Origin of the sequence: Allorhizobium sp. Av2 (genome assembly GCF_021462805.2) — a bacterium.
GTDB lineage: Bacteria > Pseudomonadota > Alphaproteobacteria > Rhizobiales > Rhizobiaceae > Allorhizobium > Allorhizobium vitis_G.
Genome location: NZ_CP192697.1, coordinates 1 through 115,343 on the forward strand (window position 1 = coordinate 1; position 115,343 = coordinate 115,343).

101 protein-coding genes, 1 pseudogene, 1 riboswitch and 1 other annotated feature (1 of these 104 running past the window's edge) are annotated in these 115,343 nt (G+C 56.1%); of the genes and pseudogenes, 66 read left to right on the plus strand and 36 right to left on the minus strand.

Annotated elements, in window-relative coordinates; translation table 11 throughout:
• The 4 genes from repA to FS819_RS18095 all read left to right on the plus strand — a co-directional run bounded on the left by repA (position 1) and on the right by FS819_RS18095 (position 6,449).
• Positions 1–1,263, plus strand: coding sequence for a plasmid partitioning protein RepA (gene repA / locus FS819_RS18080; protein ID WP_060716291.1), 1,263 nt, complete (start codon positions 1–3; stop codon positions 1,261–1,263).
• Entirely contained in the window at positions 1,260–2,342 is a 1,083-nt protein-coding gene (gene repB / locus FS819_RS18085; protein WP_156549692.1) for a plasmid partitioning protein RepB, read from the plus strand. The genes repA and repB overlap by 4 nt, the downstream gene beginning before the upstream one ends.
• Positions 2,343–3,393: 1,051 nt before the next feature.
• Entirely contained in the window at positions 3,394–4,614 is a 1,221-nt protein-coding gene (gene repC, locus FS819_RS18090) for a plasmid replication protein RepC (RefSeq protein ID WP_234624689.1), read from the plus strand.
• A gap of 281 nt (positions 4,615–4,895) precedes the next feature.
• On the plus strand, positions 4,896–6,449 hold the full coding sequence (locus tag FS819_RS18095) for a phospholipase D-like domain-containing protein (protein WP_156549694.1): 1,554 nt from the start codon (positions 4,896–4,898) through the stop codon (positions 6,447–6,449).
• Between the two features lie 103 nt (positions 6,450–6,552).
• On the opposite strand, the gene FS819_RS18100 is transcribed toward FS819_RS18095, so the two are convergent.
• The gene (locus tag FS819_RS18100) at positions 6,553–7,581 is read right to left on the minus strand and encodes a putative bifunctional lysylphosphatidylglycerol flippase/synthetase (RefSeq protein WP_234624690.1); all 1,029 of its coding nucleotides are present in this window, start codon (positions 7,579–7,581) and stop codon (positions 6,553–6,555) included.
• Here FS819_RS18100 and FS819_RS18105 point away from each other — a divergent pair.
• From FS819_RS18105 to FS819_RS18115, 3 genes are all read left to right on the plus strand, one after another.
• A complete protein-coding gene (locus FS819_RS18105) occupies positions 7,571–8,308 on the plus strand; it encodes an endonuclease/exonuclease/phosphatase family protein (protein ID WP_156549696.1) in 738 nt (245 codons plus the stop codon). The two genes, FS819_RS18100 and FS819_RS18105, sit on opposite strands and share 11 nt — an antisense overlap.
• Positions 8,309–8,677: 369 nt before the next feature.
• On the plus strand, positions 8,678–9,481 hold the full coding sequence (locus tag FS819_RS18110) for a hypothetical protein (RefSeq protein ID WP_156549698.1): 804 nt from the start codon (positions 8,678–8,680) through the stop codon (positions 9,479–9,481).
• Positions 9,441–9,704, plus strand: a complete 264-nt coding sequence (locus tag FS819_RS18115; RefSeq protein ID WP_156549700.1) for a hypothetical protein — start codon at positions 9,441–9,443, stop codon at positions 9,702–9,704. Before FS819_RS18110 ends, FS819_RS18115 begins: the two co-directional genes overlap by 41 nt.
• A 291-nt stretch (positions 9,705–9,995) precedes the next feature.
• Here the strand turns inward: FS819_RS18115 and FS819_RS18120 are convergent, their stop codons facing one another.
• From FS819_RS18120 to FS819_RS18150, 7 genes are all read right to left on the minus strand, one after another.
• Positions 9,996–11,900 (minus strand): AAA family ATPase, encoded by a 1,905-nt coding sequence (locus FS819_RS18120; RefSeq protein WP_156549702.1) that lies wholly within the window; start codon positions 11,898–11,900, stop codon positions 9,996–9,998.
• A gap of 55 nt (positions 11,901–11,955) precedes the next feature.
• On the minus strand, positions 11,956–12,570 hold the full coding sequence (locus FS819_RS18125; protein WP_156549704.1) for a hypothetical protein: 615 nt from the start codon (positions 12,568–12,570) through the stop codon (positions 11,956–11,958).
• A 246-nt stretch (positions 12,571–12,816) separates the two neighbouring features.
• Positions 12,817–18,687 (minus strand): DEAD/DEAH box helicase, encoded by a 5,871-nt coding sequence (locus FS819_RS18130; RefSeq protein ID WP_156549706.1) that lies wholly within the window; start codon positions 18,685–18,687, stop codon positions 12,817–12,819.
• A gap of 2 nt (positions 18,688–18,689) precedes the next feature.
• Complete coding sequence (locus FS819_RS18135; RefSeq protein WP_156549708.1) at positions 18,690–20,765, minus strand: hypothetical protein; 2,076 nt, start codon at positions 20,763–20,765, stop codon at positions 18,690–18,692.
• A 3-nt stretch (positions 20,766–20,768) separates the two neighbouring features.
• Positions 20,769–23,204 carry a hypothetical protein gene (locus FS819_RS18140; protein WP_197434118.1) on the minus strand — a complete coding sequence of 812 codons (2,436 nt, stop codon included), beginning with the start codon at positions 23,202–23,204 and terminating at the stop codon, positions 20,769–20,771.
• A gap of 64 nt (positions 23,205–23,268) precedes the next feature.
• Positions 23,269–25,083 (minus strand): DNA cytosine methyltransferase, encoded by a 1,815-nt coding sequence (locus tag FS819_RS18145; protein ID WP_156549710.1) that lies wholly within the window; start codon positions 25,081–25,083, stop codon positions 23,269–23,271.
• 185 nt (positions 25,084–25,268) lie between these two features.
• Entirely contained in the window at positions 25,269–25,661 is a 393-nt protein-coding gene (locus FS819_RS18150; RefSeq protein WP_156549712.1) for a hypothetical protein, read from the minus strand.
• 377 nt (positions 25,662–26,038) lie between these two features.
• Here FS819_RS18150 and FS819_RS18155 point away from each other — a divergent pair, with 377 nt between their 5' ends.
• Genes FS819_RS18155 through FS819_RS18165 form a run of 3 tightly spaced genes read left to right on the plus strand, consistent with a single transcriptional unit; the run spans position 26,039 to position 28,268 of the window.
• Entirely contained in the window at positions 26,039–26,833 is a 795-nt protein-coding gene (locus FS819_RS18155) for a TIGR04255 family protein (RefSeq protein ID WP_197434119.1), read from the plus strand.
• The gene (locus FS819_RS18160; protein WP_156549716.1) at positions 26,830–27,417 is read left to right on the plus strand and encodes a hypothetical protein; all 588 of its coding nucleotides are present in this window, start codon (positions 26,830–26,832) and stop codon (positions 27,415–27,417) included. The genes FS819_RS18155 and FS819_RS18160 overlap by 4 nt, the downstream gene beginning before the upstream one ends.
• Positions 27,418–27,452: 35 nt before the next feature.
• Entirely contained in the window at positions 27,453–28,268 is an 816-nt protein-coding gene (locus FS819_RS18165; RefSeq protein ID WP_156549717.1) for a hypothetical protein, read from the plus strand.
• Between the two features lie 97 nt (positions 28,269–28,365).
• Here the strand turns inward: FS819_RS18165 and FS819_RS18170 are convergent, their stop codons facing one another.
• Positions 28,366–28,839, minus strand: a complete 474-nt coding sequence (locus FS819_RS18170; protein ID WP_322192665.1) for an RNase H family protein — start codon at positions 28,837–28,839, stop codon at positions 28,366–28,368.
• Between the two features lie 835 nt (positions 28,840–29,674).
• On the opposite strand from FS819_RS18170, the gene FS819_RS18175 reads away from it, so the two are divergent.
• From FS819_RS18175 to FS819_RS18200, 6 genes and pseudogenes are all read left to right on the plus strand, one after another.
• Positions 29,675–29,875 carry a hypothetical protein gene (locus tag FS819_RS18175; protein ID WP_156549721.1) on the plus strand — a complete coding sequence of 67 codons (201 nt, stop codon included), beginning with the start codon at positions 29,675–29,677 and terminating at the stop codon, positions 29,873–29,875.
• On the plus strand, positions 29,862–30,668 hold the full coding sequence (locus tag FS819_RS18180) for a hypothetical protein (protein ID WP_197434120.1): 807 nt from the start codon (positions 29,862–29,864) through the stop codon (positions 30,666–30,668). The genes FS819_RS18175 and FS819_RS18180 overlap by 14 nt, the downstream gene beginning before the upstream one ends.
• A 17-nt stretch (positions 30,669–30,685) precedes the next feature.
• Positions 30,686–32,953: a TnsB C-terminal domain-containing protein gene (locus tag FS819_RS18185; RefSeq protein WP_197434121.1), complete on the plus strand. Its 2,268-nt coding sequence runs from the start codon at positions 30,686–30,688 to the stop codon at positions 32,951–32,953.
• An 8-nt stretch (positions 32,954–32,961) separates the two neighbouring features.
• A complete protein-coding gene (locus FS819_RS18190) occupies positions 32,962–33,900 on the plus strand; it encodes an AAA family ATPase (RefSeq protein ID WP_156549724.1) in 939 nt (312 codons plus the stop codon).
• Between the two features lie 29 nt (positions 33,901–33,929).
• A pseudogene (locus tag FS819_RS18195) lies at positions 33,930–34,229 on the plus strand (hypothetical protein); the annotation flags it as partial.
• 132 nt (positions 34,230–34,361) lie between these two features.
• On the plus strand, positions 34,362–34,796 hold the full coding sequence (locus FS819_RS18200; RefSeq protein WP_234889356.1) for a hypothetical protein: 435 nt from the start codon (positions 34,362–34,364) through the stop codon (positions 34,794–34,796).
• A 291-nt stretch (positions 34,797–35,087) separates the two neighbouring features.
• Here the strand turns inward: FS819_RS18200 and FS819_RS18205 are convergent, their stop codons facing one another.
• A complete protein-coding gene (locus FS819_RS18205) occupies positions 35,088–35,912 on the minus strand; it encodes a bifunctional allantoicase/(S)-ureidoglycine aminohydrolase (protein WP_156549726.1) in 825 nt (274 codons plus the stop codon).
• Positions 35,913–36,370: 458 nt separating this feature from the next.
• Between FS819_RS18205 and FS819_RS18210 the strand changes: the two genes are divergently transcribed.
• From FS819_RS18210 to FS819_RS18220, 3 genes are read left to right on the plus strand one after another with little or no spacing between them, the layout of a single operon-like run.
• Positions 36,371–36,676 carry a hypothetical protein gene (locus FS819_RS18210; RefSeq protein ID WP_156549729.1) on the plus strand — a complete coding sequence of 102 codons (306 nt, stop codon included), beginning with the start codon at positions 36,371–36,373 and terminating at the stop codon, positions 36,674–36,676.
• A 22-nt stretch (positions 36,677–36,698) separates the two neighbouring features.
• Complete coding sequence (locus FS819_RS18215; RefSeq protein ID WP_197434123.1) at positions 36,699–37,037, plus strand: ATPase inhibitor subunit zeta; 339 nt, start codon at positions 36,699–36,701, stop codon at positions 37,035–37,037.
• Between the two features lie 4 nt (positions 37,038–37,041).
• On the plus strand, positions 37,042–37,677 hold the full coding sequence (locus FS819_RS18220) for an exopolysaccharide biosynthesis protein (RefSeq protein WP_197434124.1): 636 nt from the start codon (positions 37,042–37,044) through the stop codon (positions 37,675–37,677).
• A gap of 30 nt (positions 37,678–37,707) precedes the next feature.
• Here FS819_RS18220 and FS819_RS18225 read toward each other — a convergent pair whose 3' ends face one another.
• Complete coding sequence (locus tag FS819_RS18225) at positions 37,708–38,175, minus strand: Lrp/AsnC family transcriptional regulator (RefSeq protein ID WP_156549735.1); 468 nt, start codon at positions 38,173–38,175, stop codon at positions 37,708–37,710.
• 161 nt (positions 38,176–38,336) lie between these two features.
• Between FS819_RS18225 and FS819_RS18230 the strand changes: the two genes are divergently transcribed.
• From FS819_RS18230 to FS819_RS18250, 5 genes are read left to right on the plus strand one after another with little or no spacing between them, the layout of a single operon-like run.
• The gene (locus FS819_RS18230; RefSeq protein ID WP_156549737.1) at positions 38,337–39,116 is read left to right on the plus strand and encodes an ABC transporter ATP-binding protein; all 780 of its coding nucleotides are present in this window, start codon (positions 38,337–38,339) and stop codon (positions 39,114–39,116) included.
• 44 nt (positions 39,117–39,160) lie between these two features.
• Positions 39,161–39,931 (plus strand): transporter substrate-binding domain-containing protein, encoded by a 771-nt coding sequence (locus tag FS819_RS18235; RefSeq protein ID WP_156549739.1) that lies wholly within the window; start codon positions 39,161–39,163, stop codon positions 39,929–39,931.
• A gap of 16 nt (positions 39,932–39,947) precedes the next feature.
• Positions 39,948–40,670 carry an ABC transporter permease gene (locus FS819_RS18240; RefSeq protein WP_156549741.1) on the plus strand — a complete coding sequence of 241 codons (723 nt, stop codon included), beginning with the start codon at positions 39,948–39,950 and terminating at the stop codon, positions 40,668–40,670.
• An 8-nt stretch (positions 40,671–40,678) separates the two neighbouring features.
• Entirely contained in the window at positions 40,679–41,368 is a 690-nt protein-coding gene (locus FS819_RS18245) for an ABC transporter permease (protein WP_156549743.1), read from the plus strand.
• A gap of 17 nt (positions 41,369–41,385) precedes the next feature.
• On the plus strand, positions 41,386–42,291 hold the full coding sequence (locus FS819_RS18250) for a homocysteine S-methyltransferase family protein (protein ID WP_156549745.1): 906 nt from the start codon (positions 41,386–41,388) through the stop codon (positions 42,289–42,291).
• A gap of 9 nt (positions 42,292–42,300) precedes the next feature.
• On the opposite strand, the gene FS819_RS18255 is transcribed toward FS819_RS18250, so the two are convergent.
• From FS819_RS18255 to FS819_RS18285, 7 genes are all read right to left on the minus strand, one after another.
• Positions 42,301–43,302 carry a FecCD family ABC transporter permease gene (locus FS819_RS18255; RefSeq protein ID WP_234624693.1) on the minus strand — a complete coding sequence of 334 codons (1,002 nt, stop codon included), beginning with the start codon at positions 43,300–43,302 and terminating at the stop codon, positions 42,301–42,303.
• 27 nt (positions 43,303–43,329) lie between these two features.
• Complete coding sequence (locus FS819_RS18260) at positions 43,330–44,289, minus strand: ABC transporter substrate-binding protein (protein WP_156549747.1); 960 nt, start codon at positions 44,287–44,289, stop codon at positions 43,330–43,332.
• A 22-nt stretch (positions 44,290–44,311) separates the two neighbouring features.
• The gene (locus FS819_RS18265) at positions 44,312–45,112 is read right to left on the minus strand and encodes an ABC transporter ATP-binding protein (RefSeq protein WP_197434125.1); all 801 of its coding nucleotides are present in this window, start codon (positions 45,110–45,112) and stop codon (positions 44,312–44,314) included.
• Between the two features lie 135 nt (positions 45,113–45,247).
• A riboswitch (cobalamin riboswitch) is annotated at positions 45,248–45,463 on the minus strand.
• Between the two features lie 186 nt (positions 45,464–45,649).
• Complete coding sequence (locus FS819_RS18270; protein WP_156549749.1) at positions 45,650–47,086, minus strand: amidohydrolase; 1,437 nt, start codon at positions 47,084–47,086, stop codon at positions 45,650–45,652.
• A 134-nt stretch (positions 47,087–47,220) separates the two neighbouring features.
• Positions 47,221–47,499 carry a hypothetical protein gene (locus FS819_RS18275; protein WP_156549751.1) on the minus strand — a complete coding sequence of 93 codons (279 nt, stop codon included), beginning with the start codon at positions 47,497–47,499 and terminating at the stop codon, positions 47,221–47,223.
• Complete coding sequence (gene glgA, locus FS819_RS18280; protein ID WP_197434136.1) at positions 47,496–48,971, minus strand: glycogen synthase GlgA; 1,476 nt, start codon at positions 48,969–48,971, stop codon at positions 47,496–47,498. Before glgA ends, FS819_RS18275 begins: the two co-directional genes overlap by 4 nt.
• Positions 48,972–49,072: 101 nt before the next feature.
• Entirely contained in the window at positions 49,073–49,390 is a 318-nt protein-coding gene (locus FS819_RS18285) for a DUF2934 domain-containing protein (protein ID WP_070163380.1), read from the minus strand.
• 244 nt (positions 49,391–49,634) lie between these two features.
• On the opposite strand from FS819_RS18285, the gene FS819_RS18290 reads away from it, so the two are divergent.
• On the plus strand, positions 49,635–49,976 hold the full coding sequence (locus FS819_RS18290; RefSeq protein ID WP_156549753.1) for a hypothetical protein: 342 nt from the start codon (positions 49,635–49,637) through the stop codon (positions 49,974–49,976).
• 86 nt (positions 49,977–50,062) lie between these two features.
• On the opposite strand, the gene FS819_RS18295 is transcribed toward FS819_RS18290, so the two are convergent.
• Positions 50,063–50,614, minus strand: a complete 552-nt coding sequence (locus FS819_RS18295) for a DUF4334 domain-containing protein (protein ID WP_197434126.1) — start codon at positions 50,612–50,614, stop codon at positions 50,063–50,065.
• 446 nt (positions 50,615–51,060) lie between these two features.
• Here FS819_RS18295 and FS819_RS18300 point away from each other — a divergent pair, with 446 nt between their 5' ends.
• The gene (locus tag FS819_RS18300; RefSeq protein WP_156549757.1) at positions 51,061–52,053 is read left to right on the plus strand and encodes a bile acid:sodium symporter family protein; all 993 of its coding nucleotides are present in this window, start codon (positions 51,061–51,063) and stop codon (positions 52,051–52,053) included.
• 56 nt (positions 52,054–52,109) lie between these two features.
• Here FS819_RS18300 and FS819_RS18305 read toward each other — a convergent pair whose 3' ends face one another.
• Positions 52,110–53,141: an L-idonate 5-dehydrogenase gene (locus FS819_RS18305; RefSeq protein ID WP_156549759.1), complete on the minus strand. Its 1,032-nt coding sequence runs from the start codon at positions 53,139–53,141 to the stop codon at positions 52,110–52,112.
• 10 nt (positions 53,142–53,151) lie between these two features.
• Positions 53,152–54,099 (minus strand): 2-hydroxyacid dehydrogenase, encoded by a 948-nt coding sequence (locus FS819_RS18310; RefSeq protein WP_234624694.1) that lies wholly within the window; start codon positions 54,097–54,099, stop codon positions 53,152–53,154.
• A 108-nt stretch (positions 54,100–54,207) separates the two neighbouring features.
• Between FS819_RS18310 and FS819_RS18315 the strand changes: the two genes are divergently transcribed.
• From FS819_RS18315 to FS819_RS18335, 5 genes are all read left to right on the plus strand, one after another.
• The gene (locus FS819_RS18315) at positions 54,208–54,966 is read left to right on the plus strand and encodes an SDR family oxidoreductase (RefSeq protein WP_156549763.1); all 759 of its coding nucleotides are present in this window, start codon (positions 54,208–54,210) and stop codon (positions 54,964–54,966) included.
• Positions 54,967–54,979: 13 nt separating this feature from the next.
• On the plus strand, positions 54,980–55,471 hold the full coding sequence (locus FS819_RS18320) for a gluconokinase (protein WP_234624695.1): 492 nt from the start codon (positions 54,980–54,982) through the stop codon (positions 55,469–55,471).
• 2 nt (positions 55,472–55,473) lie between these two features.
• On the plus strand, positions 55,474–56,358 hold the full coding sequence (locus FS819_RS18325) for an NAD(P)-dependent oxidoreductase (RefSeq protein WP_156549766.1): 885 nt from the start codon (positions 55,474–55,476) through the stop codon (positions 56,356–56,358).
• Positions 56,358–56,690, plus strand: coding sequence for a hypothetical protein (locus tag FS819_RS18330; RefSeq protein WP_156549768.1), 333 nt, complete (start codon positions 56,358–56,360; stop codon positions 56,688–56,690). The genes FS819_RS18325 and FS819_RS18330 overlap by 1 nt, the downstream gene beginning before the upstream one ends.
• 153 nt (positions 56,691–56,843) lie before the next feature.
• Positions 56,844–57,830 (plus strand): LacI family DNA-binding transcriptional regulator, encoded by a 987-nt coding sequence (locus FS819_RS18335; protein ID WP_156549954.1) that lies wholly within the window; start codon positions 56,844–56,846, stop codon positions 57,828–57,830.
• 45 nt (positions 57,831–57,875) lie between these two features.
• Here FS819_RS18335 and FS819_RS18340 read toward each other — a convergent pair whose 3' ends face one another.
• The 3 genes from FS819_RS18340 to FS819_RS18350 are packed head-to-tail and all read right to left on the minus strand — an operon-like array spanning position 57,876 to position 61,581.
• Entirely contained in the window at positions 57,876–58,970 is a 1,095-nt protein-coding gene (locus tag FS819_RS18340; RefSeq protein ID WP_156549770.1) for an ABC transporter substrate-binding protein, read from the minus strand.
• Positions 58,971–59,009: 39 nt separating this feature from the next.
• Positions 59,010–60,068: an ABC transporter permease gene (locus FS819_RS18345; protein WP_156549772.1), complete on the minus strand. Its 1,059-nt coding sequence runs from the start codon at positions 60,066–60,068 to the stop codon at positions 59,010–59,012.
• A gap of 16 nt (positions 60,069–60,084) precedes the next feature.
• Positions 60,085–61,581 carry a sugar ABC transporter ATP-binding protein gene (locus FS819_RS18350; protein WP_156549779.1) on the minus strand — a complete coding sequence of 499 codons (1,497 nt, stop codon included), beginning with the start codon at positions 61,579–61,581 and terminating at the stop codon, positions 60,085–60,087.
• A gap of 1,555 nt (positions 61,582–63,136) precedes the next feature.
• On the opposite strand from FS819_RS18350, the gene FS819_RS18355 reads away from it, so the two are divergent.
• The 7 genes from FS819_RS18355 to FS819_RS18385 all read left to right on the plus strand — a co-directional run bounded on the left by FS819_RS18355 (position 63,137) and on the right by FS819_RS18385 (position 70,741).
• Positions 63,137–63,469, plus strand: a complete 333-nt coding sequence (locus tag FS819_RS18355) for a hypothetical protein (protein ID WP_156549781.1) — start codon at positions 63,137–63,139, stop codon at positions 63,467–63,469.
• A 710-nt stretch (positions 63,470–64,179) separates the two neighbouring features.
• Positions 64,180–65,289, plus strand: coding sequence for an RHE_PE00001 family protein (locus FS819_RS18360; protein ID WP_197434127.1), 1,110 nt, complete (start codon positions 64,180–64,182; stop codon positions 65,287–65,289).
• Between the two features lie 129 nt (positions 65,290–65,418).
• Positions 65,419–66,381, plus strand: a complete 963-nt coding sequence (gene ytfQ / locus FS819_RS18365) for a galactofuranose ABC transporter, galactofuranose-binding protein YtfQ (protein ID WP_156549784.1) — start codon at positions 65,419–65,421, stop codon at positions 66,379–66,381.
• Between the two features lie 82 nt (positions 66,382–66,463).
• Positions 66,464–68,002 (plus strand): sugar ABC transporter ATP-binding protein, encoded by a 1,539-nt coding sequence (locus FS819_RS18370; protein ID WP_156549786.1) that lies wholly within the window; start codon positions 66,464–66,466, stop codon positions 68,000–68,002.
• On the plus strand, positions 67,999–69,039 hold the full coding sequence (locus FS819_RS18375; protein ID WP_156549788.1) for an ABC transporter permease: 1,041 nt from the start codon (positions 67,999–68,001) through the stop codon (positions 69,037–69,039). Before FS819_RS18370 ends, FS819_RS18375 begins: the two co-directional genes overlap by 4 nt.
• A complete protein-coding gene (gene yjfF / locus FS819_RS18380; RefSeq protein WP_071207017.1) occupies positions 69,036–70,016 on the plus strand; it encodes a galactofuranose ABC transporter, permease protein YjfF in 981 nt (326 codons plus the stop codon). The genes FS819_RS18375 and yjfF overlap by 4 nt, the downstream gene beginning before the upstream one ends.
• Positions 70,013–70,741 carry a FadR/GntR family transcriptional regulator gene (locus FS819_RS18385; RefSeq protein ID WP_156549790.1) on the plus strand — a complete coding sequence of 243 codons (729 nt, stop codon included), beginning with the start codon at positions 70,013–70,015 and terminating at the stop codon, positions 70,739–70,741. Before yjfF ends, FS819_RS18385 begins: the two co-directional genes overlap by 4 nt.
• 200 nt (positions 70,742–70,941) lie before the next feature.
• Here the strand turns inward: FS819_RS18385 and FS819_RS18390 are convergent, their stop codons facing one another.
• Positions 70,942–72,390 (minus strand): aldehyde dehydrogenase, encoded by a 1,449-nt coding sequence (locus FS819_RS18390; RefSeq protein WP_156549792.1) that lies wholly within the window; start codon positions 72,388–72,390, stop codon positions 70,942–70,944.
• 79 nt (positions 72,391–72,469) lie between these two features.
• Complete coding sequence (locus FS819_RS18395) at positions 72,470–73,996, minus strand: aldehyde dehydrogenase (protein WP_156549794.1); 1,527 nt, start codon at positions 73,994–73,996, stop codon at positions 72,470–72,472.
• 219 nt (positions 73,997–74,215) lie between these two features.
• Here FS819_RS18395 and FS819_RS18400 point away from each other — a divergent pair, with 219 nt between their 5' ends.
• Entirely contained in the window at positions 74,216–75,115 is a 900-nt protein-coding gene (locus FS819_RS18400; protein WP_156549795.1) for a helix-turn-helix transcriptional regulator, read from the plus strand.
• Positions 75,116–75,252: 137 nt separating this feature from the next.
• Here the strand turns inward: FS819_RS18400 and FS819_RS18405 are convergent, their stop codons facing one another.
• From FS819_RS18405 to FS819_RS18425, 5 genes are all read right to left on the minus strand, one after another.
• Positions 75,253–75,978, minus strand: coding sequence for a ribonuclease activity regulator RraA (locus FS819_RS18405; protein ID WP_156549798.1), 726 nt, complete (start codon positions 75,976–75,978; stop codon positions 75,253–75,255).
• 17 nt (positions 75,979–75,995) lie between these two features.
• Positions 75,996–77,732 carry an L-arabinonate dehydratase gene (araD, locus tag FS819_RS18410; RefSeq protein ID WP_156549800.1) on the minus strand — a complete coding sequence of 579 codons (1,737 nt, stop codon included), beginning with the start codon at positions 77,730–77,732 and terminating at the stop codon, positions 75,996–75,998.
• A 43-nt stretch (positions 77,733–77,775) separates the two neighbouring features.
• Complete coding sequence (locus FS819_RS18415) at positions 77,776–78,645, minus strand: ABC transporter permease (protein ID WP_156549802.1); 870 nt, start codon at positions 78,643–78,645, stop codon at positions 77,776–77,778.
• Between the two features lie 4 nt (positions 78,646–78,649).
• Positions 78,650–79,465, minus strand: a complete 816-nt coding sequence (locus FS819_RS18420) for an ABC transporter ATP-binding protein (RefSeq protein WP_197434128.1) — start codon at positions 79,463–79,465, stop codon at positions 78,650–78,652.
• 172 nt (positions 79,466–79,637) lie between these two features.
• The gene (locus FS819_RS18425) at positions 79,638–80,642 is read right to left on the minus strand and encodes an ABC transporter substrate-binding protein (RefSeq protein WP_156549803.1); all 1,005 of its coding nucleotides are present in this window, start codon (positions 80,640–80,642) and stop codon (positions 79,638–79,640) included.
• A gap of 230 nt (positions 80,643–80,872) precedes the next feature.
• Here FS819_RS18425 and FS819_RS18430 point away from each other — a divergent pair, with 230 nt between their 5' ends.
• From FS819_RS18430 to FS819_RS18465, 8 genes are all read left to right on the plus strand, one after another.
• Entirely contained in the window at positions 80,873–81,577 is a 705-nt protein-coding gene (locus FS819_RS18430) for a GntR family transcriptional regulator (protein WP_156549805.1), read from the plus strand.
• A gap of 417 nt (positions 81,578–81,994) precedes the next feature.
• On the plus strand, positions 81,995–83,278 hold the full coding sequence (locus FS819_RS18435) for an acyl-CoA dehydrogenase family protein (RefSeq protein ID WP_156549807.1): 1,284 nt from the start codon (positions 81,995–81,997) through the stop codon (positions 83,276–83,278).
• Between the two features lie 70 nt (positions 83,279–83,348).
• Entirely contained in the window at positions 83,349–83,948 is a 600-nt protein-coding gene (locus FS819_RS18440) for a nitroreductase family protein (protein ID WP_234624697.1), read from the plus strand.
• Between the two features lie 114 nt (positions 83,949–84,062).
• Positions 84,063–84,458: a nuclear transport factor 2 family protein gene (locus tag FS819_RS18445; protein ID WP_156549809.1), complete on the plus strand. Its 396-nt coding sequence runs from the start codon at positions 84,063–84,065 to the stop codon at positions 84,456–84,458.
• Between the two features lie 142 nt (positions 84,459–84,600).
• Positions 84,601–84,653: a sequence feature (sul1 is cis-regulatory element that is thought to sense ions involved in sulfur or methionine metabolism; They are found in Alphaproteobacteria), on the plus strand.
• Positions 84,654–84,868: 215 nt separating this feature from the next.
• Positions 84,869–86,125 carry a cyclopropane fatty acid synthase gene (locus FS819_RS18450; RefSeq protein WP_197434129.1) on the plus strand — a complete coding sequence of 419 codons (1,257 nt, stop codon included), beginning with the start codon at positions 84,869–84,871 and terminating at the stop codon, positions 86,123–86,125.
• A gap of 94 nt (positions 86,126–86,219) precedes the next feature.
• Positions 86,220–87,710 carry a SulP family inorganic anion transporter gene (locus tag FS819_RS18455; protein ID WP_156549811.1) on the plus strand — a complete coding sequence of 497 codons (1,491 nt, stop codon included), beginning with the start codon at positions 86,220–86,222 and terminating at the stop codon, positions 87,708–87,710.
• Positions 87,711–87,721: 11 nt separating this feature from the next.
• Positions 87,722–88,576 carry a universal stress protein gene (locus FS819_RS18460; protein ID WP_156549813.1) on the plus strand — a complete coding sequence of 285 codons (855 nt, stop codon included), beginning with the start codon at positions 87,722–87,724 and terminating at the stop codon, positions 88,574–88,576.
• 106 nt (positions 88,577–88,682) lie between these two features.
• On the plus strand, positions 88,683–89,885 hold the full coding sequence (locus tag FS819_RS18465) for an MFS transporter (RefSeq protein WP_156549815.1): 1,203 nt from the start codon (positions 88,683–88,685) through the stop codon (positions 89,883–89,885).
• A 169-nt stretch (positions 89,886–90,054) separates the two neighbouring features.
• On the opposite strand, the gene FS819_RS18470 is transcribed toward FS819_RS18465, so the two are convergent.
• Positions 90,055–91,833, minus strand: a complete 1,779-nt coding sequence (locus tag FS819_RS18470) for a tetratricopeptide repeat protein (protein WP_156549817.1) — start codon at positions 91,831–91,833, stop codon at positions 90,055–90,057.
• Positions 91,834–92,234: 401 nt separating this feature from the next.
• Entirely contained in the window at positions 92,235–92,870 is a 636-nt protein-coding gene (locus FS819_RS18475; RefSeq protein ID WP_234624698.1) for a TetR/AcrR family transcriptional regulator, read from the minus strand.
• A gap of 360 nt (positions 92,871–93,230) precedes the next feature.
• Between FS819_RS18475 and FS819_RS18480 the strand changes: the two genes are divergently transcribed.
• The 9 genes from FS819_RS18480 to FS819_RS18520 all read left to right on the plus strand — a co-directional run bounded on the left by FS819_RS18480 (position 93,231) and on the right by FS819_RS18520 (position 102,688).
• Complete coding sequence (locus tag FS819_RS18480; RefSeq protein WP_234624699.1) at positions 93,231–94,553, plus strand: acyl-CoA dehydrogenase family protein; 1,323 nt, start codon at positions 93,231–93,233, stop codon at positions 94,551–94,553.
• Between the two features lie 4 nt (positions 94,554–94,557).
• A complete protein-coding gene (locus FS819_RS18485; RefSeq protein WP_156549822.1) occupies positions 94,558–95,085 on the plus strand; it encodes a nuclear transport factor 2 family protein in 528 nt (175 codons plus the stop codon).
• 455 nt (positions 95,086–95,540) lie between these two features.
• Entirely contained in the window at positions 95,541–96,911 is a 1,371-nt protein-coding gene (locus FS819_RS18490) for an MFS transporter (RefSeq protein WP_156549824.1), read from the plus strand.
• A 115-nt stretch (positions 96,912–97,026) separates the two neighbouring features.
• Positions 97,027–97,545: a flavin reductase family protein gene (locus FS819_RS18495; protein ID WP_156531947.1), complete on the plus strand. Its 519-nt coding sequence runs from the start codon at positions 97,027–97,029 to the stop codon at positions 97,543–97,545.
• A gap of 42 nt (positions 97,546–97,587) precedes the next feature.
• Positions 97,588–98,487, plus strand: coding sequence for a VOC family protein (locus FS819_RS18500; RefSeq protein WP_156549826.1), 900 nt, complete (start codon positions 97,588–97,590; stop codon positions 98,485–98,487).
• 201 nt (positions 98,488–98,688) lie between these two features.
• A complete protein-coding gene (locus tag FS819_RS18505; protein WP_156531948.1) occupies positions 98,689–98,994 on the plus strand; it encodes a hypothetical protein in 306 nt (101 codons plus the stop codon).
• Between the two features lie 312 nt (positions 98,995–99,306).
• Positions 99,307–100,656 (plus strand): carbohydrate porin, encoded by a 1,350-nt coding sequence (locus FS819_RS18510; RefSeq protein WP_156549827.1) that lies wholly within the window; start codon positions 99,307–99,309, stop codon positions 100,654–100,656.
• A 270-nt stretch (positions 100,657–100,926) separates the two neighbouring features.
• Positions 100,927–101,823: an acetoacetate decarboxylase family protein gene (locus FS819_RS18515; RefSeq protein WP_012653511.1), complete on the plus strand. Its 897-nt coding sequence runs from the start codon at positions 100,927–100,929 to the stop codon at positions 101,821–101,823.
• Between the two features lie 10 nt (positions 101,824–101,833).
• Positions 101,834–102,688 (plus strand): fumarylacetoacetate hydrolase family protein, encoded by an 855-nt coding sequence (locus tag FS819_RS18520; RefSeq protein ID WP_156549828.1) that lies wholly within the window; start codon positions 101,834–101,836, stop codon positions 102,686–102,688.
• 62 nt (positions 102,689–102,750) lie between these two features.
• Here FS819_RS18520 and FS819_RS18525 read toward each other — a convergent pair whose 3' ends face one another.
• Entirely contained in the window at positions 102,751–102,975 is a 225-nt protein-coding gene (locus FS819_RS18525; RefSeq protein WP_409050067.1) for a helix-turn-helix domain-containing protein, read from the minus strand.
• Between FS819_RS18525 and FS819_RS18530 the strand changes: the two genes are divergently transcribed.
• Entirely contained in the window at positions 102,931–103,164 is a 234-nt protein-coding gene (locus FS819_RS18530) for a hypothetical protein (protein WP_156549830.1), read from the plus strand. The genes FS819_RS18525 and FS819_RS18530 overlap by 45 nt on opposite strands.
• Before the next feature lie 2 nt (positions 103,165–103,166).
• On the plus strand, positions 103,167–103,658 hold the full coding sequence (locus FS819_RS18535; RefSeq protein WP_156549831.1) for a nucleoside deaminase: 492 nt from the start codon (positions 103,167–103,169) through the stop codon (positions 103,656–103,658).
• 21 nt (positions 103,659–103,679) lie between these two features.
• Here the strand turns inward: FS819_RS18535 and FS819_RS18540 are convergent, their stop codons facing one another.
• Positions 103,680–104,420 (minus strand): GntR family transcriptional regulator, encoded by a 741-nt coding sequence (locus FS819_RS18540; RefSeq protein ID WP_156549833.1) that lies wholly within the window; start codon positions 104,418–104,420, stop codon positions 103,680–103,682.
• A 377-nt stretch (positions 104,421–104,797) separates the two neighbouring features.
• Here FS819_RS18540 and FS819_RS18545 point away from each other — a divergent pair, with 377 nt between their 5' ends.
• Genes FS819_RS18545 through FS819_RS18570 form a run of 6 tightly spaced genes read left to right on the plus strand, consistent with a single transcriptional unit; the run spans position 104,798 to position 111,311 of the window.
• The gene (locus tag FS819_RS18545; protein ID WP_234624700.1) at positions 104,798–106,339 is read left to right on the plus strand and encodes an ABC transporter substrate-binding protein; all 1,542 of its coding nucleotides are present in this window, start codon (positions 104,798–104,800) and stop codon (positions 106,337–106,339) included.
• A gap of 51 nt (positions 106,340–106,390) precedes the next feature.
• Positions 106,391–107,719 carry a GH1 family beta-glucosidase gene (locus tag FS819_RS18550; protein ID WP_156549836.1) on the plus strand — a complete coding sequence of 443 codons (1,329 nt, stop codon included), beginning with the start codon at positions 106,391–106,393 and terminating at the stop codon, positions 107,717–107,719.
• Positions 107,720–107,743: 24 nt separating this feature from the next.
• The gene (locus tag FS819_RS18555) at positions 107,744–108,685 is read left to right on the plus strand and encodes an ABC transporter permease (RefSeq protein ID WP_197434130.1); all 942 of its coding nucleotides are present in this window, start codon (positions 107,744–107,746) and stop codon (positions 108,683–108,685) included.
• On the plus strand, positions 108,685–109,566 hold the full coding sequence (locus tag FS819_RS18560) for an ABC transporter permease (protein WP_156549838.1): 882 nt from the start codon (positions 108,685–108,687) through the stop codon (positions 109,564–109,566). Before FS819_RS18555 ends, FS819_RS18560 begins: the two co-directional genes overlap by 1 nt.
• A gap of 2 nt (positions 109,567–109,568) precedes the next feature.
• Positions 109,569–110,780 carry an amidohydrolase/deacetylase family metallohydrolase gene (locus tag FS819_RS18565; RefSeq protein WP_156549840.1) on the plus strand — a complete coding sequence of 404 codons (1,212 nt, stop codon included), beginning with the start codon at positions 109,569–109,571 and terminating at the stop codon, positions 110,778–110,780.
• A gap of 39 nt (positions 110,781–110,819) precedes the next feature.
• Entirely contained in the window at positions 110,820–111,311 is a 492-nt protein-coding gene (locus tag FS819_RS18570) for a RidA family protein (protein ID WP_156549961.1), read from the plus strand.
• An 11-nt stretch (positions 111,312–111,322) separates the two neighbouring features.
• Here FS819_RS18570 and FS819_RS18575 read toward each other — a convergent pair whose 3' ends face one another.
• Complete coding sequence (locus tag FS819_RS18575) at positions 111,323–112,147, minus strand: IclR family transcriptional regulator (protein WP_197434131.1); 825 nt, start codon at positions 112,145–112,147, stop codon at positions 111,323–111,325.
• 99 nt (positions 112,148–112,246) lie between these two features.
• Here FS819_RS18575 and FS819_RS18580 point away from each other — a divergent pair, with 99 nt between their 5' ends.
• On the plus strand, positions 112,247–113,443 hold the full coding sequence (locus FS819_RS18580; RefSeq protein WP_156549844.1) for an aminotransferase class V-fold PLP-dependent enzyme: 1,197 nt from the start codon (positions 112,247–112,249) through the stop codon (positions 113,441–113,443).
• 558 nt (positions 113,444–114,001) lie between these two features.
• A protein-coding gene (locus tag FS819_RS18585; protein WP_234624701.1) for a diguanylate cyclase crosses the window boundary here: on the plus strand, positions 114,002–115,343 show its 5' portion. The gene runs 68 nt beyond the window's last position; the window shows 1,342 of its 1,410 coding nt (coding positions 1–1,342); its start codon is at positions 114,002–114,004; its stop codon lies off the right edge, out of view.

The following is a 115,343-nucleotide window of genomic DNA, read 5'->3' on the forward strand; positions in this document are numbered from 1 at the left end:
ATGATCATGGCGGTTGCGTCCAGCACGGCGACTGAACAACAGGAGACGAATTTGCGCCCCGCCGATGAGACCATTGCCGAAGACGCGCGCGCCCTTTCAGCCCAGCTGAAGGCCATGCGGGAGCGGTTGTTTGCGCCAGCGTCGCGCAAAACCCTGCGGACTTTCACGTCCGGTGAGGCGGCGCGTCTCGTCGGAGTCTCGGATGGCTATTTGCGGCAATTGTCGCTTGCCGGTGAAGGGCCTGCGCCCGTCGTTGGGGCAGGGGGGCGTCGCTACTATTCGCTCTCTGATATTGACGCGCTGCGCCATTATCTGGCCGAGCAGGCGATGATAAAAGGCAATGTTTCCAAGGCTCGTTCCTATGTTAAATGGCGTGACGCCGAACGTGGCGAGCATTTGCAGATCATTTCCGTGACAAATTTCAAAGGCGGCTCCGGTAAAACCACCTCGGCGGTTCATCTTGCGCAATATCTGGCCATGACCGGACACCGGGTACTGGCTGTTGATCTCGATCCGCAGGCGTCGTTGTCTGCATTGTTCGGTTATCAGCCGGAACTCGATCTGGTTGGCAATGATACGATTTATGGCGCCATCCGCTATGACGATGAAGTCAGGCCGCTGCGGGAGATCATTCGCAAGACCTATTTTCACAATCTCGACCTGCTGCCCGGAAACCTGGAATTGCAGGAATTTGAGCATGTGACGCCGCGTGCCTTGGCGGAACGAAAGACGGGCGATGCCAAGAGCCTGTTTTTCGCCCGAGTGCAGAATGCCTTGCACAGCGTGGCAGATGATTATGATGTCGTGGTCATCGACTGCCCGCCGCAGCTTGGATATCTGACATTGTCGGCGCTTTGCGCATCGACATCGGTGATTGTCACCGTGCATCCGCAGATGCTGGATGTGGCGTCCATGAGCCAGTTCCTGTTCATGACATCGGATCTTCTCGGTGTCGTGCGCGAAGCAGGCGGCACACTGAATTTCGACTTTCTACGCTATCTCGTCACCCGGTTTGAGCCGAATGATGGTCCTCAGGCGCAAATTGTCGGTTTTCTGCGGTCGCTGTTCGGGGAACGGGTATTGACCTCGCCGATGGTTAAATCCACGGCAATTTCCGATGCCGGATTGACCAAACAGACGCTTTACGAAGTTGGCCGCGAAAATTTCAGCCGTGGCACGTACGACAGGGCGATTGAAGCGCTGGAATCAGTAAATGCCGAAATCGAACAGTTGATCCACACGGCGTGGGGACGCAAAGAATGATTGGAAAAAACCGAAAAAGCGAGTTGCGCGCGCTGTTTTCCGATCCAGGATCGGGGGCACGTCCAGATATTGTGGAACCCTCTGTTTCGCAACCAACGGTGCCCGGCGAACCGCGTAGCGCAGATACTGTTGAAGAACAGAGCCCTGCAGCACCAGTGGCGCGTGCAGCCTCAGGCGCGATAAAGGCAATGGGATTGACCTTGTCCTCTATCACCAGAGAGGCGGAAGAAGCGCGTGCTTTGCGTCAGGCGATTGATGAGGGCGAAAGGGTCATTTCCCTTGCTACGGATAAGATTGATGCGTCCTTCGTTTCAGATCGCTTGAGTGATGAGGAAAGAGACGATCCAGATTTCGTCGCGCTGGTTACCAGCATGCGCGAGAGTGGCCAGCAGGTTCCGATCCTGGTGCGTCGGCATCCCGTTGACGCCGACCGCTATCAGGTTGCCTATGGTCACCGGCGTTTAAGTGCTGCAAAGCGCCTCGGCATTGCCGTCAAGGCGCTTATCCGGCCCTTGAGCGACGACGAGCTTGTGCTGGCTCAAGGCAAGGAAAATGCCGAGCGACGCAATCTCACCTTCATCGAGCGTGCCTTGTTTGCCAAGGCATTGGCCGATCGTGGGTTTGATCGTAAAGTCATCGGCGAGGCGCTTTCGGTGCAAAAAAGCGAGCTGTCGCGACTTATCCAGGTGGCAGAGAGTGTCCCTGAGCGCTTTGCTCGCGCCGTTGGCCCTGCTCCGAAGGCAGGACGCGAGAGGTGGATGGCACTTGGCCAATTGCTCTCGAGCGAGCAGGGGCAGGTGAAAGCGGCTGGTTTGGTGTCTACAGACGGATTTCGGATCGCAGCCACCGATGAACGGTTTCAAAAACTATTCGATACGCTGTCCGGCAAGGCTCCTGTGGAGCGTCCGGAACCGGAAGACATCAGGGGACCTGATGGCCGTGTCTTCGCCCGTATCGGACGGCAGGGGCGGCGGCTGAAGATTGAATTTCTGGCGGAAGCCAATCCGGGGTTTGTCGATCAGTTCGAAGCGCGTCTGGCGGCTGCTTATGCGGCCTATTTGGACGGCGAACACGACTGAAATCGGTTTGCATCCGGCTTTTGCTGGGTGCTGTAGACCTGCATTTTGCAGGATTATTGCGTGCCTCTTAAATTCCAGGGGATTTAAGAGGACACTACGCAGAGGTTATAACGGGTTATGGCGCGTTGTGTTTTATCGAACGCAAGCGCCGTAAAGTGCAACGAGAAGGAAGCAATACGAGACAAGAAAAAAGGCCCCAAAACGTCACCATTTCGGAAGCCCTCTTCTATGTAGCAATGCAAGAGAATCACTTCTGGCCATAAAAGTCAAGACATGACCGCATATTCGTGGGTCATGATGTATCTTTTTGTGTCTTGATTTTGCGGCGCTGGCAGCAGTGCCAGGCCATAATGGTGCTTAAACAAAATGATGGAATGGTATCGACCACAATGCGGGCGATGCTTGCGGCTTTGTGCATTTTATCAAATGCATATTTACAGCGCCGTGCGTTTTAGAAAACGCAGAAAGGAGGCTGTAACACTTTAATCTGCGGCATAATTTTCTCCTTCAATCGATTCCGATTGAAGGAATTATGCAGTAGGTGCCGTAAGCTTTAGATCTGCCGCATAATTTGCTCCTTACGTCGGGTCCGATTTAGGGAGTTATGCAATAGATCGACCGTTGCGTAATATGCTGAATTCCTCGGATTTCAGATAGCAAACCTGTGGATTCTATAAGAGATAAGATTGGCCTTTAAATGGCGCTTTATCGCGCAGGAAACGGTCAATTTTGCTTATACGCCTCGTTCGTTGTCGATACTTTGGTGAGTTCACTGGTCTTGGATCATTCAGATACCAAGCAATGAATTCATGCGCCGACGGTATTCTTGCGATTTTTTCAATCGGATGCCGTATCACGTCAACCTGCTGCGAAATAGTCTCCTTGCTTGTGTTTCAAGTTAGGAATTGCGTAGTCGATTGATGGATTGCCGAAGAAGAGAACGGACTTAAAGCCATTCTATTCCGGTGATCGTTCACCCGTCCTGTCGGGTTGATTGAGTGTCAGTGGTTGTCATTTGGGCCTGCTTGTCTCCTTGTAGAGGGGACGCGACATGATGGAACGAGCTGCAACAACGCCCTTTGGCGGCGGACGGATGTCCGGTCGCGTCCTGGCGCGACAAGCACGCATTGGCGAACGCCAAGCGGAACTGCGGCAAACCGAAGGCACAAACTCTTCTGGTCGCGCTGACAAATGGCAATTGCTTCGCGCCTTAACGGAGGCGCGTGCTGTCTATGGTCTGGGTGACCGGACGATTTGCCTGCTTGAAGCGCTTGTCAGCTTCACCACCGAGCGCGAACTGGATGGCCGGGAGCCGGTTATCGTCTTTCCATCCAACCGGGAATTGGCTTTTCGAGCAAGAGGAATGGCGCCAGCGACCATACGCAGGCACTTGGCCTGCCTTGTCGAGGCAGGCATGATCTTTCGGCGTGATAGTGCCAATGGCAAGCGCTATTGCCGCAGAGACGAAACTGGAGAAGTCGAGGATGCATTCGGCTTCGATCTAGCACCGTTTGTGCTGAAAGCAGAAGAAATCTACAGCGCAGCCGAGAGCGCCCGTGCTGAAGCCAAGCAGTTCCGTGCCTTGCGAGGAGAAGTCACCGTTCTATCCCGCGACATTTCCAAGATAATCACTCTCGCGCTTGAAGAGGGGCGAGCAGGGGACTGGGAAAGCTATTTGCTTCGCTATCAGACTTTTTGCAAAACACGCACAAGAATGAAATTCAGCAGCGATATGCAAACATTGGCGCAAGAGCTGCGTGAACTGCTGTCACAGGTGGAAAACGATTATCTTTCAAGCCTTTCTGAAGAAGAAATGAGCGGCAATGAACATCAAAATGACTGCCACCAACAGAATTCAAAATCAGAACTACAATTTGATAAAAACGGCTATGAGCATAAAACAGCAGAGCCGGCATCACCTACCCACGATCAGCGCAGATTGGCTGTAAGCCTGAAAAGGTTGAAAACGCTTTGCCCGCAAATCAACGACTACGCTAAAGATGGGATTTCCGAATGGAATGACTTGATCAGGGCAGCTGACACTGTGCGGACGATGCTGGGCATCTCCCCTGATGCATGGTTGAAGGCGAAACAAGCAATGGGTGAACAGGCCGCTGCAATTACCGTCGCTGTTATGCTTGAGCGAGCCGAAGCAATTCGTTCCGCAGGTGGTTATCTTCGGACATTGACCGAAAAGGCTGAGCAAGGGCAGTTCAGCGTTTATCCCATGCTTCAAGCGCTCGAGAAAAACCTGCCGCGGAGCAAATCGTAAAGCTTGATGGCGTTGAAGAAAATCTGAATTGGCTGGTGCCACTGGAACTTTGTTTACGTCGCATCCATTGAAGATCAGGTTTCTTCGGCTTCTCCACTGACCCTGGAATTTTGCCAGATCGAGGCGGAACAAATATCACTGCAATGCGTTTGTCTACGACGTGAAACCTTTTGGTCCTGAAGCGTGAGTAGACAACTCTGTCCGTGAAAACGGACGTAACGATGCAGCAGGCAATTGGAGCGTAATTCGGGTACGCGTTCATCCGGCTGGGATAAAGAAATATGCAGGGTTTCGAGAAGGCCAGCAGCCATCACCGCAATGGATCGGATCAGGTGATCAGAGTAGGTCATAATGCCTGGAAGACGGGTGTTGCATCTAAAGCGGGATTTCTGATCGATGGTGCGCAATATTTTCGTGCGCTTGCGGATGCTCTGTCCCGTGCTCAGGAACAGATATTCATCATCGGGTGGGACTTTAACCCTGACATCCAGCTTATACCGGAAGATCAAGCTTCACCCACATTGGGTGAGTTCCTCCTTTCGCTTGTCGACAACAATAGCCGTCTTTCCATTCACATTCTTGTCTGGGCGATGGGCCCTATCTATTCTGGAAAATCACTGCGCATGCTCGGGAAAACCGAACTTAAAGTGCATCCGAGGATCGATTTGCGGCTCGATACGCGGCATGCCGTTCGAGGTTCTCATCATCAGAAAATGGTGGTTATTGACGATGCTCTGGCGTTTATTGGCGGCATCGATCTTACGGCCAAGCGGTGGGATACGCCCGAGCACCGGGCCGATCAACCTTTACGTCGCACGCCTAAAGGCGAACGGTATGAGCCGGTTCACGATGTCCAGATGGCTGTTGACGGCGAAGCAGCCGAAGTAGCGGCTGAAATCGCCAGGCGCCGGTGGTGGCAGGCGACGGGTGAAGATCTGGTGCGTCCACGCTGCTATTTTCATTCTTTTCCGCCGGCTGCACGTTATGTCTTGAGCAATTGTGACATCGCTTTTGCGCGAACCGAACCGGCAATTCGTAGAAGCACATCCGTTCGGGAGACGCTCCAACTCACCCTTGATTGCCTGTCTAGGGCTGAGAGCCTTATCTATATAGAAAGCCAATATTTTGCATCGAAAGATGTCGCCGATCTTTTGGCGGCTCGACTGAGTGAGCCGGATGGTCCTGAGGTTGTGTTGATCTCGACGCTGAATTCGCATGGATTTCTCGAGAGAAAAGTACTCGGGGAAAATCGAGACCGAATGATCCGCAAGCTTAGACAAGCTGATCGGTTTGGTCGGTTTCGTGCTTTCTATCCAGTTGTCCCGGATGAGAGCCGTGATGATAATTGCGAGGAAGTTCTGGTCCATGCCAAGTTGATTATCGTCGATGATGTTTTCATTCGCGTCGGGTCGTCGAATCTGAACCAGAGGTCGGTCGGCCTTGATACGGAACTTGATGTCGCCATCGAAATGCATAGCGACAAAGAACGACAGATCTTGACCGACATGCGAAATGGCCTGCTTGGTGAGCATCTTGGTCTGCCGAGTGCTGATTTGGCAAAAGCGCAGGACGAGGCTGGATCATTGGTGCGCGCCTTGGATCGAGTGAACGTCGGGGCGCGTGGACTGCGATCTTTTCCGGTAGGCGACGAGCATGGCAAGACAAGCTTGCATTTTGCAACAGGAATTGTTGACCCTAAAGCACCCTGGTGGCCTTTGCAGTTGGTTTCTATTCCATTTTCAATGCTGAGGAAAATCCGGAGCATGGCAATGTCGAAGGCGGGACTGAGCCGGGCCGATGGGCCGCAGCGGCGGATGTCTGCCAACAACAGTTGAACTATATTGTAGAGCCCCACGGAGAGCCCTTGTGATTGGTAAATCACAAGGGCTTTTTCTATGGCGAGGGTCGGTATTCTTATGAATGCAGCATATGACGTCGTCAAAGAGTTGCTGGCTTCACGGTCTCATTTGACGAGGAATTATCCCGGCTTTCGCGGCGCGAATAATACAATTCACTTATGGCAAAGACCGGGATGCCGATTGCCAGGGGGATGAAAAAATACACAACGCGAAATGCAATGAGCGCGCCGATCGATGCGTCTTTGCCCATGATGAACGAGATGGTCGCTTCCATTACACCGAGTCCGCCGGGAACATGGGCAACCAGCGCCGAGAGGTTGGCCATGACATAAGCAGTTGTCGTTTCGAAAAAACCAGCGGAAGATTTTGCCAACCAGAAGAGACAAGCGGCGACTGCAGTGAAATTGGCAATGCCAACTGCGACCTGGGCAAGAGCTATGGGCAATGTTGGCAGTGAGAAACGCCATTTGTATATGCGTATTTCGCCGCGCAGCCAGGTTGAGGTCAGGAGATAGATACCAATTGCAGCCAGGCATGCAAATCCAATCAGTCGAGCGGCCAAGCTCCCCATGCCGCCGAGCTTGGCCGCACTCTGCGGAAACAAGGCAAGGCAAATGCCAGCCAATCCTATCAAGCCGATTCCGACGGTTGCGCCGCAAAAGAGAATGATTTTGGCAACTTCTTCGTTTTTCAATCCCCAGCGCCGATAATATCGATAGCGGACCGCTCCGCTGGACAGCGCAGCCAAGCCGACATTATGTCCGATGGAAAGGCTGACAAAAGACGCGACTGCGGCTTTGCGCCAGGACAATCGAGAACCAGCATAGAGGATGCCAAGATAGTCGAAGCCAGTCAGACAAAGATAGGAGACGGCACAAAAAAATAATGACAGAGCAAAACCTGTCCAAGGGATTGCAGACAATGACATTTCGATATCGATGAGGGAGAATTTGCTCAGCGCCCGGTAGCTCAGCCAGAGGGCTATTGCTGTCGCAGCAAGGAAAATGCCATTCAACAAAATCTTCTTTTGCATCAAATCCGTTCCGAGGTTGTTCTTCGTACAGGGAACGATTTCCCGCCTAAGGTGTTCCCTCGCAATGAGCTCCATATTTCGTCTCCTTACCTACAATATTCATAGCTGTATCGGCACAGACAGAAGACTTGATCCGGCCAGAATTGCCGAAGTGATCGCAGCCACCCAAGCAGATATTGTCTGCCTTCAGGAAGTGGATGTCGGCCGAAACCGAACCTCAAGAATTGATCAAGCGGACGTGATCGCTGGCTATCTCACCATGCAATCACATTTTCATTCCGCCTTGAATGTTGCTGAGGAGCGATATGGCGATGCACTTTTGACCAGGTTCCCGACCCGCATCGTCCAGCAGGGCATGTTGCCATCACGCGGTGAGCAAAGGGGCGCTCTGTTGGTAGAGGTATCGATTGGAGAAATTTCTGTTAACGTATGCGTGACACATTTCGGCTTACGGGCAGGTGAGCGAGCAGAGCAGGCAAGGGCGCTTTTGGGCGTGGAATGGCTCGGACCCTTGCTGGAAGCAGATGCTCCTATTTTGGTCGCAGCCGACTTGAATGCAGTCCCGAATTCAAAAGCTTTCAAACTCCTGACGGCAAGATTGGCCGATGCCACGAAAGCTAACCTCAATTCCAATAATCTCAGTCGACCGAGGCCGACATTTCCATCGCGGTTTCCATTCCTGCGGCTGGACCATGTTCTGACATCAGGTGGATTGAATATCCTTGACGCACGGGTCATCGACACACCTTTGGCACGTCAAGCGTCCGATCATCTGCCGCTCCTTGTTACGATGCAAATTTGATTGCGCGTCGAATAATGCTCACATAGTTCCATAATGTTGATTATCAATATTTACGATGTAGCTGGGGTTCATCTGGGAAATTGAGCGTCGCCTGATAATTTTGGACTAGCGTCAGCCATTCTTGGACTGTGCAGTTATAATATTGGACTCTCGCCCTGTCTTAGGAGCCTGACGTGTCGACGTCCCCTTTTCAGAGACAGCACGTCAAATAAATGCAGTTTTGTTGATATTTCTTCGAGCGTATAACGTCAGTTGGTGCGCATTGTTGCGCGTGTATATTTTTAGTATAGCTAAGTATCTTTCTGAACGAAAATATCTTTCGCATTGTCAACAATTGGAGCCTTGTCATTTTAGGTCAAGGACGAGCGCTTGCAAGGACCTAATCCTGCTGGATGCCTCGGGTTTCCATCTATAGCGCCTGACATTTCATTTGTTTCAGCGCTCAAATACCATGAACAACGACTGGGCATCGCTTGGTGCGCACCAACATGGTGCGCACCAAGCGATGCTGTACCAAGTGCAGGCGATGACAACCTGGATCCGGGGTTTTCTAGCATTCTCAACGTCAATTTAGACTGGAACGTTGTCAGCATTCCGCGGCACCTTTGCACAACACTGTTTGGTGTTCTGGTTCGTGTTGCTGCCGGCGTCGAAGCGACCGACCATGGAATCACGGTTGAGACAAGATTAGCGTACGGAGGCGATATGACGGCGTTGGGTCAGGACGAACGTGATGTACTGGTGGTTAAGCTACAACAAGCCTTCTCTAAGATTTCTCCAAAAGAAGACATGGCCGCCTCCCTTTTGGGGGCAATTCCTCAAATCATCACAATGGTAGCCACCGGAAAGGGATGTGAAGAGCTTGAGTTGCGCTGCTACGAATCCAAGCTGTTTCGTTCAAAGCTGTTGCTGCTTGTTTCGGTAGCCAAGCAATACCTAATCAGGCGCGAGTTGATGGCCCTGGAGGAATCTCTTTCCACCGCTACATCAACTCTGTGTCGAGTCCCCTCTCCTCTGCTCTTCGACAGACTGGCGGAAATACAGTCCCGGATAGTTTCATGGAAGAGGCCCTTTAGCGAATTGTTGACGTGTCCCACGTTAGACGAAGCAACCTCAAGGAGTGCTTGTCTTAATGGATACCGTGGAATTTCTGAGAACTTACGATGGCAATGATGCGGAGCCAGCGAGAACCCGCTACAGGGAGCTGGTGGGCCGCGCCGACGCCGATTTCGAGGTTCTCGACGAACTAACCTACAACGACCGCGAAATGCTGCTCGATGATATCGCCCAGACTCTCGTTCTCGCGGAGAGGATCGCCTACAGGTTTCAGGCTATAAACAGGACGAGGCTATACGATGGCGCGATCTTCATCGAAGATGATGACCAGAGTCGATAATCTCTCCGGTTGGAAAGGTATCCACTCGAGAGGACTGGAAAGACCAGGAGATGCCGATGGTGACCCGGTGGCTGTCGGAACACTACCCTTCACTTGACGGGCGCTCGAGCCTTTCGACAGAGCAATAGACAGCACGCGGTTCCGACGGCCTCGCTAACGACGCTTGGAAGGCCATCGGGCGGAGTTATTAACAGACCGCTCGCTCGAAGGACCCGTTGGCGGCGGTTGAAGAAGTCCGCCGTCAACTTTTGCCTTCCTTGGCACGGGCTTATCCGGGTCCGATCGGAGTTTTTACCCATTGATCCGAAGTAGCTTGGAATCTTCATCAAGCGCGTCCAGCACCTCCTCTCCCGAAAGTTCGAGCCCTGCCACCAATCCATCGACCAGCCTCTCGCACGCCGGACGATGCCGCTCCAGGATTTCCGTGGCGCGCTCAAGCTGCGCCCGCAGGACTTTGTCGGCCCTGGCGAGAACGCTTCGATCCATCCGACTGATGTCGATCATCTGTGCTTCTGAGATGTCGCCGAGCGAAGCCAGGCCATCGCCCATGCCAAAAGACCGGTCTAGCAGAATTGCGGTGCGGGTCGCGTCGTACAGATCTGAACCCCGGCCGCCGGCTACTCCATCATCATGACACCCCAGCAGCAACTTCTCCGCCGCCATGCCTCCGAGGCCCATGGCGATGGCATCGAGATAGTGCGCCTTCGTCCGACGTGCCCAGGGACGGCGTCCGAATGTCGCCTTGCCGACGGGCTGGTTCTGCGTTGTCAGTAGGATCCTTGATGAAATCTCCACGCTGACCAGTTCCATGCCGAGAACGACTCCGACCACCGCATGGCCGATCTCGTGAACCGCATTCACCCTCATCGTCTCCGCAGGGATCTGCGCCGGGATCGGAAGGTGCAGGAGGACGTCCGCCACCGTAACGGGCCTTCGAAGCCCCCTTGCCCGGCGGCGGGCGTTACGGACGATCTTCTGGATGTCGGCGCCGGAGGCTCCCTGCGACAGCTCTGCAAAGGACTCGCAGCGGCCTTCGTCGAACGCGCCCAGCAAGTGCATTCTGAAGATGGCAGCACGAGCGCGAAGATCCGGAAGCGGAATCCTGACGTGTCGATCGAGGCGACCCGAACGTAAGATGGCCTCATCGATGTTATCCGGATGGTTGGAAGCGGCAACGACAATGACCCCTTCCCGCCCCTCGAGACCATCGAGCGACTCCAGTAGTCCGGTGATCGCCTTCATGTCGTAGGACGCGTTGCTGCTGTTGGTGCGTTCCCGTGATCCGAACGCATCGATCTCGTCGAGGAACAGGATTGAGGGCGCCGAATTCTTCGCGTCACGGAAGCTTTTGTGCATGGCTTTCAGGAAGTCGTTGAGATTGCCCTTCGCCTGCCATCGGGCGTAAGATGTGGCGAAGAGTGTCGCGTTGCAGGATGCTGCCAGGGCTTTCGCGAAGATCGTTTTCCCCGTGCCAGGTGGCCCAGACAAGAGCACACCGCGGTCGACGTCGTCCCAAGTGATCTTTCCGGCTCGCCAGTCTTCGAGATCCCGAGCGAGATCGAGGCCCCAGACCTTGGCATCGCCGTAGCCTTCCATATCTTCCAGTCTGATATCGGCAAGGACCTCGCCAGACCGAGTTGGTGCGCTTGGTACACTTGGTGCGCCTGCCCGCACCATCTTTTCGATGATGCCAAGAACGCGCGGCATTGGTCGGCCCCATGTCATCGCAAGCTTGAGCCGCCGCCAGTCGCACTTGATCAAGGCATCTGCCTGGTCGTCGGTGACCGTGGTCTTGTAGCCCCATCTGACGACCCCACGCACCTGGCGGATGTCGGGTGGCTCGACTTTGACGACGATGTCGAGGGCGTAGCGGAGATCTTCCGGGATGGCCTCCGCGGATCGGAAGAAGATGATGGTCTGCTTGTGCTGCAGCAAGTCCATCACGGCTTCGATATGATCGTTCGAACGGGTCTCATCGAAGATCTTAACGTGCTCCTGGTAGCGGTAGTCCGACTTCCTGTCGATGAACATGACCGCCGCCTGCACGTAGCTGGTCTTGCGTTCCCAGTTCTCGAGAACGAGTCCGATGGCGAAATGCGGGACGCGTCTGTATGGCCGGATGGCGCGGCTGATGCTTGAATAGGCGAGAAATTCCGGCAGCGAGAAGCCTGCCCGGTCGCGAAGTACGTTTTTCATTGTGTGATCCCGGATTAAAGATGATGCGGCGGTCGGCGCTCATGCGCGCGTTGCGTCATCCTCGTATCCGGCGAACCTGGCTCTCCGGGCTCAGCAGGTCGTCATCGAGATCGACCTCCAGGAATCCTTGAAGGATCAGCGACGCCAGTGTCGGCATCGGTCGTCCTTCCTGGATGGCCGACAGGCATTCCGCGATGGTGAGCGATCCCATTTCCTCGAGGCCGGCGAGCAGACGAATCCTGTCCCCGAGAGGCGGCCGATAGAATCCGTACCGGAGGAGGTCCTTGGCATTCCGGAGGCGGAAGCTGTCTGCGAAGTCGATCATGGCAACGGATCGGTATCGATGACCGATGGATTCGATCTCGGCGGACAGCCAGATCGGCGGCATCGGTTCCTCCTGGCCGACGTCGATCAGGAAGGATCCGCCCTCTGTGAGGACGACGAAATCGACCTTGTATTCGTCGTCGCCGTTCCGTAGCAGCGGCGGTGCCGTGCTCCATCGGGCAACATCGGGGTCGAGATCGAGCAGGCAGGCGAAGTCCCTTGCCTGCTGCGATCGAAATTGTGCACGGCCATCGCACTTGATGGTCGCCATCGGTGTGTAAATCGGTGAAAGCGTGACCTTGTGCGGGACGGCATCGTCCCTTCGGTCATCTGAAACTACCTTCATGGCATCCCTCGTAATCGAAACGCAGAACAGGGCGACACCGGACTAGCCGGAGTGCGTCAGCGTATTCGTAGCGAGTGGTGCGCGGGCGTGTTCATGGGCGGGAACGAATACAGAACATGCCGGAGGGCGTCAAGGGGTATGAGGAAGTGGTGTGCCGCCGTGCTTCGATTCCCGGAGCACGGAATGGTCGCAACAACCGTTAAGGAAATCGTCGCGACCATCAAAGAGGGGTGAAATGCCTTGATATCACCTCACGGCAGATCTTGCCCTCTGCAACACGACCAAAGGTCTACGCGAAAGTTCAAAGCTGTCCACGGCAACGTAATTTCGATCTAGTCCCAACTGTGAAAACAGTACCGTCGTATCCCACAGTGGGTGAACTACCACGCCCCACTTTGTATGCCGCTCATCGAGGGAGAATACAGCGATGTCCGGCCTCCCCTCGATGTTTGATACCGTGTTGCCTGGGATGAAGGTTTTCGCCTGCTGCGCCAGATCGTAGCTGGTCAGTCCCCATTCGCATAGTTCGAAGTACCGGGTGTCACCATCGAAGGCGCACTGATACGTCGGATCCGATATCGCCCTGAGGTACGAGAGGCCGAGCCTCCAATCAAGAAGGCCGTGGAAGTTGCGGTTGTTATACCGCTGTACGCATCGGTAACACGACGATCCGCACCGTCCCATATGCTCCACACTACCTACGGCCGTTCGGGGCCATTTCGATGGCTCATCGAGTATGCTTTTGATTAGCCCCGAAACCGGAATGGTGCTGCCATCGAGGAGATGTCGGCAAAATCCTGAGCCGTTGGGCAACGCATCCGCGATCTGCAGATACGGCAGACGCTCTCCTGACGGGGTCATCATGATGTTGGGAGCCAGTGCGTCGAACTCTTCTGGTGCAATATCGAGATCCAACGCAGCCCGCTGGACCAACAGCTCAGTTGCCGAAATCGCCGCTGCGCGGACACTGGTTCGAGTTGGATCGCGGCGCCCCATCGAGAGACCGACATCCATATCAAGAAGGCGTAGGTTCGGGTTCAGCCTAACTGGGCTGATCTGCAGGGAGTTCGTTATCTTGGTCGAAGCAAGCCAAGCAGTGACGGGTTCTTTGTTCTCTAACTTGAAGCGGCCATCCTCATCCTTATCCTCTGCCAGCACCTCCGTGCTTATGGCCTGCCCGGCCATTTTCAATAAAGGTTTTGACTTGCTCCACCAGGCAATCCTCTTGGCGCTGGTGTCGGTTGCCTCTTGGATCTCAAACCCTGTGAACTCATTCTCATCCCTGAAGCCAGGGTTGACGAGGAAAATTTCAGACTGTTCCGCGAAGTTGACCTGCAAGTTCTCGTCGGTCTTGCGCTGTTCGACCTTTCCCATGCTTGCCAGTGTCATTCTCTGCCCGACCTTTCCCGACAGGTTCTCGTCAGTCGGACGGAACTCTGTTCGATAGGCCGCGGGCGTTACACATCGAATGCCCAGATCTGTCGCCTGATCACCGCACGACTGGCAAGTTTTCGTCTCGTCTCCTCCTCGGCTCCACGCCCCACATCCACCGCAGAAGCGCAGTCGGAAGTCGTCCTTCCACCACTCGCCAAATGGCACTACTGGAGCGTTGAAGTCGGTCGCGTGCTCGTGGATGTCCGGGAGAACCCCGGTGAAGCCAATGCAGCGATGGCGCAATTTCTCCCGGGTTCGGACGCTACCGGGTGCGAAGTCAAAGATCGCCATGTCTTGGTCACGGTCGATCGTGTCCCATTCCGGCTCGAATCCACCTTTCTGTTTCTTTAAGTCGACGTAGAGGTTTCGCGTCCGGGTAGGCATGCCATATAACGGTACCATTCCCCGTTCCGCGAGGGCGGCCGCGATGCCGACGCTTTGCAGGCTGAACTCCGCTCTTAGGCCCTCGATTGCCGCAAGTACGGTTTCGGCAGTGACGGCCGACGCGAGCTTGCCTATTTCGCAGCCAGAGACGTCGGCGAGGATTTTGGCAAGTCGTAAACGACGTTGATCAGTTTGCGCCAGCGCATTTGCCAAAGCGCGCGGCCAATCGCGATCGTCGCGGAAGTACTCGTTACAGTAGAGGAATTCCCCGTGGATGTCTCCGGGGACGACATCATCGCCAGCCCAGTCCCCGTCCGCGTTTTCCCTCAACAGCTCGAAAGCCTCAACTAGCCAGAATTTCCTCAGCAGCCGCGATGGAATATCTATGAGACCCGTGGTTATGAAGGGCGGAGGCGGGGCAGATCCGGTGATCTCGATAGGGTTATGGAAATAATGGATGTCATGGCTCTTGCTTCTGCAGACAGTCAATACCGTGGAGAACGCTTGGCCTCTTCGGCCTGCTCGACCAACGCGCTGCTGATAGTTGAACCGCTGGGGTGGCATGTTGCCCTGGTAGACAGCCTGAAGCGATCCGATATCGACGCCAACTTCCATGGTGGTCGTCACTGACAGCAGATCGATCGTATCGAACAGCTTTCGCCACTCGAAGTCCTCGGCGGTTTCTCCATCGCCCCTAACGAATACGCCTTTGAATTGCTGGAGGCGCTCGGCAGGGTCGTTGGTCTGACCTGTCAGTTCCTCGCATTTGAGCCGGAACAGCGGTTCGTCACCGCCTACCGAGCGGATTACTCTTCGGCCTAGAAAATTTCCGCGCGCTATCGTTGATGCAGTGAGATCCTCCGGTCGGGTAAGGGTTTCGCCGCATCTTGTGCATTTTCCAAACCCCTCGTGCAGGTGTACTCGTCCACAGCGTTCACAACGCCAGGCCTTCCCTGAGGGAGGGGCTGCACGGAAGTGCAGCATGCTGATGTCAATTGATCCAGCAGCACGGGTCTGTTTAAGAGTGGTACGTAGCCTGTTGAGGAAGTCGTCACACTCCTTCTCGGGGTGCTGGAAGATCTTCGAGAGGAGGCGGCGCATTCGACTTTCTGGGCCGCCCAGCATGTCGAAGGCAGTGCGCCAGTCTGTTCGAGCCTCCTCCTGGAACTGGTTTGGGGTTATGCGATACGCGTCTGCGAATATTCGGAGCATCGCATCGTCGCGCGACTTCTCCGGGGTGTATTCCACTGGTCCGTAGAAGCTGGGCCATCCAAGTCCGGTTTCCTCTAGTGCGAAGTAGGTCTTGCTGAATAGCAAGTCTGTAGCCTCTGGAGGCTGACCTTCCTGCACCTTTTCGCGAGCCCGGTTAATCAACGTAACCTTCTCGACAAGATGCTCCTGCTTCCAGGAAACCCGCTTTTCTGTCCGGTCGAAAAACTCGAACCACGGCTTGTTCTTTACGCGGGTATGGATGGTGTCGGCCCCTTCTACGGGGGTCGAGCCCAGCTTCATCAGCTCTGACAGTATCGGTCGGGCATCATAGCCGACGCTTTCGCGAGCAAATTCGAATAGTTGGTTTAGGGGAACGCTAGGTGGATGTCCGGCCGCCGCCTTTCGTCTCTTTAGGGCTGTTTCCCTAGGCACGAGGTGGTCATAATCCTCGTCCGCGTTCTGCAGCTCATTGATGGTGGCCTTCAGTTGTGCGAGTTCCGCCGCGTCCTCATCACTGAAACCGAGGTCGTTTGCCATCCGTGTTGCTGCGGTTACAAGAATTTCCCGTCTGAGGTCGCGCTGGTGCTGTACCTCGACATCAAGAGCCAATGTGGCTGCGTCCTCACGGCTGTCGGAGAACGCCACCAGCTTGCCGTCTCCACCCTGAGACTTGAGTGCGGCGACCAGCTCGGTTGCCAATAGCTGGGAGGTCTTGCCGAAACCGGTCCTGAAACTTCGGATCGGCGAAAGGCGGCCCTCACGCTTCTTGGAATTCGGCTGCCGATATCGGCCGGAATAGTCAGTGCCGCACTTTGCACAGCAGTATGGAACGGCAGTGCCATCATGTTCCATGGTTCGTGGATGGAACTTGTCGTCGCGCGCCCATCTTAAGAGATATCCTGAAACGCTATCATCTTGTGCAGTCTCGCTCACGATGCCTGTACGAGGATCCAGGAAGCCTGGTCTCCATTCATAGGGCGAACGTTCAGATCTGATCTCGCGCTCTGATTTGGCTTGATATGGCCAAAATAGCGCGAATTCACGATAACTGGCATCCTCAAACCTCAATGACGACGCGCTTTCCGGCAGCTTCTCAAGTTCCTGTGGAGCGGGGAGAAGCGATACCCTGATAGATTTGCCAGGGTCCGCCTCACCGCGCTTGCCGCCGAGGTAGAGATCGCCGCATGCTTCGCAATAGAGCATTTCAAAGAGCCGCTTCCTTTTAGAGGCTCCCGGTGCCCAGTCATAATCCTGTCCGCGCTCGATGCTGGGCGTGCCCCAAACAACAGGGCCATCAGGCCCCCTCTCAACCGAGGAAAACAACCCCTCAATGTTTCTGACGAAGGTGTGCATTCTGAAGCCGGGAAGAATTGCGATCGCTCTTGCGGATGGTCGCAGTTCCTGGGGAAGGATGGTATCGGGTAGATCTGGGATGGCACGCATCGCCAACAGGCCGCGGACGGCATCTCGATCTTCGACGTCGAACAGAATTTCACCGATCTCTTTCACGGATCGTGGGCGCTTGCTCCCCAGCCTCTCCTTGTCTTGCATGGCGAAGTCTAGCATCGACGCAGCAACGGATGCCGCATCTAGCATGAGAGCTGCCGATACCGTCTCCGGGGAGCCCGCGATCGAGCGCGCCGCAGCTATAAACTTGTCCAGAAGCGCGGTTGGCTCTTGCCTGTAGTCGATGGCCTGAAGCGCTTGGGCGAGTTCGGCCAGCGCTTCCCGTGTTGGCCTGCGTACCGGGTTCGGCACCGGAACCGGAATACCTGTAACTACGCCGCCCTTCCATACTTCATCGAGCCCTGTAGCCCCCGCGGTTCCCGCATCACCGAACAAATTAGTGAGATACTGGATGCTCGCGGCAGCGTTGTCTTCGTCCATGGGTAGCGATGCTGATGATGACAGAATGCGGAGCTTGTGTGCATGGGCGGGATCTGAAAGCCCCAGGCGCTCGAGAAGAACCTTGAGAAGACCAGCCATTTCCGCGCCGGCCGAGCCGCGGACAAGATGTAGTTCATCGAGGACGAGGTAGAAGCGCGCGTCTTCATTGCTAACGAGCCAGTTTTTCGTTTCCGTTAGAATGCGGCTCTCGACTTCGCGTACTAGCATAGCGTTAAGGATAGACTGGTTGGTGACGAGAATATCTGGCGGTGTCGCCTGCATGTCCCACCGAGTGATCAACTCACTGCCATCCGTCGTCGGAAAAATATAGCGAAGTTCGGGATCGGTAGCCGCATCGAGCCGCGAGTGGATTGACTGATAGCGTCGGAGTTCATCCCTGAGCTGCATTCGCGCACGTCGATTTCTTTTTTTCCATCCCTTGTCGTTGCTCCGTCGCGGGTGAGACTCGAATCCCGTGACAGGAGATTTTCCGGTGTATCGACCGAAAAAGATGCGGTTTCCCTTGAAGTGCTTGTCCATCACCTCTTGTGCATCTGGCGAATCGAGAGCCTTCCGGAGGCGGACCATTTGGTCTTCGACCAGCGCGTTCAGGGGATAAAGGATAAGGGCGCGAATTGCCTTCGGACGATCAGGGTGCTCGTTTCGTCGATGTAGCAGGAACTTCCCGTCGTTTGCGATCCAATCATCGTTGACAGGTGCGTTGGGAGCGGGCCAGTTCGTCGCCTCTTTTGCAAGCTGCGCAATGATGGGCAGCATAAACGACTCAGTTTTTCCAGAACCCGTGCCCGACGTCACGATACCAGGGGTGCCGTCCGCCGCGCCCTTGGTAAGCATCTGGACCTGATGGAGATAAGGGTCGTATTCTCCTTTCAGAGTTGCGCTTTTCCTATCGCGGACAAAGAGCCCTGACAGTGCAAGCTCAACAAAAGCTTCCCTCTCATGCCTCAAAAAGCCGGGAAGCTTTTCCGAATAAGTATCAATCAAGTCTTCAAGACCGTGCCCTGCGCTCATGTAGCGTGGTACCGTCTCGAAGATTGGATCGAGGGCGAGTTGTCCCGCGGTCATCAAAAGTTCTCGCCGACTTACGGAAACATCAGGATCATCAATCCGGTACGCGGTATCGAGATATACGAGGAACTGCTCGATCATTCTGTCGAAGCCACCAATCGGATCAAACATGCTCAGCCCTCGATGTTCTTGAAATACTGATTGAATTCGTGTTTCCCGTCGGCCGCAAGTGCCTTCAGCCACTGCGCGTTCTGTATGAAGAGTTCGGCTGCCTCTGCCATGACGATGGTCGCAGGCATTCGGGATAGCGTCCTTGATCCTCGATCCAGCGCCATTCCCTCAAGGCCGCCTTGATCCGAAAGAAATTCACGGGCTTCGGCAAGCCTAGTCCTGTCGAGATTCACTCCCGATGGCCATGGTCCCGAATAGAGCTTCCGTACTGGTTTAGCTGCCGCCGGAACCAGTACAGGCATGAGGTGATGAAGGATGGAGTCGGGCATCGATATGCGCATTCCGTCGACGCCTGCACTCGCAAAGATTACGAGGTTTCGTGGGATCCGTCCGATGCGCCTGGATTCCATAAACTGTGGGATCCAGTACTCACATGGGCCGCTGGTGATATTGCATACGGCAACTGGCGTCAGTGTTTCCGGATTTGCTCTTGCCCGGGAGACTGCTGCAGCCAGCCCAGAAGACTCGTCTTGGAGAAGATCCTGCCAGGATATTCGCGTAGGGTCGCAAAACACCACAGCGGCATCGTCGCCGCCGATGGCAGTCGCGAGATCTGCGGCAAGCGCGGATGCCTTCGTTCCGATTAGGACGGGAATTCCGTCCGTTGCGTGCGCAACAATCCCAGCGACATAGCCCGCTGACAACCCGCTGGCCTGGCGGAGCGCCGCGATGATGCCGCTCCGTCCTTCATCTGTCACCATTTCCACCCGTCTAGCTACTTCAACCTCTACAAGTTCAGGACTCGGGCCCTGGTCCGTCCTCGGATTTCCGACGTCGGCCGAGCTTGATGCCTCCGGCGCTGGCGTCGTCCGTGCCATGTCCGCGATCAATTCTTTGAGCTTTTCGACCTCGGCACGAATATCGCGCGATTGGGTTTGGGATGCCTCCGTGATCTGTCGAGCAGCCTCTGCCACCCTCTCCCGAATGTTCTCGTCATGTCTTTCGCTCTCGACACGCAAGAGCGCCTCTCTGTGGGTAACGAGGGAGAGTCTGTTCTCGGCCTCGGCCAACTCGTTCTTTATCGCCGTCAGGCGGAGCTGCTCCTCTTTTAGCTCGGCATCCAACTTGGCGCGTGTGGAGTTCCTTACCCGGTCCCGCTCTTCGTGCTCAAACGCCTTTAGCCGTTCCTGCAACAGGGGTTCACGAAGCATGATCTGTGGGAGGATATCGAGAAGCGGCTCTCTGTTCGCCAGCAATTTGATCGAAGCAATTAAGTCTGCCTTCTCGTTTGCTTCGATGGTGCTTGCGAGGTGTTTCCGCAGTCCCTCCGCGAGGTCGTCCTCGGAGCCGGGAGCGGAGGCTACTGCCTGGCGCGCTCGAGACAGCCACATCTCCGCCGCTTCTACTATCTCGCTCGGAGATCGAAGATCTATTGCCTCGCCAACGGACCAATTCGGCTGCGTCGCGAACACCACAAGGCCGTTCGGCAATTTGATGGTCTCTACCCGGTTGGCGATGCCGGAAACCGTGATTGATCGGGTGGAGGCCCCGGGCTCGAAACCGTAAAGGTCAGCTTTGCGTCGTGAGATTTGAGATGTGACCCAGGCTCCAGATCTGACTTCAATGGCGGTGATGGTGGCGGTCTCAGGGATGGGGAGATTGCCCGTCCTGAGAAGAGCGACAGTTCCTTCGAAATCTTTGTCCCTGGGGCTATAGCCGACAGAAAGCTGAACTGCAGACGAGAATGATCGCGCCTCGTGCCTACCAGGATCGAGGAATTGCTCGACCGTCGCAGGCAGCTCGAACTGCGAGCTTGCTCGAATGGGCACGATCAGTTGGGGCGGTCTCCAAGATCGGTTCGACGTTGCGACGTCTCCATTCTCTAGTGCAAGCTTCGGTTCCTTTTTCTCGCCCGTCACCTGCCAAAATGAACCGACAGCACCCAACATCATTCGCGGATCTTTAGTTTCGCGCACCTGCGCTGAGGCTCCGTCGCCATCCTTGACCGCAGCGATCACGGCAACACCATCTCGAGCACGACGAATGATCTGATATATGGGTTTTTCGGAAACTGACATCTACTAACTCTTCTCGTTTATGCGCGGCGCTGCTGAACGAACTCTCCCTGCGCGACTGTCGTGAATGGCCCGCTTGCGGTTCGACGCGGAGAGCAGGAATCTGTCGATCCAGAGCGTGGTGGTCGATTCAGATGTCTGAATTGGGAGCAATTTGGCTATCGCCGAAACAGTGGGGGCGGCGACCGGATACTCGTAGCGCCATCCACCCTTTTCACGCCTTGGCCCTGCGTTACAGAGGGACGAGTTAGAGAGCCACCGAGCCCAACTGGAAGGAAGGTACGTCCTCGCTGGAATTGCCGACAGTGCGTTTTTGTCCAGCGCGAACAGCGCGCCGCCTGTTCTAAGATGGTGCGCTAGCAAAGCTACCGATGGCGACAAGTAATTCTGATCCTGTTTGCCAGCAACGACCGAGCGGTACAGAAAATGGCTGTTAGATCCCGGTCTGTCGAGGCGATAAAGGCCGCCGACCATTTCGGATGCGAAGCTTGTTGCAAAATACCCGCGATCTTCGCGAAGCTTGCCTACAATCTCATATCCGTGGGTGTCGCCAGTGTCCGCTTTGTCGGCTTTTGCCTGAAGAAATGCTGGAGCGGGCGGCAACGCTGCGCGCCGGAGGAATTCCTGCTGCGAGCGCAGGTCTGGAGTGCGAACGAGATATCGGGGAAGTACCCATTCCGACGGCCCGAACCACTCTTCCAAGATGCCGCCTGCTGTAACCGCCGCCACCCGGAGCCGATCAAGGACTGCCAATGGTGTCGGGCCATCGATCGTGATCGCATCGTCACCGACAAGGGAGTAGGAGAGTGCGCGCTGCAAAAGCCGTCTAGCGGGAAACCGTCGCTGGAATGTCGACTCGAACCATCCGGCATCTGCAAATGAGCGCAGTATTTCCCACTCAGAGGGCGCGCCCTCGGTTCGTGAAATACCCTTTCTTACGATATCAACCGCTTCTGAAAGCGGAAGTCCTCGAGCAGTTCGCTCATACAGCGCCTCGGAAATCGTGATGAGCTCGTCCGAGGGAGCTGATCGCTCTCCCCTCCATGGCTCAAAGGGCACCAGAATGGATGGAGCAGTGCCAAAATGGAATTCGTCTTCAGGGATGTCGTTCGCAAGATCGAATGCCAACCTTCGTGCATCCCCGATCTCGCCTGCCCGTGGAATCATAAGAACTTCATGGGAGCCGCCAGCTCCTTTTGCCAGCGCGATGCCGGAGTAAGTACCCGGCGCAAGAGCTATTGCGTTCTCCACACGGATCAGATCGACAGGCTTGCCCGAAACCTCGACCGAGATAGCTGACAGCAGGGGTCCAGCAATCAATGGCGTCAGTGGCGCACGACCCAGATAGCCGCCACCGACCCTGATGCCATCGTACCAGCCGAACTCTCTGCTACCTGAGGCGACCGGGGTTTGCCCTATGCTGTCTCTGAAGGATGCCAGTACCCAGGTGTGATTGATGGAAGCAGAGAATCTGATGGTGTCCGGCGGCTGCTCCGACAGCTTTGATTTCCGCATCAGGACGGTGGACGAAGCTGTCTTGGTCTGGGCACGGAACTTACCGAAACCGAGGCTCTCCAGAAATACTTTCCCATCCTTGATGGCCTTTGCCAGGAGCTTCGGCACCGCGGCCCTCGCCTGCTCCGGATCGGTAATTGGTTTACGTTCGCCGATTGGAGAAACGACGAAGAGCTCATACTCTCCGAAATCGCTCTCAACGAGTTCGAGCTCTTCCAGTGTGTTCTTTTCGGCCACGACATCATACCAAGCGTGCCAGAAGGCCGTGTCAACGTACTCTCGCCCTCCCCGCTTACGTGTTCGCTCGAACGTATGGAAATTGTATTCGAGTGATGGCATCTTTTCGTCCCACACGTGTCGGGAAGTCGAGACTTTTCCTGAGACGGTTAGAGGATCGAGAAGCAGGTCGTGTCTGATATCGTCGCGTAACTTGCGTAGCACTTCCTTGTCCCGCCACGTTGGGAACGCGATGCGTAGCGTTCGACCGATCTGGACGTAGGGGTAGATTTCAGGAAGGTTGAGATCTACATCGTAGACTGCCTTAAAGTGATCTCGAAGACGGTCCCACATACCGTTCAGGCCATTCATATTGGCTGGCCTGTACCCGGTGTGGCTTTCGAACATCTCACGGAATTCCCGGTCGCCTTTCACCCGGGTCTTCGTCGTCTGCATCCAGCAAAGAAAAAGGAGTATCTTGAGGGCTGGCGAAATGCGTCCCGGCAACAGGGTCATATGTCCAGTGAGATAGTCACGCACAATGGACATGGCCGGGAGCGAGCGTACAAACAGGCGCCGCGCTTCATCGAGATCAGTGACCCCGAAAAGCTCCGGAAGATCCTCGTCCGCGACGTAGATGCTGCCAACAGGCCCGTTATTTCCTGGTTTAAGGAAGTACCTCTCGATACATTCCTCTTCGAAACTGGCCACCGTATCCCCCCGAATCGCCCTCCCTATATAAGGTCGATCACAACCTTCATCGGCGCAAGCGTCATCAACCCTGAGTGGACATTAATTCGCTCGCACCAGTCCGTCCTGTAACGACCGAATTCCAGTGCAGAACAAGATGGGGTCCTGAGATCGCTCGTTCACCAGCGATCGTTTGGTCTTCGAACGCAAGGTGGCCGACGTACGCCTCGTTTTCCGAATGGCAGAACCGAATAGTCTCCGTGTCATCGATGATTGTCATCGCAGGCAGGCAGGATGCTGCCTTCTCAACCAGCTCCTCGTGAAGAAGCTTCATTCGTGCGCGCAGGTAACGAACAGGCGTTGAAATCTCCAGGTGCTCCCCTTGCGATCCTACTATGGCCAGCAATTGAACGATGGCTCGATCGATCGCATCGACGTCGCCCTCTTTTACAAGAGGTAGAGCCACCGATCCGGTCGGCACTATCCTGAGGCGTTGCTCGTCATAAACCTTCATGATTTCCTGGTTCGTGAAGCGATCACGGTGAACGCGCCACTCGTCTCGTCGCCTATAGCGGAGTGGCGTGTCTGTGAGTCGATAGCCGTTGGCTGCAACGGCATCAGCCGGAATCGGCTCGCCCCATCCCGCTGGCCAGTACGTTCCGCCACCGTATCCGTCTCGAGACCTTGACGAGTCGTTTCTCTTGTTCATGAAGCGCTTCACCATTGGTGGCAGCTTGCGTCCGCTCTCGAGAACATCTGATGTAATCCTGGCAGCTTCGCCAGCGGCACCGCTCTGAATGTGTTCGACCAGATGCTTCATGAAGAACGGCGGCACTGCATTTCCGACTTGGCGATACTGCGCCTCGCGCGGCCCGAGGAACTCGTACGCGTCCTGAAAGCCCTGCAATCTTGCCCCTTCCCTTACCGTGAGGGCGCGATTGTGGACCGGATGGGTAAAGCAGCCAGATGTCACGTTGCTAAACCCGGCCGATATCGTGTAGGCGGGCGATGCCTCGTGAAGACGGCCATAGAGCGTGGCGTAGTCTGTCAGACGAACTCGGCGGAACCTGTCCGGCAGGCACTCAGGCGGAATGTCCTTCCAGCAACCTCCCTGCGGCACATGGGAGACCCGCTTCCGATTGGCTTCAGAAAGCTTGTTGGCGTGATGGTTTGGCGCGCGCCCCGAATTGTTTCGCACGAAAGTCTGGAATGGCGTTTCCTCGACAAGCTTCGAAAGTTTCGCAACGGTCGGCTCCACGAAATCCTCCGTGAGATCCGCAATTGCCTCCCGAACTGAGACATATTGGTGATGATCCTTGGAACCAACAGGGGCATGCGTGTGTCGGGGAAACGTGGGAGGTATCTCATCGATGGTGGCGACGAGAATGAAGCGGTTCCGGAGCTGGGGGAGACCATAGTCCGCCATGTTCACGACATCGGCAAAAACATGGTACCCGCGCTCGGCAAAGAGCTTGAACAGCTCCCTTACAATAATGAGGTTGCGACCGTAAACCACGCCGGGAACGTTCTCCATAACGACATGACGAGGCTTCCGACCCACAGCCGTGAAGCCGTCTAGCAACCTAATGAAATGAACGAACAGCGCGTTGCGTGGATCTTCGAGATGGAAGACGCCCATGGTGCTGACGGCCTGGCAGGTAGGCCCGGCGAAGAACCAATCGATCTTGTCGATCCCGGCCCTCTCCACTACGTCTGTCGCAGACACCAGCGAAACGTCGCAGCAATCGACAACCGCCCCCGGATGGGCGTTCTTAAAAGTCCGCGTCGCATTCTTGTCAATGTCGAGCGCCCATTTGACTTCGAGGTCCGGTATCGCGGCCGAGGCCCCGGCAGACATGCCCCCACAGCCGGAGTAGAGATCGATTGCAGTCTGGCCCATGATTCCCCCATGCATTGCAATGAGACTAGCAGTGCAATGCGCATCCAGCGATACCCAAAAGCACCAATTCACCCCATCATGCACGGCAGATACAATATATAATCAGAGATGAGAGCCCGACATATATAAAAAAGGATGCCGATCCGAAGTGACGTAAAATGGGGTTGGCTAAGGTGTGCATGGAATCAGGGCAGCAAGATATCATTTCTCATGCATGCCCTCCGGGTAACCTCGACCGCCGCCTTGGAAGATCCGCTCGTCAACACCAAGAACACCGTCTCGCCTACTTTGTTCTTTGTGAGCATCCCCATGAACGGCGACCTCCCGGCATAGCCGCCGAATGAATTTCTTGCGTTGACCAATCCGCACACGACTACCCCACCGTCTTGCGATTGGGTGGCCGCGACTTCGTCAAATCGCGCACTCTCTGGATCTTTGAAGCCGTCACGAACGGTTTGCTCCACGAGGGCCTCTTCGCTATCGGAAAGTTGGTAGCGCAATACCGGACCGCGATCTTCAGCATTTGAGACGGACGTTGTCACTATCATCAGCATCCAGCAAATGACTGCACGGTTCATTTTGGTCTCCTCGCTACTTCGCTGCCTACTATATTCGGCGCATCGAGATCGACGCGTCCATCGCCGGCAAGAAGGTGATGATTTGTAGCGTGCTGCTTCTGCCGTCTATCAGAACGCGGACATCGAATTTCGAATGCTGCCCTCTCGGACCGAACCGAGTGTTTACCGACTTACGCCGGCAGTCAAAGCGCTCACTTCTTGTGGTCACCTCCCTGGTTTGCCCCTTTAAGTGCGAGGAACCACGGTTGGTCGCCTAGTTTGCGAGCATGTGGCTGCTTAACTTTATTTCGAATCCCGACCCATCGGCCTCTAGCCGAGTGCCTTGCATGTGTTTAGTTTTGTGTATAGTGCAGGTGTCAACGAAAGGAAGAACGACGATGGCGAAGGCGAATAACGCTCCAGTCAAATACGTCATCGGGGTCGTCCGCTTCCCGGCGGTTGCCGATCTGGATAAATTCGCGGGAGCGATTCAAACCGCACTGGGCGATGAATATCCATTCGGGAAGCCACAAATGGTGACCGAGGTTGGCGTAATGATTGATGACGGCGGAGTGAAGGTTCAGCAGACCGATACTCCCGTCTGGCAGTTCCTGAACAAGACTCGCGATTGCGGTATTATCGTCAACCGTGGCCTCGTAGGTGTCCATACTACGGCGTATGTCGACCACCAGCATTTCATCACGGAAATGATGAAGGTGATCGAGACAGTCCGGAAGATTGAAGGTGGCCCGGTCCGCTACGTGGAAGCTCTCGCGATGCGGTACGTGGATGTCATCGAACCTTTGGAAGGTGGCGATTTGCTCGATTATATCGATGCGGGTGTGCTGCCCTCGCGCATCGATGTTGACGGTCTGGACGTGAACGAGGGAATGCATGTCCTAATAATGAAGAGCGCGATGGGGAATGTCCGTCTTCAGGTACTCCGGAACCCGAATACAGTCCTTCCCAGTGATCTGCATTCTCCGCTGCTGATCGAGAATGGCTGGAGCCTGGAACGACCGACAGGTGAGTTCGTGACAATCGACACCGATCACGCTGCCTTCTACGCACCTCCGCGGGAGTTCGCGAAGGTGGACTTCGAAGGTGACATGTTAAGCTTAAGAAAACCGATCAGCGATATCTTTACGAAGATCGCTACACCATACGCTATGGAAGTCTGGGGGTTGAAATGATGAAGACCAACTTTGTGACGCGGGGATTGCTCGTAGTCGCTGGCGTTTCGTCATCGTGCTCCGCATTCGCAGGCAGCTATCAGATAAGTCCCGGCATGAGCCATACCAGCCCATGGCAGGTCGCGGCCGCAACGTCCGCACCTTCCGAGACTCACATCAGCCTCAAGGAGATGGTTACCGAGTTCAAGGCGAAGGGTTGCCCGATCACAACGATCTCGGAGATTGCAGGCGTCGAGCGAAAGACAGTTTACTCATGGCTTGATGGAAGTTCTACGCCGCACCCTGACCGTGAGCAGCGCGTCGCGGATGTCTATCCGCTGCTGAAGGATGCCTTCAACGATGACTTCGGAACACTGAATCGTGTCTGGAGATCGAAGACCCGTGAAGGAGTGAGTCTTGAATCCATATTTTCCTCGGCGGATGTGGATCTCGCCGCGGTAAGCGATCAGCTCAAATATCTGCATTCCTCTATTGCCAACATCCGGGCAGCGGACGAGCGTCGGAAGACTAAGCCGGGCAAAGGTATGGTCGGCAAAAATGGGTACGTCGCGGAATCCGCGATTGCAGATTTCGACAGGGTCTGATCTCATCTTACCGACAGGATTAAGACAGGCCGCAGATGTCCGCATTCATGGAAGAGGCCGACAAGCTGCTCGCGGCTGGTTGGCGACAATGTTCGACGTTCATTCCCAACGCCGTGGTCGGTAACGACCGCGGTCTTTCCGAGGGTGCAATCCTTGTCGTCATGACGCAGGCATGCACCGTTGTCGGAAACGACCTAGCGAAGGATCCCCACATAGAAGTGGCCGTAGCTACGCCAGCCGTCGGTAAGTTCAACCCAAGGCATCAGGACTCGACTGGAAAAAACGGGCGCAAGCTATGCGTATGCTTCAAGGATGGCGAAGCCGACGCGCCCTACAACATCGACATTAACAGCCGTTTCACGTTTCCGCGCGAGAAGCTTCTGGAGTTTTCGCCTGACGGTCCGCAGTGTCGGGATGAGGATGTCACGCGCATTGCGAACTGGGTGGCTCGCTACTACAACCGGACAGCTCTTCCCAATCTGCTGGTTATCCAGCTTGGCACTGCCAAGGTGCAGGACGCGATCAGCAAGCTCTTGAGAGCGGAATTCGGCGCATCTCCGCTCCATGAGGAAGTCCATTCGGTCTACGGAGCCTGGGAGCCTGATGATGAGAGCGGCCCTTACCGCTTCGAGATTGTTTTCATCGTCCGCAGCATCGATGCGATGGACGAACTGCGTGCACGCCTGGCGAAGTCGCTTGGCATCCACGAGCATGAACTCATGCACAAGATTGACGGGGTCGAGGTTCAATTCGAAGTGCTCGTCTACGACCAGGTGACCCTCGCAGAGTTGGATGATCGCTTGAGAATTTCGGAGTGGGATCTCCTCAGCGGACTGATGGAACAGGCCTGAGGGGCGTATCGCACCGCCAATTTGAAACAGGCACGCATTTCGCCATGGCGAGACCTATCCGGATCTGCCGAGCAGTAGGGAAAACGATGTCTGCCGTTTATCCGACTGGGTGGTGACGAATCCTGGCCATCGCCTCTCTCGATGCCTCATCTGCAATTTCGTTGCCCAGGATTCCCGAATGTCCTTTGCACAACTGAATCCTGGCTTCGCGGTTCCTGAGTAGCAGGTCATCGAGTTCTTGCCAGAGCCTCACGTCCGGGATCGCTCGACGCCTCTCCCGCGAGTTCGCCCTCACCCGCTTCCAGCCGTTGCCGCGCCAGATGTGCCGCCATCGGCTGCAGCCTTCGACCACATGAGCGGAGTCGGTCCAAATCACTGCGGCCGCCGTTGCCGCTTCGCTCTCGATCCAGAATGCCGCTCTGACTACCGACAGGACTTCGAAGGTGTTGTTCGAGGGGCCGACCATGGTACCTGCGGCGGCGTGGATCGGTCGGTCGCCTTCCATAACCACGAAGGCCCAGCCTCCAGAGCGGGAGGCGGCGTCGAAGGAGCCGTCGGCGTAGATGTTCAAGGTTCCTGTCATCGGAGGAAGATTATCATCCGGATGGCTTGCCGCTCCAGTCTTGATATCGGCCAGGATCGGATCGACCCTGCATGTGAAAGAGGAGTCCCGCTCAAAGGGTCGAATGGACTCCCGTGGCCTATCCTGGGTGGGAATATCCGCTGTTACGTTTGCGAAATGCGGGACACGATCTCGAAGCATCGTAGGCGGGTTGTCGGTTCCAGCCTTATTGGATTGACCCAATTAGAAAGACCGGTATCTGAGTACCGGTAATCCGCTTGACAATCCGAACAAACCAGGAACATATGGCCCACAACAGAAATGCAGCGATGATTGCTTCAATTGCCGGATGGTTTCCATACCTCGGAGACATGATGTGATGCCGATGAGATTCCGAATACGCCACTAGGCGCCCTTGGTGATGCCGCACAGGATTCGATGTTGAATCCATGCGTTCGCTTGTCGCTGAAGATCTCCCGCCCATCCGAGGCCTCGAATCCATCCATAGCGTAATCCGCTCAATTGACGGAAGCTGTGTATAGCACTGGCATCGAGATCCGGAATTACTTCAGCGATACTACCGCACCAAGCCGCACCACGCCGTACCAAGTCGCCGTGCAAGGATTCACACCCTTGGAACGACTTGCAGGCCTCAAGAAGAAGCCTCCCCAAGCAATTGATATCATGCCCACATTCGCACTCAGGCGCGCCGATGGTGCGCTTGATTCGTTGTTCCTGATGGGGCAGGCTCCGCCAACGTGACCGTCAGGGTCGCGCGACATTTCAGACTGATGTTTTACCCCACGCGCTCCGGATGCCGAAGCGTGAACGGAGAGGTGTTGTCATGAGTAACCTGCCACGAGATCAAAGACATCCCACGCCACTCACCCATGCGGATCTGCGCGCGCTGGGTATTCCAGTCGAAGTTCTGCGCGGGCTTGCGGCCCTCGCGCCTTATCCGGCCGCCGCGCATTCCGTCCCCTCGATTGTCCAGCCCTCGATCTATCACGTCGTAAAGAAGGAGAGCGGTCGTGGAACTGCATGAACTGGTCAGAAATCAAGACTACTGGAACGAGGTCTTCAGCGAAGGGAACGAACCCAAGAAGGAGATCAAGCCCGGGAGCCGCTACATCACCCTGCCCGGCTGGCATCCGACGGGAAAGTCCGTCAGAGGCATCGTGCGCACTCGCGAACCTCTGATGGCCGACGCGATGATCCACATCGATACCAACCCTTTCAATATGGCGGTCGCGGAGTTTCCGGTCTCGGTAGGCTACCGGACGCCGTCCGGCAAATATCGGGAGAGAGTTCCCGACCTCGCTGTCAGAAGGCGCGACGGCTCGGTTGTTGTGATTGACGTGATGCCTTTCCATGTTCAGCGCCACCTGGGTTGGCCGGAACGCCGCACGCGTCAGATGCGTGAAATCTTTGCCGATCTGGGAGCGCACTATCAGCTCCTCGACGAGCGCACCCTCCACATCAGACCTCTGATCGACAATCTCCGCATAATGTGGCGGCACAAACGGCTGGCCTGCCAGCATAAGTGGATCGATGAGGTGGCTGCAGAGATCCTGACGCTCCCCCTTCCGCTACGGATCGGCGAGATCATGCGATCGGTGAAGCGAAACGCAGTGATGGGGCGATGGAGTGACGACGAGGAATGGAAGATCGTTGGCGAGGTCAACCCGGCTTTCACGGCGATCATGCAGTTGGCGATGGAAGCCAGGGTTGGAATCAACGTCCGAGCGCCGCTCTCGCAGTTCACGGTGATCACTCCACCTCGAGCGGCTTTCGTGGCTTTCCCCACAACAGAGCTGCGCTTCGACAAGGCAGCCTGATACAGGGAGCTTCTCCGATGTCATTTGAGTATACCGACGGGCGCTACCTGCAGCCCGTGAAAACCTTCCACGAACTCGACGTCCCGCCTGATCCGGGCCGCGGGTTCGACATGCAGTGTCCAGACCTCAGGGTCGGTGACACCTTCGCGGTCTTCAACGCAGAGAAGACGCGGTATGCGATGTTCCGCTTCATCAACTGGTTCCAGCCTGCACCGGAATTTCCGGCCGTTGCGCAGTTCCAGCAGCTCGTCACCAATGTCAGCATCACGCTGTCGATCTGGCAGATCGGCGAACTCAATCGGCAGGCACGAATTCGCCCGGTATCGGGAAACGGTGCCGCCGCCAGAAACCTGCCTGGCGCCGCGGCGGCCGTCAATGATAGCCAGCGCAAAGGTGCGCATCGGCGGATGGCTTATGTCGATGCCTGCTATCTCAGGATGATCGAACTGAGTGTCAGGACACTGACCAGGAGACAGCGCGCAGATGTCATCATGGAAGTCGCCGAAGAGATCAAGGATCCGAAGCCGCCGTGCGTCAATTCGGTCTACAACTGGCAGCACCGTGACAAAAACGGCGGTCGGTTCGATCGCCTGCTCAATTTCTGCCGACAAGGGAATTCGGGAAACTATGGGCCGCGCGAAGGCAGTGAAGTCGTTCGAGCGATGCAGGAGGCTGTTCACCTTGCCGTCCAGGCCGGAGGCCAATGGGGAATGGTGCAGGCCATTCTCATGGCCCTCGCCCAGCCCGACGGCGATTTTCATCATATCAGGGACCTCCTTCTGAACGATGACGGCACCTGTCGGCATAGCGATCGCACGATCCAGAGACGACTGCATGACCTGAACGAATACGAGCGTGATGCCCTGGAGTCTGGGCGGGACTACGCGGAAACAAAGCACATGATCCGACTGCGGCAGGTGCGGCCGAACGCGCCTCTCGAGATCGTCGACGTCGATCATGCGGTTATGAACATCATCGGGATCGATCCCGAGCTGGCCATCGCGTACGGCCGACCGCACATTCTGACATTCCGGGATCGCCACAGCGGTATCGTTGTCGGCTTCTCGATCTCCTTCCAGCCGCCGTCATATGAGAGCTTTTTCGAAGGCCTTCAGCACATGCTCTTCGAAAAGTCGATCGATCCGCTTTCCGGGGCTTCATACCCATGGTGGGGACGTCCGCTGAAGCTCGGCACCGATAATGCCAAGCACCTCATCGGCCTCAACATGAAGGAGTCCTTGAAGGAACTCGGCATCCAAACCGTTGCCTATCGGCCTGCCCGAGGCTGGGAGAAGGGGGCAGAGGAGCATCTCTTTCATATTCTCGACAAGGCCGTCGCAAACCGCCTGCCCGGTGCCACGGGGCACTCCATCGCCGAGCGGATGAAATACGACAAGGAGATGCAGAAGGCCATGCCAAAGATGACGTTGCCTCAGATCCGTGGCTTCTTGACCTATTATCTGGCCTACATCCACCATCTGAAGCCGACCCAGGGTCTCGGAGAACTCGCGACTTTTCAGGGTGTCCCACAGGAAATCTGGCGAGAAGGCATCAAGAAGGCCCCGGCGCCGCCGCTCATCGATCCGGAGATCTTCGTACGGATCGCAGGCCAGTTCGCTGATGTATCGCTCGATCCTAAGAAGGGATTCGTCTGGGACGACATCAGGTATGTGTCACCAGAACTCCTTTTCCTGTCGACACAGCGCGCAAGCAAAGGACGGAAATTCAAGGCCCGCCGCTCGCCATGGAATTTGGGTGTCGCGTGGATTCAGGATCCGTACGCGAAGACCGAAAGATGGCTTGAAGTCCCCGCTGCTCCGTCCGACCAGCCTTATGCCAACGGCCTCCGGTATTACGAGCACAGGTGGATCAAGAAATTTCTCCGTGAGAAGATGAAGAAGGCAGTCAATGCTGCCAACCTGCTTTTTGCGAAGATGGAACTCGCCAAGGCGGTCATCAAAGCACATCGCGAGCAGGGTACGATCAAGACCGGACGGACCTTGGCAGCTCTCTACGCGCAAACAGTCGGCAAGTTTGCGATGTCGCGCCGCTATACCATGGCAAACACACAGTACGGCGAGGATTACACGGATCTCGCGAGCCCGGCCATCCAGGAGGCGCCACCTACCCTGAGCAGCCGCGCGGGCATGACGGTGCCTTTCAACATGCCGAACCCGAAAGACCACGAACCTTCGATCCTTCAGGACACCCAAACCAAGAGCAACGACCCGGCCATTGCCGCATCCGACATCGACTTCGACGAATTCGGCGGCTGGCTCGTGTAGGAGGCATCATGATTCCCGTGCCGACAGACATGGTTTTCGAAACACCGGAAGACAGGGAGCGCGCAAGTCGCCTTCCCATCCCAACGCGCCAGCATCTTATCAAGTACCTGAGGATCCCGTATCGTACCTATAACCTCGGCCTGGCGATGATCGCGACTCTACACCGTCCAGCCGACCACGGCACTCCCAACCTGGGGGTCGTCGGCGGGCTGTTGGGGGAGTCGGGTTCTGGGAAGACTGTCATCTGCGAGGCGTACGCGAACAGATACCCGCCTCGGGACGGCGATGTCGGCATGGAATTCCCGGTCCTTCATATCAGCGCCTCCCTTGGCATGAACCGTGAACGGTTGGGAAACAAGATCAAACGGGCGACTTCCTCTCCCCATCGAATTCTGTCCCGGGAGGATCCCTTCGATTGGTCTGTAGAGCGGGTGCTCAAATGCAAGACAGAGCATCTGATCCTGGACGACGCACAATTCATGTTCTTCAACCAGAGATCCTCACAACTGGCTGCCGAGATGTATGGGTTCGTGAAGGACGTCGTTGACACCCGGATGGTCACCATTCTGCTTGTAGGCGAACCCGATATCGACAAGTTCGTGTATGACATCCCGGCCTTCGTGCGGCGGGCCTACCGCTCCGAGACCCTGAAACCGCTGACGAGCAGTCCGCAGGAGCTGGAGTTTTTCGGCGACGTGCTGAGAAGCATCGACAAGCGCCTCCCGTTCTCCGCGCCCAGTCGCCTGGAGAATTATCGGGAGCATTTCCACAGATATAGTGGCGGGCAGATCGGCCGGGTGATGAACATCGTGGAGGCCGCTGGCTATCTCGCCCTCAATGATCTGTCCGCCTGCATTCTGGTCGAGCATCTGCGCGAGGCAGTCCGAACGAGGATCAGACCCGGCGACGACATCGACTACTTCGGCTACAAGGCAGGGCGAAATTGAGCGGCCGCCCATTCACGTTCTGGCGGGTTTTGCCCTTAATTGGCGAACCCGCCAGCAGCTACTTCAGCCGTCTGGTTATAGACGAATGCAATCATCTGCCTGAGATGTACGCATCCGAGGTTGGTGTCGACACGATCTTCAAGTCGGAAGAATTGCTCGAGCGGATCTTTCGACTGCCGATTTCCGAAGCGGACAAGGAGAGGCTCCGACACTGGACGCCCGTCGAGCGAAATGGCCGGATTTTCCTCGCTGGGCAGACGTTCCGACGGAATGAGTTCCGATGGGCGCGTCGGCTTGAGTGTCGACATTGTATTGCCGAGGTTCCATACCACCGGGTGTGGTGGCATCTCGAATTCTTCAGGATGTGTCCAGTTCACCAATGCTCCCTGGAACCTATCCGACATGGCCAGAGATCGATCGGTCGATGGTGGCCACGCTATAGCCATGCGGCATCGGAAAGGTTGCCTCATGTCGAGTTGGGCGACGGAGAGGACACGCTCGAATCCTATGTCATCCGGCACCTGATCAACCGTGATGGTCACTCATCGGAAAGGGAGGTCGGTGACTTCATCGAGACTGCCGAAGTCGTAGGACGGCTGATCGGGAACCCTAGACAACCCACTGTTCCGCCATTTTCAAAAGCCGATCTTGATCTCGGTTACCGTGTTCTCAACGGCGGCCCATCATCCATTATCGAACACTTTCGCGCTTGGATGCAGGCCAATCCTCCACCGCCGTTCGCGTACCGCATCCGTGATCTCGCTGGCTGGGCGGATGAGTATCTTCTCAGTCAAGACCGCAATCTTGATCCAGAGGTCGATGATGTCGCGAACCAGCTTCTTCTCGATGTTGCCGACATCATCAGAGTGGAATGCGAGCGCGTATTAGGCCGCTAGTCGGCTCCAAATTTCCAAAGCATTGACGTAGCTATCAGACCGTTGTCTCCTCGTAGGAGGCGCTGTGCAACTGCTGATTCTGGCCCCGAAATCCAGTCCAATATTATGGCTGCAACCCGCTGTTCGATCCAGGAATATGCTCCCATGGATCCAAAATCATCCATCCAGCCGGGGCAGGTTTCGCAAGAAATTCAATCGTGCCTAGTCCAAAATTGTCAGGCGAAGCTCAGAAATGCGAAGGAAGATGCATCCCTCGCATTTCGATTTTTCCCAGGGATGAACTGAGCTGGCTCAAGGCCACAAACGGGCGTGTCTGTTGACATCCTTGTAAAGCAGATAGCGGAACCTGCCGGGACCGCCGGCGTAGCAGGCTTGTGGGCAGAAGGCGCGCAACCACATGAAGTCACCGGCCTCCACCTCGACCCAGTCGTCGTTCAGTCGGTAGACGGCTTTGCCTTCCAGGACATAGAGGCCGTGTTCCATCACATGGGTTTCCATGAACGGAATGATGCCGCCAGGTTGGAAGCTGACGATATTCAGGTGGAAGTCATAGCGTATATCATTTGGATCGATGAACCGGGTTGTCCCCCAGGCGCCGCCGGTGTTCGGCATCATGGCAATCTCATGCTCGTCTTCATGGGTGAAGATTGCTGGTGGTGGCTCCAATCCGTCTACCGGTTGGAATGTCTTGCGAACCCAATGGAATTTTGTCGGAGCATCGCTGGTGTTGAGAACTTTCCACGTCGACCCGGCCGGCAGAAAAGCGAAAGACCCGGCACGAAGATTATGCGCAGTTGAACCAAGTGTAAGCGTGAACGCACCTTCGACAACGAAAATGGCTGCTTGCGCATTGGCATCCGGTTCCGGTCGCGTGCTGCCCCCTCCCGGTTGGATTTCCATCACGTATTGCGAAAAGGTTTCGGAAAATCCAGTCATGGGTCTGGCGATAATCCAGGCGCGGGTCTTTTCCCAATGCGGAAGAAGACTGGTGACGATGTCGCTCATCACGCCCTTTGGAATGACGGCATAGGCGGTTTTGAAAACGGCCTTGCCAGAAAGCAACTGGGTTTGAGGCGGCAGGCCCCCGTAATTGGTGAAGTAGCTGTTTTCGGTCATGCGATGCGGCCTCGGCTTTGCTTCGGATGGTTTCCTTTGTCTTGTATCGCATAAACGCATCAACAGGAATCGCGACGCGCTGCCTTTTTCAAATGAAAACAGGCTTTGCACGATATAGGTCTTGGATAACTGTCCATTTTCAGACTGAAAATTCCATGAAATCGCCGAATCTGCGCCTTGAAACAGTCGGCTTACGGCGCCATCTTCAGGTCAACCCGTGGTCCGGGCCCCTCTGGCAGCAGCCGCCGGCGCTTCTGCGATGTCGGACCGTTTTCGACACCTGCGCCGGCATAGGATTGTAGCCATGCTCTTGGTTTTGCCAGCTGGTTCACCCGCTTATTTTCATTTCAATTGCTTGTCATCGATGGCGATAAACATGTCATACCGCGCCGGGCGTGACTGCCGTTACCGTACCCCCGCCCCTAAGCTTTTGAATATCGTGCGCTAGGAGCAGGGTTGTGTTTACGGAAATCTTTGCGACTCTGATCAGCTTTTTTCTTATCGACCCGATAGAGGCGGATCTTCGCAGTCGCCTGGCGTCGATGAATGCATCGGCAAGTACAATAGAACAGGCGCAAACATGCGTGAGAGATTCAGCTCCGAAATTATTACAACAGGCACTTAATAACCCAAGCTGGGCTGTTCGCTCTGGCTTACAGATTTCTTTGGGCTGGACTACGCCGGTTGCGGTTGTTTCGGAAATTTCACCGGAGTGTCGAAATGCCCTCTCATTGCTTGGATCTGAGACCGGCGGCGATGTATAGACGATTTGAACAAGGACAAGTTATGACAAAACTTCACGACAGAGGACATGCGATGGTTCAGAGCGTTTCAGGGGCGGATTGGTGCCCAAAGGACGATACTACCTTCACAATCCGTGCCCGTCGGAATGTTCTGGCTGGGTTCTGGGCCGGAGAGCGCCTGGGATTGCGCGGCCAGGATTTGGTGCTTTACGCCCAGGCGCTGCATGTAGAAGATCATCGATTGCCGGGTGATCTCGATCTTGTTGAAAAAATTCAAGCAGATTTCGCATCGGCTGAGTTGGCAATCAGCACAGCCGATATTCACCTTGTGCTGCGCGCGTCGCATCAGCAAGCGCTGCGGGATAGCGGTTGCACGGATTAATATGATGATGATGTCTCGACAGCACGGTCCTGCCGCAGGTGACGACGTTGTGCGGGGATCCGGCTTTCTACTGGAAGTGCTGGAAACTGCTCGTTTGCGTGGTGGTATTTCCATCGGTGAATTGATCGGTCGGCGGGGGCGCATTGGGATAGCCTTCACCTTGCTGGTGCTTTGCCTTCCTACGTTGGTTCCCCTGCCCGGTCCTTTCGGCATGGTTTTCGGCACCTGCTTGGCATTCGTTGCCGTGCAGATGTTGTATGGTGCGGACAGGATCTGGCTTCCGGGTTTCATTGCGCGGCGAACCGTTTCGCTCAAGGTGGTGGAAACAATGGTGCGGCTCGGACGGCCCTGGGTGTTGAAACTCGAGAGCTGGCTGATCGCCGGGCGACTCCCGTTTCTCACGGGCAAGACCGCGCGAATGGTCCTGGCACTGCCAATTCTCGTGTTGGCGGTGTTGATCTCCCTGCCAATTCCCTTTGGCAATACCGCTCCTGCGCTTGCAATCATCCTGATCGCTATCGCTCTTGCGGAGCGCGATGGCCTTGTGGTGATTTTTTCACTCTTCGTTGCCGCTGGCGCCGGTGTCGTGACCTATTATCTCGTCACCGCCGCTGGAAACCTGCTGACCTGGGCGTTTTAGCGGGTCTACCGGTGGCGAAGGAGATTGCCGCTATTTCACCATTGGTACGAAGAGTCCGAGCTTGATATCCCGCAGCACGACATTGGTATGCATTCGGCGTATTTGCGGGTTTTCGGCCATGATAAGGGCAGCGATATCGTCGTAATGCTCGACGTCACGGGCGGTGACGATTGCGATCAAATCGACCTGCCCGGTTACATAATAGACCTGCTGAATATGATCCTGCCGTTCCGACCAGGTGCGAAAGCGGGCGAGCGCATCGTAATTGTCGCGCTCAATCTCCATGCCGACGATAAATACCATAGGATGGCCGGTCATTTTGCGGTCAACCACCGCCACTTCGCTTTTGACGATCCCTTCTTCCCGCAGCCGTTTCAGGCGCCTTTGTACCGCCGATAGAGAAAGCCCGATCTGCTCGGCAATTATCTCTGCCTTCAGCTGACAATTTCTCTGAATGATATCGATGATCTGGCGATCGAACCGATCTAAGTGGTCCATGGGGATGATCCTCCGAGCCTGCAATTCATAATATTTTCTAGGGACTATCCGCTTTATGCAATGATTTTCTGCGGTAATTATGCAATCTGGTGCGAAATTGCGCGCATAAACTGCTTGAGTAAGCCATTATTGTGACAGACAATTTGAAGACTGGAGCCTGTATGACAGATGGCGGCGGTTTCGCCCTTGAGGTGGAAGACATCCACAAGAGCTTCGGCGCGCATGCGGTTCTGAAGGGCCTATCGTTGCGAGCGGCAAAAGGCGACGTTATTTCGATCATTGGGTCCTCCGGGTCTGGAAAAAGCACGTTTTTGCGCTGCATCAACTTTCTGGAAATGCCGAATCGAGGGCGTATCGTTGTCAATGGCGAAGAGGTTGCCATAAAGATGGGGCGGCGTGGTGAGCCACGGCCCGCCAGCTGGCGTCAGGTCGAGCGGTTGCGGACCGGACTTGGGATGGTGTTTCAAAATTTCAATCTCTGGGCGCATCGCACAGTTTTGGAGAATGTTATCGAAGCGCCGGTGCATGTGATGGGCGTCAAGCGCGCGGAAGCCATCGAACGTGCCGAAGCGTTGCTGCATAAGGTTGGTCTTTACGATAAGCGCGATGCCTATCCGGCTTTCCTCTCGGGCGGGCAGCAACAACGTGCGGCCATAGCGCGGGCGCTCTGCGTTGAACCTGCCGTCATGTTATTCGATGAGCCAACATCGGCGCTCGATCCGGAATTGGTCGGTGAGGTCCTGAAGGTCATTCGGGATCTGGCCGAGGAAGGCCGCACCATGCTGCTCGTCACCCATGAGATGCGCTTTGCCCGCGATGTTTCCAGCCATGTCCTGTTTCTGCATCAGGGCCGGATTGAGGAGCAGGGACCGCCTGAACAGGTCTTCGGCAATCCACTCAGCGCCCGCTGTCGAGAATTTACCGGGGGCATCGGCGCCTGACTGCATCTTTGAAAATTTTGAATTCAACCTGGAGAAAGCTTTCTATGAAATTCTTCCCGCTGCTGTTGGCCAGCGCTGCCTTTGCCTTTTCCGCTTTTTCGGCCCAGGCCGATGTGCGGTTTGGTGTGATGAATGAATCCTATCCGCCCTTCTTCGCCAAGGATGCGAGCGGCAAATGGCAGGGTTGGGAAATCGACCTGATGGATGCTGTTTGCGCTGAGATGAAGGAGAAATGCTCTATTGTCGAACTGTCCTGGGATGGGTTGATCCCGGCTTTGGGCGCCAAGAAGTTCGACGTGATCTGGTCTTCCATGTCGATTACCGATGAGCGCAAAAAGGTGATCGATTTCACCGATAAATATTACAATACCCCCAGCCGGCTGATCGGCGCGAAGGACATGAAGCCTGGCGCCAGCGCTGATGACGTCAAGGGCAAGACCATCGGTATTCAGGTATCCACCATTCAGTCTGAATATTACAAAAAGTATTTTTCCAAGGTGGCCTCGGAAAAGACCTATCAAACGCTGGATGAAGCCTTTCAGGACCTGTCCGCTGGACGGATCGATTACGTCTTCGGCGATTCCATCGTGCTCGACACTTTCGTCAAGAGTGATGCCGGCAAGGATTGCTGCGCCAATATGGGCGATGTCGCCGATGATGCCGCCGTGCTTGGTTCAGGCGTCGGTGGTGGTTTGCGCAAGGACGATACCGCTTTGAAGGCAAAGTTGAATGCGGCGCTGGCCGCTGTCCGGGCCAGCGGCAAATATGATGAGATCACCAAGAAATATTTCGATTTCAACATCTATGGTAAGTAAACGGAAACTTACGTAAATGGCAGTTTCCCCGAGCATATTCGATCTGCTTTCTCCCTATCCCCCCGGATGGGGCGGAACGCTGCTATGGGGTGCCGGGGCAACGCTTGTCATTTCGGCGGGCGCTTTTCTGATAGGGCTGGTGATTGGGATTGGTGGCGCTTTGGGCAAGCTGTCTGGCAACCGCCTGCTGCTCGGATTGCTCGATGTCTACACGACAGCGGTGCGCGCCGTGCCGGAACTGATCCTGATCGTCGGTCTTTATTATGCAGGCACTGATGGGCTTAACCGACTATTGCAGGCATTTGGGATGCCAATGGTTGAAGTCAATGGATTGATTGCGGCGATTGCGGTTCTGGGTGTGGTCCAAGGTGCTTACATGACTGAAGTGCTCAGGGGGGCTATCCTGGCGATCCCGGTTGGTCAAAGTGAGGCGGCAAAAGCCTTCGGCATGTCGCCGCTCCTGCGGTTTCGTAGGGTTACTTTGCCGGCGCTGCTGCCCAACGCCCTGCCCGGCCTTGCCAATTTGTGGATGACTGTCACCAAGGATAGCGCGCTTGTTGCCGTTGTCGGCTATCAGGAACTGGCGCTGGCGACCCGGCTGGCGGGGGCGAGTACCAAGCATTATTTCCTGTTTTTCCTGGCTGCCGCCCTGCTCTATCTCGCCATCACTCTCGTTTCCAACCTGTTCTTCAAGCTGATCGAGCGCCGGGTGCGGCGCGGTCAGCCGCTGCTGTCTTAGGAGATGTGATGGATTTCTCCTGGATAGGCAATTACTGGCCGTTGCTGCTTGCCGGAGCATGGCAAACCCTTGCATTGCTGGTAATTTCGGTCGTCCTCGGATTTGTAATGGCCATTGGCCTCGCCTTTGCGCAGGTCAGCGGCGGACCGGTGACGCGGGTCCTTGCGCGCAGCTATTCGACGTTTTTTCGCGGCACGCCGCTATTGATCCAGCTCTGGTTGCTTTATTACGGCGTCGGATCATTGCTGCCGATGATCCCGGGCATTCGTCAAAGTCTGATCTGGCCGCTGCTGCGGGAAGGATTTTTCTTTGCGGCGGTCAGTTTCACGCTCAATTACGCGGCTTATGAGGCCGAAGTTTTGCGCGGCGCATTGCTGGCCGTGCCCAAGGGTGAGCTTGAGGCGGGCCGTGCTTTCGGCATGGGACGCTTCACGCTCATTCGGCGTGTCTGGTTGCCGCGTGCTATCCGTATCGCCCTCCCCACCATCGCCGGGGAAGTGGTCATGCAGTTGAAGGCCACTCCCCTCGCCTTTACCGTGACGGTTATGGATCTCTATGCGGTTGCCTACAAGGTGCGCCAGGATACGCTGCTCGTCTATGAGCCGCTGATCGTCGTCACCCTCTTCTATCTCGCTCTTACCGCGATCATTGCCCGTTGCTTCCGGGTGGTCGAGGCGCAGGTTCCAATCCGGCGATAACCAACAGGACTATATGTATGACAAAGGTTCGTATTCTCGACGGCGGCATGAGCCGCGAACTTCTTCGGCTCGGTGCGGAGTTGAAGCAGCCGGAATGGTCGGCGCTCGCCCTTATCAATTCTCCTGACATCGTTCGCCAGGTGCATGCGGAATTCATTGCGGCCGGTGCGGATGTGGTGACAACCAACTCTTATGCATTGGTGCCGTTTCATATCGGCGAAGAGCGTTTCCAGAGCGAAGGCCCGTCGCTGATTGCGCTATCGGGGCAGTTGGCGCGGCAGGCGGCGGATGCTGGCGGACGAAAGGTGCTCGTGGCTGGTTCGTTGCCTCCGATCTTCGGTTCCTATGAGCCGCAGAATTTTGATCCATCGACGGTTGATGCCTATCTGGATGTGCTGGTTGCCAACCTTGCGCCCTTCGTCGATGTGTGGCTTGGAGAAACGCTCAGCCTGATTGCCGAAGGCGAAGCCGTTCAAAAAGCGGTTGCCGCAACAGGCAAGCCCTTCTGGATTTCGTTTACGCTGGCCGATGAAGCGGGACAGGACGCTGGAGGCGAGCCGAAGCTTCGCTCCGGCGAATTGGTTGAGGATGCGGCTCTTTGGGCGGCTGGCTCTGGCGCATCGGCGCTGCTGTTCAATTGCAGCAAGCCGGAAGTTATGAAGGCGGCCGTCGATGTGGCGGCCGCGACATTCAGGCAAAAAGGTGTTTTCCTGGACATCGGTGTCTATGCCAATGCCTTTGAAGGCGAGCAGGGGGAGGCTGCGGCGAATGAAGGCCTGCATGAGACCCGCGCCGACCTGACCGATGATGCCTATTGCCGCTTTGCATGCGATTGGGCTGACGCGGGTGCAACGATGATTGGTGGGTGCTGCGGCATTGGCGCGGCGCATATACACCAATTGGCGAAGGCTCTGTCTGCCTAGTCTCGCCGTCTATGCGCCGGGTCGGGCCTTGCGCATGATCCAGAGAAAGGCGAGGCATCCGGCAAGACCTGTGACGATGCCAATCGGCATGTCCTCCGGTGCAACGGCCAGTCTTGCGACGAGATCGGCGAGGATCAGCACCAATGCGCCCGTCAGCGCCGAGAGCGGCAGGACGCGGACATTGTCTGATCCTGCCAGTGCTCGCACCATATGGGGAACCATGAGGCCGACAAAGCCGATGGCACCTGAAAAAGCGACCATTGTCCCTGTTATCAGTGCCGAGATCACAAATAGCGTCAGGCGAAACCGAGCGACGGGTACGCCCAGGGTCGCCGCCGTCTCATCTCCCATGGCCAAGGCATTCAGCAAGCGCGCATTGGGCAGGAGATAGCAAAGTCCACCAGCGAGCACGGCGGCGGGATAAATCAGATGCTGCCATTGGGCAAGGCCAAGCCCACCCAACATCCAGAAGGTTACGGTTTGGGTGGCGCGGGGATCTCCGAGAAAGACCAGCAGATTCCCAAGCCCGGTGAAGAAAAATCCGACAATCACGCCCGACAGCACCAGCCGGTCGGCCTGAAGGCTACGGGTCAATCCCGCCACCAGTCCCACCGTGGCGGTGGCGAGCAGCGCCCCGCCAAATGCGAAAAGCGGTACGGTCAGCAGTCCGAAGACCATGCCGGTATGCAGCAACGCGAGGATTGCACCGAAAGCGGCGCCAGAGGAGACGCCGAGCAGATGCGGATCGGCGAGTGGATTTCGGGTCGCTGGTTGCAGGACCGCCCCGGTTAGCGCCAGCCCAGCCCCGACAAGTCCACCGAGTAGCACGCGTGGAAATCGAACATCCCAGACGATGCTCACCCGCCCCGCTGGCCAATCCACCGGAAAACTTCCCGGGACCAGGTGATTGGCGAGGATCTTCCAGACGGTGGCAACAGGAATGGGAGCCGCACCCAGTGAAATACCGGCACTGACGACGACGATGATCGTCAGAACCAGCAGGATCGGCACACATATACGTCTAATGAAAGTCAAGACTTACAGACTTTGCGGATGAAAGGCTTGGGCCAGACGGGCGATGGCATCGATATTGCGCGGTCCCGGGGTTGCCTCGACATAGTCAAGCACAACGAAACGATCATTTTTCACAGCGTCGATATTCTGGAAGGCCGGGTTATGCTTCATATAATCGATCTTCTGCTGCGCGGTCACTTCGCCATAGTTAACGATGATAATCACCTGCGGATTCCGCTCGATCACCGGTTCCCATGACACTTCCGTCCAGCTTTTCTGCACGTCATCCATTATATTGACGCCGCCAGCGGCTTCGATCATCGCTGTCGGAATCCCGAAGCGGCCTGATGTGAACGGCTTTTGTTCACCGGAATCATAGACAAAAACGGTTGCGGGCTTGTCGGTTGGACTGATTTTGGCCTGGATTTTCGCCAATTGATGACGATAGCCTGCAACCAATGCCTCTGCCCTGTCTTGGACACGGAATATTCGCCCCAAGTTGATGAGGTCAACGAACATATCGTCCATGGTCGGCTTGGCCTTGGCCATGATATGAATGCAGCTTTCCGTCAGTTCATAGACCTTGATGCCCAATGGGCTGAGCGTATCCGGTGTCACCTCGCCGCCGACCTTCATGCCATAATTCCAGCCAGCGAAATAGAAATCCGCATTGGCATTGAGCAGGACTTCCTTGCTCGGATATTTCGGCGATAGTTCCGGCAATTGGCTGACGCCGTCGCGCAATTTTTCGTCCAGCGTCTTCCAGCCGGAGACCCCGGTATAGCCGACCATATGGTCCTGTAATTTCAGCGCCAGCATCATTTCGGTCAGGTTGACGTCATTGGAAACGGCGCGTTGCGGGGCTGTATCAAAGGTAACCTCACGGTTACAGCTCTTGACGGTCACGGGTTCCGCTGCGGCTGCGGTGAGATTGACTGCTGCAAGAAAGGTTGAGAGCACGAAAGTGAGAAGTACGTTTTTCATAAATGGTCCAATGGGTTGCGGATCAGGCACTGAGCGCGAAGGAAAAATTGCGGGTTGCGCCGCCATCCAGGCTGTGGACATGGGTTTGAACGGTGAAGGCTGCGGACAGATGGTCTGCGGTCAGGACATCGTGCGGACAGCCCTCGGCAATCATCTGTCCGTCCTTCAGGATAATTGCTCTCGTGGCAAAGCCTGCGGCAAGATTGATGTCATGCAGCGTGGTCACGATGGTGATGCCGAGACCACGCAGCAGATCGAGAATTTCCAACTGGTTGCGAATATCGAGATGGTTGGATGGCTCATCCAGAATGAGCAATTGCGGGTCTTGCGCCAGCGCCCTTGCGACGAGAACGCGTTGCTTTTCGCCGCCTGACAAAGTCGCAAAATCACGTCGCGCCAGATCGGTGACATGGAGGTGATCCATGGCATGCAGCGCTCTGGCTTTGTCGTCTCCGGTACCCTGCGACCTTTTCCATGCGCTTTTCTGCCAGGGAATTCGGCCCATCATGACGATATCTTCGACGGTAAAAGGGAAATCTGCCGGCATTTCCTGGACTACGACTGCGATCCGGCGGGCAACCGTCCGCGGATCGATTGTCCATAGATCCTGCCCGTCGAGCAGCACCCTGCCCTCACTGGGGCGCACGGCACGATAAAGGCAGCGCAGCAGCGATGTCTTGCCAGCTCCATTCGGGCCGATAATGGCCAGACGCTCACCAGCGGCAAGCGTAAAATCTACGTTTTTTATCAGAGATCGCGCGCCCGTTGGCCCATAGCTGAGCCCCCTCACCTCAAGCGAGGCACCATGACCATCACAGCTCATGCAGGAGCCTGCATCGGTAGACCGGACATCAGGCGTGCCGCGCCTCGGGCCGGATCGTCTGAACAAGGAAAGGATGGCCACGCCTCTCGGCGGACCTGAAGTCTTATCGCTGCCATCGGAACACCCCGTCCGTTGCGGTTGAACATCTAAATGGCAGGTCTCCTGGCTTGCGGGTCGCTGTTGGCCTGCGCCTTCCCGGCTTATCGCCAGTGGCATCGTGCAGGCCCACTCGCCGCTTACAGTTGCGGGGGCAGCCACGGTTTCGGTCCCTGTTGGGTAAGCCTCACCGTATTCCCTTTTCAGCCGCAGCCTTCTTTGCAAAGCCACAGCACCATTTGGATCTATCACTGACATGGGTTGCGGTTCCGCACAAGTCCGTTTTCAAACTATATCGATATCATGGTTTTGTTATAACGTTACATAAAGAACGTCAAGCTAAATACCTTGGATTTGTCCGGTCGGCTTGGTGCCACGCCGAACAAATCCGGGAAAGCTTTAAGGAGGCAGACCGTTGAAAGTGACCCTGGATACGGGTTCTTACTTACGGCCACCCATTTCAACGATTGGCGGTTCGGCGTCGGTAGGCAAGGGGCTTTGATAGGGCTGGCCCTTACGACGGGCGACGAGATCGGCAAGAGCAGCTTCGCGTAATTGTTCGCTTTCAAAGGCGGCGCGGCCCGTGGCGGCCATGACCTTTGCCGCCGCGATCATGCCCTTGTGCGCCAGCGGACTTTTCCCCTGCGTCACCAATTGCCAGGTATGGAACGGTGTGCCGATGGCGCAGGTTGGCCCATCGGCCTGGACGGTTGGCACCACCCAGCTGACATCGCCGACATCGGTTGACCCTGTCAGCAGCGGCGTGCGGTCATGGGCGGGCAGAATGAAATCGGCAAGCGGGATATCGCGTTCCGGCAGCCCCTCGAAACGCCAGGGCGCCGACTTTTCTTCCGGCGTCAACACGGCGCGGATCGTTTCGGCAAAAGCTCGGTCCGCCGCATCAAAAGGTGGTGGGCCGAGTTCTTCCCAGGCCTCCTGCATGGCCGCCATCAGCGGACCATTGGTCAGCACGTTGGAAACGGCGCTGATCACCTGTGTTTCCAGCCGGGTCTCGGTCATCAATGCCGCGCCCTCGCCAATTTTCTTGACCCGCTCCACAAGGGTCTTCATGCCTTGCAGTTCCGGGGCGCGGATCAGATAGCGAACCTTGGCATAGGCCTGTACGACATTTGGCGAAATACCACCCGCATCGAGAATGGCGGCGTGTACGCGGCAATCGGATGGCATGTGTTCGCGCATATAATTGACGCCGACGCTCATCAGTTCCACCGCGTCGAGAGCGCTGCGCCCCAGATCGGGGTTTGATCCGGCATGGGCCGCCCTTCCCCGGAAAGTGAAATCGACACGGGAATTTGCAAGCGAGGTGGTGCGCTGTACGCCAGCGAAGGAATTCGGGTGCCAACTGATGGCGATATCGACGCCTTCGAACGCCCCTGCCCTGACCATAAAGGCCTTGGCGGCTCCGCCCTCTTCGGCTGGGCAACCATAATAGCGCACCCGACCGGGCAAGCCTTTTTCTTTCAACCAGTCTTTCAGGGCAGCGGCGGCCAAGAGAGCTGCGGAGCCGAGCAGGTTGTGGCCGCAGCCATGGCCGTTACCACCTGCGGCAATTGGCTTATGTTCAGCGACGCCCGCTTCCTGGCTGAGCCCGGACAGGGCATCATATTCGCCCAGAAACGCAATGATGGGACCGCCCTCCCCTGCTTCGCCCATCACGGCTGTTGGGATTCCGGCCAATTTTTCGCTGACGCGAAATCCCTCCGCCTTCAGCATGGCGACATGCTCTGCGACGGACGATTCTTCCATGTAGCAGGTTTCCGGCATGCCCCAGATCCGGTCGCTCAAGGCGATAAAGTCAGGCGTCTTGGTATCGATGATCGACCAAAGTGAGGCGGATGAATTGGGGGAAACGGTCATGGGGTACCTTTGACAATAAACACCCGCCAACCATAAAAGCTTGGCGCTCAGCAGCAAGCTTTTATCCGCTGTTTTACCAGGCAAGTCGATTTTGTGATGGAAAGTTAGTCATTCGGAAGGCCTACTCTTCTGCTTCAGGAGAGCGGTTCTGTGCGTGTGTCTGCCGCGCGGGCCTTGGCTGCCTGAAGAATATCGCGGGTTTCGCGCGCCTTGGCAGCAGCTTCGGAAAGCGCCCGGTTTGGAACCGCGCCGGGATCTTCCTGTCCGTCGCTAAGGTGGCTTTCCTGTTCGAGACTACGGATCAGATCCTTGAAGGCCTCAGGTCCTTGCAGGCTTGCCGTCAGAAGTGAAATCAGCAATTCGCGGTGGGCGTTGATACGCCCCCGCATGGTTTCCGGCGTTGAGTCCGTCATGAATGCAGGCTCCGAGCCAGCTTGGTCCGCGCCGGGATACGGCGATGAGTGACGGCATTATAAAGGGCGGCATATTGTTCGGCGCTGCGCTCCCAACTGTAATGTGCCCGCATGGCCTGAAGCTGCAACCGCCGCCAATGGCGGGGTACGGCATAGGCGTCCAACGCCCGACGAAGCGCGTGGCGCAGACCGTCGGTGGTGATCTGGTCAAACTGGAAACCGGTTGCCGCCTTGGCAGACATTGCTGCGTCATTGGCATCGATAATGGTTTCTGCCAGCCCACCAGTACGTGACACCACCGGCACACAGCCATAGCGCAGAGCATAAAGCTGGGTCAGGCCGCAGGGTTCGAAACGCGAGGGCTGAATGATGGAATCGGCACCACCGTGAATGCGATGCGCGGTTTCCTCATCATAGCCGATCTTGACGGCCATGCGGCCAGGAAAACGCTGTGCAGTCTCGATCAGCGCCTGTTCCAGCGCGCGATCCCCCTGCCCGAGCACGATCAGCTTACCGCCGCCATCGATGATCTCGCTGGCGGCTTCCGCCAGCATATCCATGCCTTTTTGCCATGTGATACGGGTAATGGCGGCAAACAGCGGACCGTCATCGTTGTCGAGGCCAAACTGGTTTTGCAAATCCACCTTATTCAACCGCTTGAGGCCGATGGTTTTCTGGTCAAAGCGGGAGAACAGATGCGGATCGGTGGCCGGGTTCCAGATTTCCGGATCGATCCCATTGACGATACCGCGCAGCTTGTCCTTGCGCTGCTTGAGAACGCCTTCAAGGCCCATGCCAAAGCGCGGCGAAAGGATTTCCCGGGCATAGGTCGGGCTGACGGCGGTGATCATGCTTGACGTCATCAGACCACCCTTCAGATAGCTGATATCGCCATAATACTCCATGCAGTCCGTTGACATCACGCTTGGCGGCAGTCCAATCGAGGGCAGCAGGGCGGCGTTGAACTGGCCCTGGAATGCGAGATTGTGAATGGTCAAAACCACAGGCGTCGTGCAATCCATGTGCCGCAGGTAGACGGAGGTGAGAGCGGTTTGCCAGTCATGGGTGTGAACGACATCGGGAACCCAGCCTGGCAGGCTACCGGCTGCAATTTCGGCTGCTGCCAGAGACAGGACCGCAAATCGCTTCCAATTGTCATGATGGTCAAGGCAGTTCTCGTCCACATAAGGGCCACCCGGCCGGTCGAACAATTGCGGCGCATCGAGTATGAAAAGGTCGAGGCCGTGGATGCTGGCGGCGTAAAGCGCTGCGGATTCGCCAAGGAGATCTTCGAACACCAAAAGCGGCGGCTGGTCCCGGATCAATCTGCGGACATTGCTATAGCCTGGAATCAACGTCCGCGTGGCTACACCAAAATTGGCGAGCGCCTTTGGCAGAGCGCCCGTGACATCGCCGAGACCGCCAGTTTTGACGAGTGGAAAAATTTCCGAGGTGACGGAGAGCGAACGCAGACTCTGATCGATGACATTGCCTTTCTGCATGCGTTGCGGAAGGCAGCGGATTCCAGCCGCAGCGATCGCCGTGTCCTGTCGGTCTGAAAAAACAGGTGCCATCAGATTATCTTTCGCTTGCGTTTCGTCGCTGCGGCAGGTTTTGGATCTTGCGGCACATCGGCCATCTCAGCTTCTGGGCTCTGTCTGGTCTTGGCGGCCAGCGTTTTGGTCGTTGGAGCCTTGGCAGTCTGCGTTTTGGCGGCCTGGCTCGCGCGCTTGAGCGCGCCTGCCTTGGCCTTTTGCGCGGATTGCGAAAGGTCGTGAAATTCGCGATGGGCCTGTTGCCAATGGACGTCGTCTTTCCCGTGCGGCTTGCCCTCTTCTTCCCAAAGGCTATAGGCTCGCTTTTCGATCCACTCTTTGTCGGATGGCTTCATCGTCTATCTCCCATTGACCACCCCTCTAACGTGAAATCGGCCGTTTCTGTTCCCCAAATAGCGGTCGTTTAGTGAAATTTTCATCGCTGACTTGCGGATAGGCAGAACGCAATAATCGCACCGTCGCTCAACACCCTTGGCAGATAAGGATCTATCGCTTTTTCAGGAACAATAACCCTTGCCCATCTGTTTTCGACCCGAGCGTCAAACGCGAAGAGAAGACAGTGGGTCAAAGGAGAAGACAATGGAATTGATTGGCACCTTGGTACATCCTGAAAAGGGCGGACGGTCCGGATATAATGTCGAATTCGTTTCCGACAGTGGTGATGTGGTGTCCGTACAGCTGAAACAAAGCGAGGACCGGCCTCTGACGCGCGAAAATGCGCCGGAAGCAGCCAGGTCGTTGCTGGAGGAAATCAGCACGAAAGAAGTTGTTGAGGGAGGTACACGCCTCGCCGACCAAGCCCGCCGGGAGGAGGGTGACCGCGATCTCAACGATGCGCTGGAAGATACTTTTCCGGCCAGTGACCCTGTTTCAATGGCAACGACCAGCACGATCGGTGGCACTGGAAATAACGACAACTGATTATCGCATGATGGTGCTCGGCCAAAAGTTGACAGGTTGACATCTGTAAACGCCGACCGGGTCTTGTGCGGGCAAAAGTATGCGTGTCACTCGCGGGTTAACAAAAAGAAGAATGGCCTGTCGAAATCACGATGCTCCATCAATCCGAGACAGCGGCGGTCATCGATACGGCGAAAATGGTCAATGATCGGCTTTTCGTCATAGATCATCGCTGCGCTGACAGTGCCGCCCAGTGCGACAGGCCTTAATCTTGCTTTTGGCCGGCCGGAGGCAAAAAACCGTCCCAGATTACGAACTACTGTTCTTCCCACCGCGTTATTGAACAGCCTGGGTGACGCAAGCAAAAGCCGCAGCGGAATGAAGAACGGGTTTAACGGATAAAAACCGAAGCTGTCGCGCATAATCAGCGGATGACCTTCGTCTGCGGAGACAAAATTCTTGCCGTGCCAACCGAAAGGCGGCATCAGGCCATCTATCGGATGATTTGTCGCTAACTCCTGCCCGACCCACATGCCGATCATGTCATCGACTTCAAGGGCTGGTAGTTGGAGAAACCTAGCAATTGCTTCTTCGCCCGTTGTGCCATGCTGTTGCCATTGGATCAGCCAGTCCGTATCTGCAAAAACCTGTGTTGTCACGGCAATGTGTTCCCGCTCTCTAGAGTTTCCGGTCCGGCGCATTGCATGACGTTTTCCCTTGCCTCATGAGGCTCCTCTCCGGGTGACGGTTCTGGACTGTTTGCTTGTTGCGCTTTCTATGCGGCAATTATGCGTTGCTGCTATCAACATCACTTCACGGCATTTGTTCCTTTTGGGACCGTCACGCTGCGTTGAACTTGGGTGAGGTATTGTGTTTGCGACTATTTCAAGCGTTTGATCCCTTTGATCCGTCTTCAGAAAACGAGCCGGATGTAAGGCCGGATTTGTTTGAAACGCTGAAAAGTGATGGCAGATGTGCATCAGTGGGGTTTGCATCGTCGATATGAATGGCCTACTCCCTAACGCTTGAAATAGTTAACATATGACAATTGCCAAGAGGCGCCATAGCCGTCGCGTTGTCAGTGAAGAATGGATGAGCGGCGATCATGACGCGGTTTTTACCCGATAAATTCACCCTGATGCTTGTGTGTACAGTGGCTCTGGCTTCAGTCTTGCCGATCAGCGGCCAGCCGGCGGTTTATTTCGGCTGGGCAACGAAAGTTGCGATTGCGGCGCTGTTTTTTCTGCATGGCGCGCGTCTGTCGCGGGATGTCGTGGTTGCAGGCATGTTGCATTGGCGACTGCATCTGTCGATCCTGGCCATGACCTTTGTGATCTTTCCCTTGCTTGGCTTAGGGCTTGGCTTCTTGGTGCAGGGTTTTCTGCCAACCTCGCTTTATCTTGGCATTCTTTACATTTGTGTCCTGCCATCGACTGTCCAATCGTCTATCGCTTTTACCTCCATGGCAGGGGGCAATGTGCCGGCGGCGATCTGTTCAGCCTCGGCCTCTAATATTTTCGGGATGATCCTCACCCCTCTGCTCTGCGGGCTGCTGCTATCTGCCGGTGGCCATGGCGGGATTTCGCTTGACGCTGTCTTGCAAATTTTCGTGCAATTGTTGCTCCCGTTTTTGGTTGGCCAGGTTTTGCAACCTTTTATCGGCAATTGGGTCAGGGCGCGCAAATCCTTGCTGTCGCCAATTGATCGTGGCTCGATTCTGATGGTGGTCTATGCGGCCTTTAGCGAGGCGGTCATTGAGGGGATCTGGAAGCATTTCTCGCTGGCCGATATTGGCGCGGTCGTGGTGGTCGATATGGTCCTGCTGGCGCTGGCGCTGATCATCACCACATTCGGAAGCCGGTTGCTTGGTTTTTCCAAGGAGGATGAAATTGCCATCACCTTCTGTGGCTCGAAGAAAAGTCTGGCCTCCGGCGTGCCGATGGCCAGCGCGATTTTTGCCGGACAAAGTATCGGCGCCATCGTCATGCCATTGATGCTGTTTCACCAGATCCAGCTGATGGCCTGCGCGGTGATCGCCCAGAAATATGCGCAAAAGCGCAAGCTGAAGGAAGCCGAAGTGGCTGTTGCTTCAGCCTGATGCCATTTAATACCAAGTCTCTGACATGCTGACGCATCCTCGCCTTCAGAGCCTCCTCAGGAAAAGGCAATCTGAGCTTTCATAGCCTTGCTCCGGTCGGATGCGATGGTGAAGGCAGAAAGCGCGTCTTCCAAAGGCACGGTGTGGGTGATCAGCGGCTTGACGTCGATCAGCCCCTTGCGCATCAGCTCCACCCCGACCGCAAATTCACTGTGGAAACGGAAGGAGCCGCGCAGGTCCAGTTCCTTGGCGGTAATGGCCATCATCGGCAGGGTCATATCGCCGCCAAGCCCGAGCTGCATGATGACGCCGCGTGGACGCATGGCGGAAATTCCGCCAGCCAGTGCCGCGGCGACGCCGGTGCATTCGTAAAGCACATCGAATGTGCCTTTACCCACCGCGTATTCTGCAAGGCCATCCGGCTGGGCTGCGGTGTTGATCACCCGGTCAGCGCCCGCCGCCTTGGCCAGTGCCAGCGTAAAGTCCGAGAGATCGGTGGCAACGATTTCCTTTGCCCCGGCCCTCCGGGCGGCAATGATTGATAAAACGCCAATCGGACCGCAACCGGTGACCAGAACCCGCTTGCCGAGCATTTCGCCTGCCCGCCGCGTCGCATGCAACGTCACGGCCAGCGGTTCGGCCATCGCCGCCTCCCCCGCGCTCAGTCCATCCGCCACCACGCATTGGCTGGCGTCGGCGACAAGGCTTTGCCGGAACGCACCCTGGATATGGGGAAAGGGCATGGCGCTGCCGTAAAACCGCATATTGATGCATTGATTGTGCAGGCCTTCTTGGCAATAGGCGCAGGTGTGGCACGGGCGCGACGGCGAGACGGCGACGAGCTGGCCGATGCCTAGTCCTGTGACCCCTGCCCCCAATGTTTCGACATAGGCCGAGACTTCATGGCCAAGGATCATCGGCTGTTTCAGTCTGACAGCGCCAAAACCGCCGTGATTGTAATAGTGCAGGTCGCTGCCGCAGATGCCGCCCGTGGCAAGCCGCAATTTTACCTCGCCTGGACCGGGCTCGACCTCGTCCACCTCTTCGATGCGAACGTCTTTCGCCGCATGGGCAACAATGGCTTTCATGGATTTATCCTCATAAAACCGGGGTTGGCAGAGCCTGGCCGGCGAAATGTGCGGTCAGATTGTCGCGGACCAACTGGCCCATGGCCTGGCGGGTCTCAAGTGTGCCGGAGGCGTGGTGGGGTTGGAGCAGGACGTTGTCCAGCGCCAGGAAGCGTGGGTTTAGCTTGGGCTCACCTTCGAACACATCCAGCGCGGCAGAGCCCAGCCGTCCGGTTTCGAGCGCTTCCAGCAAGGCGGCTTCATCGATATTCGAGGCGCGGGATATGTTGATCAGCATACCCTCCGGCCCTAGCGCCTCAATGACATCGCGTCCGACGATATGTCTTGTATCGGCGGATGCGGCCAGGGTGACGAACAGGAAGTCGGATGTTCTGGCCAGTTCCACGGGATCGGCAACGAATGTCATGCCCTCGCCATAGGGTTTCGGTGCGACATCGCTGTAGGAAATCTGCATATCGAAGCCTTTGAGGCGCTTGGCGACCTCAAAGCCGATGCGGCCAAGGCCCAGCACCCCTGCCCGCCTGCCCCAGACCCGGCGTTTCAGCGGATAAAGACCCTTTGCAGCCCAGCTGCCATCCTTCACCCAGGTCTCGGCGCCGATCATGCCGCGCGATTGGCATAGCATCATCGCGACGCCCAGATCGGCAACGTCATTGGTCAACACATCGGGTGTGTTGGTGACGCGGATGCCACGGGCGCGGCAAGCTTCGAGATCCACGGCGTCATAGCCAACACCGTAGACCGAGATGATTTCGAGCTTCGGGCAGGCGTCGATCATGGCGCGGTCAGCACCGAGTTCTCCCCTTGTGGCAATGCCTTGAATGCGTGGCCCAACGGTGGTGATAAAAGCGGTCTTGTCGGCTGCGTCGAAATAGCGGTGCACGGTGAACTGATCGTTCAAAGGGCCTTCATCCCAGGCGGGATAGGGTCCGACCTGCAAAATCTCCGGCTTTGCCACTTTCTTTTCCTCTCCTTGATGAACCTGTTCTAAAAAACTTGACAGGCAATGTTATCGATAACATAAACAGGTTCAACAAATGTTGTCGAGATAAAAGTGGAGGATGCCATGTCGCTTGGTCTTTTCGATCTGACGGGTCGTCGCGCGTTGGTGACAGGGTCTTCGCAAGGCATTGGCTTTGCCTTGGCGCAAGGTTTGCGGGCGGCGGGCGCGACCGTGATCGTGAATGGACGCGATGAAGGCAAGCTTGCCTCCGCCGCCGCCCAGATCGGCGATGGCTGTGATATTCTGGCTTTCGACGTCACCGATCATCAGGCGTCGCGGGATGCTGTTGATGGTTTTGAGGCCACCAAAGGGCCGATCGACATTCTCGTCAACAATGCCGGAATGCAGTTTCGCGGCCCTCTGGAAGAGTTTCCGGCAGATGCTTTCGAGCGGCTGCTGCGCACCAATATTTCCAGCGTCTTCAATGTCGGCCAAGCTGCGGCCCGCCACATGATCAAGCGCGGCGCTGGCAAGATCATCAACATTGCCAGTGTGCAGACGGCGCTGGCCCGGCCATCGATTGCCCCTTACACGGCCACCAAAGGCGCGGTCGGCAATCTCACCAAGGGCATGGCGACCGATTGGGCGAAATATGGGCTGCAATGCAACGCCATCGCGCCCGGCTATTTCGATACGCCGCTGAATGCTGCGCTGGTTGCCGATCCTGATTTCTCGACCTGGCTGGAAAAGCGCACGCCTGCCGGGCGCTGGGGCAAGGTTGAGGAACTGGTGGGTGCCTGCATCTTCCTGGCGTCTGGAGCCTCGTCCTTCGTCAACGGCCATGTTCTGTATGTCGATGGCGGCATCACCGCCTCGCTCTAGGAGCAATGCCGTGATGAAACTGGTACTTATGGGTGTCTCAGGCTGCGGTAAATCCTCCGTTGGCGCCGCATTGGCGGCAAGGCTCGGGGCGGTCTATATCGACGGCGACGATCTGCATCCGCCGCAAAATATTGCCCGGATGCAGGCGGGTATTCCGCTTGACGACGCGGATCGATGGCCATGGTTGGATGCGGTTGGAACACGCCTTGCCGGGGAACAAGGCATAACCATTATCGGGTGTTCGGCGTTGAAGCGGGCGTACCGCGACAGGATCAGGGAAAAGGCTTGTGGTTCTGTGCGTTTCATCCATCTGGCTGGCAGCCATGCCGTGATTGCCAGACGTGTCACCGAGCGACCAGGGCATTTCATGCCCGCTTCGCTGCTCGACAGCCAATTTGCAGCGCTTGAGCCGCCGGGGGCCGATGAACATGCGGTGACCGTCGATATCGATCAGCCGCTTGACAGTCTGGTAGCGGCGATTGTTTCGGCCATAGGGGAGGAATGATCATGACCAACACAGTGGCGCTGATCGGCGCGGGCGCGATGGGCGGCGCAATTGGTAGAAGGCTGGTTGAAACCGGCAACCAACTGACTGTCTTCGACCTCAATGCTGAAAAGGTGGCGGAGTTGACCGCGCTTGGCGCGACGTCTGCAAAGACAGCGGCGGAAGCTGCATCGCGCTCCGACTATGTTATTCTCAGCCTCAATGCGCCGCACATCATTCGAGCCGCCGTGTTCGGCAAGGACGGAGTGGCCGAGGGGGCAAAACCCGGCACCTTGATTATCGACATGTCCTCCATCGACCCGGAGGCAACCCGGCAATTGGCTGGGGATGCGGCGGAAAAGGGTCTGCGCTGGGTCGATAGCCCGCTTTCTGGCGGGGCACCCAAGGCGGCGATTGGTGAATTGACGTTGATGGCTGGCGGGACAGAGCAGGACGTGGCCGATGCGCATCAGGTTTTGCAGCATGTCGCATCCAATTATACGCATATGGGTCCGGTGGGTGCTGGCCAAACCACCAAGCTGATCAATCAGGTGCTGTGTGGCTTGAATTTTCTGGCCGTGGCCGAGGCGACGCAATTGGCGCTGGACGCTGGAGTTGATGCCGCGAAAATCCCGCAGGCATTGAAGGGCGGCCGCGCCGATAGCGCCATCCTTCAGGAATATATGCCACGTTATGTCACCAAGGATTATCGCCGCACGGGCCGGATCGACAATATGGTCAAGGACCTGAACGGCGCGCAGGATCTGGCGCGACGAACCAATACGGCCATGCCGCTGACGGCAATCTGCGCCGAGGTGCATCGTATGCTGACAGCGGCGGGCCTGGGTGGAGAAGACCAGGCGATGTTGATGGAATTTTTCACCGGAGCAAAAAGGGAGACCTCCTGATGATCACACGTTACGCCTTGTTTGAAGGTACGGTAAGGCCGGGGCAGACGGAGGCCTTCCGGGCTGCTGTTCTCGATACCATCTTGCCAAAATGGAAACAGTTTCCAAAGGCGATTGACGTCAGGGTGTCCTTTGCCGAGGCCCGTGATGATGGCGCGCCGGAATTTCCGATGATACTGGCGATCAACTATCCGGATATGGAGGCGGTCGAGGCCGCGTTGGCCAGCCCGGTCCGCGCCGAAGCTCGTGCGGCAACAGAAGCGGTGCTCTCGCAGTTCTTCGATGGCCGTATCCATCATCACGTGACGCTTGCCAACGAATTCGCGCTTTGACCATGCGCTTGTGGCTTCCCCTCCCCTGTTTGGGGTGGGTTTGCCGATGGGAAAAGCTTTTAGCTGGCTTTTACGCACCTTATAAACGCAGTGTAACACGCTGATAACCATAAAGGGGGCCATTGGGTGACTGATTTCCGCAAACCGCCAACCATGGCCGACATTGCCCGCGTCACGGGAGTGTCGCCGATGACGGTGTCGCGGGCCTTCAAGACCGATAGCCTGATCAGCAAGGAAACCCGCGATGCCATTCTGCAAGCGGCAGAAGATCTCGGCTATGTATTCGATTCCACTGCCTCCAATCTGAGATCGCAGCGCTCGGATTTTGTTGCGGTCACCATTCCCTCGATCAACAATGCCAATTTTGCCGATACGGTTGGCGGTCTCTCGGAAACTCTCGCCACCCGGAAGATGCAAATCCTGCTTGGTTATACCAATTACGATATGCAGGAAGAGGAGCGGCTGATCGAGCAATTGCTGCGCCGCAAGCCGCAAGCCATTGTAGTGACCGGTGGCAAGCATACGCCCCGCGCCCGCAAATTGCTCGCCAATGCCCATATTCCAGTGATCGAAACCTGGGATGTCCCCTCCGAGCCGATTGGTCACTATGTCGGCTTTTCCAATGCCGGTGCGGTTTGCGCCATGGTCGATCATTTCGTTGCCGTCGGCTATCGGCGACTGGCCTTCATCGGCGGGGATGTCGGGCGTGACACACGCGGTAGCGATCGCCGCAATGGGTTTATTGCCGCAATGAACCGCCACGGGCTGGATGCATCGCGGTTGATCGCCGCTGGTCCGCCGCCGATCTCGATGCGCGAAGGGGCGAATGCGATGACGCGGCTGCTGGAAACCCTGCCGGATACTGAAGCGGTGATTTGTGTATCCGACCTGTCGGCATTCGGCGCTTTGACGGAATGTCAGCGGCGCGGCATCGCCGTGCCAGAGGGGATCGCTATTGCCGGGTTCGGCAATTATGAAATCGGTGCGATTTCCGTGCCGACGATTACTACGATCAATGCCTTTTCCCGTGACATTGGCGAAAAGGCGGCGCGGCTGATCCTGGATCTGCTGGACGGGCGGCCATTGGCGGGAAACATCACCATCACGCCTGAACTCATCCTGCGTGACAGCAGTTTGTGATGGTAAAGCCATGCGCCGGTGAAGGCGCATGGCGTGTTTTTCAGCTCATTTGCTCCAGATCTTCTTATAGGCGTCCCGATAGCCATTGTCGGGATCGAAGCTGTTTTTCGGTCCGCCATCGAATTCGACATTGTCGGCGGTTACCACATGCAGCGGTGACATATAGCCGGACCATTTTTCGCCGTTGAGGGCGCGGTTCAGCTCATCCACCAATTGCCAGCCTTGCAGGTTCAAGGGTTCGGCCACTGTAACCTTTTGGTACTGACCGGCGCGGATGCGCTGATAGGCGGATTCGGAGCCATCCCCTGCGGCAACATTGATCGGCGCATCGGTTCCCCCCTTCCCTGCCGAGGCGAGCGATGGCCCCATGAAGTCGAAGTATAGGTCGTTGATGGCCAGCGAATGGGTCCAGCTGTCGCCGTATTTCTGCAACAGCGAGGTGGTCAGCTGCGGCATGCGCTGCGAAGTTTCGGCAATCGGCGTATCGACATAGGCCAGAACCTTGCCGCCCAGCCGCTCGATTTCGGCCTTCATCTTGTCAGCCTTGGCGATGGCGATCGCATAGGTCGAGTCGGTAAATATGATGACGCCCGGCTTGCCCTTGGCATCGACATAGGCCCAGTTGGCGGCAGCTTTCGACACTTCCATGGCGTCAGTGCTGATATTGGCGAAAAGGCCGTTCTTTTCGTCCGGACCAATGGTTGGGCCAGCATGCCAGGCGACCAGCGGGACTTTGTTGGCTTTCGCCTGTTCCAGCGCCGGTGCCTGTTCTACAGCATCGAAACCGTCGATAATGATGGCGTCCGGTTTCAAGGCCATTGCCTGACCGAAGGCTGCGGTGCGGCCGCCAATCGAGCCTGCGCCATCCAGCACCTTGACCTTCCAGCCGATGGCCTTTGCAGCTTCCTCGACGCCATTGCTGACACCCAGGATACCACCGTTTTTCAGATCGCCGGCGAGAACAACGATGGTTTTTCCCGGTTGTGGTTTCGGCGCGCTTTTCGGTCCGTCCCAAGTCGTGACCTTGCTCGCATATTTATCGACCACGGCCTTGGCTTCTGCCATCGGATCGGCCCAGGCATTGCCCGCCGTGAGCAGGATCAAGGCGCCGGTTGCTTGCAGGATATGTCTGCGTTTCATGTCCATTCCTCCCTCTGGAAATTACTGAACTGGATGCTATTATTGTTGTTTAGGTTGAGGCGTGCTGGTTGGTGCCATGCGACCTGAAAGGCTGCGCCGCCGTTGGGCGTAGCCAGCAATACCGATGGCGACCAGCAGGGTGACGCCGTTAAACAATGGCTCGACATAAAAGGACCCGCCGATCTGCTGGATGCCGGCAATGCCGACGGCCAGGATAATCACGCCGATCATCGTCCCCCAGACATTGACTCGACCAGGCTTGATGGTAGTGGACCCAAGAAAAGCGCCAACCAGGGCCGGGAGCAGATATTCCAATCCGACGCTGGCCTGGCCGATCCGCAGCTTGGAGGCGAGCAGCACGCCAGCCACCGCAGCAAGTGTGCCTGACGTGACAAAGGCACCGATGACAAAGCGGCGAACCGGAATGCCGTTCAGCGCGGCTGCCTTTGGATTTGCGCCAATGGCGTAGACATAGCGGCCAAGCGGTGTGTATTCGAGCACCAGCCACATGATCACCGCCAGCACCAGAACATAGAAGCCGGTAATCGGCAGGCCGAAAACCATGGTGCCATTCAGGCTGTAAAAGCCTTGCGGCAACATGCCGACCACCTGTCGCCCGCCGGTATGCCAAAGCGCGATGGCGTAGAGCACCGTGCCGGTACCAAGTGTGGCAATGAAACTATCGATCTTGGCGACTTCGACGAGAAGCCCATTGAGAAAGCCGGTAAAGGCACCGAGTGCAATGACGATCAGCACGGCCACCGGCCAAGGCAGGCCGAACATAGTTTGCAGGCTGATGGCCAGCACGTGCCAGAGCACGATGCCATAGCCAATGGTGAGGTCAATGCGTCCGGCGGCCATGGGGATCATGGCGGCCAGCGATAGGATGGCGATGATCGTCTTGTCGGAGATGATCGAACGCAGGTTCAGAACGGTCGGAAAGGTCTGCGGCAAGAGAATGGAGAACAGCAGGATCAGCCCCACGGTCAATATGACGAGACCATAAACAGGTAACAGACGCTGGATTTTCTGCGCGGTACTCATGCCGGAAAGCTCGGCGCGCGTCGGTTCCAGCGCGTTGGATTCGATGGATTGCATTGGTTCTCTCCCAGGTTCAGGCCGCATCCGAGGCGGAGGCTGCGGCGATCACCGCTTCTGTGGTCAGGTCCGGCCCGCTCAACTCTCGCAGGATCTGGCCGCGAGAAAATACCAGCGCCCGCTGGCAGATATGGGCGATTTCTTCAAAATCGGTGGAGACCACCAGAACGGCCAATCCGCCTGCGACGGCCTCGGCGATCAGCCGATAGATGTCGGCCTTGGCGCCAACATCGACACCGGCGGTCGGATCTTCGGCCACCAGCAGGCGTCGTCCTGTCGCCAGCCAGCGACCCACGACGACTTTTTGCTGGTTGCCGCCGGAAAGCGCTTCGATGGCAAGGCTCTGGTCGTTGGGCCGCAAGCCCACGCGCGCGCCAATCGCATAGGCTTGGGCGGCTTCCTTGGCAGGGGTCAGAAAGGAAAGAAGGCTGCGGCCTGAGGCGGCAGGATTGATGAAGGTGTTTTCCCGCAGGCTCAAGGACATGGCGACCGACTCTTCTGTTCTGTCGCGGGCGATCAATCCGATCCCGCTGGCCATGGCTGTTGACGGATTGGTGAGATCGACGGAGCGCCCGGAGATCGCAACGGTGCCAGAGGCGGGCTCGGCGCCGAATAAGGCGCGACCGACCAATTCGTGGCCTGCGCCGCGCAATCCGACCAGTCCGAGCAATTCACCTTGGCGGATGTCGAAATTGACCGGCCTTGCCCCGCGGCAGGCAAGTTCTCTGACGGTAACGATGGCGGGTCCTGCGGGACTTGTGCTCTTGGTGAAGAGCTGGTCTGCCTTGCGCCCGACGATCATCCTGATCAATTCGTCAGGCGTTGTTTGGTTTACGGGCTTTTCACCAACCAGTTGTCCATCCCGTAAGACGGCGACGCGGTCGGCGATGCGGAAGATTTCATCAAGGCGATGTGAGACATAGATCATCGCCACGCCACGTTCTTTTAATGGGCGGATCGCGGCAAAGAGTTTTTCAACCTCATCAGCCGGTAGGCTGGCGGTCGGTTCGTCCAGCACCAGAACATCGGCTTCGACCGCAAGCGCACGGGCAATGGCGACCAATGATTTTTCTGTCCGTGTGAGGCTCTGGATACGTGTGGAGGGATCGATGTTGCAGCCGACGAGCGCAAGGGCTTCGGCGGTCCGCCGTTCGGTAGCTTTCCAATTGATAAGGCGGTTGCGTAGTGAGTAGCCTTGGGCAAGGCCGACATTTTCGGCAACGGTCATCCATTCGATCAGTCCGAGGTCTTGATGAATGAAGGCAACGGACTGGCGCTGGTTTGGCTTTGGTGGCCTGTGATTATAGGTTTGTCCACGAAATCTGATTTCACCCGTGTCTGGCTTGTAAATACCTGCGAGGGTTTTGATCAGGGTTGATTTTCCAGCACCGTTTTCGCCAAGCAGTGCGAGGATTTCACCGGGACGCAGGTCAAGCGAGACATTTGACAGGGCTCGCGTTCCGCCGAAGGTTTTTGTGATCGCACAAAATTCCAGTAGTTTTTCGTCGACCATTGTTACTCCTCCCAAAGTCACAGAAACTTAGCGTATGTTAACGATAACATGTCGTCAAGTGACCTTCTAGAAAGCACTTAAAGGTAGATTGTGAGGAAGAATTACTTTAAGTAGTAAAGATATAAATACAACTTTAACGGTAGATATAGACGGTCCCAGGCTATGAGAATTTGAGCCATGTTTTCCGAAGGGCAAACTGAAACAACTACCCCTTGGGAGGTGATGTTTTAATTCACCAACCATTGAAGCTTTGGTCTCTCTTCGTCACGAACCTTTGTGGCTGTTTTTCAGTCGTGCTGTGCTTGTATAGATTATGCGCTGAGCTAAGAAGTGCCGCAATAAGAGGGACGAGCCGATAGGTTTTGCGAAAGCTTTCGGTCTTGCGCGGTTCGTTTTCACCGGGGCTATTGGAAGAAAAAGGGCGCCTTGATGAAGGTCAGCTTTGACATGAAGTTGATGTTGTCAGCTGGTTTTCGGTGTGTCGTCGCTCTGGTGGCGGAAGTGTTCATACGTTGAATATTGGTGGGCATTTTTGATGGATAGCGATAATCTAAATAAACATGAGTGGTGCCTCTCTTGATTATTGTCGTCTTAATCGTTTGGGGTCGAACTCAGCGCCCTAGTTTTTATCACAGCGGTTTTAACGTAGTTCATCGCGATGTCGTTTGTCTTTAATGCGTGAAATGTTTCGATCTTGTTGTCTGTTCATTGGACGCGACGTTATGGATGGGTTCCTATACCCTACCCTACCCTACCCTACCCTACCCTACCCTGCGCCTTGTTCTGGTTGGCTATGCGTTGGATTACCATGGTTGGGTGCTCGTGATTTTGCGGCCTTTAATTTGTCTGGTTCTTGCTCGTTTGCTTGCCGGGTGTCTAAATTCATAGAGTTGAACGTTTCCTTTTAAACAGGCTTTTATACGGAGGCTTGATCCTGTGGCCTTTATGGTTCACGTAATCGAATGTGCTGCTATGGATGCGCGTACGTCGCGTGTTTCTATTGGCCCGAGCTGAGATTTCGATCGTCTGGAAATTAGAGAAGGTCAGTCGTTTTTTGTTTTGCGGGAGGCGCATTTTAAGGAGGCGGCTCTTGCGCTGTTGACAGCTGTCAACGTCAGAAAATGCGCGGCGTTGACAGCTGTCAACAGTGACTTTCTGTCTGCCGTAACGTCAGTAAACTGCCTTCGGCGCCGTAATGAAGAGGGTACTCTTGGTGAGTTTATTCGAAAAGATGCAAAGTCAAAAAAGCCAACATTCACTCTAAGCGTTCCGCATCGTTTTGGGTGTGTGGCCTGGGCGCGTGCGCAAACTAAAAAATGGTTAGCGTGTGCAAAATTCACCACTTCTTTACTCCTGCCAGTGCATAACTCAGCCAAGCGCGAAATGTTGTGCGTACGCGCGGTTTTCTTCTGAGCAGAAGCAATTGGATTCAAAGCTCCAGCGTGTTGCTCCTTTTCCTCCACGATAAAACATCCCTAGTTTTTTAAGGTCTGCCTCGACTTTGCCATGCGAATCGTGTCAGCGCACTGCTCCAATAAAAAACAGGAGTGGGTCCATGGCTCGTTTCGATCATGAAGATCAACTGGCCGATATTATGCGGCAATTTTTCGAAACACGTGATGCAGCGCGTGCCTTGCGGGTTCGTCTGGAAACCCAGCGGAGGGAAATGGGTGTATCAGTCGCCGCGTTTTATGATCCTCGCAGCAATCCGGTCTACGCCGCAGATATTCTCCGTCATCTCGATTTGCGCCAAAGTCAGGCGAACCTTCTTGAGGCTGCCGAAAGGAAAGTCACGGGTCCGTCGCCAACGGAGAATGACGACGAGCAAACCGGGGTGATTGGGTCGATTTTTTCTCAGGACGATGAAAATCTCGGTACTAAAGAGTGATCCAGTTTCGCGAAGGGCTCCGTTTGGATCAAGTGGTGTCAAATAAAATCGTGACAATCCGCTTTCTGTCTCGCGTGATTCAAGGTGCAACAGCATGGTGCGTACGAAAACCGCATCATTCTGTAGGCGCTGTAAGCGTATTCGGTCTGTGAAGAAGCACTTCTTCAATCTTATAACTGACCTGTACCCGAGCGAACTATTTCCGTCGTCCCTTATCATGACCTCTAAGATCTCGCTGCGGTCGTAGCGGCAAGGGAAGTCGATCAGGGTAGGGTGCTATGACATCATTCCGAGGTTGTGACGGAAGGTTCATTTTAATCTCAAGGGATTAGAATCACCGAATGCAATTCATAGATTTCCAGTGAACGGATAATCGATACCTTAAAGTGGATCATGCTCGCGTGGCGATATAAACAACATACTGCATCACTCAAGGTTATGCGTTTTTGCTCGTTCCCATGAGATGAACTCCATTACGGAAAGTTAGAAGTTTTTCTGCCTTTGCCGTAAACTACATGAAAAGGTGTAGACATATGTTTTTCACCATTGCCTGGTGAAAAGCGAAAATGGGCTTTCCATCCGGTGCCAACCGTGGCATAATAAAGTTATAAAAACGTCAGGACGCTAATTTTTGTAGATTTTGGCAATATCCCTGACGAAAGCTAAAGCCCCCTTCCTTTTCATTGTCTCATTCGTGTAACGTAAATTCAATGCGTTACATGGTCGACTCATTGCCCTGGCAAAAGCTTGTTCTGCCGCTTGCAGCGGCAGGTGAAGCACTTGTGCGTCTGGATGAGCGCGCTGCTCGTTCAGCGGTCGGAAGCGGATTACGTGAACGAATGCATTATGCCGATGCCATTGCCTCGTTATGGGTAGATGGAGAATTGGTTCATATGGAAGATCTGGTCTTTCATGATGCCCGAATGGACACGCGCACGCCCACCCACGAGCTGACCATTGCCCATCTGATTTTGCGCAGCCGTCGAGAACTTGTTCAGCATGAGCCTTCCTGGGCGTTCAGCGCGTTGGGTTTGCTGCGGCTTCGAGGCCGTGACCATTGGCTCTCGCAAGAGATGACACTGTCCATATCGCAGCCCACCTTCATGCATGAGGAACCTGCTACGGAAGAGGGCGTCGATGACGCCTTTCAGGCAGAACTGGATCGCTTCGATGCTGTTTTAAAGCGAAGTGAAACCGTGCTCGAGGATGTCGGTAAGATACCATTGCGGACGCGTGCTGAAGATCCGCAGGCCGTGGTCTATGATCCGGACTGGAATGAGGAGGCGCGGCTTGCAGAGTGGCAGACCCTGCTTGGCGATGTTCAGGCGCTTCCTCCTGTGCTTGCCGCAGCCTGCCTACTCGATGCCTGGCAGAGCCAGGAGGTCAGCGAGCATAGTCCCTGGCTTGGCCGTCTTTTGGCGGCAGCCTATCTGCAAAAGGCCGGTGTGGCGCAATTTCATCTTCCGGCACTATCGGTCGGATTGCGGGCTGTACCGCGTGAACAGCGCCAATCTCCCAACCGCACCCAGCGTCTGATCGCCATTCTTGAGGCATTCGAAAAAGGCGCGCAGTTGGGCTTGAAGGAACATGACCGGCTGTTCTTGGCCCGGGGTAATCTGGAGCGGCGGACTATTGGCAAGCGCGGTTCGTCAAAGCTACCCGACCTAATCGATCTCGTCCTGTCGCGTCCGCTCGTATCGGCGGGGCTGGTCGCTAAGTATCTGGATGTCACCCCGCAAGGCGCGCTTGGCTTGATCCGGCAATTACCGCTACGCGAATTGACCGGACGAGGGCGTTATCGTGCCTGGGGTATTCTGTAATTGTGCAGCGGAAAGTCTATGCTGCAATGCAACATATATAATACTACTAATCAGCTTTACAGCTCTCATATTTCTGCTTATGAATTTAAGCAGACGTCATGGAGGTGACGTTTTTTTGGGAGGACATCCATGAATAAGCTTTGCAAACTCGCGCTTGGCGTGAGCATGACCGCGCTTGCCTGCTCGTCAGCTGTGGCTGCCAATCTGACGGTTGGTTTCTCGCAGATCGGTTCGGAATCCGGCTGGCGCGCGGCGGAAACATCGGTCACCAAGATGGAAGCCGAAAAGCGCAAGATTACCTTGAAATTTGCCGATGCCCAGCAAAAACAGGAAAATCAGATCAAGGCAATCCGTGGCTTTATTGCCCAGGGTGTCGATGCCATCCTGGTCGCGCCGGTTGTTGCAACCGGTTGGGAAGACGTGTTGAGCGAAGCCAAGGAAGCCAAGATCCCCGTGATCCTGCTGGACCGTGGTATCGATGCGCCTAAAGACCTCTATCTGACATCGGTCGCCTCCGATCAGGTCAAGGAGGGCAAGGTTGCCGGCGACTGGCTGGTGAAGTCGGTTGGAGAAAAGCCGTGTAAAGTCGTCGAGCTTCAGGGAACCGTCGGCTCTACACCGGCCATCAACCGCAAGAAGGGCTTTGAAGAGGCGATCAAGGGCCATTCCAATATCTCCATCATCCGCAGCCAGACTGGCGATTTCACCCGCGCCAAGGGCAAGGAGGTGATGGAAGGCTTCCTCAAGGCGGAAAATGGCGGCAAGGACATTTGCGCCATGTATGCTCATAATGATGACATGGCAGTCGGTGGTATCCAGGCAATCAAGGATGCCGGTCTGAAGCCGGGCAAGGATATCAAGGTCGTCTCCATCGATGGCGTTCCGGATATTTTTCAGGCCATGGTGGCTGGTGAGGCCAATGCTTCCGTCGAACTGACCCCGAACATGGCCGGACCGGCATTTGACGTTCTTGCCGCGTATCTCAAGGACGGCAAGCAGCCGGAAAAATTCATCATCACCGAGTCCAAGCTCTACACCCCCTCGGATGATCCAAAGGGTGAATACGAGCGCCGCAAGGGCCTGGGCTACTGATATCCAAACGAGACCGCGTCCGGCGCATACCTGCACCGGACGCGGATTGCTCTTCTATCTTCAGGCATAGCCGGGTGAAACGATGACGATCAGCCAACAGGCGGTGCTGGCCGCGACGGCCATTACCAAGACATTCGGCGCCCATGTCGCCTTGCACACTATCGATATTGCCTTCCGTCCGGGTGAAGTGCATGCGCTGCTGGGCGAAAACGGCGCGGGCAAATCGACACTGATCAAGATCCTGACCGGCGCTTATACGCCTGATGGCGGGACCGTGCTTGTCGATGGCGCACCTATGAGTTTTTCCACCCCGCAGCAGGCCCAGGCAGTCGGCATTGGCACGGTATATCAGGAGGTCAATCTCCTGACGAATATGACGGTGGCCGATAATCTATTCATCGGGCGCCAGCCGCGCCGTTTCGGCCTGGTCGATCATCGCACCATGGAACGTGAAGCGCGCCGCATTCTTTCCGGCTACGGTCTGGACATCGACGTTCGCGCCGAATTGGCGACCTTTTCCGTCGCCGTACAGCAGATCATTGCCATCGCCCGGGCCGTCGAACTTTCCGGCAAGGTCCTGATCCTGGACGAGCCGACGGCAAGCCTAGACCGTTCCGAAGTGCTGAAGCTTTTCGAGATCGTCCGAGGCCTGAAGGCGAGGGGTCTTGCCATCGTCTTCATCACCCATTTTCTGGATCAGGTTTTCGAGCTATGCGACCATGCCACCGTATTGCGCAATGGAAAGCTGGTCGGCAGCCAACCGATCGACACCCTCAACCGGACGACCTTGGTCAGGATGATGCTGGGCAAGGATTTGTCCCTGCACCACGATGCCGTCGCCGGGATCGAGGCAGAGGTTGGGGAAAGCCTCATGCAATTTACCGGCTACGGGCTGGACGGCAAGGTGCAGCCCTTTACCCTCAACATCCACAAGGGTGAGGTGATCGGCGTGGCCGGATTGCTCGGTTCGGGGCGCACCGAAATGGCCCGGCTGATGTTTGGCATCGACTCCGCCGACAAGGGTGAGCTTACCCTGAATGGAGCGTCGTTTAAGATCCGCTCGCCGCGTCAGGCCATCGATCTTGGCTTTGGTTTTTGCCCGGAAGATCGCAAGGCCGATGGCATTTTCGGGGATCTCTCGGTTCGGGAAAACATTATCATCGCCATGCAGGCCAAGCTCGGCTGGTTGCGCACATTGAGCTATGATGAGCAGATGGAAATCGCCGGGCAATTCATCGAGGCGCTGGACATTCGCACCGCGTCTGCCGAATTGCCGATCAAGCTTCTGTCTGGCGGCAACCAACAGAAGGCTATTCTGGCCCGCTGGCTGGCAACCGATCCGCGCTTCCTGATCCTTGACGAGCCGACCCGCGGTATCGATGTAGGCGCCCATGCGGAAATCGTCCGGATGATCAGCCGCCTGCGGGAGGATGGTTTGGCGCTGATCGTCATTTCGTCAGAACTGGACGAGGTGGTGAGCTATTCATCACGGATCGTCGTCATGCGGGACCGGGCCATGGTGGCCGAACTGCATGGCGCTGATATCGCCCCTGACGTTATTGTTCAGACGATCGCCGCCCAATCCAGCACGCCTGCCCAGTCCGAAGGCGCATTCTCATGAAAATTCGCTCGATGTCTTCTGTCTTGAAGCCGCAATTTGCAGCGCTCATCGCCGTCCTGCTGTTAAACTGGATGGTGTTTCCCGGCTTCTTCGATATCGCCTGGCGCGATGGCCGGTTGTTCGGCAGCCTGATTGATGTGCTCAATCGTGGCGCACCGGTTGCCATTCTCGCCATCGGCATGACTGCCATCATTGCAACACGCGGTGTCGATCTTTCCGTCGGCGCGGTCATGGCCGTGGCGGGTGCGGTTGCCGCCACCTGCGCTGTCGCAGGCCAGCCCTTGGTGGTGACCTTGGCGGCAGCACTTGCCGTGGCGCTCGCCTGCGGCCTCTGGAATGGTCTGCTGGTGGCCTATCTCGGCATTCAGCCTTTTGTGGCGACGCTGGTGCTGATGGTGGCGGGCAGGGGACTGGCGCAATTGGTCACATCCGGGTCGATTGTCACCTTCAGCGATCCGGCTCTGATTTTCGTGGGAACGGGATCACTGCTTGGCTTTCCGATGCCGGTGGTGATTGCCGTGGTGCTGATGCTGTCAGCCCATATCTTCATGCGCCGCACCGCCATTGGACTGTTCATCGAGGCGATCGGTACCAACCTTTCGGCGGCAAATTATACCGGGCTTCGCAGTCGCGCGCTGATCCTCGCGGTTTACGCTTTTGGCGGTCTGTGCGCTGGTATTGCCGGCACCATCGCCGCTGCGGATATTCGCGGCGCCGATGCCAACAATGCCGGGCTGTGGCTGGAGCTGGATGCCATTCTTGCTGTCGTTATCGGCGGCACGTCGCTTCTGGGTGGTCGATTTTCCATTCCGATGTCGGTTCTGGGCGCAGTGATCATTCAGGCGATGAATACCGGCATTCTGGTTTCAGGCCTGCCGCCGGAATTCAATCTCATCGTCAAGGCCAGTGTGATCATCATCATCCTGGTCCTGCAATCGGACCGCGTCAGCGAACTGGTCAGTTTCTGGAAACACCGGCCCGTCGTCTTGCCCAAAAACACTCAGGCTAAAATCCAGGCTTCGGAGAAAACAGGATGAACCCGCGCTATCGGCCTCTCGCTGCGACGACCCTGATTTTCATCGTCGCCTATACGCTCTGTGTCATCAGCTATCCCGGCATGTTTTCAACCCGTGTCCTGGGCAATTTCCTGACGGACAATGCTTTTCTGGGCATTGCTGCTGTTGGGGCGACCTTCGTTATCCTGTCGGGCGGGATCGATCTGTCCGTCGGCGCCGTCATTGGGTTGACAGGCGTTATCACCGCCCTGCTGATCAGCCATGCGGGGCTTGATCCGATTGTGGTCTTTCCACTGGTGCTGGTGCTTTCGGCCTGTTTCGGCGCGGTGATGGGAGCGGTTATCCATTTCCTGAAGGTGCCGCCCTTTATCGTCACCCTGGCGGGGATGTTTCTGGCGCGAGGCATCGCCTCGGTTTTGACCCAGGATAGTATCCCCATCGATCATCCGATCTACCGCGCCATTTCGCAGGCCTATTTTCGCCTGCCCGGCGGAGGCCGGTTGAGTGCCATCGGTTTGTTGATGCTGGCAGCGTTTCTGGTCTGCGGCTTTATCGCTCACCGCACCCGGTTCGGCTCTTATGTCTATGCGATCGGCGGCAATCCGGTATCTGCGGCGCTGATGGGGGTGCCCACCGGGCCGGTGACAATTGGCATCTATGCGCTTTCCGCTTTCCTGTCCGGCCTGGCAGGCATTGTCTATTCTCTTTATACCTCGGCTGGCTATCCGCTCGCAGCGGTTGGCATCGAGCTTGACGCCATCGCGGCGGTGGTGATAGGCGGCACGTTGCTGACTGGAGGATATGGTTTCATCTTCGGCACCTTGATCGGTGTCATGCTGCAAGGGCTGGTGCAAACATATATTGTTTTTGAAGGCACGCTTTCCAGTTGGTGGACGAAGATTGCCATTGGTGCTTTGCTGTTTATGTTCATTCTGTTGCAGAAATTGGTATTTCACGCCGGAAGTGGACGGACGAGGACGAAAAAGGCGTCTGCATGATCGAACCAGGCAGCCTGCTTCGCTCCCTTTCCGGGCGGATCACGGCGCGCAATTTCCACTCTCACGTCATCAACGAAATCGGAGCGGGCGTTATTTCCGGACGCTTTGCGGTTGGCTCCATCCTGCCCAACGATGCTGCCCTGATGGACGAGTTCAGCGTTTCGCGCACCGTGCTGCGAGAGGCCTTGAAGACGTTGGAGGCAAAGGGCCTAGTGGAAGCCCGGCCCAAGGTCGGCACCAAGGTTGCCAAGAAAAGCCGCTGGAATCTGTATGATCGCCAGGTCTTGGCCTGGTATCTCGAAATCCAGCCGGATGATGAGTTCCTGCGCGGACTGGGCGAGGTGCGGTGCTCACTGGAGCCGCTGGCGGCACGTGATGCTGCCCGTGATCATACCGGTGACCAGATCCGCCTGATGCATTACTGGCTGCGGCAGATGGAGCTTGCTTTGGATGAGCCGCAAAGCTTCAGCCTGGCTGATTTCGAGCTGCACAGGATCATCGCCGAGGCATCCAGCAATCCGTTCTTGCGGGCGTTGCAGGGCGTGATCGAACTGTCGCATGCGCTCGCTTATTTGCCCGCTGTGCGCGACGGTAAGGTTTGCGAGCTCACAGCCGTGTTGCAAAGCCACCGCGTGCTCGTCACTGCCATTGAGCGCGGCCTTGCCGAAGAGGCAGCAGCGGCGATGATCGGCACCATCGAGCAGGACCACACACGGATGTCGTAATCTATTCGCTCCAAGGCGGGTGTGATGGCATGCATTTTTGACAATGCATGCCATCTTATACCAAGTCTCTGACATGCTGACGCATCCTCGACTTGAAGAATTGAAAATATCTCAAATGCGTCAGAGGCTTGAGATATTTTCAAACGGAATACGAAGAGTCATTTTCAATGAATCTTCGTATTATCATTCAATCCAACAGATCAGAACGGGTAATGCTGGTTCGGATCTTCGATGGTGATCCAGCGCAGGTCGGTGAATTCGTTGATCGCCGCCTTGCCGCCAAACCGACCGAAACCGGAGTTTTTCACCCCACCAAACGGCATTTGTGCCTCATCGGCAACGGTCGGGCCGTTGATATGGCAAATGCCGGCTTCGATACGGGCCGCAATCGCCAGGGCGCGCTGGATATCGCGGCTGAAAACCGCTGAGGACAGGCCATATTCGCTATCATTGGCGATGCGGATGGCCTCTTCCTCGTCCTTGACCCGGATGACCGGTTTTACGGGGCCGAAGCTCTCTTCGTCAAAGCTGCGCATTCCAGCCTTGACGTGGTCGAGAAGCGTTGCTTCTACCACGCTGCCGGTGACCTTGCCGCCAGCGGCGAGGGTTGCGCCCTTGCCGACGGCATCATCGATGAATTCCTGCATTTTGATGGCGGCCTGAGGATTGACCAGGGAGCCCAGCACGACATGGCCGCGCGGATCGCCAGCTGGAAGCGAGGCTGCCCGGGCGGCCAGCTTTGCCACGAATTCGTCGGCGACCTTTTCATGGACAATCAACCGCTCCGTGGACATGCAGATCTGGCCCATGTTCATGTAGCAGCCAAACACCGCCGCATTGACGGCAGCGTCAATATCGGCATCCTCAAGCACCAGGAAGGGTGCTTTTCCGCCGAGTTCAAGCAGGGCGGGCTTGAGGTGGCGACCACACAATTCGCCGATGATGCGTCCGACCTTGGTCGAACCGGTGAAATTAACGCGGCGTATTTCCGGTGCGCTGACCAGCGCTTCCACCACCTGGGCGGCATCTTCGGGCGCATTGGTTATGACGTTGATGACGCCATCCGGCAGGCCTGCTTCCACAAGCACCTGGCCGATCAGGACATGGACGCCGGGGCAGGCTTCTGATGCCTTCAGGATGACGCTGTTGCCGCAGGCGATCGCCATGGCAATGGCGCGTGTGCCCAAAATGATTGGTGCATTCCAGGGCGCAATGCCAAGGCAGACGCCTGCTGCCTGGCGCACCGCCATGGACAATGTACCGGGCTTGTCTGAGGGGATGACTTCGCCCTGGATCTGGCTGGTCATGCTGGCGGCTTCCCGCAATACGCCAGCGGCAAGCATGGTGTTGAAGCCGGCCCAGGGACCGGTCGCACCGGTTTCCGTGATCATCAGCGCGGTGAAGTCTGCCGCTTTCGAAGCCATGATGTCGGCTGCTTTCAGCAGCAGTGCACGCCTTTCGCCGGGGCCAGTGCGTGACCAGGCAGGGAAGGCCGCCTGGGCTGCGGTAATTGCTGCCTTGACATCGTCCAGGCTAGAGGCCGGGGCGCGGGAAGCAATCTCGCCATTGAATGGATCGATCCGGTCGAACGTTTTGCCCGACAAGGCTCCAACTTTCTTGCCACCAATGATTTGCTGGATTTCGTGCATGTCTTCTTCCTCCACTTGTGTGCGACCCTTGTCGCAGTCTTTGTTGGTTCGGTTGCTGCATTATGCGGGAGTTGTGCGTTCAGATCGGATAATCTGCCGGGCCTGAGGCAAGGCTCACCCACCGCAATTCGGTAAACTCGTCCAGCGCCGCCTCGCCGCCGAACCGGCCATAGCCGGAGGCCTTGACGCCTCCGAACGGCATGGACGGATCGTCGGCCACAGTGGCGCAGTTGATATGGAGAATGCCGGTTTCCACCCGCCGTGCGACGTCGAGGGCGCGGTGCAGGTCGCGGCTGAATACTGCGCCGGATAAGCCGTATTCGCAATCATTGGCAACTGTCACGGCCTCGTCGGCGTCAGTGACGCGAATAATCGACACGACCGGTCCGAAACTTTCTTCACGATAGAGCCGCATGCCGGGAAGGACATGATCGACAACAGTCGCATCCATCAACGTGTCGTGAACGCGTCCGCCTGCCAGAACATGCGCGCCCCTGGCAACGGCATCATCGATCATGCTGGCAATTCTCCGGCCGGATTCTACCGAGATCAATGAACCAAGTGGTGTCAGGCCGAGGGCCGGATCACCGGCCTTGATCGTTTTCGCTTTGCTGACGAACAGCGACAGAAACTCATCGGCGATAGCATCGATGAGAATGATCCGCTCGGTGGACATGCAGATCTGACCCTGATTGAAAAAAGCCCCGAAGGCTGCGGCGCGGACGGCCTGTTCGAGATCGGCATCATCAAGCACGATCAGCGGCGCTTTGCCGCCAAGTTCCAGCAGGCAGCGCTTTAAATGGCGGGCGGCGATTTGCGCAACGATCTTGCCGACTCGAGTCGAGCCGGTGAAATTGACCCGGCGAACAACGGGGTGGGCAATCAGGGTCTCGACAATCGCCGCTGCATCGGCAGGCGCATTAGAGATGATATTCAAAACGCCATCGGGCAGACCGGCTTGCTGGAGCAGATCACCCAACAAACGCTGCGTGGCTGGCGCCAATTCCGAGCTTTTCAGGATCACGCAATTGCCGCAGGCCAGTGCCAAGGCAAACGAGCGAACGGCAAGCAGGATTGGTGCGTTCCAAGGCGAGATCGCGAGGCAAACGCCAGCTGGCTGCCGCAATGAAAAGGACGTGCCAACGACCAAATCATCCGGGCAAATCGTTCCCGGCACATGCACGGCCATGGCGGCGGCATCCTGAAAGATCTTTGCGCCATAGTCGATGTTGAATCGGCACCAATCAAGGGTGGCTCCCGTTTCGGCCATCATTGTGCGGGTGAAGATCTCGGTCGCTTCGATCAGCAGGGCGGCCGCCTGTTCCAGAATAGTCTGGCGCATGGCGCAAGGTGATGTTGACCACTCCGGAAAGGCAGCAGCGGCGGCAAGCGCCGCATCTTCGGCATCTGCAAGACTTGCGGCGGCAGCCACAGTGACGATCTGCGCGCTCAGAGGATTGGCTCTGGTAAAGACCTTGTCTCCTTGCGCATCGACGGACTTTCCGCCGATCAGCAGGGATGAAGCAAACGGCGTGGGGTTGCCATTTGCCATCTCCATCCAGTGCAGGCTGGACTTTTCAGGTGCTGCGGACCGCTCCATGGCCATATGCAATGCCTCCTCCCAAAGGCCTGTTCCCGACAGCGTTTTCACCATTGATCCGAAACAGCTTGTTTCAGGCTGTTTTTCTGGAATTCTTCATGGTGAGAAAATGCGTCAGACATGTATTGCGAGCAACTCTAACGATTTGCATGGAAAGAAGAATGTAGATATCTGGGTTCTGATTGTCGATTTCTGGTCAATTGCCGCAATTTGGAGACTGTCCCAATGGTGGAGGAATTCGCGCTGATGCGGCGGGTCTGGGGGCAGAGCCTGGAGCCAACGCTTTCACAACGTACACTCGGCATCGGCAACCATCCCTATCGTTGGTTTACCCATCTGATCTTCATTCGGCTGGGTACGGTCAGGCTTGGCGCGGGCGACACGGCTGGGATGCTGCAAGGCCCGTGCCTGCTGCTGCTACCGTCTTCGGAACTGGTAAGGCTGCGCCTTTCTGCTGGCTCCTGCGGCCATGTTATCGGCGCGGCCATGGATATTATCGGGGATGCCATCGGGGATTATCCGGAATCCCAGCCTATTAGACTGTTCATCGCAACGACAACGATCATGACAGGACTGTCGCCGCAGCAGGCAAGCGGACTGGAACAGCACATGCGTGGCCTCATCGACGAGTTGAACCGGGATGGACAGCCTTCGCATATGGTGGTGTCAGCCTATCTTCGGCTGTTGATCAACTGGGTCTGGCGCCACACCATGCCTTCCGGGCCAGCCGCATCGCTCTCTTCCGGCGGCGCTGCGCCCATCCTGCATCAATTCCGGCAATTGGTGGAGGCGGACTATCGTCATCACCGGCCTGTTGCTGATTATGCCGCTCGCCTGGGGATCTCGACCGACCGTTTGCATGCGCTTTGCCGCAAACATCTCGGCCGCGCGCCGATTGAGCTTGTGCATGAGCGGTTGGCGCAGGAGGGCCGTATCCGGCTGGAGCGCTCCGATAGCAGTGCACGCGACATTTCAGAAGCGCTGGGCTTTCGCGATCCGGCGCATTTCAGCCATTTTTTCAAACGGAAAACCGGCCTTTCCCCGGCAGCCTATCGGCGCATGGTCCGGCAATCATCAGTAAATCCCGGTCTTGGTACCAATATGGACTATCACGACTGGCCCTGATTTCAGCGTTGTTGGGCGGCTTGCTTGAATTACATCTACAGAGAATTTCAGCGTTTAACGGAAACGCTGAAATGCTATATATCCCTGTTGTCGTTTGTCTTTCGGGAAAGCGGGTTCTACTTTTCCCTCAAAAAACTTCAGCGCCCATGTTCCTTGCGCCAAGCCTCGTATTTATGCTGATGTTCGTCTTTCGTGCAGGGATAAAGGCCGATGATCACCTCCCCCGCCTTGACCTGTTCCAGGACGAAATCCTCGTAGCTTTCCATATCGGTGCATTCGTCGGCCAATTCGTCCGCCAGATGGGCGGGAATGACCATGACACCATCGCGGTCGCCAACCAGCACATCGCCGGGAAATACCGCCACATCGCCGCAGGAGATCGGCACGTTGATATCGATGGCTTCATGCAGCGTCAGATTGGTGGGCGCCGATGGTTTTGCATAATAGGCGGGCATGTCGAGGGCACCAATCCCTTCCGCATCACGAAAACCGCCATCTGAAACGACGCCCGCTGCTCCACGCAACGCCAGACGGGTGATCAGGATCGAGCCGGCGGTGGCGGCACGGGTGTCCTTGCGCGCGTCCATCACCAGCACATGGCCGGGAGGGCAAATTTCCATGGCGACACGTTGTGGATGCTTCTGATCTCGGAAAACGGTGATCGGATTGCGGTCCTCGCGCGCCACGATATAGCGCAGCGTAAACGCCTGGCCGATCATGGTTTCGGCCTTTGGCGCCACCGGCACGACGCCTTGAATGAACTGGTTGCGCAGGCCGCGTTTAAACAACGCGGTGGCAATCGATGCGGTCGAGATCTTCTTGTATTTGGCGCGGGTCGCGTCGCTCAGCACATAGTCTGTCATCGTAGGTCCTTTTTTGCTTAATAGATATCCGGCTCACCAGCCGATTTGCCGAAGCCGGTTTCAAGGAAATCGAAATCGCAGCCCTTATCGGCCTGCGTCACATGGCGGGAGAACATCCAGCCATAGCCGCGTTGAAAATGCGGTTCCGGTGCCGTCCATGCCGCCTTGCGGCGGGAGAGCTCCGCTTCATCGACCAGCATGTCGAGGCTGCGATTGGGAAGATCCAGCCGCACGATGTCGCCGGTCCGCAGCAGTGCCAGCGGACCACCGATATAGCTCTCCGGCGAGACATGCAGCACGCAGGCGCCGTAGGATGTGCCGGACATGCGGGCATCCGAAATCCGCAGCATGTCGCGGTGGCCTTGCTTGATCAGCGCCTTGGGGATCGGCAGCATGCCCCATTCGGGAAAGCCCGGTCCTCCCAGCGGCCCGGCATTGCGCAGCACCAGAACATGATCGGGGGTCACGTCAAGATGTTCATCGTCGATGGCCTTCTTCATCTCTGGATAGCTGTCAAACACCAGGGCCGGTCCTTGATGAACGTAAAATTTCGGATCGCAGGCCGCCGGTTTGATGACCGCGCCGGTCGGGCAGAGATTGCCCCGCAAGACGGCGAGCGAGCCTTGGTGATAGACCGGATTGGACAGCGGCCGGATGACATCGTCGTTATAAACCTCCGCGCCCTCAAGGTTTTCGCCCATGGTTTTCCCGGTGACGGTCATGGCTGAAAGGTCAAGCCGTTCTTCGAGCTGCTTCATCAAGGCGCGCAGGCCGCCCGCATAGAAGAAATCCTCCATCAGGTAATCCTTGCCCGATGGGCGGACATTGGCGATCAACGGTGTGACGCGGCCCAGCGCATCGAGGTCGTCGAGGGTGAGATCGACACCGGCACGGCGGGCCATGGCAATCAGGTGGACGACGGCATTGGTGGAACAGCCGGTGGCCATGGCGACGATAGCGGCGTTGCGGCAGGCGGCGTCGGTGATGATCTGGTCCGGTGTCAGGTCTTCCCAGACCATCTCGACGATGCGGCGGCCACAGGACGCCGACATGCGCTGGTGATTGGCATCGACCGCGGGGATCGAGGAGGCGCCGGGCAGAGTCAGGCCCATGGCATCGGCGATTGCCGTCATGGTCGAGGCCGTACCCATGGTCATGCAGGTGCCTGCGGAACGGGCGATACCGCCTTGAATGCCCAGCCATTCCGCATCGGAAATATGACCGGCCCGCCGCTCGTCCCAATATTTCCAGGCATCCGAACCGGAACCCAGGATCTTGCCGGCATAATTGCCGCGCAGCATTGGGCCGGCTGGGAGGTAAATCATTGGCACGCCAGCCGAAATCGCGCCCATCACCAGACCGGGCGTGGTCTTGTCGCAGCCGCCCATCAACACCACGCCGTCGAGCGGATGCGAGCGGATCATTTCTTCCGTCTCCATCGCCAGCATGTTGCGGTAGAGCATGGAGGTTGGCTTGGTGAAGCTTTCATCGACGGACAGTGACGGCATCTGGACCGGAAAGCCACCGGCCTGGGTGACGCCGCGCTTCACGTCCTGCACCCTCTCCTTGAAATGGGCGTGGCAGGTGTTGAGTTCGGACCAGGTGTCGAGGATGCCGATCACCGGTTTGTCGCGGAAATCCTCTTCCGCGTAGCCGAGCTGCATCATCCGGGATCGGTGACCGAAACTGCGCAGATCGTCGGGGGCGAACCAGCGGGCGCTGCGCAGCGTTTCAGGCGTTTTCTTGCTTGTCATGGAACTGACCTTCTGCGGGGGCGAAAGTGGAATACGGCAAGTGCTATTCCTTCATGCCCCATTTCTGGATTGTGTGGCGCTCGATCGTCTGGAAGACCAGATTTTCGACGATCAGGCCGATAATGATGACGGTCAGCAGGCCTGCAAACACTGCGGGAATATCCAGCAGATTGCGGTTTTCGAAGATGAACCAGCCAAGGCCGCCCTGTCCCGAGGAGACACCGAACACCAGTTCGGCAGCTATCAACGTGCGCCAGGCAAAGGCCCAGCCGATTTTCAAGCCGGTGAGGATCGAAGGAAAGGCCGCCGGAACCAGGATGCGCAGCACATAGGAAATACCCGTCAGGCCGTAATTGGCGCCGACCATGCGCAAGGTGCGCGACACGCCAAGAAAGCCGGAATGCGTGTTGAGCGCCACGGCCCATAGGACCGAATGAACCAGCACGAAGACTAGGCTGGAGGCACCGAGCCCGAACCAGATCAACGCCAAAGGCAGCAGCGAAATGGCTGGCAGCGGGTTGAACATCGCTGTCATGGTTTCCAGAAAATCGGTGCCGATGCGGGTATTGATGGCAAGCACCGTTAGCAGCGCGGCAAGCACCGTGCCGACCACATAGCCCATGAACAGGACTTGCAGCGTCGTCCAGATGCGGGCGGGCAGGGTGCCGTCGGCAAAGCGATCAGTCAGCGTCACCAATGTGTCGCTCAAGGTGGGAAACAGCAGCGGATTGTCGAGAAAGGAGGCATAGACCTGCCAGATAATGGCCAGAACCACGATCAGCAGCGTCTTTCGCAAGGCACTGATGCCCCACAGCGTTTCAAAGACGCTCAGTTTCTGTTCGACCTGCTTGATATTGTCATAGGGCTTGGCCGCTGCGACATCGGCGGCAAGGATGATGTTGGGGGACAGCATGGTTCTATTCCTTGTGACCGGGTTCGTTGGAGAACAGCAGATTATGGATATCGCGCTCCAAAGCTGCGGCACTGCCATCCGCCTGGCTCACCTTGTCGACATCGACGACCTCGGCCTTCACGCGCCCCGGATGCGGCGACAGCAGCAGGATGCGGTTGGAAATCTTGATCGCTTCAGCAATCGAATGGGTGACGAAGATCACGGTGAATTTGGTGTCTTCCCAAAGCTGAAGCAATTCGTCCTGCATCTGCCGGCGGGTCAGCGCGTCGAGTGCGGCGAAAGGCTCGTCCATCAACAGGATATCCGGCTGCATGGCCATGCCGCGTGCAATCGCTACGCGCTGCTTCATGCCGCCTGACAGCGTATGAGGGTAGCTATTAACGGCCCTGGTCAGCTTGACCTTGTCGATATAATGGCGGGCCAGCGCCTCGGCTTCTGGCCTGGGCATTTTACGCGCGACGAGAAGCGGGAACATCACGTTTTCCAGCACGGTCTTCCAGGGCATCAGCTGGTCGAACTCCTGGAACACCATCATCCGGTCCGGTCCGGGAGCTTTCACCTGGCGGCCATTGATATGGATCGTGCCGGTTACCGGCGTCATATAACCGCCAACGGCTTTCAGCAGCGTCGACTTGCCACAGCCGGACGGCCCGAGCAGTACGAAGCGGTCGGATTCCCGCACGTCGAAACTGACATCCTCGGTGGCGGTAATCAGCAGATTGGGTGTCTTGTAACGCAGCGTGACGCGATCAACGTAAAGAAGCGGCGCTTTTTCGGGGGCCGGCGCAAGGCGCTCAGCGGCAGCGGTTGCCTGCATCATGATATTCACTCCCTAAGGTCCGTCATGCTCGTAGTGAACCGGACAATTTGTCGATCTCTTTGTTGCCGTTTGCCTTCGGGAAAACCGATTACGACGGTTCCCTGCAAACTCTAGGCCTGCAAACTTTAGGAAAGGGCGGCGGCGCGTAACGCCGCTGCATCGCGCGATAGGGTCAATTGCCGTTGAGATAAGCGCTGTCGGGCAGGTAATAATCGGTCCAGGCCTTCGGCATGGATTTGAGTGTGCCGACTTTATGGAGATGTTCGGCAAATTTCATCGTGCCTTGTGGATCGGTGCGCCACTCGTCCATGCCGGGTTCCTTCATCATGACCATCAGGTCATCAAGGCTGGTCTTGTCACCGGACACGGTTTTGTAGGCTTCAAGTGCAGCCTTCGGATCTTTCTTGATAAAGGCGATGGCGTCTTCCGTTGCGACCCGCAATGCCTTGACCAGCTTCGGATTTGCCTCGGCAAAACTGGTCGTGGTGAAGAAGGTTGCCTGGGTCAGTGCTCCCCCAATGATCTCGCGGGAATCCGTGACTTTATGCACGCCCGGCTGCTTCAACTCGACATATTGAAAGGGGGGCGCGGAAAAGTGGTTCTTGACCTCATGCTTTGAATTGGCAATTGCCGCCAGCGCATCCGGATGGCCAAGCTGCACAGTGTTTTTGTCGATTTTTTTGACCTGATCGTCACCATAAAGCTTGGCCGCCGCCATTTGCAGCAGGATCGCCTGGGTCGAGACGCCGACGGTCGGCACGGCGATTTTATCGCCATCCTGGATATCTTTCAGTGTTTTGATGCGTGGGTCGTTGGAGACCATGATTACTGGCTGGGCCGAACTGGTGATAATCCCCTTCACCTTGCCGCGGGTGCGATCCCATAGAAGCAGAAGATTGCCGGTGCCGGTATTGACGACATCGACATTGCCGGCCAGCAGCGCATCAGTCTGCGCGCCGCCGCCGCTGAAGGTCCGCCATTCGACGGTAATACCTTGAAGACCTTCGGCCGCCGCTTGTTTTTCGATCAGCTTCTGGGTCTCCATCACATGGCTTGCGAGGTAAAGAATCCCAGGCTGGCGGGTGATGGACAGGGTGGTTTTCTCCTGTGCCTGGCTTGGACAGGCCAGTCCCAAAGCAAGGGCAATGGCGGTCACTCCGCCGATAAAGAAACGCATGATTCTCCTCCCAAGGATGCAGGTTTAACGCTTTGCAGCGGGAAACAGGATCGCTTCATCATGCTCGCCCTTTGTTGCGCATCAGATGTTCCGAAAACCGGTTCCCATTTTTCAATTCGATGTTTGACGCTTGCCGCTCTCTCTCCCAAAGCGGGCAAATGCATTGAAGCACTAAAACATCAGTGCATCAACCCCGAATATGTGCTCTAGTGTTTTTAACGGCGACATGGATGGATGGGTGCATGAACGGAACGATCAGGAGCGGACAATTGGACCGCTCGCGACAGGTGGCATTACAGGTTCATGAAATCCTGCGCGACAGGATCCTGAAGGTGCAATTGGTGCCGGGCACGATCTTGTCGCGCGCCTCGTTGCAACTGGAATTCGGCGTGAGCCAGACACCGGTGCGCGATGCGCTGATGCGCTTGCAGGAAGAGGACATTGTCGAAGTCTATCCGCAATATGCAACGGTCGTTGCCAAGATCGATATCGATCACGCCAGACAGGCGCAGTTCCTTCGGCTATCGATCGAACTCGAAGCGGTCCGACGCCTGACCGAAGAGGCGCCGGACGAGACCGCCAAGGAGTTGGGCGCTATCCTGGCCAGTCAAAAAGAAGTGGCCACGCAAGCGACCTATGACACTTTTGATGGCATAGACCGCGAGTTTCACCGTAAACTTTATGAGAAGAGCGGCATTCTACAGCTATGGGCAAATGTGCGACGACAAAGCGTCCATCTCGACCGGCTGCGGCGTCTCAACCTGCCGATGCCCGGCAAGATGCAGACCGTACTCGAGGATCACGAAGCGATTGTCACAGCAATTGCATCCGGCAATCCCGAGGCAGCTGCCTCGGCGCTTAGAAAACACCTATCGGGTACGCTGTCGATCATCGATCTCATCAGTGCGGAATATCCGGATTATATTCGCAAGTGAACGTTGAGCGGCATTCGTCTCAGTCCTTCGCCAACGCCCAGCCGGTGCTTCACGCTTGGCTGGGCGCTCGACGTCGTCGCTGACCTTTTTGCCAGCACTTGAGAAAATACCCTCATCGCCTCTACAGCGCCGTGCGTTTTATAAAACGCACAAACGGCGCTTAACGCTTTAAATCTCCTGCATTTCGCGATCTGTACCCTGATTGACCGGAGCCGACTGCCCTGATGTCTGCGGCGACGATATGCAATCTATAGGCGTTAAATTTGAGGCCTCAGCTCAATGTTACATGGCATCTGTAACCTCTCGTGACTTTTGCAGGCGGTGGCGAAAGCCCATTAGTCACGCATTAAAACAGGCGACAGCGTTGTTTCAATGAGGATTGAGAGCATCGCATGTCACCGGGTAGGGAGAGAGTCTATGAATTTGGCATCTGCGCCTCGGCATGAGGAAAACGCCCGGCAACCCTACGCAGCTGTGTCTGTTGGCCCAAGCGAGGCAGGACAGATCATGCGCGACAAAGTGCTGGCGCTGGTGCCTTTGATCCGACGCGAAGCCGAAGCCGGTGAGAAATTGGGCGCAATGACGCCTGCGGTCGTCAATGCGCTGAATGAAGTCGGATTTTTCAAAATCACCTTGCCCCGCGAATATGGTGGTTATGGGTTTGGCGCCCGTGACATTGCCGAGGTTGTTGGGGCCGCGGCGACCGGAGATGGCTCGACAGCCTGGTCAGGCTTTGTCTCGGTTGGCCTCAGAAACGCATTTGTTTTTGATGAGCAAACTGTTTCCGAATTGATGGCGGATGCCGGCTCCTGGGTGGGGCCTCTCATGGTTGGCGCATCGGTCTTCTCGCAGATTGTCGGCGATGCAAGATTGGTCGATGGCGGTTTTATGGTCCGCGGCAAGTGGAGCTTCGGCAGCGGGTGCAAACACGCGAAATGGGCATTTGTCGGAATCCAATGGGAAGAGGGGGGCGTTCCCCATCGCGGGATCGCCCTGCTTTCCCGGGACCAGTATGAAATTGTCGACGATTGGCACGTCATGGGTCTTCAGGGTACATCGAGCAATAGTATCACCGCCCTTGATGAAGTTTTTGTACCCACGCGCCGCACGATGGCTTCAGCCGAGATGCCGATCCGCCTCGCGAAAATCCGCAATCGGTTCGAGGGCGTCGGCTATCAGACCGGTGCCTTTGGAATGATGTTGACAGTGACCATTTCCAACGTGGCGATCACGCTTGGTATGGCAAAAGGGTGTTTGCAGGAGTTTTCCCAGCAGGCAAATGCCCGCAAACCGTTCAATCTTCCTTATGACACGGTTGCGCAAACGCCTTCGACCCAGGTTGTTGCCGGACGGGTGAACGCAATGATCAATGCAGCGGAAACACTGATCCATGGTGTGGCCGATGAAGTGGACAGGCGTGCGGCTTCCGGTCTCGATTTCGAGCCGCGTGAAGAGGCTTTGAATACCATGAACCTGGTATTCGCTGCCCGTCTCTGCGCTGATGCTATCGATATGATGCAAATCTGCCTCGGTTCCTCGACGGTCACATTGAAGAATCCTATTCAGCGGTTTGCGCGTGATGCACGCGTTCTTATCTCGCACGGGGCTATCCGTCAGGATCCGGCTGCCGAAATCGCCGGCCGGCACGTGCTGGGCCTGCCACCCTTCAATATGTTCGCGGGCGGTCTTCCGCAAAAATAACAGCGACGAACTCTGCGCATCGGCTGATCGTGGCGCAGTGCTGTGTCAATAGTCCAAGGAGAATACTCAGGTGTCCATCTCTTCAAATAATCGCTCTTCGGATTACGATATCGATCAGATTTTTCTGGATCGCTGGTCTCCTCGGGCGCTTGATCCCCAGGCAATGTCAGAGGAAGATCTGATGACGATTTTGGAGGCGGCTCGTTGGGCGCCGTCCTCATTCAATGCCCAGCCCTGGAGATTCATTTACGCGCAGCGCGATACGCCGGAATGGCAGAATATTTTCGGTCTGCTTGCGCCGATGAACCAGGCATGGGCATCGCGTGCTTCGGTCTTGGTGGTGATTGTTTCTGCAAATACAGCGATCATGCCGATGCAGACCGAGCCGGTTCCCTCTTACAGCCATTCCTTCGACGCTGGCGCTGCCTGGGCCTATCTTGCCCTGCAAGCAACGCGCCTCGGCTGGTATGCTCATGGCATGGCCGGGTTCGACGTTCCACGCAGCTACGAAGTGCTTGGGGTCCCAGACAGCTTTCGGGTTGAAGCCGTCATCGCGATCGGCAGGATCGGAGACAAGAGCCTGTTGCCGCCGCCCCTGCAGGAGCGCGAGCAGCCAAACGGACGCCGTCCGCTCCAGGAAACGGCTATGAAAGGACGTTTCGTCGGCTGAAAGGCTTGTCTCTCTGTCGAATGAGATATGCGCAGCAGCACCAGTCTTGGTCAGCTGCTGCGCATTTAAAATTTTTACCAATCCACTCTCAAATGACATCTATTGGGGTATGCCATGAGCGAAGATCGCGCCACTGCCAACAAACGCCTGGTGCTTGACTTCTTCCGCTGTGTCTTCGAGGCGCGCAACCCGGATGCCGCGCGCGATTTCGTTACCGAGGATTATATCCAGCACACCGATCAACTCCCGAGTGGTTTGGCTGCGCTGGAAGCGTTTGTTCGCAATATTTTTCCCGACGGCCCGGTGCCGACACCACCCCAACTCCAGCATCCGCCGGAATTTATCGTCGCGGAAGGCGACATGGTGGTTTTGTCGGCCGTCATGCCTCAGCCTGATCCCGAGCACCCCGGTGAGATGTGTTTGCGGTATGTTTTCAACGCATTCCGCATCTCTGATGGAAAGCTTGCCGAGCATTGGGGAAGCGCCGGTAAGGTGTATCGATCCGTCTAAGGCCTCGATCCTATCGTTTTCACCGATTGGTCATGACGTGCTGGTTCTCACTGGATACGTTAGCATGCCTGCTCGTGGCCTATAAAAAACAACATATATGTGTCTTGCAATCCGCAGGATTTTGTAGCAGTAATTTCCCTGCATCGGACTCGTTTTGACGAGTGGCTTCTCCGGGCGCCTATCCCCCGGCCACAGTTAACTCAATAACGTCATCTCAGACGTGATGAGCTATCCGTTGATTAAACCCATGAAAATGAAAATTTCTTGATATTTGTTAGAATCGATAGCCGTCTCTACAGAGCGGCTTGATCATGTCTAACGTTATCAGTCTCCACTGATCAGCCCATATATGGGTTTTCAGTTCGATGACGCATGTTTTCAGGGTACGACGACGCATTTCAGGATATTGAATGTCTTCGTTTTTCACTCGTTTCATGTCCCACCACATCAAGGTGGGCAACCTCATTGTCATTACCTGCGATGGTCAACATATGCGTTTTGGAGACGAAAGCGGCAAGCCGATCGTTATCCGTTTCGCAGACCGCGCAACCCAACGCTACATTATGTTCAATCCAGAGCTCGCGCTTGGCGAGGCGTTTATGGACGGCAGGTTGCGCATTGAGCAAGGCACCCTCTATAAACTGCTTGAACTGGTATTTCAGAACACGGGCGTGGATCGCCTGACGGGCGTCGCCCGATTTATGCGCCGGTTCACGCGCTTGATACGGCGTATCCAGCAATATAGTCCTGTCGGGCGCTCAAAGAGCAATGTGGCGCACCATTACGACCTCGATGGCTCGCTCTATCGGTTATTTCTCGATTCAGACAGCCAGTATTCCTGTGCTTATTTCGAGGGGCGGGGCAGTTCACTGGAAGACGCGCAGCTTGCCAAAAAACGGCATCTGGCTGCCAAGCTGTTGATCGAGCCGGAGCATCGTGTTCTCGATATCGGATCAGGATGGGGTGGAATTGGGCTCTATCTGTCCGAGATGACCCAGGCAGACGTCACGGGCGTCACGTTGTCGCAACATCAGCATGCAATTTCGAATGGTCGTGCCAAGGACATTGCATCCTCGCGTCGGCCTCGATTTTTGCTGCAAGATTATCGGGATATCAAGCAACAATTCGATCGGATCGTTTCCGTCGGCATGTTTGAACATGTCGGGATTGGCCATTTCGATGAGTTTTTTGCGAAAATCCGGGCGTTGCTCAAGCCTGACGGGGTGATGCTGTTGCATTCCATCGGCGTATTCGATGGACCCTCTCATACCAATCCCTGGATACAGAAATACATCTTTCCAGGCGGCTATATTCCATCTCTTTCGGAAGTGCTGGCGGCAATCGAACGGCAGGGGCTGGTGGTCTGCGATATCGAAATATTGCGCCTGCACTATGCCGAAACCTTGAAAGCTTGGCGCGAGCGGTTCCTGGCCCGGCGGGACGAAGCGGTGGCCCTTTATGACGAGCGGTTCGCCCGCATGTGGGAATTTTATCTCGCGTCATCGGAGACCGCATTTCGGTATCAAGGGATGATGGTTTTTCAAATTCAGCTGGCGCGCGATCAGTCCGCCGCTCCTCTGCGGCGCGATTACATTCATGCCGCTGAAAGCCGCCTGCGGGAGCTGGAGATCTGCAAGCCCGTTCCGTTGAGCCGTGTCGCCGAATAGGCGCGGGCATTCATCCATTCATCATCACAGCTGCAGGGCATTCAGCGCCCTGCTCAAGATTGGCCGAAATATTTGGCGGTCAGGAGAAATATCATTGTCTAGCAATAGTTTACATCAGGCTCGAACGGAATGGTTCGGCAATATCAAAGGCGATGCGCTGGCTGGCGTCGTTGTGGCCCTGGCGCTTATTCCAGAAGCCATCGCCTTCTCCATCATCGCTGGCGTCGACCCCAAGGTTGGCCTTTATGCGTCCTTCTCCATTTCGGTGCTGATCGCGTTTGTGGGTGGCAGGCCCGGGATGATCTCTGCCGCGACCGCCGCCACCGCCGTGTTGATGATCACGCTGGCCAAAACACACGGCGTCGAATATCTGCTGGCCGCCACCATATTGGCCGGCGTCATCCAGATTATAGCCGGTCTGCTGAAGCTCGGCCGCCTGATGCGTTTCGTGTCGAAGTCCGTCATGACGGGCTTTGTCAATGCATTGGCAATATTGATCTTTATGGCCCAGCTGCCGGAGTTGATCCATGTTCCCGCGCTGACCTATGTCCTGGTGGCTGCGGGTTTGGCAATCATATATCTGTTCCCTTATGTGACGAAGGCCATTCCGTCGCCTCTCGTCTGTATTGTGATATTGACGGCGATTTCGATCTATTTCGGGTTGGATATACGAACTGTTGGCGACATGGGTGAGTTGCCCTCAACATTGCCGTTCCTGCTCCTTCCCAATATCCCTCTGAATATTGAAACCTTTCTGATCATTCTGCCCTATTCTGCGGCAGTTGCCGTTGTCGGCCTGCTCGAAACGCTGATGACCGCTGCCATTGTTGATGACCTGACGGATACGCCGAGCAACAAGAACCGCGAATGCATCGGCCAGGGCGTTGCCAATACGATAACCGGGTTTTTGGGGGGCATGGCAGGCTGCGCGATGATCGGCCAGTCGATGATCAATGTGAAATCCGGTGGGCGCGGCAGATTGTCGAGTTTGTGCGCCGGTGTTTTCCTGCTGTTCGTGATTCTCGTGCTTGGGCAATGGGTGCGTCAAATTCCCATGGCCGCCCTTGTGGCGATCATGATCATGGTGTCCATCGGCACCTTTTCCTGGTCATCGATCCGCAATCTGAAGGATCACCCGCGCTCATCCTCCTTCGTGATGATCGCGACGGTGATCGGCGTCGTCGCCACCCATAATCTGGCCGTCGGTGTCCTGGTTGGCGTGCTGTTATCGGCGGTTTTCTTCGCCTGGAAAATCGCCCAGATATTCCAGATAACCTCGATCCTCTCACCGGATGGCAAAACGCGCACTTACAAGGTCGAAGGTCAAATCTTCTTCGCCTCCGTCGAGGATTTCAACCAGGCATTCGAATTCAAGGAAGCCTTGGAGAACGTCATCATCGACGTATCCCACGCCCATATCTGGGACATATCCAGTGTCGCGGCACTGGATATGATCGTGCTGAAATTCCGCAGGGAGGGAGCCGAGGTATCTATCCTCGGGCTGAACCGGGCAAGCGAGACAATCGTTGACAAGCTCGCAATTCACGACAAGCCCGGCGCCATGGAACGCCTTATGGGCCATTGAGGGAGACAATCATGATCAAGATCATAGGACTGATAGACGGTTCGATATATGCCCAGAGCGTCTGCGATCATATCGTATGGATTGCCGGCCGATCCGAGGTGTCCGTGGACATTCTGCACGTCATTGGCCGTCGGGACCTTTCCACGGAGCCGGTCAATCTCAGCGGCAATATCGGCTTGGGCGCCCGAACGGCGCTTCTGGCGGAACTGGCGGAACTGGACGCGCAAAAAGCAAGAACCGCCCAACACCGTGGACGGCTTTTGCTGGAAGACGCAAAGGCGCGCCTTCAAGCCATGGGGATCGATAGCGTCAACACCATGCTGCGCAATGGCGATCTGGCTGAAACCCTGCAAGAGCTGGAGGAAAGCGCCGACCTGATCGTGATTGGCAAGCGTGGCGAAGGCGCCGATTTTGCGCAATTGCACCTTGGCTCAAATCTCGAACGGGTAGTCCGCTCCAGTCACAAGATGATCGCCATCGCATCACGTGCCTTCAAGCCGATCCACAAAGTGCTGATCGCCTATGACGGCGGCGCAATGGCGATGAAGGCGGTTGACTATATATCAGGAAATCTGATGTTTTCCGGACTTTCTATCAAACTGGTGACGGTGGGGGATGATACGCCGGAAGCCCGTCAAGCCCTTGCTGAAGGTAAGCTTAGGTTTACGGATGTGGGCGTGCCGGTTGAGACCGCCATCGTTGCGGGGCAACCGGATAAGGCGATTTCTGACATTGTCGAGCGTGAGGCATATGACATGCTCATGATGGGCGCCTATAGCCATTCCAGGCTGCGCGCACTTTTCCTCGGGTCAACGACAACGGAAATGATCCGGGCCTGCAAAGTGCCTGTGTTGATTTTCCGCTGATCTCGAATCGAACACTCTCTTCTGTGCGGTTTTTAAAACGCACAGCGCTGTCATGTAACATGCAGGAATTCTGGCTTGCGCCATTGTCCTTGCTTGAAAGTCCAGAATGATCAAAAACTATTGGGAATTTTCCAGCCGCAATTGGCAGCATCTGACATTTGGCGCAATGCTTCTGGCCATTTCCAGCTTCGGCCAAACCTATTTCATTTCGATCTCGGGGGCGCATTTTCGCGAGGCTTTTCGTTTAAGCGACGGCGGCTTGGGGACTGTCTATGCAATAGGCACGTTTTTAAGCGCCCTGACCCTCACCTGGGCCGGACGCCTGATCGACTACACAACGGTAAGAGCGTTCAGTTGGGCCGTGGCCGTTCTGCTGGCTTGCGCATGTGGACTGGTGTCGTTCAGTCCAAATATCTATGTGCTCCTGCTTGCATTCTACCTGCTGCGCCTGGGCGGCCAGGGTTTGATGGTTCATACGGCGCTGACTGCAACAGCCCGCACGTTTCCAGCAGATGCAGGTAAAGCGCTCGGCATAATCGCTCTCGGCATGTCTGTCGCGCAGGCAATTTTTCCACTCGCCGGAGTGATGATGAACGACACGTTCGGTTGGCGTGCATCCTGGGCTATCAACGCGCTCTTTGTCATCGCCGGGGTCGGCGTAGCACTCACGGTCTTGCCAAGGGCGGGCGATCGGCCTTTGCGTCAGCGCAGACCCAAAGGACAAGCTTCAACCGAGCCCCGGCAAACATCCCTGTTGCTCGACCGACGGTTACTGATGACACTGCCAGCTGTTCTGGCTAGCCCCTTCATCGTCACTGGCTTCTTCTTCCATCAAGGCCGTCTGGCCGAGCAGAAACATTGGGACATCGCATGGCTCGCTGCCGGATTTGTGGTCTTTGCCATTGTACAGGCGGTATCCGTCGTGGTGATTGGTCCCGTCATCGACCGTTTTGGGACGAAGCGAATTCTGCCGTATTTTCTGTTGCCGCAAGCCATTGGAATGCTTGCGCTGGGATTGCTTTCATCGTCATGGGTTGCGCTGGTCTATATGGTTCTGATGGGCATATCCTCTGCCTTCGGGTCCACGCTTGCCACCGCCCTTTGGGTCGAGCTTTTTGGAGCCACTGAGTTGGCGCGAGTACGCTCTGCGGTCGAAGCCGGATCCGTTATAGCAAGCGGGGCTTCACCTGTTATCATGGGATTGCTGATTGATGCTGGCTTTCCTTTGTCTTGGCAGGCACTGGCTTGCTGTGTCTACACAGTGCTCGCCTCCATTATCGCAATCGGCGTGCAGCGTGTGAAAGTCTGATCGAAAGGATTTTTATATCAAGGGGTTGTGTATCATTGACGTCTGCTTGAACATGGATCTTGGTGGAGTGCGCCAGTGAGAGGGGCGCAGTGCTATTGCCCCGTCGCAGCATGGCCGTGTTCCTGTGGTTGATAGTTGCTCACACGGCTCTGTTGCCGAGATCCTGGGCTTAATGTGCCAGCTCCATCTGGTGTTGAATTTTTGAAAAGCGGCTGTCACTCCGAATGGGATCGAAAACGGCATTTGCCAGAAACAGCCCTGGTGTGCCTCTTCGTGTTACCGCTAGCTCCAAAGCGCTAATGGCTTCATCACGAGCGCCGAGCCCGAGATGGATCATCGCTTCCGCATGCACAGCCTGGCCTCGCAGATTCGGTGACTGCTTCACTCTGGAAAGAAGACGACCCGCCTCTGATATTTCGCCTGAAAGTCCATAGGCAAGGCCTAGCAGCCCACAGGCCGTGGCATCTTCGGTCATGATGTGTGAGGCAGCGGTAAATTCTTCAATAGCGCTATCAATCTGACCCATATTGAGCTTGGCCTCTCCATAGGTAAGTCGTAACTTAACAAAGCCGGGTTCGGCTTCAAGTGCGTCGCGTGCGACTTTCGCCGCCTCCCTGAAACGGCGGGCTGCATTCAGGGTCAGCGCATAGACATTGGCGACCATGGGAGAATAAGGATCGAGATTGATCGCTTCCTCCGCTATTTGCAGCGCAGAAACGATCTGTCCGCTTTGCAGATAGGTCAATGCAAGCAATATGTAGGGCGAAGGGTCGAGCGGAGTGATAGCAATGGCCCGGCGGCATGCGCGTTCGGTCTGTGGCCAGTCATAAGCGTAGCTCGAAGCCCAACCCAAGATCAGCCAGACGTCGCTGAGGTTGCCATTCAGCGACAAAGCGCTGTGGGCAGAGGCGGCCAGCTTGGGCATCACCCTGGATATCGATCCCGGCGCAAGCGATAAAAACTGTCCTAAAGCTCCAATAAGCCTGCGGTGGGACAATTGATCCAAGGGGTCGTCCGAGATGATTTGTTCATAGCGCAAGACGGCGGCGCGCAGCTCGATCAATCGCTCACGCCGGTTGATGTGGGAGCCGCGCAGAAGCTGGTCGAGAAACCGGTTCTCGTCCGAATCGCCTGGTATGTCCACGGCCTGACCCGCGACGTTGCGTGACAGCGAATCTGAAACCATTTCGCCGATGGCATTGGCTATCAAGGTGGGAGAGGGTCTCTCGGAATTGCGTGGGAAGGAAAACGTTTTGCTTGCCTGAACCAGGCCATCCAGATCGACCATTGTCGTCACGATCCTGATCCATTGCTCATCTGAGCGAATGGCGCAGCGTAATTCCAGCTCTGATCTACTCGCTCCGCCGGGAAGAACCGGGATTATTGAAGAAAGCTTGAAAAGGCTACTGGCAATCTCTTCAAGTAGCCGCCGCGCCAGATGCTGCTCGCTCTCTCCGGCATTGGGTTCGCAGTCCAGATGAATGCCAATCCGGCGCGGAAACTCTTTTATTTCCGCCACGGGCAAGGACGGCTGGGAGGAGAAGATCGGCACGAGTGAGCGGGGCATGAAGGCCACCCTCACGACATCGAAGCGTCCCTCATGTTCGTAGTAGCTTTGCAATCGGTTGCGAAGGCGCCAGGCTTCGGTCCGGACACATGTATCGATCCGCGGATCGAAATGCTCATCTTTGCCAAAGACGTCCTGGGCGATCGCATGTTCGCCAATGGCATTCGCGCGACCTGAGAGCGCCTCCTCGACAAGATACTGTAGCAGCTGCCGGGAGCGCTTTGCCGTTGCGAACGTGTTGCCGTTGCAGAGCTGATCCACAGCCTTGCGGATCTGTCCCGGTGTCGGGCTTGCCAATTCTGTGTCTGCCGTGACCGCCCTTGGCGCAGCGTCACGAGATGATACGCAGATGATCGAAGTCGCACTTGTATTCTTTTCCACCCGGTCTCCTCCCCGTGCTTGTATGCGAATATACTGCTCCCAATCATTCGATAGGCTGATTAAACCTCCCACAACCCTTGATGTCGAATGTAACAGAATTTCTGCGTTTCATTGTAACGCAGAAACTTTCTAAGTCTTTGTTTTTATAAATTTCCAGACGTAAAGGCGCGCGCCACTTTTCCTCGAATTGCTCCAGTGGTCTCACTTCGACATTTGATTCCGTTCGCGGCACACTCCAGATTGCCACAGTTGGCCTAGCAAATGTCAAGTTCATTCGATGAGAACGACATGATCATCTTTTTGATAATACAGTTATCGGCTTGTGGAAAGCCCGGTGGCAGCAAGCACGATTTGTGGATGCCGGTCGACTGCTGATGCTGATAGAAACCCGAGCCCGGCTTTTATCGTCTGATTGGATAGAGATAGAGCGGGGGTAGGTTTACGGCCTTGGTGTCGCTGTCTTTCGGTCCTATGCCATCGAAGAAGATGCGGACGATGAGGCCGATATGGGCTGCGAGTATTTCGTCCGAGGGCCGGAAGTTTGCGACGAGGATGTCGAACTGAGTTCCCGGTGCTGTCATGCGCACCAGCAATGTGGCATAGCGTTCAGGATCTTCAACGACATAGCCGCGGGTGGCGGCAACTTTCACGATGAGCGAGGCAATGATGCGGATCACGTCAGGCATATCTGACTGGACCTGATCAGACATGGCTTGCAGTTCGCTGCGTCTGTCGATTTCTGCAATGAGAACCCGGAAATAGGCGGTCAGCTCAGGGGCGGATGCGGCCTTCACAACCTCAAGCAGCACGCTTGTCAATTGCTCCAGGGGATCTGCGACGGATCGACTTTCCACAACGCTGCCGAGGTCCAGCGCGAAATCGGAAGCGGCATGTGTCATGACAGCATGAAATAATTCAAGCTTGTCGGAAAAATGTGCATAGACAGTCGTCTTTGAAACGCCGGCCTTGGCGGCCACCGCATCCATAGAGGTTCTCTCATATCCATTGGCCAAAAGCAGATCGACGGCAGCGGCCATGATCAACTCTCGTTTTGATCTAGAATTCTTGTTTCGTGGATGAGGCATACCTCAGCTCCTACATGAGCGCAGCAGTCCATTCAAGGCCCCAAGGGAGGCATGTCACAGGCACGGCGCGTGGTCTCTGTCCAAAAAGAGGGGCAATCAAGGGCTTAGTTTCTTAACCTTCCTTCACAAAAGTGCAATCTCCGAGGCTTTGAAAAAAATCAATTGACACAACTGTACTGTACCGTTTAGAACAGTACCACGTCTTGGAAATATGGAGGTAATTCAAGGATGTCCGCACTTTCTAGTGACTTGTCGCTCATGCCCGGCCTGCCGCCCGCGCCCAGTGGGCAGCCCGCACCAGGGATGCCACCCATGCCCGGTTTGCCGCCCATGTCCGGCCTTCCCCCAATGCCGCCCGCAGTGCCTTCATCTCCTGTCGAGTCGAAATGGCTGACCGATAAGGGTCGTGATATCCGCGATAAGGCCAGGGCGCTTATTCCCCTCATTCGGGAGCAGGCTCGCGAAGGCGAGAAGATTGGCGCCTTGACGCCGGATGTTCTCAAGGCGCTCAGCGATATCGGTATCTACAAGATGGCCATGCCTGCGGAATGGGGCGGCTATGCCCTTGGTGCGCGGGATCTGGTCGAGATTATCGCCACGCTGGGCGAGGCGGATGGATCGGCTGGCTGGGCTGGTTTCGTCGCCGTTGGAGTGAAGAACCTGCTGGCCCTTGAGGGCGAGGTTGTTGGAGAAGTTCTTGAAGATACCCGAGGCTGGGCTGGCCCTACCGTTGTCGGCGCGTCCGTTTTTGCGACGAAAGTCGGGGAAGGTCGCAAAGTCGAAGGCGGCTGGATGGTCAAGGGTCGCTGGGCATTCGGTAGCGGGTGCAAGCACGCCAAATGGGCGATGCTGGGCATAGAATATGATCCAAAGGTTGCTGGTGGTACCGGGCGCGGCGTTGTTGTCGTTGACCGTTCGAAATATGAGATTTTGGACGACTGGCACGTCATGGGCTTGTCTGGAAGTGCCAGCAATAGCCTTGCCATCAAGGAAGAAGTCTTTGTGCCCGATCGCCGGTTTCTTGATCTGAGCCAATATCCTCTGCGCTTCCAGCAATTGCATACGCGATACCAGGGTTTTGGATATCAGCAGCGCGGGCTTGCCAATCTGGTGACCGTGTCCTTGTGTGATATGTCGATTGCGCTCGGTATGGCGCGTGGGGCACTTTCGTGTTTTGCGGAGCAGGCCAAGAAGCGTCCGCCTTTTTCGCTTCCGTATCCGACAATTTCGGACATGGCGTCGGCGCAAGTGGCGGCCGGCAAGGCGCTTGCCATGATCAAGGTCGCCCAGGCGACAATTGAGAGCTATGCAGACCAGGTCGATGCCCGGACAGCGGAGGGTCAAGACTTTACGCATGACGAGGATTCAGAGATCAGCTTGACCCTCGCTTACGTTGCAAGCCTTTGCGAAGACGCCATTAACCTGCTGCAGAAGACGCTTGGGTCATCGACCATGTCGCTCAGCAACCCTATCCAGCGCTTTGTCCGTGACGTTCGTGTACTGGCATCCCACGGTGCCGTTCGGCTTGATCCTCAAGCGGAGGTGAATGGTCGGCGTCTCCTTGGCATTACACCTTTCCCAATGTTTGCCGGTGCCGTGCCGGAACGCGTTAATCTGGAAGCGAAGGGGTCTTAAGTATATGAGCGATTTCACGATCATTGACGGTGTCGCTCATATTCACGAGCCGAAACTTTATGAAACCTGGCTGGACAGGGAGGATTATATTGCGGCCGTGTCGGCATCGCCGTCACCGGAAGTTGCCGCAACAAAGCGCCTTCTTGTCGATTTTCAGGTCGACCTTGCCAAGATGGTGCGCGCCAGGACGGTTGAAGAGAATGTCGTCGAGATCATGACGAAATATGCCGACAACGACTATATTCAGCATGATCCGAATGCGAACGGTAATGGACTGGCCAATCTGATTGAATATTTCAAAAAAGTGCCAGTGGGTAGAGGTCCGGCGCCTCCGGTGGTGAGCGTCGTTGTTGAGGGGGAGATGGGGTGCGTGATGATGAAGCATCCGATGCCTGATCCCACCGCCCCGGGGCAAACCTACGACTGGTATATTCTGACCGTTTTTCGGGTGCGGAATGGAAAGTTGCTTGAGCATTGGAGTGCCTTCCAGAAAATGGGCGCACCCATGATACCGCCAAAGCCACCACACTAAAGTCTGCCGGGTTGATTTGAGCCAGACAGCCGTTCGAGCTCTTTGTAGAGTTTGTCTTTCAGAACGCCGGTTGCCAGTTTCCATTGGCAACCTCTGTTGAGTGTTGCGTGTGATAAGGCACGCAAACTTAATCCAGCATGCATAGCCCTGCATAATTTGCACCAAGGCTTCGGTTCCAGCAATTGTGCAGGGCGCGCTCTAGACTGATGAAATCAGCAGGTTTGCTCACTCTCGTGAACACATGTCGCGAGTGTGTTTGATCGAACCCATTTGGCGCTAAGTCCACCGCACCGTCCCGCGCTGGCTGGGATGAGCTCGTCGGCTGAGCGGCCCGATAATCTCTTATTGATAGGAAACAGACAGCCGCAATCGTCGAAAATAAAACCAGCGCCGAGCCCCGTCTTTGGAGGAGGGATCGCCAGGCGTCTGCATTAAAAAAAAGGGGCATATGTTCCATGGAACAGGCGCAAATTTCGACTATTTCACCTTTCGAGGGAAATACATTACGAGCATATTTCACAAGTTTGGTTGGTGCGCCCAGGAAAGCCAGGATGGCTTTGATTGGATGCCTGATCTTGATGGTCATTAGTCCTGCCGGTCTTTCGGCTATGACACCTTTCGTGATTGCAGCCTTCTCAGCGGAGACCCATCGGGCGCAGTCCGATGCGCTGCTGATTTTTGTTGCGCTGCCGTTGCTGCTCTCCCCGCTGATCCTGCCGCTTGCTGGCGCCTGGGTAGATCGGTGGGGGGCAAGAGCAGTTGCTATACCCGCAGTCATTTTATACGCCATGACAACCGCGATGATCCCGCTGGTCAGCGGAACGATCTGGATCTTGACCCCCATGATCATCCTGGCCGCGTTATTCGGCTTCATGTCCAGCCTAGCCGTGATTTTCAAAATCATCACATGCTGGTTTCCGGAGCATCGGGGGATCGGATTTGCACTGGTTGGGGTGCTTTCAAGCTTCGCCAATGCGCTCTTTTCTCCCTTGTTCCAGTGGTTGATTTATGGAGCGACGAACAGTGATGGGTCGGCCTCGGGCCTCCACCAACTGGGCGGCATTGGTTGGAGCGGTTCCTACTTCGTCGTCGCAGCAACCATCGCCGTGCTTGGCATTCCCTCAGCGCTTTTTCTCATCTCTGAGCCCGCCAAGCCGTCTGGTTCCAAACGCTTGCCCATGCCGGGTTCCCCACTGAATTTGGAGAATGCAGCCGGAATACCACTCAAGACGGCGATCAGGACCAAGACCTGGATATTCATCACGCTTTTTCTTGCGATCACCGCCGCAGGTCCGATGACTGTCCGACAGAACTCCGTCGATTTCTTCCAGCAACGTGGTTTTGATCTCAACGACATCGCATTTTCGCAATCTGTTTTGTTCGTGGCTTCGGTCGTCGGTCTTTTTCTTGGCGGCATGATCCTTGATCGCAGCAGACGCCCTTGGGTGATCGCACCCCTGCTTGCCATGGTTCCGATCGGCTTAACCATTGCCTATTTCAATCACGGTTCGGTTTTCCTGCTCTATGTGGCAATGAGCTCTCTTGGATTTGCGACGGGTGCGGAATCTGCGCTCGGCCCGTTCCTGGTTGCCCGTTATTTCGGACCCAAAGCCTTTGCTCAAATCCAAGGTTTGACGCTGGCAATCTGCTCACTGTCCTTCGGCCTGACGCCATTCCTGACCAGCGCAATGGCGACTGCGGCTGGTAGCTATTTCGTCCCGTTTGCCATTTTGACCGGGCTGACAATGGTTGCCGTTGCGCTGGGCGCTCTTTTGCCGAACTACCCACCAGAATGGCCGACCGGGGCGGAAGTTTCCGGAAAGTAAACCAACGTCAGGGGGAGGGGTGCGGTGATCCGGTATCGCACAGGCAAAAGCCGGATGAGGCCGCTCCCGATACGGCCCTTCCCATGATTGGCGACACAATAACGAGAGGTATCCTATGTTGAACCAAGCACGAGCCTCCGCTGAGCAACTCAGCCCTCACGACCAGGCGGAATTTCGCCGCGCGCTGGGTCACTACCCTACCGGCGTCTGCATTGTGACCGCGCACCATGACAATAAGCCGATTGGCATGACAATTGGCTCATTCACGTCGGTGTCCCTGGACCCACCGCTTGTTGGTTTCTTGCCTGCGCATAGCTCGCAAACCTGGCCGTTGATCGCGAAAGCTGGCGCATTCTGCGTGAATATCCTGGCCGATGACCAATCCGACCTTCCGGGGCGATTTGCGAAACGGGATGCCGATCGCTTTCAGGATATTGCGCACAGCCGTTCCAGCCTTGACCTGCCGGTTTTCGACGGCGTTGTCGCCTGGATCGACTGCACCCTGCATAGCGCGCATGAGGCGGGAGATCATCTCTTCGTCATGGGCAATGTGCTCACACTGAGTGTGGTCCGGGATCGCCCACCCTTGCTGTTCTGCCGTGGCGCTTTCGGTGGCTTTGCGGCCGGAACCTGATGTGAAAAGCCCGGCACTTGATGTGAAATAGAAGGAACGAAAATGACCTATTTAATTCGGCAGATGGGACATGTAGTCATCTCCTCGCCTGATCCGCTTGGTGCGGCCAAAGATATTTGTGACGTGGTTGGTCTTCGGATCACGGAGCAGGACGGTGATACGGTCTATCTCTCCAGCAACGACCGCCATCACGAACTCACCTACATCAAGGGCGATGGCAAGGCCGTGGCCTGCGGTCTGGAAGCTGTCAGCGCCGACGCCGTGGATGAGGTGAAGCGACGCGCGCTGTCCGACGGGCTGACCGTCCTCGACGACAAGCCGCTTGGAAAACACTACGACAAGGCCGTGCGCATCGTTGCCCCAGGCGGTGCGATCTTCGAGGTGCATACGCCGATCGCCCGCAACCAGCCGCGGCGGTATAATTATTCGACGCCCGGTGCCAGACCCCGCCGGATCGAGCACATCAACGCTTTCGCGCCCGATACTCATGCCTTCGGCGAGTTCTGCGCAAAGGTGCTGGGTATGAAGCTCTCGGACATGACAAGCGAGGACGGCTTGCGGTGGTACCGCGCCGAAGACGGTTTCCATCACACGATTGCGATGGGGCCGGGTGAAAGTGGGCTGCACCATTATGCCTTTGATCTCCACTCGCTTGAGGATCTCGCGGCAATTGCTGACAATCTGACCCTTAAGGACCGGGCGATGGTTTGGGGGCCGGGCCGTCACGGGGCCGGAGGCAATATCTTCACCTATTACGCCGACCCCCATGGTTGCCTGGTGGAAAATTCCATCGAGCTTGACCGCATCGACAATGATGCGACCTACGAGCCACGGACCTGGGATATCTCGGAGGGTCTGGCAGGACGCTGGCTCAATCTTTGGGGCACGCCTCCCACACCCGGTTTCCTGCGTCCCGGCATAGCCTTTGATCCTAAGGTCTGATCCGGGCAGCGCGAGGGACGATTGATTGGCAGGCGCGGTCGGGAAAGAGGAGGCCTATACATTTTGCCGTTACCCGGCTCGGCGATGGATTTTCTTGGGGCTTGTGTTGAGGAGCACGGTATCCGGGAGACGACCTATCATCATGCTGTGACTTAATATTGCTGCTGACAATGCTGGTCCGGAAACCTCGGATAGCAGCTTTTGAGTAAATTCTTCCCCGCTATTCGGGGAGGGGTGGCGGATCAACCGGCTCAGCTGGTTGATCCGATCGAGGAGAAGCGTGCGCTGGGAGGCCGCACGCGACATTTAAAAGAAGAGGAGGAGAAAGCCTTGAAACAAGGAACGATGACGCATGCCGTCGCCAATCCTGGTACGAAGAGTCATTTCGACAACAATCGTCATGCTGAAGAAATGGGCGGAACCTTGTGTTCGACCGTTATTCGCTGCCGCGCTGAAGGCGCCGCGCTTTTGTCAGACGTTCACCGGATGAAACAGCCGAAGCCATGATAACCAAGACCGCTGCGCTGGTGTTGGTCGAAAGGACGGCCAATCTTTCGGCATCCTATGTCTCATCTTTCATACGCAGCGTTGCGAGCATTGTTTCGATGATGTCGGTCCCGGCACTTAGGGGCGATCGGCGTCGGATCAGCATAGCCGTCTTCGCTTCATCAGGACCATACGGGAGGTGGTCCTGATCGACTTGTCAGTCTGCGTCATCGCTTTGTCAGAGGCTTCACCGCAGCACAGTCGCAATGAGGAGCAGTCAATCAAACCAAATGCAACGGAGTGAGCAGGTTCGATTCTTAGGGGAGGATAATAATGCGAATTCTATACATGATCACTATACCTTTGCTGTTTGCGACGGCTGCTCCAGCCTTTGCCATCGATCCGGAGATTGGTACGCAAGAACCACCTTTTCTGGATGGCCCACCGCCAGTCTATTCCGGCCCGCTCGCAGAAGCCGGGCGTTGGCTTCATGACAATGGGATCGATCTGCGCGTTGACTATATCAATATCGCTCAGAGCGCGACTGCCTATGGCTTCAGAAAAGTCGGCTATGGATCGTTCCTTATCGACGTTACCGGCAATCTCACGCCTGATCTTCGGATAAGATTTGCCGAAACGGTGAACATGCCAAATAAGAATGTCACCGGCAACTTGACCGCCTTTCTTCCGCCGGTCACCGGCACCACCGATACAGCTCTCGCCCGGTTCTCGCTCGAGGCAGATTTTCTGGATGACCGCTTGACCATAGAAGCGGGCCGCATCGGATTGGCTCGGGATTTTTCGATCAGGGGCTTTTGCGGCGGTATCAGCTGTATAAACGCGACACAGGGGGTGAGCCTCAACCTGCCGGATGATGTGCGTTCCGTGTGGGGCGGGCGAGCAGCCTATAAACTGACGTCCAACACGACTTTAGCCTTCGGTTTGATCGAGGATAATCCGGACAACTGGCAGAATGGCGAAGGTTGGGAATGGGGCGTTGGAGACGCCGAAGGCTATATTGCCGTTGCCAACGTCCGCCATATCGAAACCTTTCTGGACAGTGACAAGCCGTTTAAACTTGAAGCTGGAGCCTATTTTCGGTCCACGCCTTATGAGGATACGCTTTACAACAGTGGATGGGGAAATCCGACTTACGGCGCCAATACCAAGATCGTCACGCATGATAGCGGAACGACCGCAGTATATGCGCACACCCGCAAGGTGGTTTGGAGCAATCCCTCGGATAGTTTCAATCCGGAAAACGTCGCTCTTTACGGCGGCATTTTGCATTACTTCGGTGAAGGTCATTCCTATCCATGGGAAGCCTATGCAGGTGTTGAATATTCGGGGTTCTGGCAAGCCAATCCGCTGGCAAGTGTCGGCGCCTCTGTTCACTATATTCGTATCAGCGAGGAGCGAGCCGAGTACGAGCGCAATGCGCGGCGGTTCTTCTCAGGCGTCGATCAGAAGCAGCCACAAGATATGTTCATGTTCGATGTGCATGGAAGCACGGGCATTTTCGGCAATGGCATTCTCGATTTCGGCGCCGCCTATATCATCAATCCGAACTCTGCTTTCGCTGATTTTTCCACCGAACGGCAGAAGGATGGCGTCGTTATTTATGCGGCGCTCGCATTCGACTTGAGTACCGTCCTTGGGCTTTCTCCGCGGAGAGGTCCCTAAGCAAAGTCAGGGAACAGTCTTTAACCTTTTTGATTGACGAGGCTTTAAAAAATATATTTTTTAAAGTAAAATATTTATAATTCGGAAGGGAGGTTCCTATGACTTGTCTGATTTACCCCTAAACGTCGTAATGCCACCCGCATTGCGCATCTGCGGCGGCTCTCTTTTGCGGGCGCGGATTGTTGAGATGTGTAGCCAGTTATCAGAGGCCAGTTGGATGGTTACGTCGCCATTTAGAGGCATCTGTCATATTTGATGGGAGATCGATTTATGGGGTTCAAATTCAATCAGGAGTTCCGCTATCGGATGCCCACGGTATTCGGGCCGGCCGTAGGTCCCCGCCAAAAGCCGGGCGGCGGCATGTGGGCGCTGGAAGAAACCGGTACGATGAATGCCGAATGGATGGCCATTACCTATCGCACCAGTGCGGATAAGTTAGAGGCGCTTCTGCCTCCCGGGATGAGCTTGCGCGGAGAGCCGCTCATCAGCGTCTCCTGCGCCTGGTTCAAGAACCTTTATTGGCTTGCGGGGCGTGGCTATGGCATTTTGTCGATTGATTTTCCCGTAACCTATCAAGGCAAGACCGAACGATTGGAGGGGTCTTTCTGCCCGGTTATCTGGGAGGGGGCTCCTGATGCGATCCTGACTGGGCGGGATGAAATGGGCTTTCCAAAACTGTTTTGCGACATGCCGGAAATCACCTGGGATAAGGAAAAAGCCACGGCATCCTGCGAAGCGTCCTGGTTCGGCTTTAAATTTTTCGACATCGCTCTTGGTGAAATGGAAGAGGATGATGCCCCGCCGAGCCTGCCTGGTTCCGGGGGTGGAGCGGCCATGTACTATAAATACGTACCTCGGACGAACCCGTTTCAGGGTGGGGGAGCAGATGTCGCTTATATCACGACGCCTGCGCCACCGCCGGGGGCAGGCAAGCCGGATGCCATCAATTTCGATGGATACGAGTTCAAGCGCTGGCGGGCCAAGGGCAGCTTCAACTGGCACAAGGCAACGTTTGAACAGCTCCCGACAACCTTTCATATCGTCAACGCCGTGGCAGATATGCCGTGTTTTGAAATCGTCAAAACCGAAATGGTAGCCTTCTCAGGTCCGGGAATTGGAGTTTCGGTCAATAGCATTCGTCCCGTAGAACCGGGTGATCAGGAATAAGGATAATAGAATGAAACTGGCAAGATTTATTGTCGAGGGAAAGCCTCGACTCGGTAAAGTCGTGGGCTCTGAGATCATTGATCTGAGTTCCGCAGCTCCTGAATGCGGAAGCTCAATGAAGGCGCTGATTGAGCGGTTGGATGAATTAAGACCGGCTTTCGAAGCGCTTGATGGCCCTTCTTTTGTTTTGGCAGATGTTCAGCTTGCTGCACCAATCACCGATCCCAGGAAGTTTCTCGCGATCGGAATGAACTACAGGGCCCATGCCGAGGAAGCGGCAGCTGCAGGAATACCCACGCCAAAGTCACAATTGTGGTTCAACAAACAGGTGACCTGCATCAATGGACCCTATGACGATGTGGTGCTGCCCAGCGTCTCCGAAAAGGTCGATTATGAAGCTGAGCTGGGTTTTATCATTGGCAAACGGTGCCGCCATGTGAAGCGCGAAGACGCGCAATCGGTGATCGCCGGGTATTTCGTGGCCAATGATGTCACCGCCAGAGACTGGCAGTTCCGCTCACCGACCTATACGCTCGGCAAGAGCTTTGACACCCACGGCCCCATCGGCCCCTGGATCACGACGGCAGACGAAGTTCCAGATCCGCACAATTTGACGCTATCTCTCTCGCTGAATGGCGAGGAAAGACAGCGCACGTCTACGGGCGACATGATCTACGATATCTGGGATCAGATTTCCTATCTCTCAACCGTTATGACTCTCGAACCGGGTGACATCATCATAACCGGAACACCGTCCAATGTTGGGATTGCAACCGAAACCTTCATGAAGCCGGGCGATGTCGTTCGCGTCGAGGTAAACGGGTTGGGTTCAATCGAAAACCGGTTCGTTGCCGAAGAGCGATAATCCATCAACGTTGATCGGCAGATAGCCGATTGAGATACTCCTGCCTTTAGGGTCTGTCTGGTTCAACCTGAACCGGCCAGACCCTTGCAACCGCACGACCCTATGCCAGCTGAGAAAGCAGGCCCTCTTTCCTCATCACCCTGAATTTCTCCTGTGGGAACCGTAGACCGCAAGCAGCCGCTCCCTGCTGCTGTGGGCTGCACACCACGCGGCAATCGTTCCAGCAAGGGCAGTCCTGTGTCGTGCTCCAGACTGATGATCTGCCAGTTGATCACCGAGGCGGACATATTCAGTTTTTAAGCGGCTTCCCGGAAAGAACCAGCGAGGGCGAAGGCATCCAGCAGGATTACGGAAGAGGAGATGAGTTGCATTTGGCGGCCCACCGTTTCATTTTCTCGAACGATAAAGCCGGAAAACTGTGCTTGTCATTCGACTTTTCATCGCGCACCTTCAAGCCGATTTTGCAAGGAGTATGACAATGACGTTTTCGCCCGTGACCGGTCTCGATCACGAATACTTCCTTCGTCTCAGCTTCAAGGTCGCGCTGAGGGCCCAGGAAGCAGGCAACCATCCTTTCGGTGCTATTCTGGTCGGGCCGGATGGTAAGGTGCTGATGGAACAGGAAAACGCCTATAACCCGACGCGCGACATGACGGGGCATGCAGAACGAGTTCTGATGACCCGCGCCTCGCAAGCCTACACGCCCGAACGTCTGAATCAATGCACCATGTACACGTCAGCCGAGCCTTGTGCTATGTGTGCCGGTGCGGCCTATTGGGCTGGGATTGGGCGGGTGGTTTTTGGTTTGAGCGAGAGCCAATTGAAGGCGATGACAGGCAATCATCCTGAAAATCCGACACTCGACCTGCCATGCCGTGTGGTTTTCGAGGCGGGCCAGCGCCGCGTCGAGGTTATCGGCCCTTTGCTGAGCGAGGAAGCCGCCAAATTGCATGACAATGCCTGGCGTTGATGGTTGGGAACTGTCTGGGGTTTACGTTGATGTGGGGACTGGCGATCCGGCTTGTGAAAGTGAATGACTGACGTTGCTTCCCGGTTTTGAAAAGAGGCCTTCAAAGGGGCCGTCTAGACGCAAAAGGAGATCACTCGTCTTGCGTAGATGCGCTTCAAGCCGGGAACATGCGAGTTCTGTGTCGCGCGCCAGGACGGCTTCAGCGATTTCAGCATGCTCAATGTCAACGTGACGGGGCTCTTTCATGAATGGGACCGCCATGCGTCTATATCGCTCGACCTGCCAGAACATGGAGTCGCGAAGCTTCAGCCACCAGCGACTATCGCATGCGAGAACCAAGGCATCATGGAATGCCGCATGAAGTTCAGTCCAGGCAGGACTAACGGTATTGCTGCGGTCAGGATCAGACATCGAGGTATGGTGCAGTTGATGGCTGATGTCTTTGATATGACCTTCCCAGGCCAAAGACCCCTTGGCTATCGATCGGCGAAGGCAGCGAAGTTCGATTTCTATCCGTACCTCGGTCAAATCCTGTAAATCTTCGATCGAGATCGGGGTAACATGAAATCCGCGCTGAGCCTCTGCGACAACCAGACCATCTGATGTCAGACGCGCCAAAGCCTCTCGCACCGCCCCTGGGCTGACGCCAAGTTGCCGACACAAAGTATCGATCTTGAGCTTCGACCCAGGGATAAAGCGGCCGTTGAGCAAGTCGTGGCGCAGAACCTCATAGGTTTCGAGGGTGCGGGATCGTACTGTCATCGCGACACTTCTATCTTATTTCCGTGAAAATATATTTTTCGAGGTTCTGTATATACGGAGCTAAAAGCACGCACAATCCGGAGGCCTTCATTGGTTTTTCTGATTCATACCAAATCTCTGACATGCTCACGCATCCTCAACTTGAAGACATTGAAAATATCTCAAATGCATCAGATGCTTGAGATATTTTCACAAGGAATACGAAGAGTCATTTTTAATGAATCTTCGTATCAGAGATCTCGCGCCCTCCAGGCAGTACGGCTTTTTGTTTTCAGTTCGTGCATCATCGCTAACAGGCATTGACAGGCCGTGACGTTCCGATAGTCTTTAATTATGATCTGTATTGCGTAATTACAGAATAATAAAAGGGGAACGTCATGAAACGCAAATTGGGATTGCTGGCAACGCTGGCATTTGCACTTTTACCTGGACTTGCACTTTTGCCGGGGCCTGGTCTGGCCCAAGACAAGGGCGGGGTCATCAACGTCGCAACCATCGGCGAGCCGCCAACACTGGACCCGATGGCCTCCACCGCCGATCTGGTCGGCATGACCACACAGCATATGTTTGAAACGCTGTTTACCTTCGATGACAAATGGAATGTCATTCCGCTGTTGGCTGAGACCATGCCCACCATCAGTGATGACGGCAAAACCTATGACATCACCTTGCGCTCGGGCGTGAAATTTCATGATGGCTCGGTGATGACATCCGCTGACGTAGTGGCCTCGATTGAGCGCTGGCTCGCAACCGCATCACGCGGCAAACAGGTTGTGGCCTATATCGACAAGGTGACCGCGCAGGGCGACAGTGCCATTCGCATCACGCTGAAAAAACCTTACGCGCCACTGTTGTCGCTGCTGGCTTTCAACAATTCCGCAGCCGTGATCATTCCAAAATCCACCATTGCCGATCCTTTGACGAAATTCATCGGCACTGGCCCCTATATGCTGAAAGAGCGCAAGCCAGACCAATATATCCAACTGGTGCGGTTTGATGGCTATGTGCCCAGAACCGATGCCGCGAACGGCTTTGGTGGTGCACGCAAAGCCATTCTCGACGAAATCCGCTTCATTCCCGTGCCAGATGCAAACACACGGCTTGAAGGCGCAGTCTCCGGTCAGTTTGACTACACAGACTCACTCGCACCGGAAAGCTATGACCGCCTGAAAGGCTCAAAAGCCTCTGATCCCGTGGTGCTGAAGCCCTACGGTGCGCCGGTGTTTGTGATGAACACCAAACAGGGCATCATGACTAGCAAGACCTTGCGTCATGCCGTGCAGGTAGCATTGAACCCGCAGGACATGCTGCTGGCCGCCTTTGGCAACCCGGAATTCTTTGCCGTTGATGGCGCGCTTTATCCTGAAGGCTATGTTTGGCACACCAAGGAAGGCATTGCCCGCTATGGCAGTGGCGACCCTGAAGCCGCCGCCAAGTTGATGAAAGAGGCGGGCTATGATGGCAAGCCAGTGCGCATTCTCACCAGCCGCCAATATGAATTTCACCACAAAATGGCGCAGGTGGCGGCGGAATATCTGAAAGCTGCGGGCTTCAAGGTTGATCTGCAAATCTATGATTGGGCCACGTTGACAACGCGCCGTGCCGATCCTGCCTTGTGGGATATTTTCATCACCCACGGCCCGTTCCCGCCAGAGCCCGTGCTGAACGGCTGGATGTCGGATAGCTACCCCGGCTGGTGGTCGACGCCTGAAAAAACCAAGGCGATTGAGCCATTCATTGCAGAATCTGATCCTGCCAAGCGCCAGAAGCTTTTCGCGGAGATTCAGAAGACCTTCTATGAGGATGCGCCGGTGTTCAAGGTGGGTGATTTCAATGCGCTCTCGGCCAAGGCCAAGACGCTTGAGGGCTTTCATCCATCGCCATGGCCTTACTTCTGGAATGTCAGCTCCAAGAAATAAGCGGGTTCTTACCCTTCCCGGTTTTTACCTTTCAAAGTGAAGCAATACATCATGTCGAGATCCTTTCCTCCTGATTTTCTCTGGGGCGTGGCGGCCTCTGCCTTTCAAACGGAAGGTGCTGTCCATGCCGATGGGCGCGGACCCAGCGTGTGGGATGTTTACAGCCACACACCGGGCCGCACCACCAATGGCGATACCGCCGATATTGCCTGCGACCATTACCACCGCTACCCGGAAGACATCGCGCTGATGCGCGGGCTTGGGGTGAAGGCCTATCGGCTTTCCACCGCATGGCCACGCATTTTTCCAACCGGCAGCGGGCAGGTGAATCAACGGGGATTGGATTTCTACGACCGGGTGATCGATCTTGCCTTGCATGAGGGGATTGAGCCGTGGATTTGCCTGCATCATTGGGACATGCCTGTCGCCGTTGAAGACAACGGCGGCTGGCGCAATCGCGATACGGCGAAGATTTTCGCCGATTACGCCGCCGTTATCACCAGGCATTTTGGTGATCGGGTCAAACGTTTTGCGCCGATCAATGAACCGAATGTGATTCCATGGGTGGCCTACAATGTCGGGCGTCACGCGCCCGGCAAGCAGGATTATCCTTCCAGCCTTCAGGCTATCCACACGCTCAATCTTGCCCATGGTTATTCGGTATCAGCAGTGCGCGCAGAAGCACCACAAGCTGAGGTGGGCAATATTGTTTCCCTTGGCCCAGTGCGCCCACATTATGACGATGCGGCCCATGAAGAAGCGCGCATTCTGGGTGATTGTCTGTGGCGCAGGGTGACTGTTGATCCACTCTGGCTCGGCACCTACCCGGAGCCGATTGCCGATGCCATGCAGCCCTTCATTCAATCGGGTGACATGGACGCCATTTCGCAAAAAATGGATTTCTTCGGCCTCAATCACTATAATCCGGTGTTTGTTGGCCCGAATAAAAACACCACTTTTGGCGTATCGGAAACAGCACCCCCAACAGGCATGGGACCACTCACCGATGTCAACTGGGTAGTTGATCCGGCGGCCTTTCTGGAGCAGATCCGCGATACCAGCGCCCGCTATGGCAAGCCAACCATTTACATTACTGAAAACGGTGCCTCCTACCCGGATGCGCTTGGCCCAGACCGTAAGGTGATCGACAACGACCGCATCGCCTATTTCAACGGCTATTTGAATGCGCTGCTGGATGCGCTGGATGAGGGCCATGACATCAGAGGCTATTTCGCCTGGTCGCTGATGGATAATTTCGAATGGGGCCGTGGCTATTCCAAGCGGTTTGGCTTGGTTTACGTCGATTATCCCACCCTGCAACGCATTCCCAAACAATCTTACCATTGGCTCAGCGACGTGATTGCCGCCAATGCCCTATAAATCCAAGCGACGAAAGGGCAGATCATGATCAGCTATATCGTCAAGCGCCTGCTTGGCATGATTGTGGTGATGTTTCTGGTGGTGACCATTGTGTTCATCATCGTGCGCGTCACCCCCGGTGATCCCGCAGCCGTCATGCTGGGGCCGGATGCGTCAGCGCAAGATGTTGCCGATCTGCGCTCCAAACTGGGGCTGGATCAATCGCTGATCTCGCAATACGTGTTTTATATCGGGGCCTTGTTGACGGGTGATCTGGGCCGCTCGATCTTTCTGGATATGCCTGTGGGGGCAGCCCTGTTGCAACGGGCCGAGCCAACCTTTTTCCTCACCCTGTTTGCGCTGCTGATTGCCTGCGTGCTGGCGCTGCCCATTGGTATTTATGCCGCCTATCGACGCGGCTCATGGCTCGATCAAGCGGTGACGGCCATTGCCATGCTGGCGGCCAGCATTCCCAGCTTCTGGCTTGGTTTGATCCTCATGCAGTTCTTTGCGGTCAAGCTGCAACTATTTCCCGTCTCCGGTTACGGCGGGCCGGGAACAAGTTTTCTGGAACGGATGTACCATCTGACTTTGCCCGCCATCGCATTGGGTCTGGTCTCATCATCCCTGATCCTGCGCTTTACCCGTGCCTCTATGCTGGATGTACTGGGCGATGATTTTGTGCGCACCGCCCGCGCCAAAGGCCTGCAAGAGCGGCATGTGGTGCTACGTCATGCGCTGAAGAACGCCTTGATCCCCATCCTCACTGTGGTGGGGCTGACGGCGGCGGTGCTGATTTCCGGCGCGGTTGTCACCGAGACAGTGTTTGGCCTGCCCGGCATTGGCAGTCTCGTGGTCTCTGCTGTTTTGCGCCGCGATTATCCGGTTATCCAAGGGGCCTTGCTGGTGATTGCTGGTCTCTATGTGCTGGTGAATTTCGCCATTGATATGCTCTATCTGCTGATTGACCCGAGGGTGCGTTACTGATGACCCAACCCATATCCTTTGAGAGCACACCCCCACCGCAATCAGAAACCTTGCGCTTTCTGCGCCGCCTTTTGCGCCGCAAGACCGTGGCGATTGGCCTATGCATTCTCGCCATCTTCGTGCTTCTGGCGGTGTTGGCACCGTGGATCGCCCCTTATTCGCCCTATAAACTTTCGATCATGAACCGGCTCAAACCGCCGAGCGGAATCTACTGGTTTGGCACGGATGAGTTTGGACGCGATGTATTTTCGCGTACGATTTATGCGGGGCGGCTCTCTCTGCTGGTTGGGGCCTCCGTCGTGGTGCTGTCATCGCTGATTGGCGTCACGCTTGGACTTCTCGCAGGCTTTTTTCACCGTCTGGACACCCCAATTGCCCGGCTGATTGATGCGATGATGGCTTTCCCGGATATTCTTCTGGCCATCGCATTGGTAGCGGCGCTTGGGCCATCGCTCACCACCGTGATCATTGCCCTCTCAGTGGTCTATGCACCTCGCTTGGCCCGCATTGTGCGGGCTTCCACACTGGTGATCCGCGAGTTGCCCTATATCGAAGCGGCCCGTGCGCTTGGTATTTCCACCACACACATCATGGTGCGGCATGTGCTGCGCAATCTGATGTCGCCCATTCTGGTGCAGGCTACATTTCTGTTCGCCAGCGCCATGCTGGCCGAGGCGGGCCTGTCGTTTCTGGGCGTTGGCGTCAGCCCGGAAATCCCTACCTGGGGCACCATGATTGCGGCTGGTCGGCAATATGTCGATCAGGCCGATTGGATGACGCTGTTTCCCGGCTTTGCCATCATTCTCTCTGTGATGTCGCTTCAGATCGTCGGTGACGGTTTGCGCGACATGCTCGACCCAAGACTGCAAAAGGATATTTGACCATGCTGCCACAGGAACAAGGCTTGGGCCTCCTGCTGTTGAAAAACCTGCGTCCTCTGGCCTTTGGCGAGACAACACCCCCGCAGGCCATCGATATTTTGATCGGCGCGGATGGCAAGATCATCAAGGTCGGACAAAACATCGCCCTAACAGAAGATGCCGAAGTGATCGATGGCAAAGGGGCCTGGATTTCGCCCGGCTGGGTCGATCTGCACGTGCATATCTGGCATGGCGGCACGGATATTTCCATTCGCCCATCGGAATGCGGGGCCGAACGCGGCGTGACCACGCTGGTCGATGCAGGCTCTGCCGGAGAAGCCAATTTCCACGGTTTTCGCGAATATATAATCGAACCATCGCGGGAGCGGATCAAAGCCTTCTTGAACCTCGGCTCGATTGGTCTGGTGGCCTGCAACCGCGTGCCGGAACTGCGAGACATCAAGGATATTGATCTCGACCGCATTCTGGAATGCTACGCGGACAACAGCGAGCATATTGTTGGGCTGAAAGTGCGTGCCAGCCATGTTATTACCGGATCATGGGGCGTAACTCCGGTCAAACTCGGCAAGAAAGTCGCCAAAATCCTGAAAATTCCAATGATGGTGCATGTTGGCGAACCACCCGCACTTTACGATGAAGTGCTGGAAATTCTAGGCCCCGGCGATGTCATCACCCATTGCTTTAACGGCAAGGCCGGGTCCAGCATTATGGAGGACGAAGACCTTTATAACCTCGCCGAGCGCTGTGCTGGCGAAGGAATCCGGCTGGATATCGGCCATGGCGGTGCCTCCTTCTCGTTCAAGGTGGCGGAAGCGGCCATCAAACGGGGGCTTTTGCCCTTTTCCATCTCCACCGATCTGCATGGGCATTCGATGAATTTTCCGGTTTGGGATCTGGCCACCACCATGTCCAAGCTGCTCTCAGTGGGCATGCCGTTTGAGAAGGTGGTGGAGGCGGTCACCCATGCGCCAGCCTCCGTCATTCGGTTATCGATGCAGGATCGGCTGGTGCCGGGCGCAAAGGCGGATTTCACCATTTTCGATCTGGTCGATTCCGATCTCGAGGCAACAGATTCCAACGGCGATGTTGCCCGCCTGACCCAGTTGTTTGAGCCCCGCCATGCCGTGATTGGCCGCGAGGCCATTGCCGCCAGCCGCTACATTCCGCGCGCCCGCAAACTGGTGCGCCACAGCCATGGGTATTCGTGGCGTTGAAATGCATTCGATAATTCTAGAACTGGAAACCGCGTGAGCATGACTTCACCCTCCACCGATGCCGGATTGCCAACACCCTATGAGCGCCTTGCCGCTCTGGGCATTGCGCTGCCGCCATCCCCACCGCCAATCGCCAATTTCGTCACCCATGTGCGGGAAGGCAATCTGCTGTTTCTCTCCGGTCAAGGTCCACGCGAGGCAGATGGCTTTCTCTATTCCGGCAAAGTTGGTGACGACGTGCCGCTGGAAGATGCCTATCGCCACGCCCGCCTCACCGGCATCAACCTGATTGCCGTGATGCATGATGCGCTGGGTGATCTCTGCCGCGTGCGCAAAATTGTCAAAATGCTCGGCATGGTCAACGCCGCGCCGGATTTTCGCGATCATCCGCAGGTGATCAATGGCTGTTCAGACCTGTTCATGGAAGTGTTTGGGCAGGCGGGTCAGCACGCCCGCTCGGCGGTTGGTTTTGGCTCACTGCCGGGCAATATCACCGTGGAAATCGAAGTGATTGTGGCGTTGCACGAATGAGAAAGGCCCTCTCAGTGAACCCGCCAACCCATGCGCTTTTCGATCCGCTCCGCCGAGGCCTGAACATGGCCCACATAGGGATTGCCGTCAGAAAATGCCTTTTGCTCTGGCAAGACGATGGAGATGGTAGCAACACAGGCACCATCCCGATCACAAATCGGCGAGGCAATACAGGCCACCGCATAATCGGACTCGCCTGCCTGAATCGACAGGCGCTGCTCAAAGGCCCTTGCCGCCGCATCCGACAGTGTCCGCGCATCCACCTCGGCACGCCCGGTTGGCGACGAGCGGGCGCAATGGGCAAACAGTTCTATGCGCTCCTTTTCCGGCAAATGGCCAACGAGAAGGCGGCCAGACGCCGTCCAGTTCAGCGGCACACGGGTGCCAACCCGCGAGGCGACCTGAAAATGGCTTGGCCCCTCGGCCATGGCCAACACCAGCATATGGTCATTGTCGCGACCGCACACTTGCACGGTCTCGCCCGCTTCGCGGCACAGATCATGCATTTCCTGCGTGGCAATGCCGATAAAATCGAGCGACCGGGAATAGGCAAGGCCATAATGGTAAAGCCGTGGGCCGAGCCAGATGGCCCCGTCGCCACTGCGGGTCAGCATGTTCTTGTCCACCAGATCGTCAATGATGGTGTAAATGGTGGACAGCGGTGCGCCAACCGCCTTGGCAATGGCGTAAGGACCAACGGGCGCGCCCGTTTCATACAGATGATCCAGCACCTGCAAGGCGCGGTCCATGCCGCTGACGCGCGAGCGCCGCTCCGCCGGGGCCTCAACGGGCTGGCTGTCTACGGCAACCGATACCGTGCGTGCCTTGCTATCCATCATACGATCCTTACCTGAATGATCGGCTATTACATTATAACGGCATAGCTGTCGATTGTAGAAATGACGGGCCTTTGCCCACAACAAGTGGAAAAGCTTATGACCAACGATATTCGCACCCAGCTCGGCCTTCGCCCGGTGATCAATGTTTCCGGCACCATGACCAGCCTTGGCGCATCCATTGTGGTGCCGGAGGCGATTGCCGCCATGACGGCGATTCTGCCGCAATTTGTGGAAATCAGTGATCTTCAGTGCAAAGCCAGCGCCATTATTGCCCGGCTGACCGGGGCTGAAGCAGGTTTTATCACCGCCTCATGCTCAGCAGGCATCAGCCTTGCCGTGGCAGGCACAATTACCGGGCCGGATCTGCTGGCCATTGAAAAGCTGCCGGATGTCAGCACGACCAAGAACGAAGTGCTGGTACAGATGGGCCATCTGGTCAGCTATGGCGCGCCGGTCGATCAATCCATCCGTCTGGGCGGCGGCAAGGTGGTGCTGGTGGGGCAGGCAACGTCTGCGCACCGCTACCATATGGAAAATGCCATTACGGAAAACACCGCCGCCGCCGTCTATGTCGTTTCGCACCACGTGGTGCATTATGGCCTTCTGCATTTGAAAGAATTTGTCGAGATCGCCCATGCGCGCGGTGTGCCGGTGATTGTCGATGCCGCATCGGAATATGACCTTCGGACCTTCCTCGATCAGGGCGCGGATATTGCCCTCTATTCCGGTCATAAATTCCTCGGCGGCCCCACATCGGGCATTGTTGCCGGGCGCAAGGATCTGGTGCGCAATGCCTATTTGCAAAACATGGGCATTGGCCGGGGCATGAAAGTGGGTAAGGAAAGCGTCTTTGGCGTCATGGCAGCGCTGGAAGCCTGGGAAAAGCGTGACCATGCAGCGGTACGCGCCACTGAAACCGGCTATCTGCATCTGTGGAAAGAAGCGCTGGATGGCCGCCCCGGTGTAACGGCGCTGGTTGAGCCAGACCCAACCCACAATCCGCTGGATCGCCTGCGGGTGATCCTCTCACCACAAGAAGCCCATATCAGCGCCTATGATCTGGCAGGCGCGCTAGCCCGTGGCAATCCGCCGATCATCGTTCGCGACCATGAGGCAGAACATCATTATTTCTATCTCGATCCTTGCAATCTGCATCCGGGCCAAGAGGTCATCGTGCGTGACCGTCTGGTGGAAGAACTCGACAAGGCGAGAGCGTCGAATGAAGTGATCAACACGCCGCATGAAGAATGGGGCCGCCATCGCTTCGATTCCATGCTGCGCTGGCCGGATTAAGCATCGCCGTCCCATTCCGAATGTAAGTTGCTGAAGACGGCATCGCAGGACTGGATTACTGGCACCATTCAGAGGTTTTGTGCAATCACTCTCTCAGCCCTGTCAGGTTAGATTGTAACCAGACAGGGCTGAGGCTCTCTTGTTTTCTTGATTGCTGACGCATTGCACAGAAATTTTGATGGTGACATGCCAATGATCGGCAGAAATGACGGTTTGACGTTAGCGTGAAATTTACCCGTCGCACTTCCATCGGAAATCCGTCGATGGGAAGGCGGAAACAGAATGATCAGGCTTTCACAAACCTCCATCCGCTCGATTTCAAGTCCGCGAAGCGACACCTTTCCTTGGTCGGCCTCTTCTTAACCATTCACGCTATCGCTTTATTTAGAGTGGTCCGATATAAATATCGCATCACCGTGCGAGCACTGAATGTATCCTTGGTCTGAACTCCTTGCGAACCTGGCAATCGTTGCCATCACAACGTCGACCTGGACATTTGTCCGGCCACACCTCGCTCGCCAAGGATCGCGCGCCTTTTCGTTGATTTTTGGCTGCCTCATGGCGGTTGGGCTGGTCGCGACCATGGCCTTGCCATTTCGCTTCACCGACGGTGTTTTCCTGGACACCCGGTATACATTTCTCGCGATATCGGGTTTCTTCGGTGGCCCCATTGCGGCTATCCCACCACTTATTGTGGGAATTATCAGGCGATTGATGATCGGAGGCGTGGGCATAACGGTTGGCATCCCGCAAATCATCGCGGCTGCATGCATCGGTATCATCGCAAGCCGATTGCTTCGCGGCAAGATCCCGACTTTCCCGCAGATCGCAGCACTTGCTTTGTTCGTCGCGGTCAGCGGCGTAGCCGGCTTCTTCTTTGTCCGTCCCTTTGAGGTCTGGGGCAATCTGATCGTCGTGACCGTCGGTCCATTCATGGTGGTCTTGTTTGGAGCCACCCTGTTATCCGCTCTTGCCATTGCGCAGGAGATGAAGCGGACAAGGCTTGAAAGGGATTTGGCCGCGGCACAGATCCGTCTCGCCGATGCGCTCGCGACCATGGCGGATGGCTTGGCACTTTTCGACCGCGATGGCGTGCTGGTTTTTACCAATCAGAGATACCTCGATATCTTCAAGGAAACGGCGGATGTCAGGGTGCCCGGGAAAAACATCCGGGAAATCTTGCGGACATCCTTCGAACGCAATGAAGAAGCGCACGTTGAATCGGATATCGGTCCTATCATCGATCGTGTTGCGGAAGGCCTGTTCCGGCCCAGCGATCGTCTGATTCAACTGGCCGACGGACGTTCAATCGAGGCAAGAACGCGGATCACGGGCGAGGGGGAGGCGATGATCGTTTACGCGGATATCACTCTTCATTGTCAACGGGAGGCGCGGTTGCATGAGTTGAACGACCGCTTGTCGGCGTTGGCAGATACAGACGAATTGACTGGTTTGATGAACCGCCGTGGTCTGGAAGCGTCCATGGACCAGGCTTTTGACCGGGCCAAGGATCAAGGCGCCAATATTGGCCTTCTTCTTATCGATGTCGATTGGTTCAAGGCTTATAACGACACCTATGGCCATCCGGCCGGGGATAAGTGTCTTCAGATTGTCGCCAACACAGTTCATGCGACGTCCAGGTCATTTGCGGGAAGCATTGTGGCGCGGTATGGTGGGGAGGAACTGACCGTTGTATTGCCGAATGCATCAATATCCGAAACCGAGGCAGTCGCGCAGCTCGTTTGTACAGCCGTGCGCACTCTGGCCATCGAGCATGTTGGAAGCGAAAAGCGCATCGTCACGGTGAGCGTCGGGGCCGCTAATTTGAAATCGATGCCGGGCCTGCGCAAGACGGACCTCCTTCTACAGGCTGACGCGGCGCTCTATGCAGCCAAGGCGG

Bases quoted from the DNA above. Each gene is read 5' to 3' on its own strand.
- FS819_RS18135 (WP_156549708.1), bottom strand. From the start codon at position 20,765: ATGTCAGTTTCCGAAAAACCCATATATCAGATCATTCGTCGTGCTCGA.
- FS819_RS18285 (WP_070163380.1), bottom strand. From the start codon at position 49,390: ATGAAGCCATCCGACAAAGAGTGGATCGAAAAGCGAGCCTATAGCCTT.
- FS819_RS18160 (WP_156549716.1), top strand. From the start codon at position 26,830: ATGATGAAGACCAACTTTGTGACGCGGGGATTGCTCGTAGTCGCTGGC.
- FS819_RS18230 (WP_156549737.1), top strand. From the start codon at position 38,337: ATGACAGATGGCGGCGGTTTCGCCCTTGAGGTGGAAGACATCCACAAG.
- FS819_RS18330 (WP_156549768.1), top strand. From the start codon at position 56,358: ATGATCACACGTTACGCCTTGTTTGAAGGTACGGTAAGGCCGGGGCAG.
- FS819_RS18550 (WP_156549836.1), top strand. From the start codon at position 106,391: ATGTCGAGATCCTTTCCTCCTGATTTTCTCTGGGGCGTGGCGGCCTCT.
- FS819_RS18215 (WP_197434123.1), top strand. From the start codon at position 36,699: ATGACAAAACTTCACGACAGAGGACATGCGATGGTTCAGAGCGTTTCA.
- FS819_RS18500 (WP_156549826.1), top strand. From the start codon at position 97,588: ATGACCTATTTAATTCGGCAGATGGGACATGTAGTCATCTCCTCGCCT.
- FS819_RS18570 (WP_156549961.1), top strand. From the start codon at position 110,820: ATGACTTCACCCTCCACCGATGCCGGATTGCCAACACCCTATGAGCGC.
- repA (WP_060716291.1), top strand. From the start codon at position 1: ATGATCATGGCGGTTGCGTCCAGCACGGCGACTGAACAACAGGAGACG.
- FS819_RS18375 (WP_156549788.1), top strand. From the start codon at position 67,999: ATGAAAATTCGCTCGATGTCTTCTGTCTTGAAGCCGCAATTTGCAGCG.
- FS819_RS18575 (WP_197434131.1), bottom strand. From the start codon at position 112,147: ATGGATAGCAAGGCACGCACGGTATCGGTTGCCGTAGACAGCCAGCCC.
- FS819_RS18445 (WP_156549809.1), top strand. From the start codon at position 84,063: ATGAGCGAAGATCGCGCCACTGCCAACAAACGCCTGGTGCTTGACTTC.
- FS819_RS18430 (WP_156549805.1), top strand. From the start codon at position 80,873: ATGGATGGGTGCATGAACGGAACGATCAGGAGCGGACAATTGGACCGC.
- FS819_RS18535 (WP_156549831.1), top strand. From the start codon at position 103,167: ATGACGTTTTCGCCCGTGACCGGTCTCGATCACGAATACTTCCTTCGT.
- FS819_RS18220 (WP_197434124.1), top strand. From the start codon at position 37,042: ATGATGATGTCTCGACAGCACGGTCCTGCCGCAGGTGACGACGTTGTG.
- FS819_RS18175 (WP_156549721.1), top strand. From the start codon at position 29,675: ATGAGTAACCTGCCACGAGATCAAAGACATCCCACGCCACTCACCCAT.
- FS819_RS18545 (WP_234624700.1), top strand. From the start codon at position 104,798: ATGAAACGCAAATTGGGATTGCTGGCAACGCTGGCATTTGCACTTTTA.
- FS819_RS18360 (WP_197434127.1), top strand. From the start codon at position 64,180: ATGCGTTACATGGTCGACTCATTGCCCTGGCAAAAGCTTGTTCTGCCG.
- FS819_RS18475 (WP_234624698.1), bottom strand. From the start codon at position 92,870: ATGGCCGCTGCCGTCGATCTGCTTTTGGCCAATGGATATGAGAGAACC.
- FS819_RS18185 (WP_197434121.1), top strand. From the start codon at position 30,686: ATGTCATTTGAGTATACCGACGGGCGCTACCTGCAGCCCGTGAAAACC.
- FS819_RS18420 (WP_197434128.1), bottom strand. From the start codon at position 79,465: ATGATGCAGGCAACCGCTGCCGCTGAGCGCCTTGCGCCGGCCCCCGAA.
- FS819_RS18100 (WP_234624690.1), bottom strand. From the start codon at position 7,581: ATGGAGCTCATTGCGAGGGAACACCTTAGGCGGGAAATCGTTCCCTGT.
- yjfF (WP_071207017.1), top strand. From the start codon at position 69,036: ATGAACCCGCGCTATCGGCCTCTCGCTGCGACGACCCTGATTTTCATC.
- FS819_RS18315 (WP_156549763.1), top strand. From the start codon at position 54,208: ATGTCGCTTGGTCTTTTCGATCTGACGGGTCGTCGCGCGTTGGTGACA.
- FS819_RS18560 (WP_156549838.1), top strand. From the start codon at position 108,685: ATGACCCAACCCATATCCTTTGAGAGCACACCCCCACCGCAATCAGAA.
- FS819_RS18205 (WP_156549726.1), bottom strand. From the start codon at position 35,912: ATGACCGAAAACAGCTACTTCACCAATTACGGGGGCCTGCCGCCTCAA.
- FS819_RS18260 (WP_156549747.1), bottom strand. From the start codon at position 44,289: ATGAAAAACGTACTTCTCACTTTCGTGCTCTCAACCTTTCTTGCAGCA.
- FS819_RS18105 (WP_156549696.1), top strand. From the start codon at position 7,571: ATGAGCTCCATATTTCGTCTCCTTACCTACAATATTCATAGCTGTATC.
- FS819_RS18395 (WP_156549794.1), bottom strand. From the start codon at position 73,996: ATGGCCATGGAGCGGTCCGCAGCACCTGAAAAGTCCAGCCTGCACTGG.
- FS819_RS18405 (WP_156549798.1), bottom strand. From the start codon at position 75,978: ATGACAGACTATGTGCTGAGCGACGCGACCCGCGCCAAATACAAGAAG.
- FS819_RS18435 (WP_156549807.1), top strand. From the start codon at position 81,995: ATGAATTTGGCATCTGCGCCTCGGCATGAGGAAAACGCCCGGCAACCC.
- FS819_RS18290 (WP_156549753.1), top strand. From the start codon at position 49,635: ATGGAATTGATTGGCACCTTGGTACATCCTGAAAAGGGCGGACGGTCC.
- araD (WP_156549800.1), bottom strand. From the start codon at position 77,732: ATGACAAGCAAGAAAACGCCTGAAACGCTGCGCAGCGCCCGCTGGTTC.
- FS819_RS18465 (WP_156549815.1), top strand. From the start codon at position 88,683: ATGATCAAAAACTATTGGGAATTTTCCAGCCGCAATTGGCAGCATCTG.
- FS819_RS18340 (WP_156549770.1), bottom strand. From the start codon at position 58,970: ATGAAACGCAGACATATCCTGCAAGCAACCGGCGCCTTGATCCTGCTC.
- FS819_RS18540 (WP_156549833.1), bottom strand. From the start codon at position 104,420: ATGACAGTACGATCCCGCACCCTCGAAACCTATGAGGTTCTGCGCCAC.
- FS819_RS18235 (WP_156549739.1), top strand. From the start codon at position 39,161: ATGAAATTCTTCCCGCTGCTGTTGGCCAGCGCTGCCTTTGCCTTTTCC.
- repC (WP_234624689.1), top strand. From the start codon at position 3,394: ATGATGGAACGAGCTGCAACAACGCCCTTTGGCGGCGGACGGATGTCC.
- FS819_RS18150 (WP_156549712.1), bottom strand. From the start codon at position 25,661: ATGAACCGTGCAGTCATTTGCTGGATGCTGATGATAGTGACAACGTCC.
- FS819_RS18385 (WP_156549790.1), top strand. From the start codon at position 70,013: ATGATCGAACCAGGCAGCCTGCTTCGCTCCCTTTCCGGGCGGATCACG.
- FS819_RS18400 (WP_156549795.1), top strand. From the start codon at position 74,216: ATGGTGGAGGAATTCGCGCTGATGCGGCGGGTCTGGGGGCAGAGCCTG.
- FS819_RS18165 (WP_156549717.1), top strand. From the start codon at position 27,453: ATGTCCGCATTCATGGAAGAGGCCGACAAGCTGCTCGCGGCTGGTTGG.
- FS819_RS18155 (WP_197434119.1), top strand. From the start codon at position 26,039: ATGGCGAAGGCGAATAACGCTCCAGTCAAATACGTCATCGGGGTCGTC.
- FS819_RS18270 (WP_156549749.1), bottom strand. From the start codon at position 47,086: ATGACCGTTTCCCCCAATTCATCCGCCTCACTTTGGTCGATCATCGAT.
- FS819_RS18250 (WP_156549745.1), top strand. From the start codon at position 41,386: ATGACAAAGGTTCGTATTCTCGACGGCGGCATGAGCCGCGAACTTCTT.
- FS819_RS18520 (WP_156549828.1), top strand. From the start codon at position 101,834: ATGAAACTGGCAAGATTTATTGTCGAGGGAAAGCCTCGACTCGGTAAA.
- FS819_RS18565 (WP_156549840.1), top strand. From the start codon at position 109,569: ATGCTGCCACAGGAACAAGGCTTGGGCCTCCTGCTGTTGAAAAACCTG.
- FS819_RS18190 (WP_156549724.1), top strand. From the start codon at position 32,962: ATGATTCCCGTGCCGACAGACATGGTTTTCGAAACACCGGAAGACAGG.
- FS819_RS18320 (WP_234624695.1), top strand. From the start codon at position 54,980: ATGAAACTGGTACTTATGGGTGTCTCAGGCTGCGGTAAATCCTCCGTT.
- FS819_RS18125 (WP_156549704.1), bottom strand. From the start codon at position 12,570: ATGAAGGTAGTTTCAGATGACCGAAGGGACGATGCCGTCCCGCACAAG.
- FS819_RS18485 (WP_156549822.1), top strand. From the start codon at position 94,558: ATGAGCGATTTCACGATCATTGACGGTGTCGCTCATATTCACGAGCCG.
- FS819_RS18525 (WP_409050067.1), bottom strand. From the start codon at position 102,975: ATGTCCGCCTCGGTGATCAACTGGCAGATCATCAGTCTGGAGCACGAC.
- FS819_RS18095 (WP_156549694.1), top strand. From the start codon at position 4,896: ATGCAGGGTTTCGAGAAGGCCAGCAGCCATCACCGCAATGGATCGGAT.
- FS819_RS18495 (WP_156531947.1), top strand. From the start codon at position 97,027: ATGTTGAACCAAGCACGAGCCTCCGCTGAGCAACTCAGCCCTCACGAC.
- FS819_RS18415 (WP_156549802.1), bottom strand. From the start codon at position 78,645: ATGCTGTCCCCCAACATCATCCTTGCCGCCGATGTCGCAGCGGCCAAG.
- FS819_RS18335 (WP_156549954.1), top strand. From the start codon at position 56,844: ATGGCCGACATTGCCCGCGTCACGGGAGTGTCGCCGATGACGGTGTCG.
- FS819_RS18425 (WP_156549803.1), bottom strand. From the start codon at position 80,642: ATGCGTTTCTTTATCGGCGGAGTGACCGCCATTGCCCTTGCTTTGGGA.
- repB (WP_156549692.1), top strand. From the start codon at position 1,260: ATGATTGGAAAAAACCGAAAAAGCGAGTTGCGCGCGCTGTTTTCCGAT.
- FS819_RS18245 (WP_156549743.1), top strand. From the start codon at position 40,679: ATGGATTTCTCCTGGATAGGCAATTACTGGCCGTTGCTGCTTGCCGGA.
- FS819_RS18460 (WP_156549813.1), top strand. From the start codon at position 87,722: ATGATCAAGATCATAGGACTGATAGACGGTTCGATATATGCCCAGAGC.
- FS819_RS18555 (WP_197434130.1), top strand. From the start codon at position 107,744: ATGATCAGCTATATCGTCAAGCGCCTGCTTGGCATGATTGTGGTGATG.
- FS819_RS18350 (WP_156549779.1), bottom strand. From the start codon at position 61,581: ATGGTCGACGAAAAACTACTGGAATTTTGTGCGATCACAAAAACCTTC.
- FS819_RS18510 (WP_156549827.1), top strand. From the start codon at position 99,307: ATGCGAATTCTATACATGATCACTATACCTTTGCTGTTTGCGACGGCT.
- FS819_RS18450 (WP_197434129.1), top strand. From the start codon at position 84,869: ATGTCTTCGTTTTTCACTCGTTTCATGTCCCACCACATCAAGGTGGGC.
- FS819_RS18580 (WP_156549844.1), top strand. From the start codon at position 112,247: ATGACCAACGATATTCGCACCCAGCTCGGCCTTCGCCCGGTGATCAAT.
- FS819_RS18130 (WP_156549706.1), bottom strand. From the start codon at position 18,687: ATGTTTGATCCGATTGGTGGCTTCGACAGAATGATCGAGCAGTTCCTC.
- ytfQ (WP_156549784.1), top strand. From the start codon at position 65,419: ATGAATAAGCTTTGCAAACTCGCGCTTGGCGTGAGCATGACCGCGCTT.
- FS819_RS18345 (WP_156549772.1), bottom strand. From the start codon at position 60,068: ATGCAATCCATCGAATCCAACGCGCTGGAACCGACGCGCGCCGAGCTT.
- FS819_RS18355 (WP_156549781.1), top strand. From the start codon at position 63,137: ATGGCTCGTTTCGATCATGAAGATCAACTGGCCGATATTATGCGGCAA.
- FS819_RS18390 (WP_156549792.1), bottom strand. From the start codon at position 72,390: ATGCACGAAATCCAGCAAATCATTGGTGGCAAGAAAGTTGGAGCCTTG.
- FS819_RS18370 (WP_156549786.1), top strand. From the start codon at position 66,464: ATGACGATCAGCCAACAGGCGGTGCTGGCCGCGACGGCCATTACCAAG.
- FS819_RS18240 (WP_156549741.1), top strand. From the start codon at position 39,948: ATGGCAGTTTCCCCGAGCATATTCGATCTGCTTTCTCCCTATCCCCCC.
- FS819_RS18115 (WP_156549700.1), top strand. From the start codon at position 9,441: ATGGATACCGTGGAATTTCTGAGAACTTACGATGGCAATGATGCGGAG.
- FS819_RS18300 (WP_156549757.1), top strand. From the start codon at position 51,061: ATGACGCGGTTTTTACCCGATAAATTCACCCTGATGCTTGTGTGTACA.
- FS819_RS18325 (WP_156549766.1), top strand. From the start codon at position 55,474: ATGACCAACACAGTGGCGCTGATCGGCGCGGGCGCGATGGGCGGCGCA.
- FS819_RS18515 (WP_012653511.1), top strand. From the start codon at position 100,927: ATGGGGTTCAAATTCAATCAGGAGTTCCGCTATCGGATGCCCACGGTA.
- FS819_RS18225 (WP_156549735.1), bottom strand. From the start codon at position 38,175: ATGGACCACTTAGATCGGTTCGATCGCCAGATCATCGATATCATTCAG.
- FS819_RS18120 (WP_156549702.1), bottom strand. From the start codon at position 11,900: ATGAAAAACGTACTTCGCGACCGGGCAGGCTTCTCGCTGCCGGAATTT.
- FS819_RS18490 (WP_156549824.1), top strand. From the start codon at position 95,541: ATGGAACAGGCGCAAATTTCGACTATTTCACCTTTCGAGGGAAATACA.
- FS819_RS18305 (WP_156549759.1), bottom strand. From the start codon at position 53,141: ATGAAAGCCATTGTTGCCCATGCGGCGAAAGACGTTCGCATCGAAGAG.
- FS819_RS18275 (WP_156549751.1), bottom strand. From the start codon at position 47,499: ATGACGGACTCAACGCCGGAAACCATGCGGGGGCGTATCAACGCCCAC.
- FS819_RS18145 (WP_156549710.1), bottom strand. From the start codon at position 25,083: ATGGGCCAGACTGCAATCGATCTCTACTCCGGCTGTGGGGGCATGTCT.
- FS819_RS18480 (WP_234624699.1), top strand. From the start codon at position 93,231: ATGCCCGGTTTGCCGCCCATGTCCGGCCTTCCCCCAATGCCGCCCGCA.
- FS819_RS18265 (WP_197434125.1), bottom strand. From the start codon at position 45,112: ATGAGCTGTGATGGTCATGGTGCCTCGCTTGAGGTGAGGGGGCTCAGC.